Source organism: Rhodoferax sp. (assembly GCF_030653815.1).
Classification (GTDB): Bacteria; Pseudomonadota; Gammaproteobacteria; order Burkholderiales; family Burkholderiaceae_C; genus Rhodoferax.
In genome coordinates this window covers 1-103,606 of record NZ_JAURYQ010000009.1, presented here as the reverse complement: position 1 = coordinate 103,606, position 103,606 = coordinate 1, and the positions used below count along the sequence as shown (strand labels likewise).

97 protein-coding genes, 2 tRNA genes, 1 pseudogene and 1 other annotated feature are annotated in these 103,606 nt (G+C 61.2%); of the genes and pseudogenes, 39 read left to right on the top strand and 61 right to left on the bottom strand.

What is annotated here, in order from left to right; genetic code table 11:
- Nucleotides 1-155: 155 nt before the first annotated feature.
- From Q7U49_RS03470 to Q7U49_RS03420, 11 genes are all read right to left on the bottom strand, one after another.
- Nucleotides 156-587: a heme-binding protein gene (locus Q7U49_RS03470; protein WP_370653953.1), complete on the bottom strand. Its 432-nt coding sequence runs from the start codon at nucleotides 585-587 to the stop codon at nucleotides 156-158.
- Nucleotides 588-639: 52 nt separating this feature from the next.
- Nucleotides 640-1,551: a LysR family transcriptional regulator gene (locus tag Q7U49_RS03465; RefSeq protein WP_304762362.1), complete on the bottom strand. Its 912-nt coding sequence runs from the start codon at nucleotides 1,549-1,551 to the stop codon at nucleotides 640-642.
- Nucleotides 1,552-1,738: 187 nt separating this feature from the next.
- Nucleotides 1,739-2,608 (bottom strand): transporter, encoded by an 870-nt coding sequence (locus Q7U49_RS03460; protein WP_304762361.1) that lies wholly within the window; start codon nucleotides 2,606-2,608, stop codon nucleotides 1,739-1,741.
- Between the two features lie 89 nt (nucleotides 2,609-2,697).
- Nucleotides 2,698-3,642 carry a catechol 2,3-dioxygenase gene (locus Q7U49_RS03455; RefSeq protein WP_304762360.1) on the bottom strand — a complete coding sequence of 315 codons (945 nt, stop codon included), beginning with the start codon at nucleotides 3,640-3,642 and terminating at the stop codon, nucleotides 2,698-2,700.
- Nucleotides 3,643-3,677: 35 nt separating this feature from the next.
- The gene (locus tag Q7U49_RS03450; RefSeq protein WP_304762359.1) at nucleotides 3,678-4,025 is read right to left on the bottom strand and encodes a 2Fe-2S iron-sulfur cluster binding domain-containing protein; all 348 of its coding nucleotides are present in this window, start codon (nucleotides 4,023-4,025) and stop codon (nucleotides 3,678-3,680) included.
- Between the two features lie 9 nt (nucleotides 4,026-4,034).
- Nucleotides 4,035-5,099, bottom strand: coding sequence for an NADH:ubiquinone reductase (Na(+)-transporting) subunit F (locus tag Q7U49_RS03445; protein ID WP_304762358.1), 1,065 nt, complete (start codon nucleotides 5,097-5,099; stop codon nucleotides 4,035-4,037).
- An 84-nt stretch (nucleotides 5,100-5,183) separates the two neighbouring features.
- Nucleotides 5,184-5,540 carry a phenol hydroxylase subunit P4 gene (locus Q7U49_RS03440; protein ID WP_304762357.1) on the bottom strand — a complete coding sequence of 119 codons (357 nt, stop codon included), beginning with the start codon at nucleotides 5,538-5,540 and terminating at the stop codon, nucleotides 5,184-5,186.
- Complete coding sequence (locus Q7U49_RS03435) at nucleotides 5,537-7,096, bottom strand: aromatic/alkene/methane monooxygenase hydroxylase/oxygenase subunit alpha (protein WP_304762356.1); 1,560 nt, start codon at nucleotides 7,094-7,096, stop codon at nucleotides 5,537-5,539. Before Q7U49_RS03435 ends, Q7U49_RS03440 begins: the two co-directional genes overlap by 4 nt.
- A gap of 25 nt (nucleotides 7,097-7,121) precedes the next feature.
- Nucleotides 7,122-7,391 (bottom strand): MmoB/DmpM family protein, encoded by a 270-nt coding sequence (locus tag Q7U49_RS03430; RefSeq protein WP_304762355.1) that lies wholly within the window; start codon nucleotides 7,389-7,391, stop codon nucleotides 7,122-7,124.
- 39 nt (nucleotides 7,392-7,430) lie between these two features.
- Complete coding sequence (locus tag Q7U49_RS03425; RefSeq protein WP_304762354.1) at nucleotides 7,431-8,426, bottom strand: aromatic/alkene monooxygenase hydroxylase subunit beta; 996 nt, start codon at nucleotides 8,424-8,426, stop codon at nucleotides 7,431-7,433.
- Between the two features lie 37 nt (nucleotides 8,427-8,463).
- Entirely contained in the window at nucleotides 8,464-8,667 is a 204-nt protein-coding gene (locus tag Q7U49_RS03420) for a phenol hydroxylase subunit (protein ID WP_304762353.1), read from the bottom strand.
- Between the two features lie 342 nt (nucleotides 8,668-9,009).
- On the opposite strand from Q7U49_RS03420, the gene Q7U49_RS03415 reads away from it, so the two are divergent.
- Complete coding sequence (locus Q7U49_RS03415; protein WP_304762352.1) at nucleotides 9,010-10,716, top strand: sigma-54-dependent Fis family transcriptional regulator; 1,707 nt, start codon at nucleotides 9,010-9,012, stop codon at nucleotides 10,714-10,716.
- Nucleotides 10,716-11,435 (top strand): GntR family transcriptional regulator, encoded by a 720-nt coding sequence (locus tag Q7U49_RS03410; protein WP_304762351.1) that lies wholly within the window; start codon nucleotides 10,716-10,718, stop codon nucleotides 11,433-11,435. Before Q7U49_RS03415 ends, Q7U49_RS03410 begins: the two co-directional genes overlap by 1 nt.
- A 477-nt stretch (nucleotides 11,436-11,912) precedes the next feature.
- On the opposite strand, the gene Q7U49_RS03405 is transcribed toward Q7U49_RS03410, so the two are convergent.
- Together Q7U49_RS03405 and Q7U49_RS03400 are read right to left on the bottom strand one after the other, a co-directional pair.
- Nucleotides 11,913-16,574, bottom strand: coding sequence for a response regulator (locus Q7U49_RS03405; RefSeq protein ID WP_304762350.1), 4,662 nt, complete (start codon nucleotides 16,572-16,574; stop codon nucleotides 11,913-11,915).
- 231 nt (nucleotides 16,575-16,805) lie between these two features.
- Nucleotides 16,806-16,960, bottom strand: a pseudogene (locus tag Q7U49_RS03400) (sulfate transporter subunit); the annotation flags it as partial.
- A gap of 134 nt (nucleotides 16,961-17,094) precedes the next feature.
- On the opposite strand from Q7U49_RS03400, the gene Q7U49_RS03395 reads away from it, so the two are divergent.
- On the top strand, nucleotides 17,095-17,442 hold the full coding sequence (locus tag Q7U49_RS03395; protein ID WP_304762349.1) for a hypothetical protein: 348 nt from the start codon (nucleotides 17,095-17,097) through the stop codon (nucleotides 17,440-17,442).
- Here the strand turns inward: Q7U49_RS03395 and Q7U49_RS03390 are convergent.
- From Q7U49_RS03390 to Q7U49_RS03380, 3 genes are all read right to left on the bottom strand, one after another.
- Complete coding sequence (locus tag Q7U49_RS03390) at nucleotides 17,407-17,631, bottom strand: hypothetical protein (protein WP_304762348.1); 225 nt, start codon at nucleotides 17,629-17,631, stop codon at nucleotides 17,407-17,409. The genes Q7U49_RS03395 and Q7U49_RS03390 overlap by 36 nt on opposite strands.
- Nucleotides 17,632-17,676: 45 nt before the next feature.
- Nucleotides 17,677-18,905 (bottom strand): IS3 family transposase gene (locus tag Q7U49_RS03385; RefSeq protein WP_304762347.1). Its coding sequence is split into 2 segments (ribosomal slippage): nucleotides 17,677-18,614 and nucleotides 18,614-18,905, totalling 1,230 coding nucleotides; the frame shifts between segments, so codons are not numbered across the junction.
- Nucleotides 18,508-18,624 (bottom strand) — a sequence feature (AL1L pseudoknot). It overlaps the preceding gene by 117 nt.
- Nucleotides 18,906-19,069: 164 nt before the next feature.
- The gene (locus Q7U49_RS03380) at nucleotides 19,070-20,065 is read right to left on the bottom strand and encodes a hypothetical protein (protein WP_304762346.1); all 996 of its coding nucleotides are present in this window, start codon (nucleotides 20,063-20,065) and stop codon (nucleotides 19,070-19,072) included.
- Nucleotides 20,066-20,169: 104 nt separating this feature from the next.
- Between Q7U49_RS03380 and Q7U49_RS03375 the strand changes: the two genes are divergently transcribed.
- From Q7U49_RS03375 to Q7U49_RS03355, 5 genes are all read left to right on the top strand, one after another.
- Nucleotides 20,170-21,072 carry a competence protein CoiA family protein gene (locus Q7U49_RS03375; RefSeq protein WP_304762345.1) on the top strand — a complete coding sequence of 301 codons (903 nt, stop codon included), beginning with the start codon at nucleotides 20,170-20,172 and terminating at the stop codon, nucleotides 21,070-21,072.
- A 270-nt stretch (nucleotides 21,073-21,342) separates the two neighbouring features.
- A complete protein-coding gene (locus Q7U49_RS03370; protein ID WP_304762344.1) occupies nucleotides 21,343-21,753 on the top strand; it encodes a hypothetical protein in 411 nt (136 codons plus the stop codon).
- A 569-nt stretch (nucleotides 21,754-22,322) separates the two neighbouring features.
- On the top strand, nucleotides 22,323-24,332 hold the full coding sequence (locus Q7U49_RS03365) for a GspE/PulE family protein (RefSeq protein ID WP_304762343.1): 2,010 nt from the start codon (nucleotides 22,323-22,325) through the stop codon (nucleotides 24,330-24,332).
- Nucleotides 24,333-24,478: 146 nt separating this feature from the next.
- Nucleotides 24,479-26,227: a sensor histidine kinase gene (locus Q7U49_RS03360; protein ID WP_304762342.1), complete on the top strand. Its 1,749-nt coding sequence runs from the start codon at nucleotides 24,479-24,481 to the stop codon at nucleotides 26,225-26,227.
- The gene (locus Q7U49_RS03355) at nucleotides 26,211-26,843 is read left to right on the top strand and encodes a response regulator transcription factor (RefSeq protein WP_304762341.1); all 633 of its coding nucleotides are present in this window, start codon (nucleotides 26,211-26,213) and stop codon (nucleotides 26,841-26,843) included. Before Q7U49_RS03360 ends, Q7U49_RS03355 begins: the two co-directional genes overlap by 17 nt.
- Nucleotides 26,844-26,859: 16 nt before the next feature.
- Here Q7U49_RS03355 and Q7U49_RS03350 read toward each other — a convergent pair whose 3' ends face one another.
- Genes Q7U49_RS03350 through dsrO form a run of 3 tightly spaced genes read right to left on the bottom strand, consistent with a single transcriptional unit; the run spans nucleotide 26,860 to nucleotide 31,756 of the window.
- On the bottom strand, nucleotides 26,860-29,946 hold the full coding sequence (locus Q7U49_RS03350) for a molybdopterin dinucleotide binding domain-containing protein (protein ID WP_304762340.1): 3,087 nt from the start codon (nucleotides 29,944-29,946) through the stop codon (nucleotides 26,860-26,862).
- Nucleotides 29,943-31,028 (bottom strand): NrfD/PsrC family molybdoenzyme membrane anchor subunit, encoded by a 1,086-nt coding sequence (nrfD, locus tag Q7U49_RS03345; protein WP_304762339.1) that lies wholly within the window; start codon nucleotides 31,026-31,028, stop codon nucleotides 29,943-29,945. The genes Q7U49_RS03350 and nrfD overlap by 4 nt, the downstream gene beginning before the upstream one ends.
- Before the next feature lie 2 nt (nucleotides 31,029-31,030).
- A complete protein-coding gene (gene dsrO, locus Q7U49_RS03340) occupies nucleotides 31,031-31,756 on the bottom strand; it encodes a sulfate reduction electron transfer complex DsrMKJOP subunit DsrO (RefSeq protein WP_304762338.1) in 726 nt (241 codons plus the stop codon).
- A gap of 159 nt (nucleotides 31,757-31,915) precedes the next feature.
- Between dsrO and Q7U49_RS03335 the strand changes: the two genes are divergently transcribed.
- Both Q7U49_RS03335 and Q7U49_RS03330 read left to right on the top strand, forming a co-directional pair.
- Entirely contained in the window at nucleotides 31,916-32,122 is a 207-nt protein-coding gene (locus Q7U49_RS03335; RefSeq protein ID WP_304762337.1) for a hypothetical protein, read from the top strand.
- Nucleotides 32,123-32,124: 2 nt separating this feature from the next.
- Nucleotides 32,125-32,970, top strand: coding sequence for a TlpA disulfide reductase family protein (locus tag Q7U49_RS03330; protein WP_304762336.1), 846 nt, complete (start codon nucleotides 32,125-32,127; stop codon nucleotides 32,968-32,970).
- Between the two features lie 133 nt (nucleotides 32,971-33,103).
- Here the strand turns inward: Q7U49_RS03330 and greB are convergent, their stop codons facing one another.
- The 3 genes from greB to Q7U49_RS03315 form a co-directional block, all read right to left on the bottom strand.
- On the bottom strand, nucleotides 33,104-33,658 hold the full coding sequence (gene greB / locus Q7U49_RS03325; protein ID WP_304762335.1) for a transcription elongation factor GreB: 555 nt from the start codon (nucleotides 33,656-33,658) through the stop codon (nucleotides 33,104-33,106).
- 5 nt (nucleotides 33,659-33,663) lie between these two features.
- On the bottom strand, nucleotides 33,664-34,575 hold the full coding sequence (locus Q7U49_RS03320) for a DNA ligase (protein WP_304762334.1): 912 nt from the start codon (nucleotides 34,573-34,575) through the stop codon (nucleotides 33,664-33,666).
- Between the two features lie 111 nt (nucleotides 34,576-34,686).
- A complete protein-coding gene (locus tag Q7U49_RS03315) occupies nucleotides 34,687-35,244 on the bottom strand; it encodes an HNH endonuclease (RefSeq protein WP_304762333.1) in 558 nt (185 codons plus the stop codon).
- Nucleotides 35,245-35,413: 169 nt separating this feature from the next.
- Here Q7U49_RS03315 and Q7U49_RS03310 point away from each other — a divergent pair, with 169 nt between their 5' ends.
- The 3 genes from Q7U49_RS03310 to lspA are packed head-to-tail and all read left to right on the top strand — an operon-like array spanning nucleotide 35,414 to nucleotide 39,772.
- On the top strand, nucleotides 35,414-36,400 hold the full coding sequence (locus Q7U49_RS03310; RefSeq protein WP_304762332.1) for a bifunctional riboflavin kinase/FAD synthetase: 987 nt from the start codon (nucleotides 35,414-35,416) through the stop codon (nucleotides 36,398-36,400).
- A complete protein-coding gene (gene ileS / locus Q7U49_RS03305; protein WP_304762331.1) occupies nucleotides 36,390-39,272 on the top strand; it encodes an isoleucine--tRNA ligase in 2,883 nt (960 codons plus the stop codon). Before Q7U49_RS03310 ends, ileS begins: the two co-directional genes overlap by 11 nt.
- Nucleotides 39,272-39,772 carry a signal peptidase II gene (gene lspA, locus Q7U49_RS03300; RefSeq protein WP_304762330.1) on the top strand — a complete coding sequence of 167 codons (501 nt, stop codon included), beginning with the start codon at nucleotides 39,272-39,274 and terminating at the stop codon, nucleotides 39,770-39,772. The genes ileS and lspA overlap by 1 nt, the downstream gene beginning before the upstream one ends.
- A gap of 3 nt (nucleotides 39,773-39,775) precedes the next feature.
- Here lspA and Q7U49_RS03295 read toward each other — a convergent pair whose 3' ends face one another.
- The gene (locus Q7U49_RS03295) at nucleotides 39,776-40,771 is read right to left on the bottom strand and encodes a quinone oxidoreductase (RefSeq protein ID WP_304762329.1); all 996 of its coding nucleotides are present in this window, start codon (nucleotides 40,769-40,771) and stop codon (nucleotides 39,776-39,778) included.
- A gap of 108 nt (nucleotides 40,772-40,879) precedes the next feature.
- Here Q7U49_RS03295 and Q7U49_RS03290 point away from each other — a divergent pair, with 108 nt between their 5' ends.
- Nucleotides 40,880-41,785 carry a DMT family transporter gene (locus Q7U49_RS03290; RefSeq protein ID WP_304762328.1) on the top strand — a complete coding sequence of 302 codons (906 nt, stop codon included), beginning with the start codon at nucleotides 40,880-40,882 and terminating at the stop codon, nucleotides 41,783-41,785.
- 12 nt (nucleotides 41,786-41,797) lie between these two features.
- Here Q7U49_RS03290 and nadA read toward each other — a convergent pair whose 3' ends face one another.
- From nadA to Q7U49_RS03260, 6 genes are all read right to left on the bottom strand, one after another.
- Nucleotides 41,798-42,919, bottom strand: a complete 1,122-nt coding sequence (gene nadA / locus Q7U49_RS03285; RefSeq protein WP_304762327.1) for a quinolinate synthase NadA — start codon at nucleotides 42,917-42,919, stop codon at nucleotides 41,798-41,800.
- Nucleotides 42,920-42,960: 41 nt separating this feature from the next.
- Nucleotides 42,961-43,839, bottom strand: coding sequence for a carboxylating nicotinate-nucleotide diphosphorylase (gene nadC, locus Q7U49_RS03280; RefSeq protein ID WP_304762326.1), 879 nt, complete (start codon nucleotides 43,837-43,839; stop codon nucleotides 42,961-42,963).
- Nucleotides 43,840-43,868: 29 nt separating this feature from the next.
- Complete coding sequence (locus Q7U49_RS03275) at nucleotides 43,869-44,894, bottom strand: NAD(P)H-dependent glycerol-3-phosphate dehydrogenase (protein WP_304762325.1); 1,026 nt, start codon at nucleotides 44,892-44,894, stop codon at nucleotides 43,869-43,871.
- 50 nt (nucleotides 44,895-44,944) lie between these two features.
- Nucleotides 44,945-45,403: a protein-export chaperone SecB gene (gene secB, locus Q7U49_RS03270; protein ID WP_304762324.1), complete on the bottom strand. Its 459-nt coding sequence runs from the start codon at nucleotides 45,401-45,403 to the stop codon at nucleotides 44,945-44,947.
- Nucleotides 45,404-45,474: 71 nt separating this feature from the next.
- Complete coding sequence (gene grxC, locus Q7U49_RS03265) at nucleotides 45,475-45,735, bottom strand: glutaredoxin 3 (RefSeq protein ID WP_304762323.1); 261 nt, start codon at nucleotides 45,733-45,735, stop codon at nucleotides 45,475-45,477.
- A 15-nt stretch (nucleotides 45,736-45,750) separates the two neighbouring features.
- Nucleotides 45,751-46,158 carry a rhodanese-like domain-containing protein gene (locus tag Q7U49_RS03260; protein WP_304762322.1) on the bottom strand — a complete coding sequence of 136 codons (408 nt, stop codon included), beginning with the start codon at nucleotides 46,156-46,158 and terminating at the stop codon, nucleotides 45,751-45,753.
- Nucleotides 46,159-46,309: 151 nt separating this feature from the next.
- Here Q7U49_RS03260 and Q7U49_RS03255 point away from each other — a divergent pair, with 151 nt between their 5' ends.
- Nucleotides 46,310-47,782 carry a S41 family peptidase gene (locus tag Q7U49_RS03255; RefSeq protein WP_304762321.1) on the top strand — a complete coding sequence of 491 codons (1,473 nt, stop codon included), beginning with the start codon at nucleotides 46,310-46,312 and terminating at the stop codon, nucleotides 47,780-47,782.
- 10 nt (nucleotides 47,783-47,792) lie between these two features.
- Entirely contained in the window at nucleotides 47,793-48,563 is a 771-nt protein-coding gene (locus tag Q7U49_RS03250; RefSeq protein ID WP_304762320.1) for a molybdopterin-synthase adenylyltransferase MoeB, read from the top strand.
- Here the strand turns inward: Q7U49_RS03250 and Q7U49_RS03245 are convergent.
- From Q7U49_RS03245 to Q7U49_RS03170, 16 genes are all read right to left on the bottom strand, one after another.
- Complete coding sequence (locus Q7U49_RS03245) at nucleotides 48,550-49,053, bottom strand: thermonuclease family protein (protein WP_304762319.1); 504 nt, start codon at nucleotides 49,051-49,053, stop codon at nucleotides 48,550-48,552. The genes Q7U49_RS03250 and Q7U49_RS03245 overlap by 14 nt on opposite strands.
- Before the next feature lie 8 nt (nucleotides 49,054-49,061).
- On the bottom strand, nucleotides 49,062-49,892 hold the full coding sequence (locus Q7U49_RS03240; protein ID WP_304762318.1) for a DUF429 domain-containing protein: 831 nt from the start codon (nucleotides 49,890-49,892) through the stop codon (nucleotides 49,062-49,064).
- Nucleotides 49,893-49,895: 3 nt separating this feature from the next.
- Nucleotides 49,896-50,318 (bottom strand): BLUF domain-containing protein, encoded by a 423-nt coding sequence (locus Q7U49_RS03235; protein WP_304762317.1) that lies wholly within the window; start codon nucleotides 50,316-50,318, stop codon nucleotides 49,896-49,898.
- A gap of 2 nt (nucleotides 50,319-50,320) precedes the next feature.
- Nucleotides 50,321-51,022, bottom strand: a complete 702-nt coding sequence (gene folE, locus Q7U49_RS03230) for a GTP cyclohydrolase I (protein WP_304762316.1) — start codon at nucleotides 51,020-51,022, stop codon at nucleotides 50,321-50,323.
- 104 nt (nucleotides 51,023-51,126) lie between these two features.
- Nucleotides 51,127-52,338, bottom strand: a complete 1,212-nt coding sequence (gene clsB, locus Q7U49_RS03225; RefSeq protein ID WP_304762315.1) for a cardiolipin synthase ClsB — start codon at nucleotides 52,336-52,338, stop codon at nucleotides 51,127-51,129.
- A gap of 8 nt (nucleotides 52,339-52,346) precedes the next feature.
- Nucleotides 52,347-53,081, bottom strand: coding sequence for an endonuclease/exonuclease/phosphatase family protein (locus Q7U49_RS03220; protein WP_304762314.1), 735 nt, complete (start codon nucleotides 53,079-53,081; stop codon nucleotides 52,347-52,349).
- Nucleotides 53,081-53,566: a dihydroneopterin triphosphate diphosphatase gene (nudB, locus tag Q7U49_RS03215; RefSeq protein ID WP_304762313.1), complete on the bottom strand. Its 486-nt coding sequence runs from the start codon at nucleotides 53,564-53,566 to the stop codon at nucleotides 53,081-53,083. Before nudB ends, Q7U49_RS03220 begins: the two co-directional genes overlap by 1 nt.
- A 77-nt stretch (nucleotides 53,567-53,643) precedes the next feature.
- On the bottom strand, nucleotides 53,644-55,446 hold the full coding sequence (gene aspS / locus Q7U49_RS03210) for an aspartate--tRNA ligase (RefSeq protein ID WP_304762312.1): 1,803 nt from the start codon (nucleotides 55,444-55,446) through the stop codon (nucleotides 53,644-53,646).
- Nucleotides 55,447-55,495: 49 nt separating this feature from the next.
- A complete protein-coding gene (locus Q7U49_RS03205) occupies nucleotides 55,496-56,134 on the bottom strand; it encodes a DUF502 domain-containing protein (protein WP_304762311.1) in 639 nt (212 codons plus the stop codon).
- 23 nt (nucleotides 56,135-56,157) lie between these two features.
- Nucleotides 56,158-56,484 (bottom strand): FmdB family zinc ribbon protein, encoded by a 327-nt coding sequence (locus tag Q7U49_RS03200; protein ID WP_304762310.1) that lies wholly within the window; start codon nucleotides 56,482-56,484, stop codon nucleotides 56,158-56,160.
- An 83-nt stretch (nucleotides 56,485-56,567) separates the two neighbouring features.
- Nucleotides 56,568-58,136, bottom strand: coding sequence for a ubiquinone biosynthesis regulatory protein kinase UbiB (ubiB, locus tag Q7U49_RS03195; protein ID WP_304762309.1), 1,569 nt, complete (start codon nucleotides 58,134-58,136; stop codon nucleotides 56,568-56,570).
- The gene (locus Q7U49_RS03190; protein WP_304762308.1) at nucleotides 58,133-58,684 is read right to left on the bottom strand and encodes a hypothetical protein; all 552 of its coding nucleotides are present in this window, start codon (nucleotides 58,682-58,684) and stop codon (nucleotides 58,133-58,135) included. Before Q7U49_RS03190 ends, ubiB begins: the two co-directional genes overlap by 4 nt.
- A gap of 35 nt (nucleotides 58,685-58,719) precedes the next feature.
- Entirely contained in the window at nucleotides 58,720-59,703 is a 984-nt protein-coding gene (locus tag Q7U49_RS03185) for a Tim44 domain-containing protein (protein WP_304762307.1), read from the bottom strand.
- Between the two features lie 59 nt (nucleotides 59,704-59,762).
- On the bottom strand, nucleotides 59,763-60,494 hold the full coding sequence (gene ubiE / locus Q7U49_RS03180) for a bifunctional demethylmenaquinone methyltransferase/2-methoxy-6-polyprenyl-1,4-benzoquinol methylase UbiE (RefSeq protein ID WP_304762306.1): 732 nt from the start codon (nucleotides 60,492-60,494) through the stop codon (nucleotides 59,763-59,765).
- Nucleotides 60,495-60,524: 30 nt separating this feature from the next.
- On the bottom strand, nucleotides 60,525-60,938 hold the full coding sequence (locus Q7U49_RS03175; RefSeq protein WP_304762305.1) for a DUF971 domain-containing protein: 414 nt from the start codon (nucleotides 60,936-60,938) through the stop codon (nucleotides 60,525-60,527).
- Nucleotides 60,939-60,969: 31 nt separating this feature from the next.
- On the bottom strand, nucleotides 60,970-64,866 hold the full coding sequence (locus Q7U49_RS03170; RefSeq protein WP_304762304.1) for an FAD/FMN-binding oxidoreductase: 3,897 nt from the start codon (nucleotides 64,864-64,866) through the stop codon (nucleotides 60,970-60,972).
- A gap of 210 nt (nucleotides 64,867-65,076) precedes the next feature.
- Here Q7U49_RS03170 and glsA point away from each other — a divergent pair, with 210 nt between their 5' ends.
- From glsA to Q7U49_RS03150, 4 genes are all read left to right on the top strand, one after another.
- Nucleotides 65,077-66,885 (top strand): glutaminase A, encoded by a 1,809-nt coding sequence (glsA, locus tag Q7U49_RS03165; RefSeq protein ID WP_304762303.1) that lies wholly within the window; start codon nucleotides 65,077-65,079, stop codon nucleotides 66,883-66,885.
- Nucleotides 66,886-66,984: 99 nt separating this feature from the next.
- The gene (locus Q7U49_RS03160; RefSeq protein ID WP_304762302.1) at nucleotides 66,985-68,325 is read left to right on the top strand and encodes a hypothetical protein; all 1,341 of its coding nucleotides are present in this window, start codon (nucleotides 66,985-66,987) and stop codon (nucleotides 68,323-68,325) included.
- A gap of 117 nt (nucleotides 68,326-68,442) precedes the next feature.
- Nucleotides 68,443-68,913, top strand: a complete 471-nt coding sequence (locus Q7U49_RS03155) for a FecR domain-containing protein (RefSeq protein ID WP_304762301.1) — start codon at nucleotides 68,443-68,445, stop codon at nucleotides 68,911-68,913.
- Between the two features lie 34 nt (nucleotides 68,914-68,947).
- Entirely contained in the window at nucleotides 68,948-70,909 is a 1,962-nt protein-coding gene (locus tag Q7U49_RS03150; RefSeq protein WP_304762300.1) for a TolC family outer membrane protein, read from the top strand.
- Nucleotides 70,910-70,929: 20 nt separating this feature from the next.
- Here Q7U49_RS03150 and Q7U49_RS03145 read toward each other — a convergent pair whose 3' ends face one another.
- The 3 genes from Q7U49_RS03145 to hrcA all read right to left on the bottom strand — a co-directional run bounded on the left by Q7U49_RS03145 (nucleotide 70,930) and on the right by hrcA (nucleotide 74,271).
- Entirely contained in the window at nucleotides 70,930-73,071 is a 2,142-nt protein-coding gene (locus tag Q7U49_RS03145; protein WP_304762299.1) for a CHASE2 domain-containing protein, read from the bottom strand.
- A gap of 84 nt (nucleotides 73,072-73,155) precedes the next feature.
- A tRNA-Ile gene (locus Q7U49_RS03140) sits at nucleotides 73,156-73,232 on the bottom strand.
- 34 nt (nucleotides 73,233-73,266) lie between these two features.
- Complete coding sequence (gene hrcA, locus Q7U49_RS03135) at nucleotides 73,267-74,271, bottom strand: heat-inducible transcriptional repressor HrcA (RefSeq protein ID WP_304762298.1); 1,005 nt, start codon at nucleotides 74,269-74,271, stop codon at nucleotides 73,267-73,269.
- Nucleotides 74,272-74,299: 28 nt separating this feature from the next.
- Here hrcA and Q7U49_RS03130 point away from each other — a divergent pair, with 28 nt between their 5' ends.
- From Q7U49_RS03130 to rapZ, 3 genes are read left to right on the top strand one after another with little or no spacing between them, the layout of a single operon-like run.
- A complete protein-coding gene (locus Q7U49_RS03130; protein ID WP_304762297.1) occupies nucleotides 74,300-75,202 on the top strand; it encodes an NAD kinase in 903 nt (300 codons plus the stop codon).
- A complete protein-coding gene (gene recN / locus Q7U49_RS03125) occupies nucleotides 75,199-76,851 on the top strand; it encodes a DNA repair protein RecN (protein WP_304762296.1) in 1,653 nt (550 codons plus the stop codon). The genes Q7U49_RS03130 and recN overlap by 4 nt, the downstream gene beginning before the upstream one ends.
- Nucleotides 76,852-76,856: 5 nt before the next feature.
- Nucleotides 76,857-77,744, top strand: coding sequence for an RNase adapter RapZ (gene rapZ, locus Q7U49_RS03120; RefSeq protein ID WP_304762295.1), 888 nt, complete (start codon nucleotides 76,857-76,859; stop codon nucleotides 77,742-77,744).
- A 57-nt stretch (nucleotides 77,745-77,801) separates the two neighbouring features.
- Here the strand turns inward: rapZ and mutY are convergent, their stop codons facing one another.
- Nucleotides 77,802-78,875 (bottom strand): A/G-specific adenine glycosylase, encoded by a 1,074-nt coding sequence (mutY, locus tag Q7U49_RS03115; protein WP_304762294.1) that lies wholly within the window; start codon nucleotides 78,873-78,875, stop codon nucleotides 77,802-77,804.
- Between the two features lie 24 nt (nucleotides 78,876-78,899).
- The gene (mutM, locus tag Q7U49_RS03110; protein ID WP_304762293.1) at nucleotides 78,900-79,715 is read right to left on the bottom strand and encodes a bifunctional DNA-formamidopyrimidine glycosylase/DNA-(apurinic or apyrimidinic site) lyase; all 816 of its coding nucleotides are present in this window, start codon (nucleotides 79,713-79,715) and stop codon (nucleotides 78,900-78,902) included.
- A 143-nt stretch (nucleotides 79,716-79,858) separates the two neighbouring features.
- Between mutM and Q7U49_RS03105 the strand changes: the two genes are divergently transcribed.
- From Q7U49_RS03105 to Q7U49_RS03070, 8 genes are all read left to right on the top strand, one after another.
- Nucleotides 79,859-81,490, top strand: a complete 1,632-nt coding sequence (locus Q7U49_RS03105) for a tetratricopeptide repeat protein (protein WP_304762292.1) — start codon at nucleotides 79,859-79,861, stop codon at nucleotides 81,488-81,490.
- Nucleotides 81,487-81,993 (top strand): lipoprotein insertase outer membrane protein LolB, encoded by a 507-nt coding sequence (locus Q7U49_RS03100; protein ID WP_304762291.1) that lies wholly within the window; start codon nucleotides 81,487-81,489, stop codon nucleotides 81,991-81,993. Before Q7U49_RS03105 ends, Q7U49_RS03100 begins: the two co-directional genes overlap by 4 nt.
- A 7-nt stretch (nucleotides 81,994-82,000) precedes the next feature.
- A complete protein-coding gene (gene ispE / locus Q7U49_RS03095; protein ID WP_304762290.1) occupies nucleotides 82,001-82,834 on the top strand; it encodes a 4-(cytidine 5'-diphospho)-2-C-methyl-D-erythritol kinase in 834 nt (277 codons plus the stop codon).
- A gap of 41 nt (nucleotides 82,835-82,875) precedes the next feature.
- A tRNA-Gln gene (locus Q7U49_RS03090) sits at nucleotides 82,876-82,952 on the top strand.
- A 63-nt stretch (nucleotides 82,953-83,015) separates the two neighbouring features.
- The gene (locus Q7U49_RS03085) at nucleotides 83,016-83,993 is read left to right on the top strand and encodes a ribose-phosphate pyrophosphokinase (protein WP_304762289.1); all 978 of its coding nucleotides are present in this window, start codon (nucleotides 83,016-83,018) and stop codon (nucleotides 83,991-83,993) included.
- A gap of 93 nt (nucleotides 83,994-84,086) precedes the next feature.
- On the top strand, nucleotides 84,087-84,761 hold the full coding sequence (locus Q7U49_RS03080) for a 50S ribosomal protein L25/general stress protein Ctc (protein ID WP_304762288.1): 675 nt from the start codon (nucleotides 84,087-84,089) through the stop codon (nucleotides 84,759-84,761).
- An 84-nt stretch (nucleotides 84,762-84,845) separates the two neighbouring features.
- Nucleotides 84,846-85,493, top strand: a complete 648-nt coding sequence (gene pth / locus Q7U49_RS03075; protein WP_304762287.1) for an aminoacyl-tRNA hydrolase — start codon at nucleotides 84,846-84,848, stop codon at nucleotides 85,491-85,493.
- Nucleotides 85,494-85,537: 44 nt separating this feature from the next.
- Nucleotides 85,538-85,990 (top strand): hypothetical protein, encoded by a 453-nt coding sequence (locus tag Q7U49_RS03070; RefSeq protein ID WP_304762286.1) that lies wholly within the window; start codon nucleotides 85,538-85,540, stop codon nucleotides 85,988-85,990.
- 3 nt (nucleotides 85,991-85,993) lie between these two features.
- On the opposite strand, the gene Q7U49_RS03065 is transcribed toward Q7U49_RS03070, so the two are convergent.
- From Q7U49_RS03065 to Q7U49_RS03040, 6 genes are read right to left on the bottom strand one after another with little or no spacing between them, the layout of a single operon-like run.
- Nucleotides 85,994-86,263, bottom strand: a complete 270-nt coding sequence (locus Q7U49_RS03065) for a YfhL family 4Fe-4S dicluster ferredoxin (RefSeq protein ID WP_304762285.1) — start codon at nucleotides 86,261-86,263, stop codon at nucleotides 85,994-85,996.
- Between the two features lie 48 nt (nucleotides 86,264-86,311).
- A complete protein-coding gene (locus Q7U49_RS03060; protein ID WP_304762284.1) occupies nucleotides 86,312-86,767 on the bottom strand; it encodes a universal stress protein in 456 nt (151 codons plus the stop codon).
- 15 nt (nucleotides 86,768-86,782) lie between these two features.
- A complete protein-coding gene (coaD, locus tag Q7U49_RS03055) occupies nucleotides 86,783-87,289 on the bottom strand; it encodes a pantetheine-phosphate adenylyltransferase (protein ID WP_304762283.1) in 507 nt (168 codons plus the stop codon).
- A 35-nt stretch (nucleotides 87,290-87,324) separates the two neighbouring features.
- Nucleotides 87,325-87,963: a 16S rRNA (guanine(966)-N(2))-methyltransferase RsmD gene (rsmD, locus tag Q7U49_RS03050; RefSeq protein ID WP_304762282.1), complete on the bottom strand. Its 639-nt coding sequence runs from the start codon at nucleotides 87,961-87,963 to the stop codon at nucleotides 87,325-87,327.
- A 9-nt stretch (nucleotides 87,964-87,972) separates the two neighbouring features.
- Complete coding sequence (locus Q7U49_RS03045; protein WP_304762281.1) at nucleotides 87,973-89,352, bottom strand: pitrilysin family protein; 1,380 nt, start codon at nucleotides 89,350-89,352, stop codon at nucleotides 87,973-87,975.
- 20 nt (nucleotides 89,353-89,372) lie between these two features.
- Complete coding sequence (locus Q7U49_RS03040; RefSeq protein ID WP_370653952.1) at nucleotides 89,373-90,821, bottom strand: M16 family metallopeptidase; 1,449 nt, start codon at nucleotides 90,819-90,821, stop codon at nucleotides 89,373-89,375.
- A gap of 29 nt (nucleotides 90,822-90,850) precedes the next feature.
- Between Q7U49_RS03040 and Q7U49_RS03035 the strand changes: the two genes are divergently transcribed.
- The 7 genes from Q7U49_RS03035 to Q7U49_RS03005 all read left to right on the top strand — a co-directional run bounded on the left by Q7U49_RS03035 (nucleotide 90,851) and on the right by Q7U49_RS03005 (nucleotide 96,476).
- Nucleotides 90,851-91,972: a signaling recognition particle receptor family protein gene (locus Q7U49_RS03035; protein WP_304762280.1), complete on the top strand. Its 1,122-nt coding sequence runs from the start codon at nucleotides 90,851-90,853 to the stop codon at nucleotides 91,970-91,972.
- A gap of 33 nt (nucleotides 91,973-92,005) precedes the next feature.
- Entirely contained in the window at nucleotides 92,006-92,686 is a 681-nt protein-coding gene (locus Q7U49_RS03030) for an alpha/beta hydrolase (protein WP_304762279.1), read from the top strand.
- Between the two features lie 128 nt (nucleotides 92,687-92,814).
- Nucleotides 92,815-94,032 (top strand): type II secretion system F family protein, encoded by a 1,218-nt coding sequence (locus Q7U49_RS03025; protein WP_304762278.1) that lies wholly within the window; start codon nucleotides 92,815-92,817, stop codon nucleotides 94,030-94,032.
- Complete coding sequence (locus Q7U49_RS03020; protein WP_304762277.1) at nucleotides 94,032-94,874, top strand: A24 family peptidase; 843 nt, start codon at nucleotides 94,032-94,034, stop codon at nucleotides 94,872-94,874. The genes Q7U49_RS03025 and Q7U49_RS03020 overlap by 1 nt, the downstream gene beginning before the upstream one ends.
- Nucleotides 94,875-94,877: 3 nt before the next feature.
- Nucleotides 94,878-95,504 carry a dephospho-CoA kinase gene (coaE, locus tag Q7U49_RS03015; RefSeq protein ID WP_304762276.1) on the top strand — a complete coding sequence of 209 codons (627 nt, stop codon included), beginning with the start codon at nucleotides 94,878-94,880 and terminating at the stop codon, nucleotides 95,502-95,504.
- A gap of 16 nt (nucleotides 95,505-95,520) precedes the next feature.
- On the top strand, nucleotides 95,521-96,276 hold the full coding sequence (zapD, locus tag Q7U49_RS03010) for a cell division protein ZapD (RefSeq protein WP_304762275.1): 756 nt from the start codon (nucleotides 95,521-95,523) through the stop codon (nucleotides 96,274-96,276).
- Nucleotides 96,273-96,476, top strand: a complete 204-nt coding sequence (locus tag Q7U49_RS03005) for a DNA gyrase inhibitor YacG (RefSeq protein ID WP_304762274.1) — start codon at nucleotides 96,273-96,275, stop codon at nucleotides 96,474-96,476. The genes zapD and Q7U49_RS03005 overlap by 4 nt, the downstream gene beginning before the upstream one ends.
- Before the next feature lie 7 nt (nucleotides 96,477-96,483).
- Here Q7U49_RS03005 and Q7U49_RS03000 read toward each other — a convergent pair whose 3' ends face one another.
- Genes Q7U49_RS03000 through secA form a run of 4 tightly spaced genes read right to left on the bottom strand, consistent with a single transcriptional unit; the run spans nucleotide 96,484 to nucleotide 101,810 of the window.
- Nucleotides 96,484-96,951: an NUDIX domain-containing protein gene (locus Q7U49_RS03000; RefSeq protein WP_304762273.1), complete on the bottom strand. Its 468-nt coding sequence runs from the start codon at nucleotides 96,949-96,951 to the stop codon at nucleotides 96,484-96,486.
- Nucleotides 96,948-97,826, bottom strand: coding sequence for an ATP-binding protein (locus Q7U49_RS02995; RefSeq protein WP_304762272.1), 879 nt, complete (start codon nucleotides 97,824-97,826; stop codon nucleotides 96,948-96,950). The genes Q7U49_RS03000 and Q7U49_RS02995 overlap by 4 nt, the downstream gene beginning before the upstream one ends.
- Nucleotides 97,823-99,052, bottom strand: a complete 1,230-nt coding sequence (gene argJ / locus Q7U49_RS02990) for a bifunctional glutamate N-acetyltransferase/amino-acid acetyltransferase ArgJ (protein ID WP_304762271.1) — start codon at nucleotides 99,050-99,052, stop codon at nucleotides 97,823-97,825. Before argJ ends, Q7U49_RS02995 begins: the two co-directional genes overlap by 4 nt.
- Nucleotides 99,053-99,065: 13 nt before the next feature.
- Entirely contained in the window at nucleotides 99,066-101,810 is a 2,745-nt protein-coding gene (gene secA / locus Q7U49_RS02985) for a preprotein translocase subunit SecA (protein ID WP_304762270.1), read from the bottom strand.
- 267 nt (nucleotides 101,811-102,077) lie between these two features.
- Here secA and Q7U49_RS02980 point away from each other — a divergent pair, with 267 nt between their 5' ends.
- Nucleotides 102,078-102,398, top strand: coding sequence for a hypothetical protein (locus Q7U49_RS02980; protein ID WP_304762269.1), 321 nt, complete (start codon nucleotides 102,078-102,080; stop codon nucleotides 102,396-102,398).
- A gap of 151 nt (nucleotides 102,399-102,549) precedes the next feature.
- Here the strand turns inward: Q7U49_RS02980 and Q7U49_RS02975 are convergent, their stop codons facing one another.
- Complete coding sequence (locus Q7U49_RS02975) at nucleotides 102,550-103,560, bottom strand: TRAP transporter substrate-binding protein (protein ID WP_304762268.1); 1,011 nt, start codon at nucleotides 103,558-103,560, stop codon at nucleotides 102,550-102,552.
- Nucleotides 103,561-103,606: the final 46 nt, after the last annotated feature.

The window sequence follows — 103,606 nt, the reverse complement described above, 5'->3', positions numbered from 1 at the left end:
GCGGCGTCAACTTCGGGCTGGCCGGCTTCATGGACCATGCCGATCAACGAGTTGTCTACGGGATTGCGTTTCTCGTAGGTCTTGCCGCTGACGTTGCTGACGTATTCGCCGTTGATGAAGTTCAGTATCTGGTTCATGGTGCAATTTTCAAAAAGTTAACTGTTCAAACCGATGGCTTTCAGCCCCGCTTGGGCACAAGCCTCGTCCTGTTCCTCCGAGCCGCCCGAGACACCGATGCCGCCAATGCGCTGACCGGCCTCAAGGATCGGCAAGCCACCGCCAAAAGCTACAAAGCGCGGACGCAGCACAATGCCTTCACGCACGGCATCCGAGTGTTCCTGCAGTGCGCCGTGCCACTGGCTGGTCGGCAAACCAAAACTGGCGGCGGTGTAAGCCTTGTCGATGGCTATGTCGATCGAATGCAAAAAAGCGCCCGGCATGCGCAAAAACGCGGCTAGGTTACCGCCGAGGTCGACCACCGCAATGTTGATGGCGATGCCCAGACTGTCCGCGTGTTGTGCTGTGGCACGCGCTGCCATGGCGGCTGCGTCCCAGCCGATCACCGTTTGTGAAACAGATACTTTCATAAGATTTGACTATCTCCGAGATCAGGTTGAAGGAAATAAAACGCCTGCCAGGTCAGCAGACGACTTTTTTGCCGCCGTTTTCCGGCTGGAATTGGCGCACGGTCTCCAGAAAGGCCGCCAGCACCGGCGAGGCATCGTCCCGGCGGTACACGCACACCAGTTCCACCGTGGGCGCCGGATCGGCCTGGAGCGGCCGGTAGACCACACCCGGCAGTTGCAGGCTGCTGGCCGCCTCGGGCGTCACACACAGGCCAAAACCACTGGACACCAGGGCTACCGCCGTGACCACGTCCTTCACCTCCAGCTCCACCTGGGCTTGCAGGCCCTCGTGATAAAACAGCGACAACACGTGGTCGGCAAAACCTTCACGCGTGTTGTTGGGGTAGAGGATGAGCGGCTGAGCGCTGAGCTCGCGGATGCTGATGGCGGCTTGTTGCGCCATGGGGTGATCACCATGCAGCGCCACCAGCAGAGGTTCCTGGTAGACCGGTTCCACCACAAGGTCGGGCGCGGGCCTGACGTGACGGTTGAAGCCGATGGTCAGACGCCGCTCGCGCAGCGCCTGGATCTGTTCGGCCTTGGTTTGTTCATGCAGGCTGATCTGCACATTCGGGTAGCGGCTGCGAAACTGCAACAGCAGGCGTGGAATGTGGTGAAAGATGGCCGAGCCGAAGATACCCACGTCGAGGCGGCCAATTTCACCCCGGCCGGCCTGGGCGGCCCGGTCTTTGGCGGCGTCCGCCATGCCCAGAATGCGTCGGGCGTCGTCCAGCAGGGTGCAGCCGGCGGCCGTGAGCACCAGACCTTTGGGCTGGCGGTCAAACAGCGGGGCGCCGAGCTCGCCTTCCAACAACTGAATTTGCCGCGTCAAGGGCGGTTGGGAAATATGCAGACGCGCCGCCGCCCGGTTGAAGTTCAGCTCTTCAGCCAAAACCACAAAGCTTTTCAGGCGACGCAGGTCCATGGTGACTCCGGTGGTGGGTAAGAACGCCGCTCAGGCGCAAGCTCGAAAAACCAAGCATTGACGGTATCGTAAAAATTATTTTTGATACCGTCAAATACCATTTTGTTAATCTATCAATACCTTTTTGGTATTGATAGAGCTATTGAACGCGTTCCGTCCCATGCCAAAAGCACTTGGACGGCAGGGCTCAAAAGGCCTTGACGAAGGTGAAACGCAAGGTCGAGCCTTTGGGCTCAGGGTTGGTGCCGCCCTTAGCTGAATACTCGTTGTAGTAAGCAGCCTTGAGCATGACACCCGCCTCTTTCATGAGCGGGTAGACCAGTTCGGCACCAATGGCGTGGCGTGCGGATTTATTGCCGCTGGCGCCGGTACCCGAGTCGGTGCTGGTTTGCCATTGGTCGTAGCCGACCACGCCTAATTGCACCGGACCGATGGACTTGCCAAAGCCCCATTCCATCGTGACCTGATCACCAGGCTCGAAGCTGGCGTCGTTGGCGGAATTGATCTCGTAGCGCACCAGGGCCGAGCCGGTCCATTTTTTGGCTGCATCAAAGTAGTAAGTGCCGCCGCCGGTCAGCATGGTGGACTTGTAACCGTTGCCGGGCTTGGAAATGGAATCACTGTTGCCGGTATCAAACCATACGCCCGCTGCGGCCACCGCGTCCCAGTTGCCACCGTGCCAGCCCAGCACCAGCGGGCCCAGGTAAACGTCACCCACCCCGGTGTTGGATTCGCCGGCGAAGGCGAACGATTTGCGAATCACCGGAACGATGGCTTCCACGCCGTAGTCGGCACCCAGTAGCTTAGTGCCGGAAATGTAGACAAAGCGGTTGGCCAGGGCGCTGACGGTGCCGGTGTTGTGGCCGGGTAAGGAGTCGCTGCTGCCCGGTGCGCGCAGTTCATCGATGCTGTAGTTCACAAGGTAGCCCAGGTAATACATGCCGGGGGGCGGCACGCTGGCCGCCTGGATACCTTCAACACCGGGCACGTAATGACCACCTGCCGAGGCGCCAATACCGGCCAAGGCGGTGAGCGCGGATAAAACAATTTTTTTCATGGGGAATGGAATGCTGAGAATATGAGTTTGCGTGAAGGCGTCGGCACACCCGCGCAGGCGGGCGCGCCGAAAACGAAGCGATCAAGGGATCAGGTGTACACCTCGGTGAAGGACGCCACCAGTTCACCGGTGTGATAGAAGATGCCCGAACCCAGGTGGGACTCGTCCCAGGTGGTCACAGGGCGGTCGCGCTGGGCTAGGTAACCCAGGCCGGCAAAGGTTTCGTTGCGGTTGCCGCTCGGGTCGAAGAAATAAATGGTCTCGCCGCGGGTGATGCCATGGCGGGTCGGCGCCACGTCGATCTTGGTCTTGGTCTTGGCCATCACGTCGGCAGCTTTGAGCACGTCGTGCCAGGAATCCAGGAAGAAGGCAATGTGGTGCAAGCCCATGCGCGGGCCCGCCACAAAGGCGATGTCATGAGGCGTGGTGGTGCGCGCCAGCCAGGTGGCGGCCTGCATGTCACCATTCGGGCCCACCAGCACTTGCTCGGTCAGGAAAAAGTCGAGCACTTCGGTGACGAACTTGGTGTTTTCTGCGACCTTGTTGATGCCCGCCTCGGGGTTCATCTCGCACATCAGCAGGCAGTGGTCGAGCCAATGGGCACCGGCGCCCTTGATGTTGTCTGGCCACGGGTCCGGATTTTGGGTACCGACTTCGGTGCCGACATACTCTTTCATGGCATACAGGCGCATCTCGTGGCCGCTGGGCAGCTTGAACTGCAGCAGACGACCCGTAGACGGCAGCGCGCCTTCTTCGAGCACGGTGGTGGCAATGCCATAGGCTTCAATTTTCTGTTGCAGCGCGTCGAGGTCGCTGTCTTTTTCGACCTTGTAGGCCACGTGGTTCAGGCCGGCCTGGTCGGAGGGCGTGAGGATCAGGGAGTATTTGTCCCACTCGTCCCAGCACTTGAGGTACACGTTGCCGTGTTTGTCCTCCATCGTCTTTTTCATGCCCAGCACGTTTTCATAGTGCTTCAGAGCCGTTGCCATGTCCATCACCTTGATGCTGACGTGACCAATTCGCATAATGCCCATTGCTTTCTCCTTGTGGTTAAAAGTTGTCTAAAAAATCAGGCGTTTGCCGCACTGGCAAACCCCTTGCGGAACGGCTTTTCGAACTTGCCTGTCACCTCCAGCCGAACGGCGGTGACCGGGGCCACACGGCAGGCCAGGGTGAAGCCGGCGGCTTCTTCCTCGGCCGTGACATGGGCGCGACTGACCGGGCCCAGAGACTTGACCTGGCCCTCAACAATATGCACCTTGCAAACACCGCAACCGCCGTTGACACAACCCACCGGAATGCCTTTGCGACCCAGACGCAACATGCCCTTCAACAGGCTTTCGTCGTGGGCGCAGGGAAAGGTTTCACCGGTTTGCGCGACGTGAACAGCGACCTTGGGCCGGGTGTCAAACAACATGGTCGTGCCTCAGACCCGCTTGAACAAGGGGCTGCGCTGCTGGTTGGTGTCAGCGGCCGAGAGGAACTTCTCGGTGTAGATGTCGCGCTCGTACAGACGCCCTTGCATCAAGGCCGAAATGCAGGCTTCGATCATCACCGGCGGGCCGCACAGGTAGGCTTTGTTGCCAGAGAAGTTGTTGTCAAAGTGGGCCTTGGCCACGTCGTGCACATAGCCTTGTGCACCTTCCCAACCGGTACCTGGTGCGGCATCAGAGAGTGCTGGCACATAGTTGAAGTTGGGGTGCTGTGCGGCCAGCGTGCGGAACTCGGCGTCGTAATACAGCTCGTCTTGCGAGCGCTGGCCGTAAACCAGCGTGATCGGCTGCGCGCTGCCGGACTCGAGCAAATCCAGAATCATTGAGCGCGGGCTTGACAAGCCGGAGCCGCCAGCGAAAAACACTACTGGCTCTTTGGCCGACTTGCGCACAAAGAAGCGCCCGTAGGGGCCGGAGATACGCAAGGCGTCGCCCGCCTTCAACTGCTCATGCAGCCAGGTGGTGCCCGCGCCGCCCTTGAGGATGCGCACATTGAGTTCGACTTCGCCCGTGGCTTGCACCTGGGCCGGCGAGTTGGCAATGGAAAACGCGCGGCTGCCTTCAACGCCGGGAATCACCACCTGCACATACTGGCCGGCCTGGAAGTGCAAGGGTTTGTCGAGCTTAAGAAAAATAGCCTTGATGGTCGGTGTGAGCGATTCAATGCGCGACACGGTGCAGTCAAAGTCGCGCACCGCAATGATCTCTGCATCGGGTTCTTCGTCGATGTCGGCTTCGATGGCGGCATCACTTTGTAACGTGGCGCAGCAGGCCAGCGTCTTGCCGGCATCGCGCTCAAAGTCCATCAGCGCAAACGGGTTGGCGTGGCCGTGATCGACCTCGCCATCGGTCACCTCCACCTTGCAGGTGCCACACAAGCCATGGCCGCAAGCGTGCGGAATGTAGATACCCTGACGCAGCGCGGCATCAAGCAGGGTCTGGCCTTCTTCGACCTCAATGGTCGCGCCCAGTGGTTCAATCAGCAGTTGGTAACTCATGGTCTTTTTTGTTTCTGAAAGTTTCAAATGGAGCTGACGCAGCAGGCGGGCCAGGGGCCCACCTGCTGAAGCTGCCACACTTAATTAAGCGCAAGAGCCATTGAGGCCGGTCAGGCCGGGGGTTCTGAAGCGGATGACGTCCTTGTGCAGCAGGCCGTTTTCTGCCAAGGATTTGGCGGGATCGGGCTGCCAGGATTCACCCGATTTGAACCACTGCACGGTGTCCCAGTCGATCTTGCCAAAGTCCGGGTGTGCACCGTAAATGGGTGGCAACACGGCGGTACCCAGGGCGCCAAACGGTGTGTCGGGCGGCAGTGGCAGGGCGAAGGGGGCGGCAAACATCAGGTGGTCCTCCCAGCCGATGAAGAGCAGCGGCGCGGGAAAGTTCTCGCGCACGTCTTTAGCCGGAAAGTTGTAGGGCTTGACTGATTTAACGCTCATTTTTGGCTTCCTTCTGCCGTGTCACCGCGCCAGGCGGCAAAGTTTTTCTGGTCTTCCGAGCCTTCGAAGTCGAAGTTGTCGCGGCCAACGTTCAAGTTGTAGTAATCGAGCACAGCCAGCAACGGATCGAAACCTTCCTTGGTGGGATCGGTGCCTTCCTTGAAGCAGTTGCCCTGGTAGATCTGGTTCACCGGCAGCCAGCTTTGGACGTACTTTTCGGGTTCGTTGTCAAAGATTTCCTTGCAGTGGTCAGAGCAGGTGTGGTACTTGTTACCTAGGTAGTCGCTCTCGCGGTAGGCGATCTTGGTGGGATCACCCTCTTCGGTGAAGAGCATCGGCACCTGGCAGGTGGTGCACAGCATGGGCAGGGTCATGTTGTAGAAGCGCTTGCCTTCGGCTGCCTGCGCACCCCAGTGCTCCCAGCGCGGACGGTAGTATTTGTCAAAGGTTTCCGGGTACTTCTCGCTCAGCCAGTCCAGCTCTTCTTTCTCGGGCACCCAGGTCTGGAAGGCCGCGGCGCCGCCGTACTGGTAGAAGGTAGCCCAGGCTTGGTGGCTGATGTGATCCTTGCCCTCGCAGGCCTGAATCCAACCCTTGGGTTTGCGGATGCCGTAACGCGCCAGGTCCTTGAACAGGGATTCGCCGTTTTCCTCGACGTACATTTCCCAGCTCTCACGCCAGCTCATCACGCGCTTGGGCAGCATGTAATCTTGCATCATGGCCACGATGGTCAGCAGACGGTAGCCGCGCCAGAACCATTTGTCGATCCAGCCCTGCACGATCGGCACGTTGTCGGGGTCTTGCTCCAGCATGAACTTGATGCACTCGATGCCCAAGGTCATGTGACGTGATTCGTCAGATTGCGCGCTGAAACCAAAGGTCACGGTCGACATGTCGCCGTTGTGCGCCGCACCCGACATGAAGGGCACAAACAACAGGTTGGTCAGCACGTACTCGAACGAGAAGCTCACCGCCGTCAAAAACTCGAACGGGCCGCCGGTGTAAGCGTCTTCAAAGAACGACTTGGGCACCGACAAATACCAGACACGGTCAAACATGTGCTTGGGGCTGTGCAGGCCGTTGAAGTACCTGTTGTAGTGGCTCAGGGCGTGGGTTTCGGTCTGGTTGTGGCGCAGTTCGTCAATCGACTGCAGCTGGCAAGCCACGCGGGCACCGGCACCGGTGAACTGACGGCCGACGTGGGCAAAGCCACGGAAGGCGTAGTACTCCAGCGGGGTCACGCCGGTCAGGAAAATCTTGAGTGCATTGATGTAGCGCGCATCAGACACACCAAGCTGGCCATTGTTTTGTGCAAAGGCTTCGATCACGGCGTAAAGTTTTTTCTCTTTTTCGCCCTGGTATTTCCAGTAGGCGTCCATGGTCAGGCGGAACGGGTCTTCCCACTTGTCCCAGTCGTGGATCTTGATGCCTTCGTATTTGTCATACGGGAAGACCTTGTCCATCGGCTGGTAGGTGGTGTCCCAGGCCAGGCCGCGGGTCATGGCGGCATAACGTTCTTTGAGACCGAGTTTTTTCTTGATAACAGGGGTATCCATAGGTGCTCCTTGGGGGTGGGTGGGTTCAGTTATTCCATTTCAGCGAGAACTGGTCGTCGTCTTCTTCAAGGTGACCCGACAAGGTGACCAGGTTGACCTGGATCTGCTGCAAATCGTAGGGGCGGCCGATCAGCTCCTCGATGGTTTCGCGGCGCACCACGAGTTTGCCGGGGGCAATGATCTTGACCAGGCCGGTGGGGTAGGTAGCCTGCGCCTCAGCGTTGTCGGCGAGGATGGCCTCAATGATGGGGCGCGCGTCTTCGTTGTCCTGGAAGGCGATGAATACATTGGACATGCGGGGAGTCTCCTTGAATGAATGAGAAATGGGCAAAGCTCAGGCCACAAGGCCGGCTTTTTTGCAGCGCAAATTAAGCGCGTCGCGTGCTTCCTGCAAGGCGACCACACCATGCTCACCCAACGCCAGTTCGGCCACGGGTGTCAGAGCGGTCTGGGCACGGTCAGCCCAGGCGGTGACCCAGCCTGAGATCAACTGGCGGTTGTCGTCGGATTCGGCCGCAGCCACCTTGACCACCGCGTCAATCCAGCGTGCGCTCTCGGTATGCCACTCGGGCATGAAGGCGGCCAGCATCGACACCGCGGTGCCGCCCTGCAAGGCAATGTGGTCGTCCACAAAATTGCCGTAGATCAGCGGGTAGAGCTGCGCGTCGAGCGCCAGGTTTTGCGCAATGAACAGTTCGAACGGGTCCTGCACCACCAGCGTGTCTTCAACATAGTGGCGCAGCGGCTGCCAGCAAGCGGCGTTGAGCCAGTCGTTCTTGCCGGCGTCCAGAATGGCGGGCTCATCCAGGGCCAGGCCAATGCGGGTAATGAACTGCGCGGCACCCAAGTGGTCCATGGCGTGGAACATGGCCGGCGCCGTAAACGGTGTGCCGTAGCCGTAGGCACCAATCGAGCTGTTGTTCATGTTGCCTCCCCAGGCCACATGGCGCAGCGGCATCAGCACCTCGCAGGCCTTGCTGCGCACGGCGTCCGACATCTTGGTCACCAAGCCGCGGGACTGGACAAAGTCATAGCTCGACTCAATCGCGTCCTGCTGGCGCGCCCGGGCCATGGTCCAAGTGGCGTAGTAGTACTGACGCGGGTCGCGCAATACATTCCAGTCGGCCAGTTTGACCTTGGTGCGCGACTTGTCGAAGATCTCGTGCTCGGGGTCCCAAGTCGGGCGGTAGTGGAAGTTGTCGGTGGGCTGGGTGTCGAGCGTGGCTTCCTGGTAGCGCGACGCCGGTTTGTCGTTGCCGACATAGTTGGCCGTTTGGCTAAAGGTGTTGCGCAGAGGTTTGATTTCACGCGTGTGGAGATCGACTGACATAGGGGCTTATCCTTTTAAAAAGAGACGACGAGGGGACTTAAATCTTCAAAAGTTGGACCTGGTTTTGAACGCAAAAATCGTCAAAAGCTGGCTGGGGCAACATCAACTCAACAAACAACTCTGGCCAACCGATGGCAAACTCAAAACACACCAGGCCGTCGGGGCGGACTTCTCGGACACGGACAAACTTGTGTTTGATGTCGCAAGGCTGGGCTGTGGGTGAACTCAAGGTATTGGTCATGGTGCGGGTCGTTGGGTGGCGGGCATTACCCTCATGACTTTGCAAGGAACCTGCCAATATTTGTGTTGATGCCAATAATCTCGATATTCCTAGGGTTAACCACTAGAAATCATGATTTTTTTCGACCCGATTCAAGACCAATCTGACCCCTATCAGGGCTTACCCTTAGCGCAATAAACGCCTGGCCCGATGCTGCTTTGCGCATTTAATCAAAGCCAAACGGCTAAAATTTACCAAATGATCAAATCACAGAAAACGGTCATCCCATCCCGGGTAATTCTGGGTAGGAAAAAATAATATCGAGATAATGGTTTTTTCACCTTGCCGTGGAGTGATCTGCCGATGAGCTACAAATACCCACCCAACGTCGATTTGCGGCGCCTGTTGCGCTTTGAGCCCGACAGCGGCGTGATCTGGCTGGGCGACCGGCGCATGGTGCTGATGCACACCAACGCCTTGGCGGAGTTGCGCCAGGACCTGATGAGCTCTGTCGGCCCCGAACATGCGCGGCGCATCCTGACGCGCATGGGTTATGCCTCGGGCCTTTCAGATGCCGAATACGCCAAAAAGATGCGGCCTGGCGAGGCCTTGCAGGACAGCTTCATGGTCGGCCCGCAATTGCACATGCTCGAGGGCGCGGCCCGGGTGACGCCCGTCAAGCTCAACCTCGACATCAAGGCGGGCCAGTTTTACGCCGACTTTCGCTGGGACAACTCGTGGGAGGCCTACGCGCACCGGCAAAAGTTTGGCCTGGTCGATGCGCCGGCCTGCTGGACGCTGCTGGGTTATGCCAGCGGCTACACCAGCGCCTTCATGGGCCGGCTGATTCTGTTCAAGGAGACGCTGTGCGCCGCCTGTGGCGCGGACCATTGCCAGATCGTTGGACGCCCCATTGAGGAATGGCCCGATGGCGAAGCGCATCGCGTGTATTTCACCGACGACTCCCTGATGGAAAAGATGGAGGCCCTGCAGTCGCAGGTGGAGGCACTGAGGTCGACGCTGGAGCCAGCCAGCCAGGGCGGCCAGCTGATTGGCAACTCGCCGGCGTTTCGCAAGGCCTACGCGCTGATGCAAAAGGTGGCACCGACGCAGGCCACAGTCTTGTTGACCGGCGAAACCGGCGTCGGCAAGGAGCGTTTTGCGCGCGCCCTGCATGATTTGTCCAACCGGGCTGACAAAGCTTTTGTTGCGGTCAATTGCGCCGCCTTGCCCGCCGAGCTGATTGAGGCCGAACTCTTTGGTGTCGAAAAAGGTGCCTACACCGGCGCCCACGCGGCGCGGGCGGGCCGCTTCGAGCGTGCTGACGGGGGCACCCTGCTGCTCGACGAGGTGGGTGAAATGCCGATGGCAGCTCAAACCAAGCTGCTGCGCGTGTTGCAGGAAGGTGAAATTGAGCGCGTAGGCGGCGAGAGCACGCGCAAGGTCAATGTGCGCCTGGTGGCCGCCACCAATGTCGACCTGGCGCAGGCCGTGCAGGCCGGGCGTTTCCGGGCTGATTTGATGTACCGACTCAATGTCTACCCCATCTGTATCCCCCCGCTGCGCGAGCGCAAAGCCGATATCGAGCCGCTGGCCCTGGCCATGCTTGCCCGTTTTTGCGCCCTGCACAGCAAGCGCGTGCTGGGGTTTGAAGAGCGCGCACTGCAGGCGCTGCAGCAACACGACTGGCCCGGCAACGTGCGCGAGCTCGAAAACCTGGTGGAGCGTGGCGTGATCCTGGCAACCCAGGCCGGCAGGGTTGAGGTGGAGCACCTGTTCCCGAACCAGCCCGATGCCGCGCAGACCAGCCTGGACGCGCACGGCCATCTGGCCAGATTGCCCAGCGTGCAAGACGACGAGTTGAGCACCCGTATTTTGAACAGCGGCAGTTCGCTTGAAGAGATCGAGGCCCGCGTGCTCGACCATGCGGTGGCCCGCGCCCGTGGCAACTTGTCTGAGGCGGCGCGCCTGCTGGGCCTGACCCGGCCACAACTGGCCTATCGGCTCAAGCAACGCCAAAGTGGCGCAGGGCCTGCAACCGAGCTCAAAAGCGACCCGGGAGCAATGTGATGTCAACCCTTCAAAAAAACCGTGCTGCCGGCCCGGCCAACGAAACTGCAGCGCCCCGCACGCTGGTGGAGCGCGCCTACCTGGCGCTGCGCCACGATGTGGTGTGCGGTAAGCTGGTCCCCGGCGAACGCCTGCGCGTGGAGCACCTGAAAGACCAGTACGAGGTGGGCGCGGGCACGCTGCGCGAGGCTTTGTCACTGCTGGTGTCCGATGCGCTGGTCACCTCGGAGGGCCAGCGTGGTTTTCGGGTGGCACCGATCTCGCTGGCCGACCTGGAAGACGTGACCAATACCCGCGTCATGCTGGAGACCGAGGCCTTGCGCCAATCCATCCGCCATGGCGATGCCCAATGGGAGGCCGCACTGGTGCAAAGCTACGAGCGCTTGAGCCAGACTGAAAGAGACCTGGCAGAGTCAGGCTCTGAGCTCTGGGAGCGGCGCAACAAGGCTTTTCATGAGGCCTTGATTGCCGGCTTTGATTCGACCTGGAGCAAGTACCTGTTGTCCATTCTTTACCGCCATGCCGAGCGTTACCGCAACATCAACTGGCGGCTGACCGCAGCCCACGCCAGCGGGCGCGATGTGCACAAGGAACACGAAGATATCTATCGTGCCGCCATGGGCCGCCAGGAGGCACGCGCGGCCTTGGCGCTGGAGGCGCACATCCGCTTGACGCATGATGTTGTGCGGCTGCAAGCGAACCGGGCAGAACTGAAATAGTAACAAATCAAGGGAACACCTTGGTCAATTTTGGAGCGGCACTTATGCCGCTGTGGACACTCAAAAAGGCCAATCGAATATCAATCCCAGTTGACGGGACTTTTGGGGATGTCAGCTTTCCCATTCGATGGAAAAAAATGAATCACCGCTTCACACGAACCTGGATGACCGTTAGCTGACACTCCATAGTGCACTCTGGGGCTGATTACGGTAACTCGAACTCAGCTTCGAAATACTTCTACCGCGAGATTGTCGAGCCTCCTCTTTACAGCTTCCATGCCTCCATCGTCGCCGTTCTGGCCGGAATCATTCTGGTGTTTGGACTGGCTTCCAGGTTCGGGCCGCGGGTTAGTCACGCGACGCTTGGCATCTCGACAATGGCCTTGGTCCTTTTCGGCTTCTTCCAGATTTTTAAATCAGTGATGTGAATGGTTGCCGGCACATTTTCTTTGCGGCTGGGCCATCAGGCATGGCAGGTCACCGGATGACTAGGCCGTCGTCGGCCGTCGTTGATTGGCGTGCCGATTCAAGCGTCGTCCTGGCAGTATCGAAGTCAAAGTTCTCGATCTCCTCGGCGAGCTTGTTGAATACCGAGGGAAACGCGGACCGCAGCAGCTTGGCGTTCACCGCGAAGAAGTAGCTTGCCTCGCAGTTGTCCTGTGCCAACAACTCGGCAAGTTCGCCGCTGACAGCTGCGAGCTTGACTTGATCCACGACAGCAGGTGTGCCATCCATTTTCTGGCGCGGCAGTTTTGCTTCCAATTGGCTGATCAGGGTCGCGAGTTCCCTGGCAAAGTCATTAAGTCGCTGATCAATCAGCGTTCGGGCCTGTCGCTCGCGGATCGCCAGCTCCAGTTCTGCGGCGACACCTTGCAGAACGCGCGCGCCCAGGGTGCCAGCCACCCCTTTGATGGTGTGTGCCAGGCGCTCGGCGCCAGCCCAGTCGCCGTCGAGCGCGCTGCTGACCGCATCGGCGTCCATCTTGTGCTTCTTGACAAACAGGCGCAGCAGCGAGACATAGGTCGACGTGTTGCTCAATACGCTTCGCAAGCCGGCACTGACATCGAGCCCTTCGACGTCTGTGGGCACTTCAGGCGCGACAGTAGCGGCGTCCTGCGCCGACCCTGCCAGAACAGCGGGGGCCTCTTGGGGCGAGGCATCGCTTTGCGCCAGATTCGGTTTGACCCAGCGCATCAGCATCGACCAGAGCTGATCGGGCTCGATCGGCTTGGCGATGAAGTCGTTCATGCCGGCCTGCAGGCAACGCTCACGGTCCTGTTGCATGACATTGGCGGTCATGGCAATGATCGGCAAGTCCCGGTACTGCGCCAGCTTGCGGATTTCAAGGGTGGCGGTGACGCCATCCATGACCGGCATTTGCATGTCCATGAAGATCAGGTCGTAGGACGATGTCTGAACTTTCCTGACGGCGACTGCACCGTCTTGCGCCACATCGACGACCAGGCCAGCCCCGATCAGCAGGTCCTTTGCCACCTCCTGGTTCAGTTCGTTATCTTCGACCACCAGGATGCGTGCGCCCTTGATCGCAGCAGGCAACTCGGCTTGCGGGTTTGGCGCTGGCGCTGGCTCGGCTGCCTCGTTGCGTTCGCCGCCCAACATCTGCATGGCGGTGTCAAACAGCAGCGAGCGCGTCACAGGTTTGATCAGGTAGCTTTCGATACCGGCGGCGCTGGCCTGCGTCATTAGTTCCTCGCGCCCGTAGGCGCTGACCATGACCAGGTGCGGCGTGGCCTGCAGTCCGAGCGCGCGGATTCTGCGGGCCGCCTCGATCCCGTCCATGCCCGGCATCTGCCAGTCGAGAAACGCGATCGCGTAAGGTTTTCCGTTAGAGACGGATTGCCTGATGGCTTCAATGGCCCGTGCGCCCGAGCTTGCCTCCTCGACCACAAAGCTCATCAAGGCCAGCATGTCCCGCAGCACCATGCGCGCGGTTTCGTTGTCGTCGACCACCAACACGCGCAGGCCGCGCAGGTCCGGTCGCGGCAGCAGCTCCGCCGCCCGCGCGGAGCCAATGCCTAGGCGGGCGGTAAACCAGAATGTGCTGCCCTTGCCCGGCTCGCTCTGGACACCGACCTCGCCGCCCATCAACTCGGCCAGTCGCTTGGAGATCACCAGGCCGAGCCCGGTGCCGCCGAACTTGCGCGTGGTTGAGCTGTCGGCCTGCTGGAAGCTTTGGAACAGTTGGGCTTGCTGTTCACGGCTCAGGCCGATGCCGGTGTCGCACACGGCGAAGTGGAGCAGAGCTTCGTCGCGGCTGCGTTCCTTGAGTCGAACGACGATGTTGATTTCGCCCTGTTCCGTAAATTTGACGGCATTGGAGCTGAAATTGAGCAAAACTTGCTGAAGCCGCAAGGCGTCGCCGATCAGGCTGCGCGGGACATCGGAGGCGATATCGATCGTTAATTCGAGCCCTTTGTCGCCGGTCTTCTCGCTCAGCAGCGTGGCGACATTGATGGCCATTTTGTCGAGGTCGAAATCGGCACGTTCCAGGCTCAGCTTGCCGGCTTCGACTTTGGAGAAGTCGAGGATGTCGTCAATGATGCCGAGCAGGTGCTGGCCGGCGCCCTGGATCTTGGCGAGGTAGTCACGCTGGCGCAGCGTGAGTTCGGTTCTGAGCAGCAGGTGGGACATGCCGATCACCGCATTCATCGGCGTTCGGATTTCGTGGCTCATGTTGGCCAGAAAGTTTGTCTTCATGCGCGCCGCGGCCTCGGCCAGCGTTTTGGCTTGAAGCAACTGCTCAATGGCGGCGCGCTCGGTGGTGATGTCGTCGACGATGCAAACCGTGCCCTTGGACCGGTCTGCCGGATCAACCGCCGTGCCCGTCAGTCGCACCCACAAGCGGCTGCCGTCCCGGCGTTTCAGCTGCTGCTCGCTGCTGTGAACTTCGCCATGCCATGTCCGCTCGTCGGCCTCGCCGCCGCCGGCCAGATTCGCGCGCTCTGCGGGGTACCAGATCGCGGTGGGTTTGCCGACCATCTCACCCACTGGCCAGCCGAACAGCGCATGCATCCTACGGTTGCAGCGCGTGAAAGTCCCCTCCGTGATGAGTGCGATGCCACAACTGGCGGTGTCGAAGATGGCCTGCTGTTCCTCATTGGCGCTGCGTAACGATTCGGCCATTGTTGCCAGTTCGGCGGTTCGTTCGACCACCCGGCGCTCAAGTTCCAGGCGGTAGTCGGCCAATTCACGCTCGGCTACCTTTTGCTGCGTGATATCGGTCCAGACCACGTGCAGCACATCCTTGCTGCCCTGGCGGATCGCCGTCAGGAGCACCTTGGCGATGAAATGCTCGCCGTTGGCGCGGATGTGCTCCCACTCGAAAGCATGGCTGCCGGTCTCGAATGCCGTGCTGATCAGCGAGACCACCTTCTCGCTGGAAAGCTGCCCGTCGGGTTGCCGCAGCGGTGAGATGTCGATGGGTGAAAGGCCGATGAACTGATCCAGTCGCTCCATGCCCAGCATTTCGAGCGAGGCCTTGTTGGCGGCAACAAAGTGGCCGTTCTCAATCAGGGTGATGGCTTGGCGGGTTTCTTCGAACAGGGTGCGGAAGCGCTCCTCGTTATCGCGCAGCGCGTCTTCAGCTTTGCGGCGTTCGGTGACATCGATGGCGACACCGTCCCACACAATGCAGCCGTCCGCTTCCAGGTGGGGTTGCGAATTCACATCCAGCCAGAGCTTGCGCTTATCGGCCAGGTTGAAGAGCAGCACGCCGCCATAGGCACTGAGCTCCTGTGCGCTCCTGGCCTGAGCCTTCAGATACTCTTGCATCGATTCTGGCGCGAGGTTTGCAAACAGCACAGACGCGTCAGCCGTGACCCGAGCCGGCGGCACGCCGATCAACTTTTCGACACCGGTACTGATGTAGGTGAAACTCGACTGCCCGTTGGGCGTCAGACGATATCGGTAGACGAAGCCATTGGGCAGGTTGTCGCCCAGCGATTGGATTTGCTGGTTGATCCTGGACTTTTCAGCTTCGATTTCAAACGCCTGCAGCGCCCGTTGCTGATGCAACAGCTTCCAGAACGCCAGCATGACGGCGAGTGCCGCAACCAGCATGATGGCCACGATCCACCAGAATGCCTGCCACATTGGCGCAAGAACTTCGGCACGGTCGATTCGGACGACAATTCGCCAATCTGTTCCCTCGATGGGGCGATAGCCCGAGAGCACTTCGACACCGCGGTAATCAATGTTGCGCATGGTGCCAGGTCGATCTGATTGAACCGCAATTGCAGCGGGCAGCGCAGGTGTGTTCAATGGCCGCTTGTATTTCAGGGCGGCGCCCTTGACTTGCGGCAAATCACTAAGGGCCAGCACAAAATCCCCATCCCTGCGCACCAGGGACCCCCCTGCGCTGGCGCTCTTTGTGGGCCAGGTGCTGATCAAGGGGAAAAGAAAAGTTTTCGGATCAACACGAAGCACGACGGTTGCCATCGGCGCCTGCTTTCCCAAACCTTCCGGAATGATCGGCACGATCCAGTCCATCTGAACATCACCTTCTGCATCCAGGTACAGATCGGTATGGAGCACCCGGTTCTGAGTCATGGCTTGAAGGTATATGGCCTGCGCGGCCGCAGGCATGTCGGTGTCGCTGCCGCTGCTCAGCAGGAGGTTTCCGGCGTTGTCCAGCAACAGAATGCTGTTGTAAGAAAATGCCTGGCGCATGGCGTCAAACCGATCCAGCAAAGTGTTGTCCGAGCGCTTGGGATCATTGGCGGCGCTCTCTATGACCGTGGCCAAGCCCTTCGATGCGAACAAGGTAATGGCATCGCCATTCCTTTCGCCCAGCCAGTTTTCAATCGCTTCGGCCTTGAGTTTGGCGATGCTCTCCAGATTGCTGTATTCCCGCTCTTCGAGTTGCCGGCTTTGGAAGTTGACGAAGCTCGTACCGACAACCGTTGCCATCAGCACAAAGGCGATGAGCAAAAGCGTGTACTGTCTGAACATGACAGACCTGGGCGCGGGCTGGTCTCCGTCAGCTCGCTGGCGCCGCTCAGAATCTGACTGGCTCGCTTCCATCATTTCCCCTCGTACTCGGACTCCATCGCCGGCTTGCTTTCGGTTGCTGCAGGGTCCAGCATCTCGACCCTGCGCTTGAGCGGGTGCCGTACTCAATCAGGATCCGCAGGTTCTCTGTTGCGTCATCGACGATGAGCACGGCTCTTTGCATGAGGCCCTGGACTGTCATTCTGCACCACACTTGTGTCGATCTCAACTTCTTTGGCATTGTGCCATTTTCAGCATGCCGAATTCCTTGGTCGCTGCGCTCCCGGCGCCACTCCGGCAGGATCGACACGTCGACTCAGACCGCGGGATCAAATTGCCTCCTGGCTGACAGTCGCGGCTTTACTGCTTCAGGTAAATTTGGTCAAATAAAGCGCCATCGAAAAATGATCCTTGGCTGCCTTGATCCAGCCGCCGAAGGCTTTATCAATGGTGAACAGCTTGAGCTTGAACAGCTGCTTGACGTACTTGGCCTGGAATTTCTCGGAAATCGGGCGCTAGTGTAGTGTTTCGTTCTGTTTAGAACTTAATCGAGAGTTTGCACGAATGAACTCCAGTTCTAGGCCCTTTGAAGCCGTTCGAGGCAGGCAGTTTTCCGGCGCTACAGTTCAACCCCAGTCAGAAGCCGTTCATGGCATTCGGTAGCGTGCGCCACGCTGGCCTGAGTGCCTACGACCAGAGCTTTGCGCCCGACCTGCCTGTGGAATTCCTCGACACGGCCGGCTTTGGCTTCCTCGAAATCACAATCCCTGAAAGCCGCTCCACCGCCAACCCCGAAGAAGCGGATTTTCTGCTCAAGCGCCTCGCCCAACTCCTGGCGCCCTACGAGCAGGCCGAGCACCAGCAGAAACCATTCTCATCCCAGGCTTGGTCCCAGACGTCCAAGTTATGGAACAAGGCTTATGAGAGTCATCGACCTCAGTTGGACCCGACAAGCCGTGCGCTACGAAGAGCAACTGCAGTACGAGGTACCGCCTAATTCAAAGTACTCATCCCGCTTCTTGGTGTAATACAGCGCGGCAAGCTCTGGTGACTGTTCGCTGTAGGGGTCAGCCAGCAAGTCGTGCAGTTGCCGCACCAGTGTGAAGTCCCCAGCGTCCGTGGCGCTGCGGTAGGCCTGCACCAGCATCCACTCTCTTGGGATGTACTTGGGGTTGACCAGCTTCATGGCCATTGAATCGCCCCGGGTTTCGTGGAGGCCAGTTGGTTAAAGTCAGACCGTGTTTTCGGTCTTCTCGGCGAGTTGCCGATAGTAGTTTGCCTCAGCCTCGGCCGGTGGAATATACCCAATCGGCTCCAGCAGTCGGATGTGGTTGAACCAGTGCACCCATTCAAGGGTGGCCAGTTCCACGGCTTCCTTGGTTTTCCAGGGAGCACGGCGGTGAATCAATTCGGCCTTGTACAGCCCATTGATTGTCTCGGCCAGGGCGTTGTCATAGCTGTCGCCACGACTGCCCACCGAAGGTTCTATCCCGGCCTGGGCAAGGCGCTCGGTGTAAAGGATGGAGACATACTGCGAACCTCTGTCTGAGTGATGGATCAGTGCACTTTGGTCTGGCTGACGGTCATACAAAGCCTGCTCCAGCGCATCGAGCACGAAGTCGGTGCGCATGGAACTGCTGACACGCCAGCCCACGATGCGCCTGGCAAACACATCGATCACAAAAGCCACGTATTGCCAACCCTGCCAAGTTGAAACATAGGTGAAATCCGACACCCACAACTGATTGGGGCGATCGGCTTTGAACTGCCGATTGACCCGGTCCAATGGGCAAGGCAGCGCCTTGTCTGGGACTGTCGTGCGCACGACTTTGCCCCGGCGCACGCCCTGCAGCCCCAGGCGTTTCATCAGTCGCTCGACCGTGCAGCGGGCCACCTCGACGCCTTCACGGTTCATCTGATGCCAGACCTTGTCTGCGCCGTAGACCTGCATGTTGGTTTGCCAGACTTGCTGGATTTTCGGCATCAGGGTGGCATCGGTCTTGGCACGGACACAACGCAGCTCTGGTTTGCGTTGGCAAGCAGCATGGCGACGATACCCTGACGGGGCAATCTGTAAAACTTTGCAGATTGGCTCGACCCCGTAGGTGTCGCGGTGTTTGTCCACGAAACCTCTCAGGACTTCAGTCGGCGGTCGAGCTCCGCCTGGGCAAAAAACGCACTGGCCAGCTTGAGGATTTCATTGGCCCGGCGCAGTTCCTTGTTCTCCCGCTCCAGGGCTTTGATGCGATCACGCTCCTCGCTGGTGACGCCATCGCGCAGTCCGGTGTCGATCTCTTGCTTGCGTACCCATTCATGCAGCGTCTGGGGGACGCAGCCGATCTTGGGTGCAATTGATTCAACGGCAGCCCACAGGGATGCATATTCGCCACGGTGGTCCTGCACCATGCGTACGGCGCGTTCGCGCACTTCAGGGGAAAAACGATTTGATTTCTTGCTCATGGCTCCATCTTCTCAAAGTTTGGAGCCTCCTCAATTCCCGGGGCGATTCACTTGTGAGAAATCGTTGGGGCTTTTTTGCGTCCAGGACTGGTCAATGCGTGCTGCTTGGGTTCTGCATTGGTTCGGCTATGGGTATCTGGGGTATGGACAGGTGACTTATCTGATCAAACCACGTACCTCTGTCCAATGTGTGTCACACGATCAAAAGTAAAAACATGATCATGCGGCGCTTCCCCGCAGCATCCAAATAGCCGCCTGGAATTCAATCCCGTTCCATACCGGAGCTCAATTCTTCCGGCACAAATCGGACAAACGCCGTTGAAGCGAACGATCCGTACATGCTTTCCATTCGCGTCTTGCGCCAAGTCTAGTTGAGCCCGGTCTTCCTTCAGACTACACAGAAGCTCCCCTGCAAAGACGATCCGATCATCCAGCAACCATGTCCAAGGGCGAATCAAGTATCGCCAGAACACCCAAGTGGTAGCTATCAACATCAAGGTCAATATCAGGTCACTGGTCAGCATTGGCCGTTGTAGCAATCGCATTGTCCAAAACAAATATCCACAATAAAGCGTCAAAGCGACGGAACACAACATCAACCCGGCCCAGACCGCCCCTCTGGCCGATCTGGTCACAAAAGCGCCCTTGCCAAGCAATATTCTTCCAAGCAAACTGAGTTTTATCTCGCTTGACGGGGTGAAATCGTAAACAAGTTCGGGCTGAACCCGCTGGGTACTGGTTCGGGGTTGGTTTAGATCCTCTTGTTCATTGCCATCCGTTGTTTCATTCGGCGTCGGCAAGTCGTAGACCTTCAGGTACCAGGGCGCCCGATGCCTCCCTGTTGTCTTCCGCTGCGCGACAGCAATCCCCTGAGAATGGCCTTTGCCCCTGAAATATGCCTGCAGTTCCGCCTGCCTGGCCTCCAAAAACAACCCTACCTTGGCCCGGATGAACCAGCGTTTAGCGGCGTCGTAGTCCCATTCACGGTCTGGCTGACAGGCCTCAACCAACTGATGGACATCAAATTCTCTTTGTGATGGATCCGCGCTGTTAGCGCGTCCGAGCGTATCTCGGGCCAGCGCATTCACGATTTGCCACGCGTGCGCATCAGATCGATTCTCATTCAGCCAGTCGATCAGGCATTGAACCAGTGCTTTCATAACCCCCCTTGTACCAGTATGTGGATGGTTGCGGGCTGGTTCACACCGACGCAACACGAAACACTAAGAACCACCCCGAACCTAGTTTTACAAGGAGTGTTTCTATGTCTTCTCTTTTTGGTCTCAACGAGTTTAATCAACTTATTCATGTACGTGAGGCTACACGAGGCCTGGCCTGCCAATGTCGCTGCGTCGTTTGCGATGAGCCTTTAGTCGCCCGCCAAGGTCAAGTTCGTGAACATCATTTTGCTCATGCGTCAAACCGCGAACCCTGTGACTCAAACCACGAGTCACTGCTTCACCAGTACGCCAAACAGCTGATCGTCCAAGCCAGCGGCCTCACAGCTCCCATGACGCCGACTGTGGCTCGGCTTCTGGCACTTGAAGACCATACGACGTCAACATTTCTGCAAGCCCTATCCGCTGTCCAAGAGGAAGTGACGATGGGATGCATCAGGCCGGACCTATTGGTGGTCACCGCAGATGGCATTCAAGTGGCTATCGAGATCGCCTATTCTTCATTTTGTGATTTGATCAAGGTTGCAACCTTTGAAAAACTCAATCTACCGGCACTGGAAATCGACCTAAGCCGCTTTACACCAGACAACTTCGACCCGGATGAAGTAAAAAAGGCCGTGATTGAGTCACTTGCCAGGAAAAACTGGGTCTGGCCAACTGCGCAACAGCAAGAAATTGAGACGCCTGCGCCTCCGGTTTCACCGCCTCAACCGATGGTCAGACAATACCTGCCAGAAGAAATAATCAATTTCTCAGGGCGGTGGGTGTCAGTCAAGCAGTTTTCCAGTGGGGACATCGCCGTAAGGGTTGTTGCTTTCGATCCGGACTTAGTGTCCCTAGTCAGAAGTCTGGCAAAGGCCCATCGTGCTCGGTACAACCCGCAATACAAAACCTGGAACATCCCACGCTGGGGAGCGAACTCGGTCATACAGCAGTTGCGTCAACACGCCCAAAGCCTGCAAATTTCAATAGGCCCAGGAAGTCCGTAGGTCCCTGGTTCGAACCCAGGTCGAGGAGCCAAAATACACCAGTGAATCAAGCTCTTACGAGAAATCGTTGGGGCTTTTTTTACGTCCAAGTCTGGTCATTGCGTGCCGTTTGAGTTCTGCATTGGTTCGGTTGAGCTATTTCCGAAAGTGACTCTGAATGAACACATCGTCGGCTCCAGTGCTTTTCACCTCTCGAACAGTACTCAAGTCATGGACGACATAGACATAGCGTACAGTTGAGCACATACAAAAAATCAAAGGGAGTTTTCAATGAAATGGCTATTTTTTGTGGTCGCCCTACTTCCGCTCTGGGCACACTCAGGATCGATTTACCTTTGCAGAGCTTACAGCGGAGGAACATTTTGGGCACAGGCGCACTGCAACCAACACAACGCCCTGATTGAACGCATCGTCAGTGTCCCCGACAGCATGCCCTTCGATCAACAAGTGAAGTTAGCCGAACAACAACGTGCGCCTATGAACAGTACTACCACGGTGACTAGAACGACAACTATCAACGACTCGTCAGCAACAAACCGCCTTTCAGAATGCAAAGCGCTGGATGCTCAAATCACAAATTTCGACTCAATGGCGCGACAGCCACAAAGTGGACAGATGCAAGACTGGATAAGTGGAGAAAAAAAGAAAGCTCGAGATCGACAGTTTTATCTCAAATGTTGAAAACGTGACAATTTTGGCGAGTTCTAACGAAACGTGACGAGCGAAGACGAGCCTAAGTCTCTGATAAATAAGCGTTTTCACCCACTCTTAATCCGTAAGTCGAGAGTTCGAATCTCTCAGTTCCCACCAGTCAAAGCCTTATGGCATATAAAAAGCCTGCTAGTTAATTCGTAGCGGGCTTTTTTGTTTGAATTTACGATGTAAGGGCGGATGCAAGACTTTCTGAGCAATCGTTTTCAACATACCCGAATCACGACAGGCCTGAAAGGCTCATGCACACCGAATGCTTCCGTCAGGCGTGAAGCGCCTGATAGCCTGCACCAGCCCCCTACCCTGCCTGCGAAGCGGGCGAGGCCCAGGGTGGGCGGAGCAGACAGGAAGCCGACAAAAAAACGGTGGCTTTCGGTGCACCCAGTCGCCACGATAGCATGCTCGACGGCAGTACCGGTCACCGGGTTTCACCTCACGCGGAGATAATTGTCATCAAATCAACTTTTTAAATCGTGTTTTTCGACAGAACCTTGCATACCAATGTTTTTCGTAGATCACTGCATAAAGGACAGGGAGAGATGACTTTTCACAAGAGCAAGAACAAGGGGCAAACCGTTCCCGATCTCAACTTTGCCGATAGCCCGGACACCGTACCCGCCAACCTGGACGTTTTCGAGGATTTACCGTCTTCGACCAAGCAGTTTCGTGGCCTGGTTGAAACGCCCGACCAACTCGTCGATGCATTGGCACTGCAGGCCATACTGAAGCCCATTCCGCTAGGGGAAGCGTTTGTGGCACTGGATCTGGTCAGCGCGGCACAGGTCGATGAAGCACTGCGCAGACAAAAAGAAGACAAGACGCTGCCCTTGGGCCAAATCCTGATCAACTCGGGCATGCTGTCGCAAGCCGACTTGCAGTCAGCGCTGGTGCGCAAGATGGGATACCCCTTGGTCGACCTCAAGAAGTTTCCGTTCGACTTCGCTGCCATCCGCCGTATTCCTCAAGAACTGGCTATGCGGCTGAAGGCCTTGCCACTGTTGGAATTACCCAAAGCGCTGGTGGTGGCGATGCCCGACCCGCTGAACTTCAAAGGCAACCAGGAGCTCGAGTTCTGCGTCGGTCTGAAAATCATCCCGGTCATGGCCAACATGGAGGACTTGCTCGTGACCATCGTCAGGCTGCATCGCGAGATCAGGATGCGCGGCATGCTGACCTCGGCCGAAAATGCGCCTGCCATCAAAATGAGCGCACCCAACGCTGACAAGCGGGATGCCTATCAGTTGGCGACCGAGCTGACCAAGGAGGCCATGGACCAGGCGCAAGAAGATCGTTCCGTTGAACAGTCCGACAGCACCTTGGTCAACCTGATCAACTCGATGATCAAGGAGGCGTCGAGCAACAACGCCTCGGACATTCACATCGAGCCTTATCCGGAGCGGCAAAAAGTACTCATCCGTTTTCGGGTCGATGGCGTGATGCGCCACTACCTTGAACTGCCCATGAGTTCGAGCAACGCCTTGGTCGCACGCATCAAGATCATGTGCGACCTGGACATCTCGGAGCGCCGCAAGCCCCAGGACGGCAAAATCAACTTTGCCAAATATGGCGGCTTTCCGCTGGAATTGCGCGTCGCCACAATCCCCACGAACAATGGGTTGGAAGATGTGGTAATGCGTCTGCTTGCCTCGTCCAAGGCCATGTCGATCGACACGATCGCCTTGAGCGCAGCCAATGTCAAGGCGCTGGACCGCATCATGCACCGCCCGCATGGCATGTTCCTGTGCGTCGGCCCGACAGGCTCCGGCAAGACCACCACGCTGCACGCCGCCTTGGGCCACATCAACAATCCGGAGCGCAAGATATGGACGGCCGAAGACCCGGTTGAAATCACGCAGTCCGGTTTGCGTCAGATCCAGGTGAACCCGAAGATCGGCTGGACTTTTGCTGCAGCGCTGCGCTCCCTGTTGCGTGCCGACCCCGATGTGATCATGGTGGGTGAAATCCGCGACCAGGAAACCGCCGATATCGCCATTGAAGCAGCGTTGACAGGTCACCTCGTGCTCTCGACCCTGCACACCAATTCGGCCGCCGAGACCATCGTGCGACTCAATGACCTGGGGGTGGATCCCTTTTCTTTTGCAGACGCGCTACAAGGCATCCTGGCGCAAAGGCTGGTCCGCCGCTTATGCCCGAAATGCGTGACGCGCAAGCCGCTACCCGATGAAGAGCTGGTTGAGTTGATCCAGGACTACCAGACGGCCCTGCCTGAAGCGCACCGGGAGCATGATTACCAGACCCTGACCGACCTCTGGACCGCGCGTTACGGCCTGAAAGGTCGCCTGCAGCATTACCACGCACCGGGCTGTGCCCACTGCGGTGGCACCGGGCTCAAGGGACGGGTGGCCTTGCACGAGCTCATGACCACTTCAACCGAGATCCGCCAGCTGGTGCAGCACCGGGCCCGCCCCAAGGAGCTCCAGGCCGCCGCCATCGCCGAAGGCATGCGCACGCTGCGACAGGACGGAATTGAAAAGGTCCTGGCCGGCTTCACCACCCTGGCTGAAGTGCGCGCAACGACCAACGACTAATCTGCGCCACATTTTTTGGCAGCACTGGCAAAGGCTTTCTGTCAGCGCTGTGCGTCTTGAACCAGGTCAACGCAGGCCCTATCTATACTGGCCTGATGCATAACATCGGCCACAAAAGGACCCTGCGATCAACTTTGTTGAGTGGCTTGATCGTTCTCCTGTGTTTCAGTGCTTCGCAGGTCCTGGGCAAGGACGTGGCGATCGGCGTCTTTGCCTACCAGGGTGAGCGCGCATCCACGTCCGACTGGAACCCACTCATCAGCTACCTGAACCGGGCGCTGCCAGAACACCATTTCCGTCTGGAAAACCATGATGCCGAAAGCTTGCGCCAAGCCATCGCCGGGGAGCGCATCGATCTGGCGATCACCAACCCGGGCTACTACATCGCGATGGAAGCCGAATTCGGCCTCAGCCGCATCGCCACGCTGGAGTCTGCGGGGGTCTCTGCTGCCAGGGCGCTGGGCTCGGTCGTCCTGGTGCGCAGTGACCGCACCGATTTGAAAGAACTCTCCGATCTGGCCGGGAAACGGGTTGCGGCCATTGCACCGGACGCCTTTGGTGGTTACCTGCTGGCTGCCCAGGCCATGCTGCACAGTGGCGTCGATCCGGCGACGGATCTCAAGGAAATTTTATTCATTGGCTTGCCGATGAACCGGGTGGTCGAGGCCGTGCTGCAAGGCAAAGTGGATGCGGGCATCGTGCGCGCCTGTGTGCCGGAACAAATGGTGCGCGAGGCACAGCTTCAGCCCGCTGACTTCCGGGTTTTGTCGCAGCGCCAGGAAAACCATTTTCCGTGCGCGCTGTCGACCCCCCTGTTCCCTGACTGGCCCCTGGCCGTCACCCGGCAAACCGACCCGGAATTGGCCAAACGTGTCGCTCACGCCCTGCTGTCGATGACGCAAGTAGCAGACGGCATGGGTTGGACCGTTCCTGCGGACTACCAACCGGTGCACGACGTGTATCGGGAACTGCGCGTCGGCCCCTACGCCTACCTGCGGGAAATCACGCCTGAAGGCCTGGCGCGCCGTTTCTGGCCCTGGCTGCTGGGTGCGCTGATCGCGCTGGCGGCCTGGATCACCCACACCGTCCGGGTTGAGCATCTGGTCCACCGCCGAACCGCACAATTGCGTGATTCCCTGCAGGCCAGGGAACAGGCCGAGTCACGCATGCGCGAAAGCCAGGAGCAAATGGAACACCTTTCAAGGCTGTCGGTGCTGGGCGAACTGTCAGGCAACCTGGCGCACGAATTGAACCAGCCCCTGACCACCATCGGCACCTATGCCCGCACCGTGCTGCGCCGCCAGGACAGCGGCCGCCTGACGCCGGACGCCATCAGCGAGGCCTGCAGCCAGATCGTCAGTGAAGCCGAGCGGGCGGGTGGCATCGTACAGCGCATTCGCCATTTCGCCAAAAAACGGGGTGCCGTGCGCGCGCCGGTGGACCTGGCGCTCATTGCCACGGAGGCGCGACATCTGATCATCGGCATGCTGGCCCATCCGCCCACCATCCACATCGACAATCGGCTACCTGAGCATTGCCGGGTGCTGGCGGACGGCCCGCAAATCCAGCAGGTCTTGCTGAATCTGATCAAGAATGCCCTTGATGCCGGGCGCAACCTGCCGCCCGAGCGGCACCGTGTTCAGGTGATTGTTGAAGCCGTTGACCACTGGGTTCATCTCCACGTCATCGACCAGGGTTGCGGTCTCGAAGCGCCACAATTGGCGCACCTGTTCGAACCATTTTTTACCACCAAGCCGGACGGCCTGGGCCTTGGGCTACCCATCTGCAAAACCATCATCGAAGCCCATGGCGGCCGGCTGTGGGCCGAGCCCAATGCCGATGGCCTGGGCATGCGTTTTTCCTTTTCACTCCCCTGCCATGACCTACCCACCTGAAGATTGCCTCGTCCACGTGGTGGACGATGATGCGGGACTGCGCCGCTCGCTGCGCTTCCTGCTCGATTCCGTGGGCTGGAGCGTCAAGCTCTACGCCTCGGCTGAAGAATTTCTCGACCTTGCCGCACCGCCAACGCAGCCGTCCTGCCTGCTGCTTGACATCCGCATGCCGGCCATGAGTGGCCTGGAACTGCAACAGGTGTTGCGCGAACGCGGTGTGCAGATGCCGATCCTGTTCATGACCGGCCACGCTGACGTGTCGATGGCGGTCCAGGCCATGAAGTCAGGCGCCAGCGATTTCATCGAAAAACCGTTCAAGGACCAGATGCTGCTCGACACCGTGGCCGCGGCCATCCGGCGCAGTGCCGAGGCGCTGGAGGAAGCGCAGCGGCGCGATGCCGCCCTGGCTGTGCTGGCCGCGCTCTCGCCCCGTGAAAAAGAAGCCGCCCGCCTGATCGCGCGCGGCCAACCCAACAAGCTGATTGCGGCCAGCCTGGGCATCAGCGAAAAGACGGTGCACATCCACCGCCAGCACATCATGGAAAAGGCCGCCATCTCATCGGCCGCCGAACTGGCCCGCCTGATGCTGCGGGCCGATCCAGCGGCGCTGGATTAGCCTAAAAGCGGCTTTTTCAGGCCCGGCGCAGGGTCGCCGGCAAACCGTTACGCACCGCGCCACCCGAAACCGAATCGACCCAGGGCGATTTGTCGGGGCGCGTCGGGTCGATCAAACCAATTTCGTTCAGGTTGACCCCGGCCGCCAGGCGCTGGTCTTGTGGCTGACGCGCACTGCCAATGCGATGCGCCCGCGCACCCAACTCCTTATGGCCGAAGCCATGCTCGAATGCCGCGACTCCCGGTGTGATGCCGGCATGCACCATGACCCGCGCCTTGAGGCTGCCCGACGGCGTCGTGATCACTGTCAAATCACCCATCTTGACATGCAGGCGAGCAGCATCATCCGGATGGATCAGCACCGGGTTTTCCGGATGCAGGCCAAGCAGGCGGGTGGCGCCAATCGAGTACGGGTTTTGCAACGCCGACTTGTAGCTGACCAGTTGCAGCGGCCACTTGTCCACCGGATAGAGCTTGCGCACCGGCGTGCCGTCGGCAAACGAGGGCTCGACCCAGGTTGCACATCCGCTGTAGCGCTTGCCAGTCAGGCTGTTCCTGGAGGCCCCCACGTTCTCGTTCCACAGATGGGACATGGCCTTCATCGGGTTACGCATCCACTCCGGGTTTTCCTCGTCGTAGGCATCCTTGGCCGGCTGATAGCGACCACCCCGGGTGAGCAGGAAAGCCACCTTCGCCACCTCTTCCGGCTTCAGGGTTTTTTCCAGCAGCGGGCGAATGCGCTCGACACCGCTGAGGCGGATGTCATCGTCGGTGGCGTCGGCCACCGGTTCCTTGCCCAACCAGGCAATGTTGGCGCCACCGCGCAGGTACCAGTCTTCGGGCCCGTGCAACGCGTAGGTGGCACCGTCCGGATCGCTGAGGGCTCCCTCACCAAAGCCGGGCAGTTGCATGGCCTTGGCCAGCGCGATAAAGAAGGTTTCCATGCCGATGGCACGGCCCTCGGGCGTCTTCGCGGCCTTGGGCTCGATGACCGGCCAGCGCGCGCTCATCGCCTTCGTCGGCACGCCGTTCCAGGCCGCGACCCAGCCCCAGCTTTCGTACATCAGCGAATCGGGAATGATGTAGTCGGCGTAGGCATTGCTCTCGTTGATGAAAGGATCAACCGAGATGATCAGCGGCAGCTTTTTCGGGTCGGCCAGGTCCTTGCCAATCTTGTTGCGCAGACCGGTGACGCCGTACAGCGGATTGGACGACCAGAGCACCAGCGCCTTCAGCGCATAGGGGTAGCCATTGATACCGCCGGGCAGCAGTTCGGTGGTGAGTCCGGGCGCATTCGGAAACCATGGCGCGGTCGCCGGATAGGGCTTGTTGTCCGCTTTCCTGGTGGCAAATTCGGCGGTCTTTTCATAGGGCACATTGCGCCCCAGCGGCGTTCCGGAAGGCTTGACCATGCCCGCAAACGTAGCCAGGTTGTAGCGCGGCCCCTCGCCGCTGTCCTTGAAGCCGCCGCCATTGGCGACGAAGCCGCCCTTCCAGTTGATATTGCCCAGCAGCGCGTTGATGCTCATCAGCGCATAGGCGTTGTAGAAACCACTGCCGCTCATCATGCCGCCGTGGGCGATGACCGAGGCGTGCTTGCCGTGCGAGGCCAGCTCCTTGGCCAGCGCCGCCAGGGTCTCGACCGGGATGCCGCAGGCCTGGGCATAGGCGTCAAGCTCCAGGCGCATGGCTTCCTCACGCAGCAGTTGCAGCGAGGACTTGACCCGGACCTCCTGGCCGCCGACCGTCAAGACGGTGTCGACAAACAAGGGGGCCGAACCTTTGGCCTGGTCACTGAACACCGGCTGGCCCGCATCATCCAGACAAACGAAGGCATCGCCCTCTTTGTAGCGTTGTTCTTCAGGCATGTCGACGCCCAGGTCGGAGGCGCGCAGAAAGCGTCGCTCACGGGGATGTTTCGGCTCCACGACGACCAGATGCGTCGCGTTGGAGAACGAGGGTTCGCCATTTTCCTTGGCCAGTTCAGCGTTCGGAAAACTCAGAAAACGGCTGTCGATGCGTTCATTCTCGAACAGCCAGCGGATGATGGCCATGGCCATCGCACCATCGGTTCCGGGACGAATCGGCAACCAGCGACCCCGATCGCCACTGGCGCGGTTGTCGGCGTGGGTCAGCACCGGGTCGACCACCACGTAGGACAACTTGCCCTCGGTGCGCGCTTTGGCGACCAAGGTGCCCTGGCGCTTGAACGGGTTGCCGGCCTGCCCGGGTGCCGTGCCGACAAAGAGCACAAACTCGGCATTGGAAAAGTCCGGCTTGCAATGCGGCATGGCCTTCATGTCACCGAACAGCGCGCCCGAACCCGAACGGTAGGAACCGCCGCAGTAAGAGCCGTGGCCGACGAAGTTGAGCGTGCCGTAGGACTGCTGGAAGAATCGGCGTGCGAAGCTGTCACGACCATCGTTGACGCTGGACAGCACCGCCACCTGATTGACCCGGGGCCCGAGCGCTGGTTGGGTGCTGTCGATGGGCGTTTTCAGATCGCGCAGGGCAGCCAGTCCGTCGACATGCCCTTCGCCAAACAGGTTGCCGCCTTCGACCAGCTCCTTGATCAGTTGATCAAAGGCAATCGGCGCCCATTGACCGCTGTTGCGCGCACCGACGCGCTTGAGCGGTGTCAGCACACGATACGGCGAGTCGATCTGCTGGGCCACCGCATTGCCACGGCCACAGGCCGTGGAGCGCCCCGCCAGTCCCTTGCCCTTGTGGCCGGAGATGGCAATGAAACTCTCGCGCACGCTGGCTTTCATCGGCAGGTGCGGATCGGTGGACAGCGGGCTGTAGGGGTTGCCCGCGACCCGCAGCACCTTGCCAGAAGCACGGTCGATGCGCACGCGCACGCCGCACATCGTGGTGCAACCCAGACAGGTCGTGTAACTGATCTGCTGCGCTGGATTGATCTCCAGATGGCCCTGGCGATCGACGCGGAACTCGGGTGCCGGGGCATCCCCCGCAGTTTTGTGCTTGGGGGCATCCTTGCCGAGGAGCTTGCCGACCACGCGACCCGCGGTTTCGGAATACCCGACGGCGAAGGCGGCCAGACCACCGAGTGCAAGAACTTGACGACGTTTGCTGATTTTCATGATTGAACTCCGTGGTCTTGCGCCAGATCATCCCAAGGAATGAGGCTGGTCAGAACAATGTAAAGGGTGAGACACAGACCGACCATGCCGACGATGCCAAGCAGGCCATCGGGCGTCAGGGTCAGGAAATAGTCGTGGGTGGTGGCGCCCATCTTGGGCAGGCTCTGGCTGACCATCAGCACGACCCAGCGCACCGTCCAGGCGCCCTGCAACGCGAACAGTGCCGGCAGGACCAGCGTATGACGCCGCGAACTGGCAAGCCACAGCGTCAGCAGGGTGCTGCCAAGCAGCCAGGCGCCAGTGACCCACCAGCTGAACGCGCCCTGCATCGCGGCCAGCGCTTCGGTTGCGGCACCCGATAAACCGGACACACCCGACAGCCACCAGGCCAGCAGCAGCAGCAGGATTGCCCATTGGCTGCGCACCAGCCAGCGATTGAGCAAAGGCGCCGCCGCCTTGTGGCCACGCAAGGCTTCAAACAGGGCCGTCATACCCAGGCCACCGCTCAGCGCGGTAACCAAAAAGAGCAGTGGCAGCACCGGGCTGTGCCACATTGGACGGGCCTGCACCACCATCACCTCCATGCCGGTGTAGAGCAGGATCAGCGCAGCGCCTATGCCGCCCAGAAGCGCCGCCGCCTTGATGGCGCCCGGGTTGTCATGGCCACCCAAGGCCAGTGTGCGGTAAACCCCCGCAAACCTGTCGCCGGATTTGCCCAATATCGCCAGTTGGGGGCGCAAACAGAGCCAGGCGTAGAGGAACAGTCCGAACATGTACAGTGGAATGAAGAAGGCCCCCCAGGCCATCCATGAGCCCAAGTTGGGGTGCAGGTAGAAATTGAGGAATCGTCCTGGCTGGTGCAGGTCGGCCAGCAAGGCGACCGGGCCGGCCACGCCACAGACCAGCGCCACCAGCAGCGCCCGCCGGGAGACATTGCGCCAGTCGGGATGGCGCCAGGCAAGCCCGGGCAAGGACAAAATGAAGGCACTGGTGGAAATGCCGATCAGAAAGAAATAGGTCACTGCCCAGGGCAACCAGGCCGGCTCACGCGCAAAGCCCAGCACTTCAACGGTCGTGTTCATGTTCATGCTCCTTGTTGGTTCGGGCGCCACATCATGTCGGCGGCAGAAGTGCCATCCACACGGCCCTTCAGGTGGTCGTCCAGACCGATGTAAAAGACCCTGGGCGACGTTTTGGCTTCGGGTTTGAGCACCTGAATGTGGCCCTCGGCCATCTTCAGCTGCTGGCTGATGTCGCTGTGCGGATCGTTGGTATCGCCAAAAATGCGTGCGCCGCCCACACAGGTTTCGACGCAAGCGGGCAGCAGTCCGGCTTCGAGCCGATGGCTGCAGAAGGTGCACTTGTCGGCCTTGCCGGTGTCGTGGTTGATGAAACGTGCGTCGTACGGGCAGGCCTGAACGCAGTAAGCACAGCCAACGCAACGGTCGCCGTCAACCACCACAATGCCGTCTTCCCGTTTGAAAGTCGCGCCCACCGGACACACGGGAATGCAGGGCGGCTGGTCGCAGTGGTTGCACAAACGCGGCAGCACGGAGAGGCCGGTTTTTCCGTCCCGACCCGTCACCGCGTAGGTCGCCACCACGGTGCGAAATTGCCCCTCAGGGGAAGCGTTTTCCATGGCGCAGGCCATGGTGCAGGCCTGGCAGGCAATGCAACGCCGGGTATCGACCAGCATCGACCAATGCGGGCCGGCTGTTTCTGCCGCCATGGCCGGCACGGCCAGGCCCGCGGTGACAGCCGGCAAAGTGGCGAAGAAAGCGCGCCGGGAAAGATCAGGATGAGCACTCATGCAAAGCTCCGTTTTTTGATGACGGAGTAAGGTTAAGCGCTGCGCTCAGAATTGAAAATCAGAAGAAAGAGGCATGGCCATAGGTAAATGTTCTTATCTGGCTCTATGCCGGTTGCGACGTGATCGAACGCGAGTTGTTTCCCGCGTGTGCAGCAGGCCTTGAACGACATGCAGTTGCTGCGCCCGGACGTCACCACCGACAATACCGACAACCAGGCGCCGATGCGTCGCCACCAGATTCTCGGCCCGCCCACCCTGCTGCTGATCGGCCCCGACGGCCGGGAGCGCCGCGGCGAGCGCATCATTGGTGTACTCGGTGCTGACGAATTTCTCGCCCGCCTGGCGCAGGCAAAACAAAGGAATTGAACATGCTGAACGTTAACCTGGGCCCCTTCGCCGTGCAGGTCAGTCATTTGCTATTGCTGGCCGCCTTGCTGGTCGCCGCTGGCGTTGGCCACCTGGTCGGTCGACGCCAGCAAGTCGGCATCGGCAACAGCCTGATCGACATGTGGTGGGTGGGCTTGCTGGCGGCACGCCTGACCTTCATCGTGGTCTGGTTTGATCTGTACCGGAGCGCGCCATGGTCGATGCTCGACATCCGCGATGGCGGTTTTACCCTGTGGGCCGGTCTGCTGGCGGCGTCCGGCGTGGCGCTCTGGCACGGCTGGCGCCAGCGCGCCCTGCGCCAGCCGCTGCTCTGGGGGCTCACTGCCGGACTGCTGGCCTGGGGCGCGCTGTTTGGCGTGACGGAGGCCTTGAGCAAGGCCACCCAACCAGGCCTGCCAACAGTGGCATTGACGACGTTGGCCGGCGCGCCGACCGATCTCGCTGCCATGGCCAAGGGCAAGCCGATGGTGGTCAATCTGTGGGCCACTTGGTGCCCGCCCTGCCGCCGCGAAATGCCCGTGCTGGCAGCGGCACAGCAGCAGACAACACAAGTCACCTTTGTCTTCGCCAACCAGGGTGAAAGTGGCACCGCTGTACAACGTTACCTGAGCACCAGTCAGCTGAATCTGGTCAACGTTCTGCTTGACCCGTGGAAGGCGCTGGGTCGCGCCATCGGCTCGACGGCGCTGCCCACCACACTGTTCTACGACGCCAGCGGACAGCTGGTCGACACCCACCTGGGTGAGCTGTCGGCCGCGTCGCTGGCCAGCAAATTGAACCGATTGCGCACCCGCACCAACCCCTCAACCAAGGAACAAACACCATGATAAAAAAATCAAGGACCCCATAGCGATGTCTTTGGGACCGGAAGAAATACTGTTATCTGGCGGTACCAAGCTCCCGCCGGCATCATGCCAAGCGATGAGACGTTGACAGGCAGTCATTCAGCACGCCATCGTTTTAGGGGCTCGGGTAACTCACCTTGATGACTTCGATCTCCTCCACCCGGTCCGGCATGACCAGCTTGAGCACGTCGCCCTCCTCGGCTTTGAGCAGCGTGCGCGCAATGGGTGAGATCCAGCTGACTTCGCCCCGGGCGCTGTTGGCTTCGTCAATGCCCATGATGGTCACGGTGCGCAGCTCGCCCTGTTCGTCCGCATAGGTGACGGTGGCACCAAAGAAGACGCGGGTGGTGCCGAAGTGCAGCGACGGGTCGGCGACCTCGGCAATTTCAAGGCGCTTGATCAAAAAGCGGATGCGCCGGTCGATTTCACGCAAGCGCTTTTTACCGTAGTGGTAGTCCGCGTTTTCCGACCGGTCGCCATTGCTGGCCGCCCAGTGCACGGCCTCCACCATCTTGGGACGGGTCACATCAATCAGGTCCTTGAGTTCGTGGCGCAGGGTGGCGAAGCCCTGGGGCGTGATGTAGTTCTTGCCGCCCGCAGGCAGGGGCGGCAGACGAAGCTCGTCATCCTCGTCCTCGGTGTCGGTTTCTTTGGTAAAGGCTTTGCTCATGCGCCTTATTGTGGCTGCACCCGCAAATACGAGGCAAAGCGAGGTAGACCTTTGGGTGTGCGGTCGCGGTAGCGGTAAGTCACCACGGCACCCACGGGCGGCGGGTCAGCGCGCTGGGCGTCGCTGAAACCGGTGCCCAGGGCAAACTGCTGGCCATCGGGCAGGGCCAGCAACAAGGCGCCCATGCGCCCGGCGTGGCGCCCTTTGCCCGGCAAGTGCGCGATGACGCGGGCTTCTTCGTCGGGCAGGGGTTTGAGCTTGAACAAGGCGTCACTGCGCCCCGGCGACCACAGGGCGTTGGCACGGTGCAGCACCAGGCCTTCGCCACCCTCGTTGACCATCTGTTTCAGCCGGGCTTGCAAGCCGGCAGCCTGGCGAACCTGTGTCTGAGCCACCGTCTGCAGCCAGGGCTGGTTCACCTCTGTCACCAGCGTTTGGATGCGCTGAGTGCGTTCTGCAAACGAACCCGGGGCACCGGGCAGGTCAAACACCATGTAGCGCAGTTGGCGCCATTCGGCCTCGACCGGCCGCTTTTTACGCACCGTGCCCGAGACTTCGTCAAAACGACCCCGGCCCAGCCACAGCTCGCCATCAAGCGGTGTTGTGGGCAGACCAGCGGCAAACCAGGCCGGCGTGGCAACGGGTAAGCCACTGCGAAAACGCAGGCTTTGGCCGTCCCAGAAGGCGCGCACGCCGTCGAGTTTTTCACTGACCAGATAAGGCTGGGGGTCCGCGCCGGAGGGCCAGAGTTTGGCGTGCATGAGCGCGGGCTGGACGGGTTGTGGGGCGGCATCCATCGTCAGTGCGGACGCTGGCACCGCTGGGGTGGCAGGGGCCGCCCATGCCCCCGTTGCCCAGATGCTGCCGAGCAGCAAGCACACAGGCGACAAGCGCCAGGAAAATTGGCTTTTTTTCATCTTTTTTGACTCCCTTGGTCCGGCTCGCGCCGGGCTTGTCAGACTGAAGTCTGACCTACAAAACAACCTACAAAACAACCTTCATAAAACCGACCGCACCGAAAAATCTGGTCAGGCCACCAAACGCGATGACTTGGGCACATGGGCCATCAGGAACTCCATCTGGTCGGCCAGGATGCGGCGGTTGCGCAAAATGAAGTCTTCCCACAGGCTGGGCACGTAGGGGGTGAAGAGCAGCGGCATGTGTGCCTGCTCGGGTGTGCGATGGCTTTTACGGTGGTTGCAGGGACGGCAGGCCGTGACCACGTTCATCCAGGTGTCGATGCCCTTCTGGGCGAACGGAATGATGTGCTCGCGCGTCAGGTCATGCTCGTCAAAATGGTCACCACAGTAGGCGCACAGGTTGCGGTCGCGGGCAAACAGCTTGCTGTTGGTCAGGCCGGGTTTGAGCTCGAACGGGTTGATGCCGGGCACGCCACGGGTGCCGATGATGCTTGACACCGTGATGATGGACTGCTGACCGGTGCGGGCGTTGTGACCGCCATGAAACACCGCCACCTGGCCGCCCATCTCCCAGCGCACCTCGTCGGACGCGTAATGAATGACCGCTTGTTCAAGCGAAATCCACGACTGGGGCAATCCCTGGGCTGACAGTTTCAAGACTTTCAAAACACGACTCCTGAAAAGTACGCAATCCGAACCTGGCTCTGCTGCACAAATGATGCCAACCGGGTGTCCCGTGCACGCATCTCGGACACAATATACTCCATTTAAATGTCAGACCGACTCCGAGCGCTTTGAGAACATGCGCATAACGCTATCAAAACTATAACAAATCATGAAGATTTTCCGTGGCTTCAAGCATCCCGACATTGCGCCGGCGTGTGCCTTGACGATAGGCAACTTTGACGGCGTGCACCGCGGTCACCAAGCCATGCTCTCCCTGCTCAAAGGCGAGGCACAACAGCGCGACGTGCCCAGTTGCGCCCTGACATTCGAGCCGCATCCACGTGATTTTTTTGCTGCCCTCACCCACAACCCCTCGCTGGCACCGGCGCGCGTGGGCACCTTGCGCGACAAGCTCAGTGACCTGGCGCACAGCGGCGTTGACCAGGCGGTGGTGCTGCCCTTTGATGCGCGGCTGGCCAACCTGTCGCCGCAGGCCTTCATCGACGAGGTCTTGATCAAAGGCCTGGGTGTCCGCTATGTGCTGGTCGGCGATGACTTCCGCTTTGGTCAGCGCCGCACCGGTGACTACGCCATGCTGGACGCGGCCGGCATGCAACAGGGCTTTGATGTGGCCCGCATGAACAGCTACGAGGTGCATGGCCTGCGGGTGTCGAGCTCGGCCGTGCGCGAGGCGCTGTCCCAGGGCCGCATGGCGGATGCCACCCGCCTGATGGGCCACCCTTACCGTATCTCCGGCCATGTGGTGCATGGCCGCAAACTGGGTCGCAGCCTGGGCTTCAAGACCCTGAACCAGCGCTTTGCGCACTGGAAACCGGCCGCCAGCGGCATCTTTGCGGTGCTGGTGCACGGCTTGGCCGACAAAGCCTTGATGGGTGTCGCCAACCTGGGCATTCGACCGTCGCTGGACCCGAATGATGTGAATGGCGGGCGCGTGCTGCTGGAAACCCATTGCCTGGACTGGCCGGCTGAGCTGGGGGCCGAGGGGGCCTACGGTAAAATCGTGCGCGTGGAACTTCTCCACAAACTGCACGACGAACTCAAATACAACTCCCTGGACGCTTTGACCGCTGGCATCCGCCAGGATTGCGAGCACGCCCGTGCCTACTTTGCTTCCCTGCCACACCATGACCACTAAGACACCTGATGCCGTTGGCACCGCCGGAAAAGCTGATTACCGCAGCACCCTGAACCTGCCCGACACGCCGTTTCCGATGCGCGGCGACCTGCCCAAGCGCGAACCGCTGTGGGTCAAGGAATGGCAGGACCAGGGTCTGTACCAAAAGCTGCGTGATGCGCGCCAAGGGGCGCCCAAATTCATCTTGCACGATGGCCCGCCCTACGCCAACGGCCAGATCCACATGGGCCACGCGGTCAACAAGATCCTCAAAGACATGATCGTCAAGGCGCGTCAGCTCAAGGGCCTGGACGCAGCCTACATCCCGGGCTGGGATTGCCACGGCCTGCCGATCGAAAACGCCATCGAGAAAAAGTTTGGCCGCAAACTGGCGCGTGACGACATGCAGGCCAAGAGCCGCGCCTACGCCACCGAGCAAATCGATCTGCAGCGCGAAGACTTCAAACGCCTGGGCGTGCTGGGCGACTGGGACCACCCCTACCGCACCATGGATTTCAAGAACGAGGCCGATGAGATTCGCGCCTTCAAGCGCGTGATTGAGCGCGGTTTTGTTTACCGCGGCCTGAAACCCGTGTACTGGTGTTTTGACTGCGGCTCCAGCTTGGCCGAGTTCGAGATCGAGTACGCCGACAAACAATCGCAAACCCTTGATGTGGGTTTCTTGTGTGCCGAGCCCGCCAAATTGGCCCATGCCTTTGGCCTGGAGTCGCTCGCCAAAGACGCCTTTGCGGTCATCTGGACCACCACCGCCTGGACCATTCCCGCCAACCAGGCGCTCAACGCGCACCCCGAACTCACTTACGCCCTGGTCGACACCGAACGCGGCTTGCTGGTGCTGGCCCAGGATCTGGTCAGCGCCTGCCTGGAGCGCTTCGGCCTGACCGGCACGGTCATGGCCACAGCCAACGGCAAAGCGCTGGGCGGCATCCACTTCAAGCACCCGTTGGCCCATGTCGACGCCGGTTATGACCGCCTGAGCCCGGTCTACCTGGCCGACTACGTCAGCGCGTCGGATGGCACCGGCATCGTGCACTCGGCGCCCGCTTATGGCGTGGAAGACTTCAACAGCTGCGTCGCGCATGGCATGGCCTACGATGACATCCTGAATCCGGTACAAGGCAACGGCGCTTATGCCGCCGACTTCCCGCTGTTTGGCGGCCAGCACATCTGGAAAGCCTGCCCGGTCATCATCGACACCCTGCGCGAGGCGGGCCGCCTGTTTTGCACCACCAACATCGTGCACAGCTACCCGCATTGCTGGCGCCACAAAACGCCGGTGATCTACCGCGCCGCCGCCCAGTGGTTCGTGCGCATGGACGAGGGTGAGGGTGTATTCACCAAAGACAAGGCACCCCAGTCGCTGCGCAAGATCGCCCTGGAAGCGATTGAAAACACGGCTTTTTACCCGGAAAACGGCAAGGCGCGCCTGCGCGACATGATTGCCGGGCGGCCCGACTGGTGCATCAGCCGCCAGCGCAGCTGGGGCGTGCCACTGCCCTTCTTTTTGCACAAAGATTCAGGCGAATTGCACCCGCGCACCATGGAGATTCTGGACCAGGCCGCCGATATGGTCGAAGCGGGTGGCATCGAGGCCTGGAGCAAGGCCACGACCGAGTCCATCCTGGGGGCGGTGGACGCCGAGCACTACACCAAGAGCAGCGACATCCTGGAAGTCTGGTTTGACTCCGGCACCACCCACACCACGGTGCTCAAAGGCTCCCACGCCGGCGCGGGCCACGAAGACGGCCCCGAGGCCGACCTCTACCTGGAGGGCCATGACCAGCACCGCGGCTGGTTCCACTCCTCCCTGTTGACCGCCTGCGCCATGTATGGCCGCGCACCCTACAAAGGCATCCTGACGCACGGTTTCACCGTGGACAGCAAGGGCCACAAGATGAGCAAAAGCGCCGGCAACGGCGTCGACCCGCAGGAAACCAGCAAGAAGCTCGGCGCCGAAATCATCCGACTGTGGGTCGCCGCCAGCGACTATTCGGGCGACATTGCCGGTGACGAAAAAATCCTGGCCCGCGTGGTGGACACCTACCGGCGCATCCGCAACACGCTCAAGTTCCTGCTGGCCAACGTCAGCGACTTTGACCCCGCTGTGGATGCCGTGCCACCGGCTCAGATGCTGGAAATCGACCGCTACGCGCTGAGCCGTGCGGCGCAATTGCAGGCCGACATCCTGGCACACTTTGAAATATATGAATTTCACCCGGTGGTGGCCAAGCTGCAGATTTATTGCAGCGAAGACCTGGGTTCGTTCTACCTCGACGTGCTGAAAGACCGGCTCTACACCACGGCGCCCAAGTCGCTGGCACGGCGCAGTGCGCAGACCGCACTGTGGCACATCACCCAGGCCATGCTGCGCTGGATGGCGCCATTTTTGAGCTTCACTGCCGAAGAAGCTTGGCGCACGCTGGGCCAGGCCGGCAAGACGCCCGCCGCCACCCGCGAATCCATCTTCATGGACCAGTACGTCGTCATGACCGAACCTGATGCCGCACGGCTGGCCAAATGGGCGCGCGTTCGCGAACTGCGCGACGCCATCAACAAGGAAATCGAAGTCCTGCGTGCCGACGGCAAGTTGGGCTCGTCACTGCAGGCCCGGGTAACTTTGACGGTAGGGCCTGACGACCACGCCCTGCTGGCCAGCCTGGGCGACGACCTGAAATTTGTCTTCATCACCTCCGCCATGGACCTGCTCGCGGGTGACGCCCTGAGCATTCAGGTCAGTCCCTCGACCGACGCCAAGTGCGATCGCTGCTGGCATTACCGCGACGATGTCGGTGTGGACAGCGCCCACCCCACGCTGTGTGGCCGCTGCACCAGCAACCTGTTTGGTGCCGGGGAAACCCGCACGGTGGCCTGATGGCGCGCAGAACCTTCGGGTCTTCCAGCGTCAGCCTGCTGGCCTGGCTGGGCTGGGCCGCGCTGCTGCTGATGGCCGACCAGTTCACCAAGGTGCTGATCCTGGGCTATTACCAATTGGGTGACAGCACCCCGGTGACCTCGTTCTTCAACATTGTGCGGGTCCACAACAGCGGCGCAGCGTTTTCTTTTCTGGCCAGCGCGGGCGGCTGGCAGCGCTGGTTTTTTACCGCCATCGGCGTGGGTGCCGCCCTGGTGATGGTCTGGCTGCTCAAGAAACATGCCGGTGAAAAATTGTTTGCCTTCGCCATCGCCAGCATTCTGGGCGGCGCCGTGGGCAATGTGATTGACCGCGTGCTGTACGGCTATGTGGTGGACTTCCTGGATTTCCACTGGCGTGGCTGGCACTTTCCGGCCTTCAATGTGGCCGACAGCGCCATCACGGTGGGCGCTGCCTGCCTGATCCTGGACGAGCTGCTGCGGGTGCGGCGCGGGCGCTAAGCCCTATAAAGTCAGGATGCTGCAGCCCGTCGTCTGGCGGGCTTCCAGATCGCGGTGCGCCTGCTGCACGTCTTCAAGCTTGTAGCGCTGGTCAATGTGAATCTGCACCTTGCCGCTGGTCACGGCTTCAAACAGATCATCGGCCATGGCTTGCGTGCTCTCGCGGGTCGCAATATGCGTGAACAGGGTTTGCCGGGTCAAATACAGTGAGCCTTTGGGACCGAGCATGCCGGGTGCAAACGGTGCCACCGGCCCCGAGGCGTTGCCAAAGCTGGCCATCAGGCCAAACGGTGCCAGGCAGTCCAGCGACTTGTCCCAGGTGTCCTTGCCCACCGAGTCATAGACCACCTTGACACCCTTGCCAGCGGTAATTTCCTTGACCCGCGCCAGAAAATCTTCGCTGCTGTAGTTGATGACAAAGGCCGCGCCGTTGGCTTTGGCCAGCGCACATTTGGCGTCTGAGCCCGCCGTGCCAATCAGTTGCAGACCCATGGCTTTAGCCCATTGGCAGGCAATCAGACCGACACCGCCTGCCGCGGCGTGAAACAGCACAAAGTCGCCAGGCTGCAAACCGCCCTGGGGTTGGGTTTTTTTGAGCAAATACTGCGCGGTGAGGCCCTTGAGCATCATGGCCGCGCCGGTCTCAAAGCTGATGGCGTCGGGCAACTTGCAAACGCATTTGGCCGGCATCACGCGCAGTTCGCAATAGCTTCCCGGGGGCTGGCTGGCATAGGCCGCGCGGTCACCCACCTGCAAATGCGTCACGCCCTCGCCCACCGCTTCCACCACGCCTGCGGCTTCCATGCCGAGCTGTTGCGGCAGCGTCATGGGGTACAGGCCGCTGCGCTGGTAGACGTCAATGAAGTTCAAGCCCACGGCCTTGTGGCGAATGCGGATCTCGCCGGGACCGGGTTCACCCACCGTCACGGTCACCAATTTGAGTTCTCCCGGGCCACCATGTTGGTCAATGCGGATGGCGCGTGAGGTAGTTGCTGTCATGTTTGAAGTCCTGAAATGTTGGGTTGGCAAGATATTGCCATGATTAGGCCGCAAAAGCGGCCGCAAGGACATCAGGCATTACCCCAAGCCTTGTTACAGTCTTGCCCCATGCACACCAAACTCAGCCCCAGCACCATCCTGTTGCTGACCCTGCCGCCTATTTTCTGGTCGGGTAACGCCGTGGTGGGGCGCCTGGTCGCCCCGCTGGTCTCGCCCATGACGCTCAACCTGATGCGCTGGACGCTTGCCTTCGTTCTGTTGTTGCCGCTGGCCGCCCCGGTCCTGCGCCGGGGCAGCGCGCTGTGGCCCAACTGGCAGCGTTTTGCCGTGCTGGGCCTGCTGAGCATTGGCGGCTACAACGCGCTGCTCTACCTGTCGCTCAACACCTCCACCCCGATCAACGTGACCCTGGTGGGCGCCAGCACGCCGGTCTGGACGCTGCTGATGGGGCGCGTGTTTTTTGGCATCCGGATTTCGGGCAAACAGTGGCTCGGCGCCTTGCTGTCGATCAGTGGCGTGCTGCTGGTGTTGAGCCGGGGGCAATTGGATGTGTTGTTGCAGGTGCGCCTGGTTCCGGGTGATGTCTACATCCTGCTGGCGTCTGCTGCCTGGGCTTACTACAGCTGGATGTTGGCCCACCCGACCACCGAGCCGGCCGAGATCAAACGCGACTGGGCCGCCTTTTTGCTGGCGCAAATTGCCTTTGGGCTGGTCTGGTCTGCCCTCTTTTCAGGCGCAGAGTGGTCCTTGGGATTAGGGCGGCTGGAGTTGAGTTGGGGTCTGGCACTGGCCTTGCTGTTCATTGCCATCGGCCCCGCCCTGCTGGCTTACCGCGCCTTTGGCGCCGGGGTGGCACGCGCGGGCCCGTCGGTGGCCGGTTTTTTCATCAACCTGACGCCCTTGTTCACCGCCGTGCTGTCGGCCGCTTTTTTAGGGGAGCTACCGCACCTGTACCACGGACTGGCGTTTGGATTGATCGTGGGCGGCATCTGGGTGTCGGCGTCACGGCGCTGACGAAGCGCGGGTTCAGGCGGCGCCGATGTGGGGCACCAGGCTGCCCGCGTCATGGCCGCCCTTGAGGGCCGAGGTGAACGCCAGCATGCGGTCAATTGGCAACCTGGCGCGGGAGATGATGGCCGGATCGACCTGAACCTCGTTGGCACCGGTTTCCAGCACACGGGCCACATCGGCCAGGCTGTTCATGGCCATCCAGGGGCAATGGGCGCAGCTCTTGCAAGTGGCGCTGTTGCCCGAGGTGGGGGCTTCCAGAAACAACTTGCCCGGGTTCAGGGTGCGCAGCTTGTGCATCATGCCGTTGTCGGTGGCCACGATGAACACTTTGGCGTCCATCTCGTGGGCCGCCTTGAGGATGCCCGAGGTCGAACCCACGGCGTCCGCCAGCGCCACCACCTCGACCGGCGACTCGGGGTGCACCAGCACCTTGGCACCCGGGTTTTGCGCCATCAGGTCTTGCAACTCGATGGCCTTGAACTCGTTGTGCACGATGCACGAGCCGTTCCACATCAGCATGTCGGCACCGGTTTCACGCTGGATGTAGCCGCCCAAGTGGCGGTCCGGCGCCCACAGGATCTTGTGGCCCTTGTCCTTGAGCGCTTTGACAATATCGAGCGCGCAGCTGGAAGTCACCAGCCAGTCCGAGCGCGCCTTGACCGCCGCGCTGGTGTTGGCATAGACCACCACGGTGCGATCCGGGTGGGCGTCGCAAAATGCGCTGAATTCATCTGCCGGGCAACCCAGGTCAAGCGAACAGGTGGCGTCGAGGTCGGGCATCAGCACGCGTTTTTCTGGCGACAGGATTTTGGCCGTTTCACCCATGAAACGCACGCCGGACACCACCAGGGTCTGCGCCGCATGGTCACGGCCAAAGCGCGCCATTTCCAGCGAGTCGCTGACCAGGCCACCGGTTTCCTCGGCCAGGTCCTGCAGGTCGGGGTGCACGTAGTAATGCGACACCATGACCGCGTTTTTTTGCCAGAGCAGGCGCCGGATCTTGTCTTTCAGGGCGGCACGCTCTGCCGGCCCAGGCTCTGGCGGCACCCGCGCCCAGGCGTGTTTGGTGGCGCACACCGAGCCACTGGCCTCGTCCTGCGGCTGCTCGTAATCGACTTCTTTCATGGCTGCGTTCATGTGGCCTCCGAATCCTCAAAAATCAACGTGTGGCTCTCCGTTCAGAGCGGTTCCGTGGCAAAGCGCATCGAAAAATCAACCGCCTGGATGTCCTTGGTCAAGGTGCCGATGGAAATACGGTCGACACCGGTGGACGCAATGGCGCGCACCGACGACAGGTTGACCCCGCCCGACACCTCCAGGATGGCTCGCCCGGCATTGAGTTGCACCGCCTCGTGCAACTGGGACAGCCCCATGTTGTCGAGCAAGACCATGGTCACGCCCGCATCCAGCGCCTCGCTGAGCTGGGCCAGGGTTTCAATCTCGATCTCGACAAAACAGGCCTGCGGTGCCACCAAGGCGGCTTTGTGCAGCACGGCGCTGACGCCGCCCGCAGCAGCAATGTGGTTTTCCTTGATCAACACCGCGTCGTACAAGCCCAGCCGGTGGTTGACGCCACCGCCCATCAGCACCGCGTACTTCTGTGCCAGGCGCAGGCCCGGAATCGTCTTGCGGGTGTCCACAATGTGCGCACGGACCCCCGGGACGTCGCGAATGGCTTCCACATAGTCACTGGTTTTGGTGGCCACGGCGCTCATGAGCTGCAAAAAATTCAGCGCAGTGCGCTCGGCCGTCAGCAGGGCACGCGCCTGACCGTGAATTTCCAGCACCACCTGATCGGCGTTGCAGCGGTGGCCCTCAGGCACATGCCAACTGATCTCCACCTCGGGGTCGAGCTGGCGCAGAGCGGCTTCGGCCCAGGGTTGACCGCAGATCACGGCGCTCTCACGGGCCAAGATGCGGGCGCGGGCCCGCAGTTTGGGGTCCACCAGGCCGGCGGTCAGGTCGCCGTCACCCACATCTTCCTGCAGGGCTCGGGCCACATCGGCGCTTGCCAATTCGGCCACCAAGGCGGGGGAGAAATCAAAAGGTGCAGTCATGTCAGGGTTTCCCGTTTCAGTTGGCAATTTCAGGAGGTCGCATCCGCTTGTTCGACGGTCGGTTCGCGGCCCATCAGGTCGGCCACCGCCTGCTGCGGTGTCAACAGGCCATCCAGCAAGGCCACCACCGCCTGGGCAATCGGCATGTCCACGCCCAGATGGGCGGCGCGCTGCACCACCGTGTGGGCGCTGTAAACACCTTCGGCCACATGGCCCAGCGCAGCCGTGGCTTGCGCCAATGTCTGGCCCTGCGCCAGCGCCAGTCCCACCTGCCGGTTGCGGGACAAGTCGCCAGTGGCCGTCAGCACCAGGTCACCCAGGCCGCTCAAACCCATGAAGGTGCTGGCCTGGGCACCCAGCGCCAGCCCGAGCCGGGTCATCTCGGCCAAGCCCCGGGTGATCAGGGCGGCGCGGGCATTGAGGCCCAAGCCCAATCCATCACACAGGCCGGTGGCGATGGCCAGCACGTTTTTGACGGCACCGCCGACCTCGACCCCGACGATGTCCTCGTTGGCGTAGACCCGCAGTGAGGGGCTGTGAAAGGCGGCCACCAGGGCCTGGCGCACTGCGTCATGCGCACTGGCAGCCACCAGTGCCGTGGGTTGCCCCCGCGCCACCTCCAGCGCAAAACTCGGGCCACTGAGCACACCGGCTTGCAAGCCGGGTGCCACCCGGGCCAGGATTTCATGACCCAGCAGACCGATGTCCTTGGCAAGCGGGGCTTCAAAGCCTTTGCAAACCCAGGCCACCGGTGCCGCACAGGACGCCAACACCGTCAGCATGGGCCGCAAGGCGGCCATCGGCGTGGCCACCACGACCAGATCGGCGGCAGCGGTCAAGTGCTTGAATTCCGTCAGGGGGAGCGCACTGAAAGCCAGTGCCGACGGCAAGCGCACGCCCGGCAAATAACGCGTGTTTTCACGCTGCGTCTGCAGGACGCTCAGCTGCGCGGCATCGCGCGCCCACAGCGTGACGGCGTGGACCTGCGGCTGACTGGCCGCACTTGCCGCGAGTGCCGTACCCCAGGCGCCAGCGCCTAGAACGATGATGTTCATCGGGGCTCAGGCATTGGCTGGAAACGCACGCACAGCTCGGCTGGTCAAAATTACTGGGCCGGGGTGGGCTCGGCCTGCGCCGCTTGCGCACTTTGCTGCTGCTCGTACATGGCCTGGAAGTTGATTTCCGACAGGTGCACCGGCGGGAAGCCACCGCGCTGAATCAAATCAGCCACATTGCCACGCAGGTAGGGGTACACAATTTGCGGGCAGGCGATGCCCATGATCGGGCCCATTTGCTCTGGCGGCAGGTTGCGAATCTCGAAAATGCCGGCTTGTGTGGCTTCCACCAAAAACACGGTCTTGTCCTTGATCTTGGTCTGCACCGTGGCAGTCACCATCACCTCATACACGCCTTCACCCACGGGCGCGGCATTGACACCCAACTGGATGTCGACGGTGGGCTGGTCCTGCTCCAGCAAAATGGCCGGCGAATTGGGTTGTTCCAGCGATGCTTCTTTGAGATAGACGCGTTGAATTTGGAAAATGGGGTCTTGGGTTTCAGCCATGAGAGTCTTTCAGTTTAAAGAGTGGTTTTCGCACCAGTACGATGCGGGGGAAAAATATGGATCGCTTGCCTTCAGGCCGCCTGCAGCAACGGCAACAGGCCACCCTTGGCGTCCAGAGCCACCAGGTCGTCGCAGCCACCCACATGGGTGCTGCCAATGAAGATTTGCGGCACGGTACGGCGCCCGGTGGTGGCCATCATCTGGTCACGCTCGGCGGGCAGCTGGTCAATGCGGATTTCCTCGATGTGCTCAACGCCACGGGCTTTGAGCAGTTGCTTGGCGCGAATGCAGTAGGGGCAAACGGCGGTGGTGTACATCTTGACGGCTTGCATGCGGGGCTCCAGCGTTCAGGCTTTTTCAACAGGCAGATTGGCCGAGCGCCAGGCGCCCAGGCCGCCTGAGAGCGACTGCACGTTCTCGAAACCCAGCTTCTTGGCAATCGCCACGGCACGGCTGCTGCGCGCACCCGACTGGCAGACCAGAATCACCGGCAGGGCCTTGTTCTTGACCGTCGCGGCCAGCTTGCCCTCCAACTGACCCATGGGGATGTTTTTGGCGCCGATCGGGTGGCCCGCCGCAAATTCATTGGGTTCACAGATGTCAATCAGCACGGCCTTTTCACGGTTGATCAGTTGCACCGCGCCGTCTGGCGTCAGGCTGCCCTGGCCAACGCCCTTGATCATGGGCATCATCAGCATGAGGCCGGCCGACAGGGCAACAGCGATCAACATCCAGTTATCGATAATAAATTTCACGGGTAATTTCCTAGGTGAGAGACATGGTTCAAGCCGCGCATTTTAGAATGCAGTGACAGCATTGACCGGACCTCTGCATTTATTCCTTTTTTAACATGCACAAACTCGTCAAACGGGTCATCTTTAACCGCTCAAAAGGCATGGAAACACAATGGGTCACAAATTAAAAGTCGCTGGCTGGATCTCGGTTGGCGTGGTCGCGGGCGCCCTGACCACCGTCTCATTGCAGACCGTGGCGCGGGGTGCGCTGGCCCCTTTGCCGCTGGAAGAGCTGCAGCAATTGGCCGCCGTGTTTGGCATGGTCAAGACCAATTATGTCGAGCCGGTGGATGAGAAAAAGCTCATCACCGATGCCATCGCCGGCATGGTGGCCGGCCTGGACCCGCATTCGGTCTACCTTGACAAGAAAGCGCTGAAGGACTTCAACGAAGGCACGACCGGCAGGTTTGTCGGCGTGGGCATTGAAATCTCCCAGGAAGACGGCCTCATCAAGGTGGTGTCGCCGATCGAAGACTCCCCCGCAGACCGCGCAGGGCTCAAGCCCAACGACCTGATCGTCAAGATTGACGAGACCCCGGTCAAGGGCATGACGCTCAACGAAGGCGTCAAGCGCATGCGCGGCGAGCCCAACACCAAAGTGGTCCTGAGCGTCTTCCGCAAGGACGAAAACCGCACCTTCCCGGTCACCATCACACGCGAAGAAATCAAGACCCAAAGCGTCAAGGCCAAGCTGATCGAGCCCGGCTATGCCTGGGTGCGCATCAGCCAGTTCCAGGAGCGCACCGTGGCCGATTTCGCGCGCAAGGTGGAAGACATCTACAAGCAGGAGCCCCAGCTCAAGGGCCTGGTGCTGGACTTGCGCAACGATCCGGGCGGTTATCTGGATGCTGCCGTGGCCATTTCGGCGGCCTTTCTGCCCGAGAACGTGACCGTGGTGTCGGCCAATGGCCAACTCGACGACAGCAAGTTTGTCTACAAGGCGTCACCGCGCTACTACCAGCGCCGTGGCGGTGCCGACCCGCTCAAACGGCTGGAAGAAGTCACGCGCGGCGCCCTCAAGTCGGTGCCACTGGTGGTGCTGGTCAACGAAGGCTCGGCCTCGGCCAGCGAGATCGTGGCCGGCGCCCTGCAAGATCACCAGCGCGCCAAATTGCTCGGCAACCAGACCTTTGGCAAGGGTTCGGTGCAAACCGCGGTCTGCCTGGACTCTGCTTTCCGCATGGACAACTGCCCCACCGCGGCGCTCAAGCTCACGACCAGCCGCTACTACACGCCCAGCGGCAAGTCGATCCAGGCCAAGGGCATCGTGCCTGACGTGATGATCGACGAGAGCGCCGACGGCAACCTGTTTGCCGCCCTGCGCACGCGTGAAGCCGACCTGGAAAAGCACCTGTCCAGTGGTCAGGGCGCAGAGGTCAAGGACGCCGCCCGTGAAAAATCCCGGGAAGACGCCCGCATCAAACTCGAAGAAGAAATGAAAAAGCCGGCCTCCGAGCGCCGGCTCCCCGAGCTGGGTTCGGCCAAGGACTTCCCGCTGACCCAGGCCTTGAACCAGCTCAAGGGCTTGCCGGTCATCGTCAGCAAGACCCTGGTCGAGCGGCCTCAAGCTGAAAAAGAGAACTAAGGGCGGGTTCATGACCGATGACGAGCTGCTGCGCTATTCGCGCCACATCCTGCTCAATGAAGTCGGGATCGAAGGCCAGGAGCGCATCCTGGCGGCGCACGCACTGATCATTGGCGCCGGCGGCCTGGGGTCCCCGGTGGCGCTGTACCTGGCCTCGGCCGGTGTCGGCCACATCACCGTGGTGGATCACGACACGGTGGACCTGACCAACCTGCAGCGCCAGGTGGCCCATACGGTGGACCGCGTCGGCCACCCCAAGGTTCAGTCCATCCAGACCGCCATTGCCCAGATCAACCCGGGGGTGCACGTGACGACGGTGCAGCAACGTGCCGATGCCGTGCTCTTGGGCCAACTGGTGGCGCAAGCGGATGTGGTGCTGGACTGTTGCGACAACTTTGCCACCCGGCACGCCATCAACGCGGCTTGTGTGGCGCACAAAACACCTCTGATCTCGGGGGCCGCCATCCGCTTCGACGGCCAGCTCAGCGTGTACGACGCGCGCGACAGCTTGTCACCTTGCTACGCCTGTGTCTTCCCGCCCGAGGCTACTTTTGAAGAAACCCGCTGCGCCACCATGGGGGTCTTTGCGCCGCTGGTGGGCATCATTGGCACCATGCAGGCCGCCGAGGCCCTCAAGCTGATCAGTGGCGCCGGCCGAGCCCTGACCGGCCGCCTGTTGATGCTGGATGGCCGCGCCATGGAATTTACCGAAGTTCGCATTGGTCGCCACGGCGCATGCCCGGTGTGCGGCAGCCCGGCACCCGAGCCTACCCCGGCTTGAACGCCTGACGCCCGGTCTGGCAAGGGCCGTGACGCTTGCGAAAGTCGCGCGGCAACAGCGCCGCCGGATCGGCAAACAGCCCCAGCCTGGCCGCTTTTGCCAACGCTTCCTGGACCGCATAAGGGCCCGGACTGCCGCGCCAGCGGCTTGACCAGGCATGGCCGGCGCCGACCAAAGCAGCCCCGACATCACGCCCATCCACCTGCAGCCGGGCCAGATCACGGCCATAAGTATCCTGAAAGTTCACGTTCACCTGCACCGGCTTGTTGACCACCAGGGCTTGCAAGGCGGCGCGGGAAGCCTCACCACCCGGCTGACACAACTCGGGCGCATCCAGGCCCAACAGGCGCACCTTGCGCGGTGCCACGCCCCGCCCGGCCTTGATCCACAGCGTGTCACCGTCCGACACATGGGTGACTTCGCCCAGCCAGACCCGGGCCTGCGCGCACAGAGGCAGCAACAAACACAGACAAAGAATTTTTCGCCACATGAAAAAACTCAGGCGCTGACGATCCAGCCTTCCAGCGGATCCATCTGCGCGGGCAAGCCGTAGCGTGTATCACCCGCGTCATGCCGCGTTTGCGCCCAGGCCGCCTGCATCAGGCACAACACGGCGTCCAGCGCGTCACCCCGGGCATCGTCAGCCAGCGCGTCGCGCTGGGCGTGGCTGAGCTTGAGGCGCAAACCCAGCCGGGTATGGCCGTGCTCCAGCGCCGTGATCAGGTCCTTGCGGGCAATCAGGCGCTCGGGCGTCTGCCGCGCCTTGTCGTCCGCCTTGTAACTGCGCTGACCGAGCACCTCGCGCGCCAGCAGGCCGGGGTAGCCCTCAAGCGCGATTTTCAGGGGCTCACCACCTTGATGCAGTCCCGGCAGCGTGGCCCCGGCCTGTAGTAGCAGCGGCACCCCGGCATGCATCATGAAAGCCACGGGTGGATTCACCCACTTCATGCTCGGGCTGGAGCCGGCAGGCCCGTCGGTCGCGCGATGGGCAAATTTGCCACCCACCGGGCGCGCCTGGCAAAAGGCCGCAAAGGCCTGGCGAATCTGCTCCCGGCTCAGCGCGCTGTAGTGCGCCATGCAGCCAGCCCAATCGGTCGGCCAACCCAGCGTTTGCACCAGTTCGCGTGGCAGACCAAACGGCAAATCGAACGCGCCGACCCAGCTTTGGTCTTGCTTGAGCCACTCTGAGAAATCAAGCAGCGATGGGAAATGCACCAGTCGGACCAGTTGCACCCGGCCCGGGTGCAACTCGCCGATGGCCAAGACAATGGTTTTCCTGGGTGTCGGTGCGCTGGAGAAATCACAACCCAGCAGGACGCTGGCAGGCACGAATCAAACGCGACCGATGATGGACGCGGTGGCGATCAGCTCTTCGAGCAGGGCCATGGAAACACTGCCCGAGACAGAGTAAGGGTCGAGCTCGGGTTTTTCGGCATATTTGAGCAAAATAGCCGCGTTGATGCGGTTCATGTTGACCTCACCCATGGTCCAGCCGGAGAACCGGCGTTCCGAGATCTCTTCGTATTGCAGCAGCACCACGTCCTTGTGACGCGGGTCGCGCTGAATGTGCCCATAAAGTTGACTGACCGCCATGCGGCCCCCCTCCAGGGCCTGCAAGAAAATACCGCCGCCGTAACACAGGACACCTGTCACGCCAGTGCTGGGGTTGTGGTCACGCGACTGGTGCAGGATGGACTCTATGGCCTCGGAGCTGGTGTCCACCGCCCGGCTGGCATACAACAAACGAACCAACATGGTTAACCTTTCTGGGGAATCAAAGACAAAAATTCGCGACGCAAATTGGCGTCCTTCAGGAAACTGCCGCGCATCACCGAGTTGATCATCTTGCTGTCAACGTCCTTGACACCACGCCAGCCCATACAGAAATGCGTGGCTTCCATGACGATGGCCAAGCCATCAGGTTGGGTTTTTTGCTGGATCAGGTCAGCCAGTTGCACCACCGCCTCTTCCTGGATTTGCGGGCGGCCCATGACCCATTCGGCCAGCCGAGCGTATTTTGACAAGCCGATCACATTGGTGTGCTCATTGGGCAGCACGCCGATCCAGATCTTGCCCATGATGGGACAAAAATGGTGGCTGCAAGCGCTGCGCACGGTGATGGGGCCGACGATCATCAGCTCATTGAGGTGTTCGGCATTGGGGAATTCGGTGATGGTCGGTGCCTTGACATAACGGCCCTGAAACACTTCCTTGACGTACATCTTGGCCACGCGGCGCGCGGTGTCGTCGGTGTTGTGGTCATGCTCGGTGTCAATCACCAGGCTGCCCAGCACCCCCTTCATTTTTTCTTCAACCTCGTCCAGCAAGAGCTCCAGTTCGCCGGGCTGGATGAAGTCCGCAATGTTGTCATTGGCGTGGAAGCGCTTGCGCGCGGCCAGAACACGTTCACGGATTTTGACGGAGACCGGTGTGCCTTCTTCGACGGGAGCTGAATTCATGGGTTAAGCAAGCTGTAATTGAATGTCGAACAATGTTAGCAGTCTTTCTCCAACAAGGTTATTTACCCCGATAGCTTGTTCTTATTGTGTTAATAGCTCTATATTTAATAGCGTTTTCCACTGACAAACAGCAAGCCACGCATGATGACGTAGGCCACCCTGTCAAGCATGCGCTGCACAAACGGCCGGGCGGCATAGTCCGCGGGGTCCACCCGCGTGCCTGCCACCGCCATGGCGTGCTCCAGGCGCGCCTGCAAATTCTGCGCAAACGCCACATCATCGACCACCACATTGGCCTCGCGTGCCAGCAACAGGCTCAAGGGATCGAGGTTGGAGGAACCCACGGTGGCCCAATGACCGTCGATCACCGCGACCTTGGCATGCAGGAAACTCACTTGGTATTCGGTGATCTCCACACCGGCGGCCAGCAATTTGCCGTAGACCATGCGCGCTGCGTGGTACTGCATGAAGTACTCATAGCGCCCCTGCAGCAACAAGCGCACCCGCACGCCACGCTGGGCGGCATGCACCAGGCCCCGGCGGATTTTTCGGCCCGGCAAAAAATAGGCGTTGGAAATGATGATGTCATGCTGTGCCTCACCAATGGCCTGACGGTAGGCCCGCTCGATGTGGGTGCGATGCCGCACGTTGTCGCGCAGGATCAGGCCAGCCCGTGTTTGCGCCAGGGCGCCAGCCACATGGCTGTCATCGGCCGCCGGCACAGCATCCGGGTCGGACTGGTTGGCCAAATGCAAGACTTGCCAGGCGGCGGCCAGATCACCCTGACGCCCGATGCGCGTGGCCTGCAAACGCCACCAGAATTGCAGCGTGGCGGCGTGCGCCGACTCCACCAGGGGTCCGGTCACGCGCACCGCAAAATCAAAGCGCGGGGCCTCCAGCACTCCGTGGTTGGGGTCATAAAAATCGTCCAGTACATTGATGCCGCCGCAAAATGCCACATGGCCATCCACCACGCACAATTTGCGATGCAAACGGCGCCAGCGGTTCGGAATCAGGAAACCGGTACGACCCAGCGGGGAAAAGATATGCCAGGCCACACCCGCTGCCGAAAAGCGGCTCACCCATTCCGGGCTCAGGCCATCGGTGCCGGCACCATCCATCACGACAAACACCTTGACCCCGCGCCGAGCGGCGCGCTCCAGGGCCTGGGCAACCTGGGCACCACTGGCTTCCACGCTGAAAATATAGGTTTCCAGGCGAATCTCATGCACGCTGCGGTCCATCGCCTGCACCAGGGCGGGAAAGAACTCCTGCGTTCCTTGCAATAAATCCACCTGATGACCGGCTGTGAACATGCGCCGAATCAGCTCACGGGCAAGGCAAATTCGGCAATCAGGGGCAAATGGTCGGACATGCGTCCCCAGATGCGCCCGCGCGGCACCATCAAGCCCATCGGCGTGAGGCCGCGCGCAAACACATAGTCCAACTGCGCCAATGGCAAGCGCGACGGATAGGTGGGCTGGCGCGCATCCCAGGTGTGCAAGCCGGTCTGCGCCAGCGCCGCCTGCACACTCTTGCCCCAGTCGTTGAAGTCACCCGCCACCAGCAAGGGCGCCTTGGCTGGAATTTCACGGGCAATAAAACGCTGCAACTGCGCCACCTGGCGCACCCGGCTGGCCTTGACCAGCCCCAGGTGCACCACCAGCACATGAACGCTCTGGCCGTGCAAGTCGAGGGTCACATGCAAAAAACCGCGTTGCTCCAGCCGGTGGTCCGACATGTCTTCATGCTGGTGTCCCAGCACCGGCCAGCGTGACAGCAGGGCATTGCCGTGCTCGCCATGGCGCGTGATGGCGTTGGTGCGGTACACCGCCTCGTAGCCCTGAGGTGCCAAAAATTCGGCTTGCGCCAACTCGGGCCAATGAGGAAAACGTTTCGCTTCCAGGCGGTTGCTATGGCGCACTTCCTGCAGGCAGACCACGTCGGCATCGAGCGACTCGACCGCCAGCCCCAGGTTGTGAATTTCCAGGCGCCGCGCCGGCCCCAGGCCTTGCACACCTTTGTGAATGTTGTATGTGGCAACCCGAATGATGTTCATCAGCGCCTTTGGCTAGAGGCAAAGCGGGGCAAGAGCAAACAGGCCTCGGCATTGGAGGAAGAAAAACAGGCCGCAGCGGCTTCACGCCAGGGCAGCCACTGGTAGGCCGTGTGTTCATGCGGACTCAAGCGCACCGGCGTGACTGCCGGCATTTGCAGGCCAAACAAATGCTCGGCGTTGTGGGTGACGCCGGGCGCGTAGCGATGGCGCCAACGCGGATAAATTTCGTACACATTTTCAAGATGCCAGTCCTGCAACTCATCCGCCAGCTTTGAGCCCGGACCGCAATCAATGCCGGTCTCTTCCATCACCTCGCGCTGGGCAGTTTCCAGAAATGTCTCATCCAGACTGTCCTTGCTGCCCGTCACCGATTGCCAGAAATCATCGACGTCGGCACGTTTGATCAACAGCACCTCGAGCGCGGGGGTATGGATGACGACCAGCACCGACTGCGGAATTTTGAAGGAGTGAGAAGCGGCAGTCACGGAGAAAAAAGCATTCCAATTAAAAAGGGCGCCGAGTTGGCGCCCTTTCATTTTGCATCAAACGCGTCTGGACAAACTTACGCCACCTTGGGCGCCTCGGGGGTACGCAGGCGAATGTGCAACTCGCGCAACTGTTTCTCGTCCACCGGGCTGGGGGCTTGGGTCAGCAGGCACTGGGCACGCTGGGTTTTGGGGAAGGCGATCACGTCACGAATCGACTCGGCGCCGGTCATCAGGGTGACGATGCGGTCCAGGCCAAAGGCCAGGCCACCGTGGGGCGGCGCGCCGTACTGCAGCGCGTCGAGCAGGAAGCCAAACTTCTGCTGTGCTTCTTCGGGCGTGATCTTGAGCGCGTCGAACACCTTTTTCTGCACATCGGCGCGGTGGATACGGACCGAACCGCCGCCCATTTCCCAACCGTTGAGCACCATGTCGTAGCCCTTGGAGATGCACTTGGCCGGGTCCGTGACCATCAGGTCTTCATGGCCGTCCTTGGGTGCGGTGAAGGGGTGGTGCACCGCCATCCAGCGGTCGGACTCTTCGTCGTGTTCGAACATCGGGAAGTCCACCACCCACAGCGGTGCCCAGCGGTCTTCGAACAGGCCATTCTTCTTGCCGAAGGCGCTGTGGCCGATCTTGATGCGCAGCGCACCGATGGCGTCGTTGACAATTTTTTCCTTGTCGGCGCCAAAAAACAAAATATCGCCGTCCTTGGCGCCAGTGCGTTTCAGGATTTCAGCCAGCGCCGCGTCATGCAGGTTTTTGACGATCGGGCTTTGCAGGCCCTCACGCCCGTTGGTGACGTCATTGACCTTGATCCAGGCCAGACCCTTGGCACCGTAAATCTTGACGAATTCGCCGTAGTTGTCAATTTCACTGCGGGTGATCTCGGCACCACCGGGCACGCACAGCGCCACCACACGGCCACCCTTGGTGGTGGCGGGCGTGGAGAACACCTTGAAGTCGACATCGGCCATGACGTCGGTGAGTTCGGTAAATTCAAGCTTGACACGCAGGTCGGGCTTGTCCGAGCCATAGCGGCGCGCGGCTTCCTGGTAGCTCATGACCGGGAACTCGCCCAGGTCAACGCCCAGCGTGTTCTGGAACACGGTCTTGATCATGCCCTGGAACATGGCCCGAATGTCTTCTTCGTCCATGAACGAGGTTTCAATATCGATCTGGGTGAATTCAGGCTGGCGGTCGGCGCGCAGGTCTTCGTCGCGGAAGCACTTGGTGATCTGATAGTAGCGATCGAACCCAGCCACCATCAGCAACTGCTTGAACAGCTGCGGGCTTTGCGGCAGCGCAAAAAAGTGGCCATCATGAACCCGGCTGGGCACCAGGTAGTCACGCGCGCCTTCGGGCGTGCTCTTGGTCAGCATGGGGGTTTCAATGTCGACAAAACCGTTGGCGTCCAGGAACTTGCGCACTTCCATGGTCACGCGGTAGCGCAGCAGGAGGTTGTTTTGCATGTAGGGGCGACGCAAGTCCAGCACCCGGTGCGTCAGACGCGTGGTCTCGCTGAGGTTTTCCTCATCCAGCTGGAACGGCGGCGTGACCGAGGGGTTGAGCACCTTGAGCTCATGGCACAACACCTCGATCTTGCCGCTCTTGAGGTTGGCATTGACGGTGCCGTCCGGGCGCGCGCGCACCAGGCCCTTGACCTGGATGCAAAACTCGTTGCGCAGGTCTTCAGCCACACCGAACATCTCGGCCCGGTCGGGGTCGCACACCACTTGCACGTAACCTTCGCGGTCGCGCACATCAACAAAAATCACGCCGCCGTGGTCACGTCGACGGTTGACCCAACCGCACAAGGTCACGGTTTCGCCCATCAGGGCTTCGGTCACGAGACCGCAATAATGAGAACGCATCGCCATAAAACTGCTTTCTAAAACCACCTGGAACAAGTGGCGGGTTATCAAAAAATTATTTGGGTAACAGATCCGGCGCAGCGGGAGGCACCGAACCCATCGAAATCACATAGGTCAAGGCTTCATCCACACTCATGTTGAGCTCGATCACATCGCTGCGCGGCACCATCAGGAAGAAGCCACTGGTGGGGTTGGGTGTGGTGGGCACATACACGCTGACAAAGTCCGGGCCCAGATGCTGCGCCACCTCGCCACCGGGCACACCGGTTTGAAATGCGATGGTCCAGGCCCCCTGGCGCGGGTACTGCACCAGCAGCGCCGTGCGAAAAGCATTGCCGTTGCTGGAAAACAGCGTGTCAGAAACTTTCTTGACACTGGTGTAGATGGTCTTGAACACCGGAATCTTGGTCTGGATGCGATGCCACTGCACCAGCCACCAGCGTCCCGCCACATTGGTCACCAGCGCACCGGTGAGCAAAAGACCACCGAAGACCAGGATGACCCCGAGCCCCGGAATATGCTTGAAATACTCCAGGGTATTCATCAAGGATCCCGGCAGCATGGCCTGCAACACGGTCAGCAAGCCAACAAAAATGCCATCAAGCAATTCCATCAGCCACAACAGCACGGCGAAGGTGATGGCCGTCGGCAGCCAGACCAGCAAACCGGTCAGCAGGTATTTTCTAAAAGGCACAGAAACTTTCGAAGAGAAGGGATTCAGCTATGGCAGGCACAGCCACCACCACAGGCACTGGCCGCAGGCGCAGCCTCTGTTTTGGCCGGAGCGGCCACGCTGCTCGCAGCCTCCGCTGGGGCGGCCGAGGCGCCTGCCGCCGGGGCGACGGCCGAAGCAGCCGCACTCCCCCCCTTGAAATCGGTGGCATACCAACCCGAACCCTTGAGCTGAAAGCCAGCCGCGGTGAGCTGCTTGGCAAAGCTGGCCTGGCCGCAGGTGGGGCACTCGGTGAGCACGGGGTCGGACATTTTTTGCAACACATCCTGGGCAAAGCCGCAGGCGTTGCATTTGTAGGCATAAATGGGCATGGTAATCAGACCTGTGTAAGGGAGTCGCAAAACCCGTGATTATAAAGTCGCCCCCGAATTCCGGAGCTCAGGGCCGACCCAGGCTAGAAAATCTGCACGCGCACCAATATCTGCATCACGATCAGGCCCAGCACAAAGCCAATCACGCCGTACACCAGGGACTGCAGCAGCTTGTTGGTGCGGCGCTGCTCGACCAGCAAGGCACGCAGCTCCCTGGCACTGGCGTCAGCAGGCGGATGCTTGAGAAAATCAAACAGCAGGCGGGGCAGCTCGGGCAGCAGCTTGGCGTAGCGTGGCGCCTCGTTGCGCAGCTCGTCAATCAGCTTCTTGGGACCGATCTGTTCCATCATCCACTTTTCAAGAAAGGGTTTGGCGGTGTGCCACAAGTCCAGGTCAGGATCAAGCTGGCGCCCCAGCCCTTCAATATTGAGCAGGGTTTTTTGCAGCAGCACCAGTTGCGGTTGGATCTCGACCTGGAACCGGCGCGAGGTCTGGAACAGGCGCATCAGGATCATGCCCAGCGACAACTCCTTGAGCGGCCGATCAAAGTAGGGCTCGCAAACAGCACGCACCGCGGCTTCGAGCTCATCCACGCGGGTGGCAGCGGGCACCCAGCCCGACTCGATGTGCAGCTCGGCCACACGCTTGTAGTCGCGGCGGAAAAAGGCAATGAAGTTTTGCGCCAGGTATTCCTTGTCGCCTTCGGTCAGGGTACCGACAATGCCGAAGTCAAGCGAAATGTAGCGGCCAAAGGTGGCAGGCTCCAGGCTCACCTGGATGTTGCCGGGGTGCATGTCGGCGTGAAAGAAGCCGTCGCGAAACACCTGGGTGAAAAAGATGGTGACCCCATCGCGCGCCAACTTCGGGATATCAATACCCGCTGCACGCAAACGCTCCACCTGGTTGATCGGCGCGCCTTTCATGCGCTCCATCACGATCACCTCGGGCATGCAGTAATCCCAGTACATCTCCGGAATCAACACCAGGTCCAGGTCGGCCATGTTGCGGCGCAGCTGGGCTGCACTGGAGGCCTCGCGCACCAGGTCGAGTTCGTCGTGCAGGTATTTGTCAAATTCAGCCACCACCTCGCGCGGCTTGAGGCGTTTGCCGTCGTCCGACAGGCTCTCCACCCAGCCCGCCATCATGCGCAACAAGGCCAGGTCTTTGTTGATGACCGACAGCATGTCTGGGCGCAGCACCTTGACCGCGACGTCGCGCGACTGGCCCTGCCGGTCCTTGAGCACCGCGAAATGAACCTGGGCAATGGAAGCGCTGGCGACTGGCTGATGTTCAAACGAAACAAAAATATCGTTCACCGACTTGCCAAACGCGCGCTCGATGATGGCCACCGCCACCTCGCTTGGAAACGGCGGCACCCGGTCTTGCAGCAGCGCCAGTTCGTCGGCAATGTCCACCGGCAGCAGGTCGCGCCGGGTCGACAGCACCTGGCCAAATTTGACAAAAATGGGGCCGAGGCTTTCCAGCGTTTCACGAATGCGCTGACCCCGGGGCGCGTCGAGCTTGCGCCCCAAGGTCAATATTTTGGTCAGGCGCAGCAACCAGGGTTTATTGAAGCTGGTCAGGGCCAGTTCATCCAGGCCATTGCGCAACATCACCCACAGGATGAAGGCCCCGCGAAAAATATTGGTCATTTGGCTGACTTGCCGGGCGCAAACGCTGCTGCCTTGGCCAAAAACTCCCGCAGGCTGCTGCTCAGGGTCCCGGCCATCTGGCTCAGGGTGTGTGCCGGCACGTCACCGATGACGCGCGCCAGGTCTTCTTCCATGTCCCAGCGCACATGCTCGGTCAGCCAGTTGACTTCAGCGGCCAACTGGACATCGCCTTCAATCCGGACGGCGGGCTTTTCACCCTTGAAAACCGCCTGCGCCAGCGCAAAAGGCGACTCGTCGGTGACGGTCAGGACCAGGTCGGGCTTGGCCTGCTCGTCCGCCAGATCCAGCAAGCCCGCCGGCGTGGCCACCAGCTTGAAATAAAAGCTGCGCCACTGCACCAGCATGATGCGGTCTTTTTGGCGCACCAGGCGCGCCATGGCCTCGCTCTCCTGCATCAGGACATGATTCAGCAGCAGCACAATGCGGCGCTGGGCCTCGTTGACAGCCCAGGCCGGAGGGGACAATTTGGGGAGCGGGAGTTTTTCTACAAAACTCTCCAGAAAAGAAAAAGGGGTCTGTGTTGCCATAGACCCCATTATTCCCTGAAACAGAACGCTTTCGCTTACTGCAGGGCTTGAACCCCTGCCACCAACCAGCCGCTGCGACCATTTTTTGGCTTGATCATGTTCCAGACTTCGCGGAACGGGCTGGCACCCGCCGAGGGCTCCTCACGGATCATGCCGGTGAACTCCACACTGGCCATGTATTCGTCGCCCAGATCTTCAATACCGAGCAGATGGGCCTCGATCATCACGACCTCGGTCTGATTGCCCGGACCACCCGTGTGATTCTCACGCTCGGCGAGCTGGGCCTGGATTTCCTTCAGCATGGTGTCGGTCATCATGACACGCAAGGCGGGAATGTCGGATTTGTCCCAAGCGGCCTGCAGCGAGACAAAATTGGCTTTTGCCGCCGTGAGAAAGCCCTCGGAATCAAAGCCCTCGGGGATACCCCAGGTCTGGGAACCGGACAGGCCCGAGCCGATCATCGAACCGCTTGCAGCAGGTGCAGCGCCTGCCAGCGGGGTGCTGTCAAAGGCTGCCGAATTGCGCTCCCAGGGCCGCGCTGAAGCGTCATTGCCAACATTTTCAGGACGGTAGCTGGCCGGTACGCTGGCAGGGCTGGCAGCCCCTGCGCCCTGAAACGCAAAGGGCGAGGCCGACGTCCGCGAGGCCGCGTTGTTACGCCGCTTGAACCAGGCCACGCCAGCCATGATGGCCATGGCCAGCAAGGCAAACATCAAAATTTGTCCCATCTCTTCACCCAAGCCGAGCGAGCTGGCCAGCCAGGCCAGACCCAGGCCGGCAGCCAGACCACCCAGCATGGCACCCCAAGGCTTCTTGGGAGCTGCGGCAGCGGCAGTGCCCGCTGCGGGCGCCTTGGCGGCAGCCGCCTGAGTGGGCGCCGGTGCGGGTGCCGCCTGGCGTTGCGTCACGTTGCTGGACTGCTTGCCAAAGGAGGACCCACCACCAAAGCGCTTGGCCGCGTCGGCGTGACCGGTCACCAGGACCAGACTCATCGTCAAAACTGAAAGCCATCGTTTCATACCATCTCCAAGTTTTATGAATCAATAAAAATAATCGGGTGCCGGGATCGTGAATTCGCTCAACATTTGATACCGACATGCAAGGCTACCAGACCACCCGTCATGTTGTGGTAATCCACATGGCCAAAGCCATTAGCCTTCATCAGGGATTTGAGTTCTTCCTGGCTCGGATGCATGCGAATCGACTCGGCCAGATACTGGTAACTGGAGGCGTCGCCTGCCACCCACTCGCCCAGCTTGGGCAGCACCTTGAACGAGTACCAGTCGTAGGCTTTTTCCAGCGGCTTGGCCACCTTGGAAAACTCGAGCACCAGCAACTTGCCACCGGGCTTGAGCACCCGGTTCATCTCCGCCAGGGCCACGTCCTTGTGCGTCATGTTGCGCAAGCCAAAAGCCACCGTGACCAGGTTGAAATGGTGGTCGGGAAAAGGCAGCTTTTCGGCATCACACACCAGCGTGGGCAGCACCACGCCGGCATCCACCAGACGGTCACGCCCGGTGCGCAACATGGCTTCGTTGATGTCGGTGTGCACCACCTGCCCGCTCTTGCCGACCTTGGCAGCAAAGGCCAGGGCCAGGTCGCCGGTGCCGCCGGCAATGTCGAGCACCTTGTCACCCTCGTGCACGTTGGCCACCGTGACGGTATAGGCTTTCCAGACGCGATGCAGGCCCATCGACATCAGGTCGTTCATGACGTCGTACTTGGGGGCGACCGAATCAAAAACGCCTTTGACATGATTGGCTTTGTCAGCCTCATCAACGCTTTTGAACCCGAAATGTGTAGTGCTCATAATTGAAGAACGATAGGACTTGGAAATGCCTCAATGGCTGGCGCAACTGCTGCCCGCCTTCTCAAGCATGGGCGCGTCGCGATCGACACCGGCAGCGGTCAGGCGGGCGTTGTAGTCAAGCCACAACTTGTCCTGCTGCGAACCCAGAAAGTACAGATAGTCCCAGGAATAAATGCCGGTGTCGTGCCCGTCTGAAAAGCTGGGCTGGATGGCGTAGTTACCCACCGGCTCCAGACCGCTCAAAGTGACCTCGCGCTTGCCGGTTTGCAGCACCTCCTGGCCTGGCCCGTGGCCCGCCACTTCGGCAGACGGTGAATAAACACGCATCAACTCAAAAGGAATCCGAAAGCTCGCGCCGTCGGAGAAACTGATTTCCAGCACCCGCGACTGGCTGTGCACCGTGATGTCTTGAGGCGCCGGGGCGCCCGCTTGTAAACCTGCCATGTGTGTCACCTCTTTTAATATGTCAATCAACTCAAACCAGCACGCGCTCAATGCCGCCGTCGTTGGCCACCTTGACGTAGTCCGGCATCCACTGGTCGCCCAGAATCTGCCTGGCCATCTCCACCACGATGTAATCGGTTTCCATCAGGCCGTTTTGCAGGTCTTCGCCAAAACGGCTCAGACCCTGCAAGCAAGCCGGGCAGGAGGTCAGCATCTTGATGTTGTCCTTGGCGCCCACGCCGGGGATCTGGCGCAACTGCGCTTCGCCTTTCAATATCTCTTCTTCCTTGCGGAAACGCACCTGGGTCGAGATGTCGGGGCGGTTCAGGGCCAGCGTTCCGGACTCGCCGCAGCAACGCTCGGACTGGATGACATTGTCACCCAGCAAGGCCTTCACCGTCTTGAGCGGTTCCTGCAACTTCATCGGGCTATGGCACGGGTCGTGGAATAAAAACGCCCCGGCATTGGCCAGCGTGATGCCCTTTTCCAGCAGGTACTCATGGATGTCGATGATGCGGCACCCGGGAAAGATTTCCTCAAACTTGTAGCCCTGCAGCTGGTCGTAACAGGTGCCACAGCTCACCACCACGGTCTTGATGTCCAGGTAGTTCAGCGTGTTGGCGACCCGGTGAAACAGCACCCGGTTGTCGGTGATCATCTTCTCGGCCTTGTCAAACTGGCCGCCGCCGCGCTGCGGGTAACCACAGCACAGGTAACCCGGTGGCAGCACCGTTTGCACGCCGGCATGCCACAGCATGGCCTGGGTGGCCAGACCAACCTGGCTGAACAGGCGCTCCGAGCCGCAACCCGGAAAGTAAAACACCGCTTCGGTCTCGGAGGTGGTGGTTTTGGGGTTGCGGATGATCGGCACGTAATCCTTGTCTTCAATGTCCAGCAAGGCACGCGCGGTCTTCTTGGGCAGGCCACCGGGCAGCTTTTTATTGATGAAGTGGATCACCTGTTCCTTGATGGGCGCGGCGCCCAGCGTGGCCGGTGGCGCCTTGGTTTGTTTGCGGCCCATCACTTTGAGCACGTCGGCCGTCATGCGCTGCGCCTTGATGGCCACGTTGACCATCACCGAGCGCGCCAGTTTGATGGTCTCGGGATTGGTGGCGTTGAGCATGAACATGGCCGCCGCCCCGGCGGGCCGGAAGCTCTTTTTGCCCATTTTGCGCAGCAGGTTGCGCATGGCCATCGAGACATCACCAAAGTCGATGTTGACCGGGCACGGGCTCAGACACTTGTGGCACACCGTGCAATGGTCGGCCACGTCCTCGAATTCCTGCCAGTGCTTGATGCTGACGCCGCGGCGGGTTTGCTCTTCGTACAAAAAGGCTTCCACCAGCAGCGAGGTGGCCAGAATTTTGTTGCGCGGGCTGTAGAGCAAGTTGGCGCGCGGCACATGCGTGGCGCACACCGGTTTGCACTTGCCACAGCGCAGGCAGTCTTTCACGCTGTCGGCAATGGCGCCGATGTCGCTCTGCTGCATGATCAATGACTCATGCCCCATCAGGCCGAAACTGGGGGTGTAGGCGTTGGTCAGGTCGGCATACAAGGCATCTGGCGTCGGCTCGGCACGCAACAGTTTGCCTTTGTTGAAACGCCCCTCGGGGTCGACTTTGGCCTTGTAGTCCGTGAAGGGCTGCAACTCGGCATCGCTCAAAAACTCCAGCTTGGTGATGCCGATGCCGTGCTCACCCGAGATCACGCCGTCCAGGCTGCGCGCCAGCGCCATGATGCGCTTGACCGCGCCATGGGCCGCCTGCAGCATGTCGTAGTCGTCGCTGTTGACCGGGATATTGGTGTGCACATTGCCGTCACCGGCGTGCATGTGCAGCGCCACCCACACCCGGCCCTTGAGCACGCGCTGGTGAATGGCGGTGCATTCCTTCAGAATCGCCTCGAAGGCGACACCGCTGAAGATCTGCTGCAAAGGCTGGCGAATTTGCGTCTTCCAGCTGGCACGCAGTGAATGGTCCTGCAGCTGGGGAAACAGCGGCTCGACGTCGCGCAGCCAGCCCGCCCACAGCGTGCGCACCTCGTCCAGCAGCGCCAGCGCCTGGGCGACGCGGTCTTCCAGCAATTCGGCGGCAGAGATTTCTCCGGCATCGTCTTGCCGGCCCACCGGCAGATGCCCTTGCTGGAAATAGTCCTGCAGCGCATCGCACAGCGCCAGTTTGTTGCGCAGGCTCAGCTCGATGTTGATGCGCTCAATGCCGTCGGTGTACTCGGCCATGCGCGGCAGCGGGATCACCACGTCCTCGTTGATCTTGAAGGCATTGGTGTGGCGGCTGATGGCCGCCGTGCGCTTGCGGTCAAGCCAGAATTTCTTGCGCGCCTCGGGGCTGATGGCAATGAAACCCTCGCCGCTGCGCGAGTTGGCAATACGCACCACCTCGCTGGTAACGCGCGCCACCTCGTCGGCATCGTTGCCGGCAATGTCGCCAAACAACACCATCTTGGGCACACCGCCGCTGCTCAGGGCGGCACCGCGCTTGCTCTTGGTGGTGTAACCCACGGCTTTCAGGTAGCGGTCATCCAGATGCTCCAGCCCGGCCAGCAACACGCCGGAGCGCTTTTGCTCGGCGAACATGAAGTCCTTGATTTCGACGATGCTGGGCACGGCGTCCTTGGCATTGCCAAAAAACTCCAGGCACACGGTGCGCGTGTGCTGGGGCATTTTGTGCACCACCCAACGCGCGCTGGTGATCAGGCCGTCACAGCCCTCTTTTTGAATGCCGGGCAGGCCGCTCAGGAACTTGTCGGTCACGTCCTTGCCCAGACCCTCCTTGCGGAAAGATTTGCCGGCAATGTCCAGGCGCTCTGAGCGCAGCGGCGTTTTGCCGTCGGCCTTGAAATACTGCAACTCGAAGCTGGCCACGTCCACATCATGGATCTTGCCCATGTTGTGGTTCAGGCGGGTCACCTCCAGCCACTCAGCCTGCGGTGTCACCATGCGCCAGCTGGCCAGGTTGTCCAGCGAGGTGCCCCACAACACGGCCTTTTTGCCGCCGGCGTTCATGGCAATGTTGCCGCCAATGCACGACGCATCGGCGGAGGTGGGATCCACCGCAAAGACAAAACCGGCGCGCTCGGCCGCATGGGCCACCCGGCTGGTCACCACACCGGCCTCGGTCCAGACCGTGCCGACTTCCTGGTCCAGGCCCGGCAGCGTGCGCATTTCGACCTCGGTCATGGCTTCCAGTTTTTCGGTGTTGATGACCACGCTCTTCCAGGTCAGCGGAATGGCGCCGCCGGTGTAACCCGTGCCGCCGCCACGCGGAATGATGGTCAGACCGAGCTCGATGCAGCCCTTGACCAGATGCGCCATCTCGGCCTCGGAATCGGGTGTCAGCACCACAAACGGGTACTCCACGCGCCAGTCGGTGGCGTCGGTCACATGGCTGACGCGGCTCAGGCCATCAAACTTGATGTTGTCCTTGGCGGTCAGCCGGGCCAGCACCTTTTGGGCCTGGCGGCGCAAGGTGGCGGTTTCGACAAAATGGGCATCAAAGGCTTGCACAGCCTGGCGCGCCACGTCAAGCAGCTGGCCCACCAGGGCATCGCGCTCGGGATCGTCGGCGGGTTTGCGGCGCTTTTCAATTTCACCCAGACGGTGCTGCAGGGCTTGCACCAGCAATACCCGGCGCTTCGGGTTGTCGAGCAGGTCGTCTTGCAGATAGGGGTTGCGCTGCACCACCCAGATATCGCCCAGCACCTCGTACAGCATGCGGGCCGAGCGGCCGGTGCGGCGTTCCTCGCGCAATTTGTTCAACCAGTCCCAGGCTGGTGCACCCAAAAGGCGAATCACGATCTCGCGGTCAGAGAACGAGGTGTAGTTATACGGAATTTCGCGGATGCGTTCGGGCCCGTGCGGGGCAATTGCGCCGGCAGGCATCAGGGACTTAAGCTGTGTGGGGGCGTTCATCGGGTATTTTGGTAACAGCCATTGCGGGCCTTGCACGCTGTCACAGGCACGCTCTGGCTGGGCAGGCGATGTTACCGCAGCCCTGCATTGCCCTACTGGGACGATGGTGAGCCCGCAAACAGCCGCAGGAATCCTCCTTCAAACCCGTCATTGACCGAATCAGGCATTGTTTTTGCTTACCAACTGCAACCTCACTCTTCGGGTACCAAAGTGGCGCAATCTCCCATTCAGGATTACCTTCAGGCCTTGCACGCCCGTTTCAGTGGCTTGAACGCGGGCCAGGTGGCCGACTACATTCCGGAACTCGCACTGGCCGACCCCGACTGGTTTGGCATTTGCATTGCCACGCCGGACGGCCATGTTTACGAGGTGGGCGACTGCAACCAGCCCTTCACCATTCAATCGGTCTCCAAACCGCTGACCTACGGGCTGGCGCTTGAGCAGCATGGCGAAGCCGCCGTGCTTGAAAAAATCGGTGTTGAGCCTTCCGGTGACGCTTTCAATGCCATCAGCCTGCACCCGCAAAGCGGCACACCGCTCAACCCGCTCATCAATGCCGGCGCCATCGCCGCCTGCAGCCTGATTGCTGGCGACAGCGTCGAGGAAAAGTCCACGGCCATTCTGGAAACCTTCTCACGCTACGCCGGCCGCGCCCTGGACATCGACCACCGGGTCTACCAATCCGAAAGTGACACCGGCCACCGCAATCGCGCCATCGGCTGGATGCTGCGCAATTTTTCAGTCATTGAAAGTGACCCCACGGCCACTCTGGAGGCCTATTTTCAGCAGTGTTCGATTCGCGTCACCTGCCGCGATCTCGCCGTCATGGCAGCGACCCTGGCCAACGGCGGCGTCAACCCGATCACGGGCCAGCGCGCCGTCCCGGAAAAATTCGTGGCCAATGTGCTTTCTGTCATGGCAAGCTGCGGCATGTACGACGCCTCGGGCGACTGGCTTTACCGCACCGGCCTGCCGGCCAAGAGCGGGGTTGGCGGCGGCATCATGGCAGTGCAGCCGGGTCGCCTGGGCATTGCGGTTTTTTCGCCCCGGCTTGATGCGCAAGGCAACAGCGTTCGCGGACTCGCCGTCTGCCATGCCCTGACGGCCGAACTGGGCCTGCACATGTTCGATGCCTCACAGCGCGCCGTCCCGGCCATCCGCCGGGCCACCACAAGGCGCTCGGTCAAGTCCAACCAGCGGCGCACACAACAGGCCAATGACTACCTGCTGAGTGTCGGCAAGAAATTGCGTGTCTACCACCTGCATGGCGCTCTGACCTTTGCCTCGATCGAGCCGATTGTCCGGACCATGACGCAGGAATCAGCGAGCACCGAGGTCTTCATCGTCAACCTCAGGCTGGTGCAGGGAATTGACCGCGCAGCGGTGAATTCCCTGACAGGTCTGCGGGCAGAACTCACGGCACGTGGCAAGCTATTCCTCTTTACCGAGGCGGGCGCCTGCTGGCAGCCGCTGATCGACCAGGGCGTTGACCGCGAAGCCTTTTTCTCCGACGACGACTTTGCCCTAGAATATGGCGAAAACCGGATTCTTGCGGACCGCTTTCCGAGTCCGGCGGCAGACGGCCAGATGCCCCTGCCCGACTGTGAGCTGTTTCTGGGTTTGAGCGCAGACCAATTGGCGTGGGTCGATCAGCTGCTGGTGGTCCGGACCTTCAACAAGGGGCAAAACATCATCACCGCAGGGCAGGCGTCCAACGAACTGTTTGTCCTGACGGCTGGCGCCGCCATGGTCAGCATTTCAACCCAGGATGGCGTGGCACGACTGGACGCTTTCTCGGCGGGCGCGACCTTTGGCGAAGTCGCCTTCCTGGACCGTTCGCCGCGTTCGGCCAACGTCACGGCGCTCAATGCCGTGACCTGCCGCGTGCTGACCCGCGAGGTTTTCGACGAACTCGACACCCAGGCGCCCGCTATCAAAATCCGCCTTCTGGGCAACCTGGCCGGCAGACTGACCACCATACTGCGCCAGAACGGCCGGGAACTTGCCGCCCTGAAATAGCCTGAATTCATGTTCAAATGCTTTCATCCGTAATAGGCTTGACACTGTTGGATGTGAACATAGGAGCTGCTGAACGTGCCGATCGCAACGATCCATCGCATGAATGACTGGTTTGACCATGCCTTTCGGGGCCTGACAGTGGCCGTGCCCAAGGCCGAGCAGCTGCATCTTGCCAATGTGGTGCACCAGTGCATGGAGGCAAAAACACGCAACTACCACACCTCGTTCCACGTTCTTGGCCTGTGCGAGGGCATGCAACCGATCCAGGTCCTGGCGGCACTGTTTCATGACGTGGTGTTTTACCAGGTGGACGGTGGGTTTCCGGCCTGCGTGTCCGCCTTGCTGGAGCAGGTGACATGCCATGAGCCAGGCCTCCTGCGCCTGCGGGAAGTGGTGCCAGAGGACCAGGCGATGAGCCTGTGCCTTGACATTTTTGGTTTTCACGCCGGGCAACGCCTGTCGCCGCGCCAAGGCATGAATGAATTTCTCAGTGCGGTGGTTGCGGCGCGGCTGTTGCATGCGCATTTGAGCACTTCGCAACTGATGGCCGTGGTGGCCTGCATTGAGCTGACCATCCCGTTCCGCGGCCCCGACGCCAAGGGCCACACCGCGGCGCAGAGGCTGGCTCAACGCGTTCAGGCCGCCCACGCCCGCTGGGCAAGCGCCCAGCGGGCGTCAGATCCGACCTTTGTCAAGACCACGGTCACACAGGCGGTGGACCTCGCCAACCGGGACGTGACCGGCTTCATCGAGGCCAGCCCCCAATACTGCCTGGTCAACTCCATGTTGCTGGTCGAGGAGTCCATGATGCCGCGCGCCGCTGCGGGCAAAAAATCCCTGCAGGCCTACCGCAGCGCCCTGCTGGGCATGGACAATTTTTTAAGCCATCTCAATCCAGCCTGGGTGGGACAGAGCTTCGACGGTTACCCCCCCGGCCACGAGGTCATGCAAATGCAGGCAACGGCCGAGAGAAACATCAGCTTCGTACGTGACTATCTGGCGGCTGTCCTGAACATCGTGGCCATCATCGAGGCGCTGACAAAATGCGCGGGTATCAGCTTCCCCATGGCCCTGGCGCTCATCGGCATGAACGACACCAGCGCGGCCCGGTTGCCAGCCCCCCCTGCGCGCTCAACGGTCCGGGCGGGCGTGCACCAACTGCTCAAAAACGGACTTGCAGATCCAGCAAGTCCTGGACTGCAAGCCCTGCCGCTGGTTGCCTGCATCTACGCGTTCCTTGGACAGGCGGGCAGCCAGCGCACCTTGCAGCAGGCCGCACAGATGTTTGGTGGCAACTTGACGCCGCAGGCCTTTCTGCAGAACCTGGACCGCAGCATGCTTTCTGCCATCATTCACCTGGCGGCGCTCATGGACGAAGCGCACAAAGAGGCATTCATGGCACTGGAGCACAGGCTTTATGCCGTTCATGTGACAAATTGAGACAGGGTATTCACCGCAGGCCCACAGAAGCGGGCCATCTGCCCGGCTTACTTCCAGATTTATTTTGTAAAAATGGGTAAAAATTGATATAAATGCACTTTTAAGGAAGAGATAAAAATGAAACACCTCACTCGCCAATCCCTGACGGCAGTAATGTTGCTGCTTTCGGGCTTTGTCTTGCTGCCATTCGCGCAAGCCGAGACGGTTGGTACCGTCAAAACAGTCACAGGTGAAGCCTGGGTCATCTCGGGCGGCCAACGTGTCAAGGCAGAGGCGGGAACCAGCGTTTTGCTGGGTAGCCAACTCAAGACCGCCAAGGCGTCCAGCATGGGGGTGACGTTCAAAGACAACACCCTGATGTCTTTCGGACCCGACACCGAACTGACAGTGGAAGAATACCTTTTTGCGCCGGCCAAGGGCCAGTACAAACTGGGTGCCCGCATGGACAAGGGCAGCCTGAACTACCTGTCGGGCGTGATCGCCAAGCTCAAACCTGAAGCCGTGACTGTCAAGACCCCCACCGGCACCATCGGGGTGCGTGGCACCCAATTCCTGGTCACGGTGCAAGCACCTGCGACCGCCAACTGACCGACGCCAAGCCAACCCAATTTCAGGGACTCCCATGACACTCAATACCAAACTGACAGGCCTGATGCTGGCACTGCTCACCAGTTGGGGGGCCCATGCGCAGGCCCTGCCGCCCGCACTGGTCAATGCGGCCCGCCAGGCCGTGCTGACCAATCCTGATGTGCAGGCCCGCTGGAATGGCTTCAAGGCCGCCAGCAACGCGCAGGATGTGGCGCGTGCCGGCTTTTTGCCGCAACTGGATGTGAAGGCTTCGGTGGGCAAGGAGAGTCGCACCAGCCCGTCCACCGATTACGGCCGCTACAACATCAAAGGCACCGAGCTGACGCTGAACCAGATGCTGTTTGACGGCATGTTCACCTCCAACGAGGTCAAGCGCCTGGGCTATGCCAAGCTCACCAGCTATTACGAACTGGCCGAGATTTCCGAGACCACCGCCATGGAGGCGGTGCGCGCCTACGTTGACGTGGTGCGCTACCGTGAACTGGTGGATGCTGCCACGCAAAACTTCGTCGAGCACAAGCAATCGGCACAGCAAGTCGAGCAGCGCGCCAGCGCCGGCGTGGGCCGCGGTGCCGACGTCGAGCAGGCCAACGGCCGCCTGGCCCTGGCAGAGTCCAGCCTGCTGACTGAATTGACCAGCCTGCATGACGCCAGTGCCCGCTACCTGCGGGTGGTCGGGGAAAAGCCGCCCGCCAACCTGCCCAGCCTGCCCGAACCGTTCACGCTCGGCAAGATGCCCGCCTCCACCGACGCCTTGTTGCAGGAAGGTTTACCGGGCAGCCCGACCCTGAACGCAGCGCTGGAAAACGCCCGTACCTACAAGCAGGCTGTGGCCACGCGCCAGGCCGCCTTCATGCCACGCATTGACTTCAACGCCTACCAGCAACGCGACAAAAATCTGTCGGGCGTGACAGGTAATACCGATCTGAGCGGCATGAAACTGGTGCTCAACGACAACCTGTACCGGGGCAATGCCGACGTGGCCAGGAAACGCCAGGCGCAAGACCAGCAGGCCCAGGCACGCGAGCTGCAAGAGAAAGCCTGCCGTGACGTGCGCCAGTCGCTGACCATTGCCTACAGTGACATGCGCCGGCTGGACGAACAGCAGCGCTACATGGACCTGCACCGGCTGGCTACCGAGAAGTCGCGTGAGGCCTACCGCCAGCAGTTTGACATCGGCCAGCGCACCCTGCTGGACGTGCTGGACAGCCAAAGCGAGTATTTTGAGGCCAGCCGCTCTTACATCAATGCGCGCCACAACCAAGCTGCGGCACAAGCCCGCACGCTGGCCGGCATGGGCCAATTGGTGACGGCACTGGGTGTCACGCGCAGCGATGTCCCGGCAGCCGAGGCCGCGGGTCAGGAGCGCGGCCGCACCGAGATGGCCGAGCTGTGCCCGTTCGAGGTGACCGAGGTGGACACGGTGGATGCCATCAAGGCCCGCTTCGCAACGCCGGTCGCTGTCAAGGCGCCTGGCTCTTATGTGGTGCTGATCCCGAGTCCCGACGGCAGCATTGGCCGGGTCACCGTGCAAGGCAAGCAGGGCGAGCAGGTGTTGAGCCAGTCCGGCCAGGCCGCCCCGCTGGATGGCGGCGCCGGCTTTAACGTCGACAAGCAAAAAATGCAGCAGGACTTCGGCACGGCCATCGCTGCCCTGCCCCCCATTCCCGAGCAGTTTGTGCTTTATTTCGTTCGCGGCGGCACCCAGTTGACCAAAGAGTCAAGAGCCATCGTGCCGAAGATGCTGGCACGCGCCAAGGAACGCAAATCGCTCGAAGTCTGGCTGGTCGGTCACACCGACACCGTTGGCAGTCCCAAGCGCAACGAGGCACTCGGCCTCCAACGTGCCCAGACCATTGCCAAGCAGTTCCGCAAGCTGGGCCTCAATAACTCGGCCCTGACGGTTGAGTCCTTTGGTGAGCGCAGTCCGCTGGTTGCCACGCCGGACGAAACCGACGAGCCACGCAACCGCCGCGGCGAAGTCACCTTGCGCTGACCCACCCCGGTCGGCGGGGCTTACTTCTCGCTCATGATGATCAGGTCACCGGTCTGGTTTTCCTGCAGCCGCTGCAAATGCAGCGTGACCAGCGGGTCTGCCGGGCGCTCCCGGGCCAATTGCTCGAACGCACTGCGCGCTGCCACCGGATCCCGGTTCAGCAACGCATAAGCAGCCGCGTACTCCGGGTCATCCGGTGGCGCGCCGGGAACTTCCAGGCCGTTGTGCAGCGGCTGAAACACCATCAGCGGTTCCGTCTTGCCCTTGAGCACCAGGCGACCTATCGGCCGGGTGGCGACGCCGGTGCAACCCGACAAGGTGTTCTCTGACACACAGACGCGCGTACCAAGATGCTTGTTGACACTCTCCAGGCGCGACGCGGTGTTGATCGCATCGCCAAGCGCGCGGTAGTCAAACATGTGCGAACCGCCAAAATTGCCCACAATGACCTCACCCGAATGCACCCCGATGCGGGTGTGGCCAAACGCCGTGCCCCGGGCTTTCATGTCAGCCGCATAGCCCGTGGCAAAACGCTGCATGGCAATGGCGCAATTCAGCGCGCGCTGGCGGTGGTCGGACTGCTGCACGGGCGCCGAAAACATGATCACCACGGCATCGCCAATGATGCGCTCCAGGGTGCCGTTGAAGGAAAAGGCAATGCTGATCATCTGGTCGAGGTAGGCGTTCAACAGGGCCACCACCTCGGCCGGATCAATTTTTTCCATCAGACCGGTAAAACCCGCCAAATCGGTAAAAACGAAGCTGCACTCCTGGCGTTTTCCGCCCAGTTCAAGCTGATCCGGATGTTCCACAATGTAGCTGACCAGGTTGGGCGACACATAGCGGGAAAAGGCCTCGCGCACAAAGCGCTGGCGGCGCTCGGTGGACAGATGGTGCATCACGCTGGACAGCAAAAAGGCAAGAAAAATGCCCAGTGACGGCGTCACCGGGTCGAGCAGCAGACGGTGCTCGGCAAAGGCCATCCAGCCGGCCCAGACCACGGCGCCAATCACCAGCAACGCCGCCACGGCCGAAACCAGCGCACCGGTCACCAGCGCCAGCGTGCCCAGCGCCAGACCACCCATGACGATGGTCAGCGCCTCAATCGTATTGGCCCAGGCCGGACGATAGATATAGCTGTCGGTGAGCACCTGTTCGAGCAACTGGGCATGTGCTTCAACACCCGGCATGACCCCGCCCAAGGGACTGAAACGCAAATCCATCAAGCCCTGGGCCGAGGCACCCACCAGCAGCAGTTTGCCCTGCAGTTCGGCATCGGGGATCTCGCCCGCCAGGATTTTCCAGGCCGGAATGGTGCGTGCAGCGACCGGACCGGTGTAATGGATCCAGGCCTCGCCCGCCGACGTCGTGGGGACGGCAAAATCACCAATCTTCACCTCTGTCATGCCCACACCCGGGGTGTCCGAGGTGCGCAGCATGTAGTTCTGCGCGCCCTGCCCCACCCGCAACACCTCTGCCGCCAGTGATGGCACCAACGTGTCGCCCAGGCGCAGCAGCAGTGGTACCCGGCGCACCACGCCATCGTTGTCGGGCACAAAAGTCAACACCCCATTGCCGGCTGCTGCGTTACTCAACAAAGGCAGGGACGGCACGGCACGGCTAAAGGCGTGGGCAAAAGGCAAGGCGGGCTCGCCCATGTTCACAAAGCGGTATTTTTGTGCTGGCAGGTCCAGCCCGGTGCCCTCGCGCTCCACCGAGAAACCCAGCACCACGCCACCGGGCTCCAGGGCAGCGGCCAGCAGCTCATCGTGGTCCGGCAGGCTGGCAATGCTGCGCTGGGTGGTGCCGGGCAGGCTCCAAATGTTGAGCATGGCCTTGGGCGAGGTGCGGTCGGGCTCGGCAAACAACACGTCGAAGCCCAGCGCCGCCACCTCGGCCTTGCGCAAGCGCTCCACCAGCTCAGCGATCCGGCTGCGCGGCCAGGGCCACTGGCCAATTTTGGCGAGACTTTCCTCATCGATGTCAATGATGCGCACCGGCGCCGGCTGATAAATGCGCGGGTGAACACGCTGGTACTGGTCAAACACCGACTGGCGCAAGGTTTGCAGCAAGGGCGGGTCGAACAACAGCAGCGCGGCACCGATGACAACGGCCGTCAGGGGCATCAGCATGTTCATGCTCAGGTTCAACCAGCGACGCATAGTGTGGTCCTTCATACGGGGCCGAAATTTTGGCGCTGACGGCGCGCTGCCTCGTCCGCCAATCTGCTGAGGCTTCAGAGGAAATGGTAGGGCGTCACAGACTTGAACTGTGGACCAAAGGATTATGAGTCCTCTGCTCTAACCAACTGAGCTAACGCCCCGACCGAAGCGCGGATTGTACGGGGCGCCCAGGCCTTATTTGTGGTGGCTCAGCGCGTTGCTGACCAACTTGGAGGTGATGTCGACAATCTGGATCATGCGGTCATAGGCCATGCGGGTCGGACCCACCACACCCAGCGTACCGACCACCTGCCCGTCCACCTCGTAGGGGGCGCTGACGATGGAGAGGTCTTCGAACGGCACCACCTGGCTTTCGCCGCCGATGAAAATGCGCACGCCTTCGGCCTGACCGGTCACGTCGAGCAGGCGCATCAGCTGGGCCTTTTGCTCGAACAGGTCAAAGGCACGGCGCAAATGCCCCATGTCGTTGGAGAAGTCACTGACCGACAACAGGTTTTTCTCGCCCGAAATGATCACTTCGTCCTGGGCTTCGGTCATGGCGTCGGTGTTGGCGGCCACGGCGGCGTGCATCAGGCTGGCAATTTCCACACGCAGGCTGTCGACCTCGTTTTTCAGGCGCTCACGCACCTGCTCGATGGCCAGGCCGACGTAGTTGGCGTTGAGGTAATTGGCGGCTTCCACCAGTTGCGACTGGGTGTAGTCAACCTCGGTAAAAATGACCCGGTTTTGCACGTCACCTTCGGGCGAGACGATGATGACCAGCAGGCGCCGCTCGGACAGCCTGAGGAACTCGATGTGCCGGAACACCGAGGTGCGCTTGGGGGCAATCACCACGCCGACGAACTGCGACAGGCTGGACAGCAGGTTGGCCGCGTTGGAGATGACTTTTTGCGGCTGGTCATGCGCCAGGCTGGGCGTGCCGATCTGGCCGCGCTGCACCGTCAGCATGGTGTCGACAAACAGCCGGTAACCACGCGCCGTGGGTATGCGCCCGGCCGAGGTATGCGGGCTGGCGATCAGGCCCATTTCTTCCAGGTCCGACATCACGTTGCGGATGGTGGCTGGCGACAAATCCAGGCCGGAGGCGCGCGACAAAGTGCGTGAACCCACGGGTTGGCCGTCGGCAATGTAGCGTTCTACCAGCGCTTTGAGTAATAACTTGGCACGATCATCGAGCATGCTTTCATTTTAGTGATGTAATTTGCAAATGAAGTCCAAATTCAAGCACGTTGCCCTGGTCGGCAAGTACCAAACCAATTCTGCGGGCGTCAGTGGTGCCAACTCGCGCGCCGCGCTGGTGGCCGTGGCCCATTTTCTGGACGACCTGGGCTGTGATGTGGCCATGGAGCAGGACACCGCGCTCAACATGGGCATGACCGACTACCCGGCGCTGAGCGTGGCGCAAATTGGCAAGCAATGCGATTTGGGCCTGGTGGTGGGGGGCGACGGCACCATGCTGGGCATTGGCCGGCAAATGGCACCGTATGGCGTGCCGCTGATCGGCATCAACCAGGGCCGGCTGGGCTTTATCACCGATGTGCCTTATGGCAGCTTCGCCACCAGCCTGACGCAAATGCTGCGCGGCGCCTACGTGGAAGACCACCGCAGCCTGATGAACGCCCGGGTGATGCGCGACGGCCACTGCGTTTTCCAGGCCATGGCCATGAACGACGTGGTGCTGAATCGCGGCGCCACTGCGGGCATGGTGGAGTTGCGGGTCGAGGTGGACGGCCATTTTGTTGCCAACCAGCGCGCCGATGGCCTGATCATTGCGACACCCACTGGCTCCACCGCTTACGCCTTGTCGTCGGGCGGGCCGCTGATGCACCCGTCGGTGCCGGGCTGGCTGATGGTGCCGATTGCGCCGCACACCTTGTCAAACCGGCCCATCGTGCTGGCCAACACGTCCAAAATCGCGATCGAGCTGGTGGCCGGCCGGGATGCCAGCGCCAGCTTCGACATGCAGTCGCTGGCCTCCCTGATGCACGGCGACCGCATCGAGGTCACGCGCTCGGAACACCATGTGCGCTTTTTGCACCCGCAGGGCTGGTCTTACTATGACACCCTGCGCGAAAAACTGCATTGGAATGAAGGAGTGGCCGTCACGTGAGCCTGAAACGCATGGTGCTGCGTGACTTTGTCATCGTCAGCGAACTTGAACTTGAATTCGGCATCCAGTTCACCGTTTTGACGGGTGAGACCGGCGCCGGCAAATCCATTTTGATCGATGCCCTGCAACTGGTGACCGGCGGCCGCGCTGACGTCAACCTGGTCCGCGAAGGCGCCAGCCGCTGCGAAGTGAGCGCTGAATTTGACAGCACCCCCCGCGTGCTGCAATGGCTGGAAGAGGCCGGCTTTGAGCCCGAGACCACGCTGTTGCTGCGTCGCACGCTGGACACCCAGGGCAAAAGCCGCGCCTGGATCAACGGCAGCCCGGCCACCGCCACCCAGTTGCGTGGTTTGGGCGAGCAGCTGCTCGACATCCACGGCCAGCACGCCTGGCAAAGCCTGACGCGCCCCGAGGCGGTGCGCAATCTGCTGGACGCCTACGCCCGGGTGTCAACGGCTGCAGTGGCGACAAAATGGCAGCAGTGGCGCGCCGCACAGGCCCAGCTGGACCAGGCGCGGCAGTCCCAGGATTCGTTGCTGCGCGAGCGCGAGCGCCTGAGCTGGCAAATTGGTGAGCTCGACAAGCTGGCACCCGCGCCCGACGAATGGCCCGAGCTCAACACCGAGCACACCCGGCTGGCCCATGCCCAGGCTTTGCTCGATGCGGCCCAGGCGGCCGCCCTGACGCTGGACGAAGACGAGGGCAATGCGCTGGAACGCCTGAGCCGTGCCTGCCAGCTCTTGCAGCAGCAGGAACACATTGAGCCTTCGTTCAAAGACCTGACCGAAGTGCTGGGCTCCAGCCTGGCGCAGGTGCAGGACACGGCGCACGCGCTGCGCAGCTATTTGCGCAAGACCGAGCTTGACCCGGATCGGCTGGCCGTGCTGGACGAACGCATGGGCTTGTGGCTGTCCACGGCGCGGCGTTACAAGCGCAGCCCGCCCGAGTTGCCCGAATTGCTGGCCAGCTGGAAACAGGAACTGGCGCAACTTGACGCCAGCGCCGATGTGCAGGGTCTGGAAAACGCCGTGGCGGCAGCCTGGCAGGCGTATGCGCACGAGGCCGGAATCTTGACCCGGGCGCGCCAGCGCAGCGCGCCCCAACTGGCCCGGGCCATCACCGAGGCCATGCAGGGGCTGGGCATGCAAGGCGGAAAATTCGAGGTGGATTTGCAGCCCACCGACCAGCCGCTGCAAAGCGGGCTCGAAGAAGTGACGTTTTTGGTCGCAGGGCACGTGGGCAGCACGCCGCGCGCGGTCAACAAGGTGGCGTCTGGCGGTGAGCTGTCGCGCATTGCGCTGGCCATTGCGGTCACCACCAGCCAGCTGGGCACCGCGCAGACGCTGATTTTTGACGAGGTGGACGCCGGTGTCGGCGGGGCCGTGGCCGAAACCGTGGGCTTGCTGATGAAGCGCCTGGGACAGGACCGCCAGGTGCTGGCCGTGACCCACTTGCCGCAGGTGGCCGCCTGTGCCGACCACCACATGGTGGTGCGCAAACAGCTTCAGGACGGCGTGACGCTGAGCTCGGTGACCCGCGTGGACACCGAGGCGCGCGTGGCCGAGCTGGCGCGCATGCTGGGTGGCGAACGCCTGTTGATCAGCACGCTGGCGCATGCCCGTGAAATGCTGCACACCCAGGGAAGCTGAATCCCATGCCGCTCAACTTCAAGCAAATGCACCTGGTGTTAATCACCGGCATGTCGGGCTCAGGCAAGTCGGTGGCGCTGCGCGCCCTGGAAGACCTGGGGTTTTACTGCGTTGACAACTTGCCACCCGAACTGCTGATGCCGCTGATCCAGCTGGAGCGAACCCATCAGACCGGCCGGCTGGCGATTGCCATGGACGTGCGCAGTGCCACCTCGCTGCCGCTGGTTCCGAGCCAACTGGCGCAACTCAAGGCCCAGGGCATGCAGGTGGACTGCCTGTTTCTGGATGCCAGCACCGACACCCTGATGCGCCGCTTCTCGGAAACGCGGCGGCGCCATCCCTTGTCAAAAACCGACACCCCGGACCACCAGCATGACGTGCACCGGGCGCTGTCCGAAGCCATCGAACTGGAACGCGAACTGCTCAGCGAATTGCGCGCCGAAGCCCATGTGATCGACTCCAGCATCATCCGCCCGACCCAATTGCAAAGCTATGTCAAGAGCTTCATCGATTCACCGGGGGATCAACTGACCCTGGTGTTCGAGTCGTTTGCCTTCAAACGGGGCGTGCCCAACGACGCGGATTTTGTCTTTGACGTGCGCATGTTGCCCAACCCGCACTATGAAGCGGGATTGCGCGAGCTCACCGGATGCGACGCCCCGGTGATCGACTTCCTGCAGCAGCAAGCCGATGTGCAGGACATGCTCGACCACATCCGAGCTTTCCTGGACCACTGGTTGGACGCCATGGTGCGCAACCACCGCAGTTATGTAACGGTGGCCATTGGTTGCACCGGTGGCCAGCACCGCTCGGTTTACCTGGTGGAGCAGCTCAGTGTCCACTTCGCGCCGCGCTGGAGCACGCTCAGGCGGCACAGAGAAATAGCTTCTTAATCGGTTGGGGTCAGAGCACGTCGCTACGCGAGTGGTCTGACCCGCAAGTTCTTCCCGTTAGTTGGGGTCAGGGCACGTCGCTGCGCGAGTGGCCTGACCCGCAAGATCAAGCATTTTCTTGATGGGCGCGGGCAAGCCCAGCTTGGCCATTTGCGCCGCGTCAAACCACCGCCCATCGAGTGCCAGCGCCGGGCGCGCCTGCAGTCTGAGCAACACCGGGTGCAAATAGAGATCCTTGTGGGTCAGCACATGTTTGAATGCTGGCGCATCCGTCAGCAAGGCTTCGTCTTTCGGGTCCAGCGCCGCCTGCAGGGCCTGCCGGTCCGCGAACAAGGGCAGGCAATACAAACCGGCCCAAACGCCCGGTGTGGGCCGCTGACTCAACCAGACCGCGCCGTCGTCTGCCACCGCCCACAGCAACCAGATCGACTCGGCACTGCGCTTGAGCTTACGGGTTTTGACTGGAAATTTCTCGGGTGAAGCCAAGGCGTGGGCGACACAGCGCGATGACAAGGGACAGGCTGGGCAAGCCGGCTTTTTGGTGGTACACAGCGTGGCCCCGAGATCCATCATGCCCTGGGTGTAGCGCGCCATGTTGTGAAGCAAATGGTCTTTCGGGAGCAGCTCGGTCGCCAGGTCCCACAAGCGGCGTTCGCTCAAAGCCAGCGCCAGATCATCGGCAAATCCCAGGTAACGGGTCAGCACCCGTTTGACATTGCCATCCAGAATGGCCACACGCTCACCAAAACACAGCGCGGCAATGGCGGCCGCCGTGGAGCGCCCGATACCCGGCAGGGTTTGCAATTGCTGCGCCGTGCGCGGAAAGGCACCGCCGTGCAGGCGCTCCACGTCCTGCGCACAGCGGTGCAGGTTGCGCGCCCGGCTGTAGTACCCCAGGCCCGCCCACAAGTGCAACACCTCATCCAGCGGCGCCTGCGCCAGCGCCTGCACATCGGCAAAACGCGCCAGAAAACGCGCGAAGTAATCCTGCACCGTGGTTACCTGCGTTTGCTGCAGCATGATCTCGGAGAGCCAGACGCGGTAGGGGTCACGCGTGTTTTGCCAGGGCAGGTCGTGGCGCCCCGAATGCGCCTGCCAGCGCACCACGGCTATGGCCAAAAAGTCGTCCATCAAAAAAATCTCACAACAGGGCCATCAGGCTTTTTGGCAAGTAGCGCAATAAAAAGTGGAGCGCTGGCCCTGCTTGATCAGGCGCACCGGGCTGGCGCACACGTGGCAGGGCAAGCCGGCGCGCCCGTAGACCATGGTCTGCAACTGGAAATAACCCGACTGGCCACTGGCGTTGGAGAAATCGCGCAGCGTGCTGCCGCCCAGCGCGACCGCCTGGCCCAAAACCTTCACGATGGCCGCGTGCAGACGAGCCGCGCGCGGCCGGCTCAGCCGGGCAGCCGCCACCGTCGGGCGAATACCCGCCAGAAACAGCGCCTCGGATGCATAAATATTGCCGACCCCCACCACCGCCTCGCCCGCCAGCAACACCGACTTGATGGCCGACTGGTGGCGCTTGAGTTGTCCCTGAAACGCGGTCAGATCAAACGCATCCGACAAGGGCTCGGGTCCCAGGCGCCCCAGCAGCTTGCGCGCCACCGGATCCTCCAGGCTGTCGGCATAGACCACGGCGCCAAAGCGGCGCGGATCGTGCAAGCGCAAGGTGCCCAGCGTGGTGACCAGATCAAAATGGTCATGCACGCCCGCAGGCGGCAGCGCCGGGGCAAAGCGCAGGCTTCCCGACATGCCCAGATGCAGCAGCAAAACCCCCTGATCCATTTGCAACAGCAAATACTTGCCGCGTCGGCCCACTGAGCGCACGCAACGGCCCGACAACTGCCCGGGCAGGCAACCCAGCGGCCAGCGCAGGGGTTTGCCCAGCCGCACCGCCAGCACCGTGGCGTTTTCAATGGCGCTGGCAAAACTGCGCCGGGTCACTTCAACTTCGGGTAATTCAGGCATGGGGCTCGTTTCTGACAGACATGAATTATTATGACCCTATGCGTCCCACCTATCGCCTCCTCTTCTCCCTGCTGATTGCCGGTTGGCTCAACGTTCAAGCACAAACCCCGCTTGCGCCCAAGGAGCCGGCCAAAAGTTCAGCGATGGACAGCGCTCTTTTTTACCAGCTCCTGCTCGGCGAACTCAATGCCCAGGCGCAAGACCCTGCGACCGCCTTTGCCTTGTTGCTGGACGCAGCGCGCAAAACCGGCGACGAAGCCCTTTTCAGACGCTCGGTTCAGCTCGCCTTGCGTGCGCGCTCGGGAGATTCGGCGCTCCAGGCCGCCAAAGCCTGGCAAGAAGCCCTGCCGGCCTCGCAGGAGGCCAACCGTTTTGTGTTGCAGATTCTGTTGAACCTGAATCGCCTGGCGCAAACCCAGGAGCCGCTCAAGCGTCTGCTGGTGCTCACGCCGCCGCAAGAACGCGCTGACACGATGTGGGCCATCCCCGGCCTGTACGAGCGCGCCAGCGACAAGCAGCTCGCAGTGACGGTGGTTCAAAAAGCCCTGACACCATGGTTCAGCGACGCCAAGCTCGGCGCCACCGCCTGGGCCACACTGGGGCGGCTCTGGATGGCTGCTGGCAACCCGGCTGCTGCGCTGAGTGCCGCCCAAAAAGCGCAAAACTTTGCCACGCACCAGGAGCATCCGGCCTGGCTGGCCTTGAGCCTGATGCGAACCGACGTGGCCGAAGCTGAAAGTCTGGTCAAAAATCACCTGGCCAACAGCCCGAGCACAGAATTCCGCATGGCTTACGCACAAACACTGATGCTGGCCAAGCGCTATGCCGAGGCCCTCAAGGCGCTGCAAAGCGTCAACCAGTTGCAGCCCGACTTTGCCCCGGCCATTCTGCTGCAAGGCGCGCTCAGCCTGGAGATGGACCAGCTGGACACCGCGCAAGCCCATTTTTTACGCTACCTGGAACTGATGAAGGCCCAGACACCCGCGCAAACCAGCGTGCCGACACCGCGTGGCCTGTCGCAGGCTTACCTGTCGCTGGCACAAATTGCGCTACGGCGCAAGGACCTGCCCCAGGCCCAGGACTGGCTGGCGCGCGTGGACCACCCTGACGACCTGTTGCCGGCCCAGTTCAAGCGCGCCGGGCTGATGGCCCAACAAGGCCAGCTGGACGCCGCGCTGGCACTGATTCACAGCCTGCCAGAGCGTTCCACCGCCGACGCGCGCCTCAAACGCAGCGCAGAAGTCCAGATTTTGCGCGACCAAAAGCAGTTGATCCGGGCCCGCAAGGTGCTGGAAGAGGCGCTGGCGCAGAACCCGGAAGACACCGAGCTGCTCTATGACCTGGCCATGCTGGCCGAAAAAACGGACGACCTGCCCGAGATGGAGCGCTTGTTGCGCCAATTGATGGCCGCCAAGCCGGAGGACCCGCAGGCCTACAACGCCCTGGGCTATTCGCTGGCAGACCGTGGTCAGCGCTTGCCCGAAGCCCGGCAACTGATTGAGACAGCACTGGCCCTGACCCCCAACGATCCGTTCATCATGGACAGTCTGGCCTGGGTGGCCTTTCGCATGGGGCAAAACGACGAGGCCTTGCGTTTGCTGCGCAGCGCCTTCAAGCAAAGACCGGACGCCGAAATTGCAGCCCACCTGGGCGAAGTGCTGTGGGTTGGCGGACAAGCCGATGAAGCCAAAAAAATCTGGCGTGAGGGCCTGGAACTCAACCCCGAGAACGAGACCTTGAAAACCACCCTGCAACGTCTGCGCGTGACGCTGTGATCAGGCGTCTGGCTGCCTCGTTGCTGGGTCTGTGCCTGGTGCTGAGCCTGGTTGGCTGCGCTGCTCCCAGCCGCGCCCCTTTTGACCCTGCCGCCCAGGCAGGCCACTGGAGTGGCCGCATGTCGGTGCGGGTCGAGGCCACCGCCGGGCAGGGCCCGCAAGCGTTTTCTTCCACCTTTGAACTGCAGGGCGGGCCCGCGCAAGGGCAGTTGTACTTTTACACCCCGCTGGGCAGTACCGCCGCGGCTATTTCCTGGACCCCAGAGCAGGCGCAACTGCAGTCGGGCAGCCAGACGCAAAGCTTCAACAACATGGCCGAGTTGATTGATCGCGTGCTGGGCACGCCGGTGCCGGTGGCCGCCTTGTTTGCCTGGCTGGCCGGCGACCACCTGAGCCTGGATGGCTGGCAAGTGGACCAGTCGCAATTTGACAGTGGCAAAATCACGGCCCGGCGCATCAGCCCCGCGCCCAGCGCCGAAATTCGTGTCGTGCTTGAACCCTGAATGCTTGATGAAATCCTTGTTTGACATCCCGGCGCCCGCCAAGCTCAACCTGTTTTTGCACATTGTGGGCCGCCGTCCCGATGGCTACCACCTGCTGGAATCGGTGTTCATGCTGGTCGACTGGTGTGACACCCTGCATTTCGACTTGCGCACCGACGGCGCCATCAGTCGCGAGGACCTGACCACCCCGCTGCCCGCCGACGACCTGATTGTTCGCGCCGCGCGCGCCCTGCAGCAGCTTGGCGGCACCTCCCAGGGGGCCCACATCAGTATCGCCAAGTCCATCCCGGAGCAAGCCGGCCTGGGTGGCGGCTCGTCGGATGCTGCCTCGACCCTGCTGGCACTGAACCGTTTGTGGGGGCTCAAGCTGAGCCTGTCACAGCTGCAGCACATTGGTCTGCAACTGGGTGCCGACGTGCCCTTCTTTTTGAGCGGCCACAACGCCTGGGTCAGCGGCATCGGGGAAACCATGACCCCCATCACGCTGGATGGCGCCCGGTTTCTGGTCGTCAAACCTGTGGATGGCCTGCAAACCCAGAGAATTTTTTCGCATCCTGACTTAAAAAGGGACACGAAACCCGCTACAATTTCTGACTTCGCTGCAGACGCATACGGCTTCGGCCACAACGACTTGCAGCCTGTTGCACAGGCACTTTGCCCTGCCGTCACGCAAGCACTTTTATGGTGCCGTGACCAAGGGTTGAATGCCAGAATGACGGGCTCCGGGAGTTCAGTGTTTGCGCAGATTGCGGAAAATTTTGAAGCCGGTGATCACGCCGGTTTTCAGGTGCGACAATGCCGCAATCTCGCGGCTCACCCCCTTCAGGGTTGGGCTGGCTAGCAAAAGTTATCGGTGAGTCATGTTTCATGATTCACCCGTGTAGGGGAGTCGCCAAGCTGGTTAAGGCACTGGATTTTGATTCCAGCATGCGAAGGTTCGAATCCTTCCTCCCCTGCCAAATTTTCACACGTGTCCACATGAGACATGTAACTGCCACAGCGATTCACAAGTTGGGATTTTCATGCACGCCGAACAAACCCCTGATTTCATGGTTTTCACAGGCAATGCCAATCCCGCGCTGGCGAATGACATTGCGCATTACCTCCACATCGGCCTGGGCAATGCCGAGGTAGGCCGGTTTTCCGATGGTGAAGTCACCGTCGAAATCAAACAGAACGTGCGTGCACGTGACGTCTTTGTGGTGCAAAGCACCTGCGCCCCGACCAATGAAAACCTGATGGAACTGCTGATCATGGTGGACGCCCTCAAGCGCGCCTCCGCCGAACGCATCAGCGCCGTGATTCCCTACTTTGGTTATGCCCGCCAGGACCGTCGCCCGCGTTCCAGCCGGGTGCCAATTTCAGCCAAGGTGGTGGCCAACATGCTGCAAGCCGTGGGTGTGGCCCGCGTCTTGACCATGGACCTGCACGCCGACCAGATTCAGGGCTTTTTTGACATCCCGGTTGACAACATTTATGCCTCGCCCGTGTTGCTCGGCGACCTGCGGCAAAAAAACTACGAAGACCTGATCGTGGTGTCGCCCGACGTCGGCGGCGTGGTGCGCGCCAGGGCGCTGGCCAAGCAACTCAACTGTGACCTGGCGATCATCGACAAGCGCCGCCCCAAGGCCAATGTCAGCGAAGTCATGCACGTGATCGGCGAAATCGAGGGCCGCAACTGCGTCGTCATGGACGACATGATTGACACCGCAGGCACCCTGGTCAAGGCCGCCGAGGTGCTGAAAGAGCGCGGTGCCAAGAAGGTGTACGCCTACTGCACCCACCCCATTTTTTCCGGCCCTGCCATCGAGCGCATCACCACCGGTGCCGCACTCGACGAAGTCGTCGTCACCAACACCATCCCGCTGTCGGCGGCGGCGCTGGCCTGCCCCAAGATCCGCCAGCTCAGTGTGGCGCCGCTCATTGGCGAGACCATCCAGCGCATCGCGGCAGGCAAGTCGGTGATGAGTTTTTTTTCTGATCAGGAAAACCTTTTCTGATCGGATTTCAAGTCGCCGGTGTCGCCGTCAAAGGTGCCCGGCTTTTTCAATCAGGGTACCACTGGTCGCGGTGGACCCTTCCAGGAGTTAGCAATGAAATTTACCGCTTTTGAGCGTTCCAAGCAGGGCACGGGTGCGAGCCGCCGTCTCCGCATCACCGGTCGTACGCCCGGTATTGTTTATGGTGGCACAACGCCCCCCCAATCGATCGAAATTGATCACAACGCCCTGTGGCATGCGCTGAAAAAAGAAGCCTTCCACTCCAGCGTGTTGACCATGGAAATCGGCGACACCAGCAGCCCGGTGCTGCTGCGCGACGTGCAAGCTCACCCCTTCAAGCAACTCATCCTGCACGTGGACTTCCAGCGCGTTGACGCCTCGACCAAGTTGCACATGAAAGTGCCGTTGCACTTCCATGGCGACGAAAATTCACCCGCCATCAAGACCGAAGGCTGCATTGCCAACCACGTGATCAGCGAAATTGACGTGCTGTGCCTGCCGGCCGACCTGCCAGAGTTCATCAAGGTGGATCTGAGCGGCCTGAAGAAGGGCTCGTCCCTGCACCTCGCCGAAATCACCCTGCCCAAGGGCGTCACGGCCGTCAAGCACGGCAGCGACAAGAACCCGGTGATCGTCTCCGTGGTGGCAGTGGCTGGCGCTGAACCCGCTGCTGCGGCCGAACCCGCTGCAGACGCGGCTGCCAAGCCGGCCGCCAAAGCAGCCGCCAAGTCGGCTGCCAAGCCCGCAGAGAAAGCAAACAAGAAATAAGCGTTCCGGCGCTGGTCAAGAGGGCTCACCTGGTGAGCCCTTTTTTTTAGCTTCCGGGGGTTCGTTAATTCGGATAATAGCGACATGATCAGACTTTTTGTAGGGCTGGGCAACCCCGGGCCCGAGTACGAGCAGACCCGCCATAATGCCGGCTTTTGGTGGCTGGACGCGCTGGCGCGTGAACTCAAGCTGAATTTGACGACTGACAAAAGTTACCACGGCCGGGTCGCACGAACCAGCATTCAGGGCCAATCGGTCTGGCTGCTGGCACCCCAGACCTTCATGAACCTGAGCGGCAAGTCGGTGGCTGCGCTGGCCAATTTTTTCAAGATACCACCACAGGAAATCCTGGTCGCCCATGACGACCTGGACATCGCGCCCGGCGAGGCCAAACTCAAGCTGGGCGGCAGCCATGCGGGCCACAATGGCCTGCGTGACATTCACGCCCAATTGGGCACCGACCAGTACTGGCGCCTGCGTCTGGGTGTGGGCCACCCTGGCAACAAGGCGGAGGTCGTGCACTGGGTGCTGAAAAAACCCATGCTGGATCACCGCATTGCCATTGATCAGGCCATCGACCGCGCCCTCAAGGCGCTGCCCCAGTTTTTGGCGGGCGACATGGAACAGGCCACGCGCCTGGTGCACACCAGCAAACCGCCCCGGCCCGGCAAACCCAAACCAGCGGACCCCAAACCGCCAGCCGACCCGACACCGTCAGCCAGCGACTCGTGATACCCTTCGCCCAGCGTCACATTCCATGGCGCAAGGGAGACATCATGATGCATAAAAATGGCATTCGAGCGTTTTTCATGGTCGCGGGGGTGGTCTTTTCAGCGGGGCTGCAAGCGCAGGGCATTTATCGCTGCGGCAATGCCTACAGCCAGGTGCCCTGCCCGGGTGCCGAGCCCTTGCAATTCAAGGATGCACGCCAGCCCGAACAAAAACAGCAGACCGATGCCGCAGCCGTTCAAGCGGCCAGGCTGGCACAGGGCATGGAACAAACCCGCATCGCCGAAGAAAAAAGGCTGCTCGCAGGTCAGCCATCCCCGCCGTCCACGGCACCCGAAAAAGCGACATTCAACAGCTTCAGCACCGGCGGCGTCACCACCACGCTGACACCCAAGCGGGTACAAGCCAAGCCCAAGAAGCCGGACGCCTTCATTGCCGAAGTGCCTGGTTCCGAAAAGCCGGCAGCACAAAAAAAGAAATCAAAACCCCAAGCCAGGTGAGGGTCAGACCGTTGACGACGCGGAAATTTTCGCCTGCAGGCGCCGGTATTTTTGCCACAGGGTTTCCTTGTCCTCGACAACATCCGGGTTGACCGGAATGCAGTTCACCGGGCACACCTGCACACACTGCGGCTCATCAAAATGACCCACGCATTCCGTGCATTTGCCGGGGTCGATCTGGTAGATCTCCTGCCCCATGGTGATGGCGTCATTGGGGCACTCGGGCTCGCACACATCACAGTTGATGCATTCGTCGGTGATCAACAGGGCCATAAGCGCAATCAGACAAAAGTGGGAAAGCGCCGATTTTAAAAGCCGGGCTTATTCCTCGGTGTCAACACTGTCTTGTTCAGTCGTCTTGACGATCATCACCGGCACGCCGGCGGCATGCAGCACTTCATTGGACACCGAACCCAGCAAGGCGCTGCGCAAGGCACTGGTGCCACTGGCGCCCATGACCACCAGATCACAGCCGTAGTTTTCCAGGATATCCACCAGCGTGTGCGCCGGGTCGCCTGAGGCCACTTCGGTCTCGTACGCCAGGCCGGCGGCATCCAGCAGCGCCTGCGCAGCCTGCAAGGTGTTGGCACCGGCCGCCGCGCTGACCTGCTCGATCACCAGCGGGTCGTGCGCCACCATCAATTCATACAGGCTGGCTGGTTCCTGCACGTTGGCCAGCACCACGCTGGTGTTCAGGCCATCAGCCGCCATGCGAATGGCAAAACGCACCGCTTCCAGGGCCAGGGGGGAGCCGTCAAAAGGCAAAAGGATCTTCATGTTTTCTCCAAAAATTCAAGGGGTTTTACCACTGAGGCTGCGCACTTTTTCGATCAGTCGCTGGTTGACACCGGGCGAGACGAATTTGTCCACCTCGCCACCCAGCGTGGCAATTTCACGCACAAAGGTGCTGGAAATGAACTGGTACTTGTCGCCAGGGGTCAAAAAAACCGTTTCCACTTCGGGCATCAGGCTGCGGTTCATGCCCGCCAGCTGGAATTCGTAATCAAAATCGGTCACGGCACGCAGACCGCGCACCATCGCCTTGGCACCGCGTGCCATCACAAAGTCGCGCATCAAACCGTCAAAACTTTCCACCCGCACACCGGGGTAAGCCTGGACCGCTTCACGCGCCATGGCCATGCGCTCCTCCAGGGAAAACATGGCCTTCTTGTGGTGCCCGGCCGCCACCGCCACGATCACGTGACTGAACAACTGGGCGGCGCGACGCACCACGTCCTCGTGACCCAAGGTGATCGGGTCAAAGGTGCCCGGATAAACAGCGATCAGGTCATTGGCCATGGCAATCCGTGGGGTTCAGTGAAGTTCGGCCATTATCAGCCCGCAGGCAACGCCACGGCTTCGATGCGCCTGAGCAAATGCGCATGCACCATGCCGGCCTTGAGGTGGCGGTGCAACTGCAAGCCCAAACCCTGCAACTCGCTCTCGGGCCAGCGTTTGGGCGCTTCCAGGTACAAAAAACCGGTGACCGAGAGCGCTGGCGCTGCCGCCTGCACAGCGGCCTCGAACAAGGGGGAATCAAACGGCGGGTCCAGAAAGATCAGTTCCAGACTGGCCGCGGGCGCATGACGCAGCGCCGCCACCGCATCGCCCCGGACCACCTGAACCACCGCCGCTTTCAATTGGTCTTGCACCCGCTTGAGTTGCGCCACCAGCGCGGCATCCTGCTCCACCAGCAGCACCTGCGCAGCACCGCGTGAGGCCGCCTCGAAGCCCAATGCCCCGGTGCCGGCAAAGGCATCCAGGCAGCGCCAACCGCTCAGGTCCTGCCCCAGCCAGTTGAACAGGGTTTCACGCACCCGGTCCGGCGTGGGCCGCAGACCCGGCTTGTCAGCCACCTGCAGTTTGGTGCGCTTGTACTGACCGCCAATGATGCGGATTTCATGGCTTTGTACGGCACGCGGGCGCGCAGGACGGGGGGGGCGGCTTTTGGTTTCAGGGGTAGCGCGTTTCATGCCTGCATCTTACCTGCGGAAACCCTTCTCGAACCCTGACCCACCCAGCACCACCGTCACCATCTTCTCGGGCTGCAGCTTGCGCTGGAACGCCGAGCGGATGTCGGCCGCGGTGATGCTTTGCACGCGCTGGGTCCAGGTATCGAGGTAGTCAAGCGCCAGCTTGTTCCAGGCAATGTTGGCCACGTTGTCGAGCAGCTTGCGGTTGCTGTCCAGGCGCAGCGCAAAGCCTCCGATCAGGTTGTCCTTGGCGGCCTGCAGTTCGGCCTCGGTCGGGCCATCGGCCACAAAACGGACCAAGACCTCGCGCGACACCTGCAAGGCCTGGCCAGCCTGGTCGGGGCGGGTTTGCAGGCCAATGGCAAAAGCGCCGGCATGCAGGCCGGGCGCAAAGTAGCTGTAGACGCTGTAGCTCAAGCCGCGCCTTTCCCGCACCTCGTGGGTCAGGCGCGAGACAAAGCCGCCACCGCCGAGGATGTAGTTGCCCACCAGCATGGCAAAAAAATCGGGGTCGCTGCGCTTGTAGCCCGGCTGGCCCAGCAAGACGTGGGCTTGTGCCGAGTCAAACGCAATGCGTTGTTCGCTGGCCTGCGTCAAGGGCGCCACTTCCGCCACGGCGGGCAGTGTCGGGCACGTCGATGCATCCGGGCCCGTGAGCCGGGCCAGCAATTGCGTCACCAGCGCATCGGCCTGCGGCCGCGTCACCGCCCCCACCAAGACGACTTTGGCGCGGCAAGGCTGAATCAGCTGGCGGTAAAGCGCCGCCATGTGCGCCACCTCGATGCGCTGCAACGAAGCCTCGGTGGTGTCATGGCCATACGGGTGCGCGCCATACACCGCCTGGTCAAAGGCGCGCTGGGCCAATGTGTCCGGGCGGGTGTTGGCCTCCTTGATGGCAGCGATCATGGTTTCACGTTCGCGCTGCCAGATGTCGGCCGGGAATGCCGGCTCGGCCAGTTGCCGCGCCGCCAGTTGCACCGCCTTGGTCAGCAGGTCGGGATAGGTCAGCGAGCGCAACGCAAAGCTCATGCGGTCGGCGCTGGCATGGCCGCCAAAGCTGGCGCCCAGGTCGGCCCAGGCCTCGCCCAGCGCATTTTCATCCATCGCCGCCTCGCCGCGTGCCGGATTGGCCCGCACCCCCATGCCGCTGAGACTGGCGGTGACACTGGCGAGCCCGGCTTGTGGGGCCGGATCGCGGCGACTGCCGGCATCAAAGTCCAGCTGGACATCCAGCATCGGAATGGCGTGGCTTTGCACCAGGAACACCTGGGCACCGCTGGGCAGGGCCCAGTGTTCAATGGCGATACCGGCCAGGGCGGCAGGCAGGCACAAAACACTCAGGAAAGCGGTCACAAGCGCTTGAAGGCTTACTTTTTTAAACGTGGTCATGGGGTTCATCCGGATCGGTTTCAGTGTCGGCTGCCCGCTGCAGCGGTGCGGGGTTTGCCGGTTTTGTTCAAGGGCTGCGGCAGCAGTTGCGCCACCGTCAGCTGGTCGTCACCAAAATATTTGGCGGCCACGGCCTTGACCTGTTCGGCTGTCACGGCGCGCAGGCGTTCGATCAAACGCTCGTGGGCGTCCAGCGGCTGACCCTGTACCCAGCTGGTGCCCAGTTCACGGGCCTGGTTGAAAACCGAATCGAGCTTGTACACCGCACTGGCCACCCACTGGGTCTTGACACGGGCCAGCTCGGCCTCCGACACACCCTCCGTGGCAATGCGTGTCACCTGGGCGCGCAGTGCGGCCTCCACTTGTTCAGCCGTCTTGCCCTTGGCCGGTACCCCGGACAACATGAACAGCTGCGGCCCACGCCCCCACAAGCCGTTGTCGGCGCCGGCACTGTCGGCCACCCGGTCGGGCCCCTGGGTCAGGGCGCGCTCCAGCCGGGCCCCGCTGTAGCCGTCCAGCACAGCGGACAGCACGGTCAGGGCCAGCGCGTCACTTTCATCCTGGCCGCCCTCAAAGGACTGGAAGGTGGGCACCTTGAAGGCCAGCGTCACCATGGCCTGCTCGGCCGGGGCCTTGAACGCGATGCGTTTGAGACCGGTCTGCGCCGGCTCCACGCGCGGCTTGCGCTCGGGCACGGCCCGCGCGGGAATTTGTCCATAGTATTTTTCAGCCAGACGGCGCACCTCGGCCACATCCACATCACCGGCCACCACCACGGCGGCATTGGCCGGCACGTACCAGCGCTGGTAGTAGCTACGGGCATCCTCGGGCGTGAGCGATTCCAGGTCGCTCATCCAGCCCACGATCGGGCGGCGGTAAGGCGAGGCCACAAACACAGCGGCGTTCAGGGCTTCATGCAGCAGCGCGCGCGGGTTGTCTTCGGTGCGCATGCGGCGCTCTTCCTTGACCACTTCGAGTTCCTTTTTAAATTCTTCGTCGGGCCACTGGTTGTTGGCAAAACGGTCGGCCTCCAGCGCCATCACATCGGCCAGCCGGGTGGCCGGAATTTGCTGGTAGTAGCCGGTGTAGTCGAGGCTGGTAAAGGCGTTGTCGCGTCCGCCCAGGGCCGCCACACGACGCGAAAACTCGCCCACCGGCACGGTAGGCGTGCCCTTGAACAGCATGTGCTCCAGCACATGGGCCACCCCCGAGCTGCCATCGACCTCGTCCATCGAGCCGGCGCGCAGCCACAGCATGTGCACGGCGGTGGGCGCGCGTCGATCCGGTTTGACGATCAGGCTCATGCCATTGGCAAGGGTGAACTGCTGCGCCTGTACAGCCGTCGCTGTGGCGCTCGCGGGGGCGCTGGGCGCCTGGGCAACGGCCGTGGACAAAGTGGCCCAGGTCAGCCAGGCCACGCCGAGATGGGTCAAGTTTCGGGAGTTCAAAGTGGGTGTCTTGTGTTTCATAGAATGCAGTGATACCACGAACCCAAAAAATGTTCAGTTTTTTCAGAAAAAAGCCCCCTGCCCCGCCTCCTGCTGCCGTGCCTTCCCCCGTGGATGCGCTGAGCCCGTTGATGCCGGCCCAGAAACCAACAAGCTTGCCTGAGCTTGCCCCGGCAGCAGCGGCACCGGAGCTGGCCCCCGCGCCTGCGCCCGCCCCTGAGCGCAAGTCCTGGATCGACAAGCTCAAAATGGGCTTGCGAAAAACCGGCAGCAGCATTGCCACGGTGTTCACCGGTACCCAAATTGACGATGCACTGTATGAAGACCTCGAGACCGCCCTGCTGATGGCCGACACCGGGGTCAAGGCCACCGAGCATTTGCTGCAAGACCTGAAGCGCCGCGTCAAGGACAGCAAGACCACCGACCCGTCGGCCGTGAAGGCACTGCTGATCGAGTCCCTGACCGAACTGCTGAGCCCGCTGCAAAAGTCGCTGGTCATCGGCCGCTTCAAGCCCACGGTGATCATGGTCGCCGGCGTCAATGGCGCGGGCAAGACCACCTCCATCGGCAAGCTCACCCGGCATCTGGCCGTCAACAAGGCCAGTGTGCTGCTGGCTGCAGCCGACACCTTTCGGGCCGCGGCGCGCGAGCAGCTGGGGGTGTGGGCTGACCGCACGGCGGTGGACATCATCAGCCAGGAAGGGGGCGACCCGGCGGCCGTGGCCTTCGACGCCGTGAGTGCCGGCAAGGCCCGTGGCCGCGACGTGGTGCTGGTCGACACCGCCGGGCGCCTGCCCACCCAATTGCACCTGATGCAGGAGCTGGTCAAGATCAAGCGCGTGATCCAAAAAGCCGGCCCGGCACTGGACCACCCGGACGCCAGCGCCAGCACGCCAGCCGAGCGCACCCTGGCCACCCCGCCCCACGAGGTGTTGCTGGTGATTGACGGCAACACCGGGCAAAACGCCCTGACCCAGGTAAAAGCCTTTGATGACGCCCTGGGCCTGACCGGTCTGATCGTCACCAAGCTCGACGGCACCGCCAAGGGGGGCGTGCTGGCCGCCATTGCGCGCGAACGCCCCATCCCTGTCTATTTCATTGGTGTTGGCGAAAAACTGGAAGACCTGGAAACCTTCAACGCCCGTGAATTTGCCCAGGCACTGCTGTCCTGACAAGCCCGCTCGCCCCAACTCAGACCCTACTGCATGACGACCCTGCTGCCCCACATCCAGATCGAGACCGCACCCCAACCCAGCGCCGCCGTGATCTGGCTGCATGGGCTGGGCGCCGACGGCAATGACTTTGCCGGCCTGGTGCCCGAGCTTGACGTCTCTGGCTGCCCCGCCATCCGTTTCATCTTTCCCCATGCGCCGGCCATTCCCGTCACCGTCAACGGCGGCTATGTGATGCCGGCCTGGTACGACATTTTTGGCGCCGATCTGGTCAGTCGCCAGGACACGGTTGGCATTCGCGCCTCGGCGCAAGCCGTTGCGGCGTTGATCGAACGGGAGATGGCGCGCGGCATTCCGGCCCACCGCATTGTGCTGGCGGGCTTCTCGCAAGGCTGTGCCATGGCGCTGCACACCGGGCTGCGCTTTCCCCACACGCTGGCCGGCATCATGGCCTTGTCGGGCTACCTGCCACTGGCAGATCAATTTGCCGCCGAGCGCACAGCCGCCAATGCCCACACCCCCATCTTCATGGCGCACGGCAGCCAGGACCCGGTGGTGGTCCCGGCCCGCGGTGAAGCCAGTCGCGATCTGCTCGTCAAAATGGGGCACCCGGTGCAGTGGCACAGTTACCCCATGCCGCACAGCCTGCACCCGCGCGAAGTGGCCGACATTGCCATTTTTCTGAAGCAGGTTCTGGCCCATGACGTGGCCTGAAAACAACCGCCACCCGCCGGTTTCGACAAGTTCCACAAGCGGGACTTGAAAAAAGTGAAAATAGCGTTTGATTTGCCAAAGTACGTCTGCATGAGCAGCAACCCTTAACCTAAGCATTCAACAACTTTATGGCAACCGAAAAAACAAAAACCATCAAGGAATTTGTCTTTGAGTGGGAGGGTAAGGACCGCAACGGCAAACAGGTGCGGGGGGAGACCCGCGCCGGTGGCGAAAACCAGGTGCAGTCCTCATTGCGACGCCAGGGCATCATGCCCCTCAAGATCAAAAAACGGCGCATGAGCGCGGGCAGGTCCATCAAACCCAAGGACATGGCCATCTTTACCCGCCAGCTCGCCACCATGATGAAAGCCGGTGTGCCACTGCTGCAGGCCTTTGACATTGTTGGCCGGGGCAACCCCAACCCGAGCGTGACCCGGCTGCTCAACGACATCCGCAACGATGTCGAAACCGGCACCTCGCTGAGCGTGGCCTTTCGCAAATACCCGCTCTACTTTGACAACCTGTACTGCAACCTGGTCGAGGCCGGCGAGGCCGCCGGTATTCTGGACCAGTTGCTGGACCGGCTGGCGGTGTACATGGAAAAGACCGAGGCCATGAAGTCCAAGATCAAGTCCGCCCTGATGTACCCGATCTCGGTGCTGGTCGTGGCGTTTGTCGTGACTGCCGTGATCATGATTTTTGTGGTGCCGGCGTTCAAGGAAGTGTTTTCCAACTTTGGCGCCGACCTGCCCGGCCCCACCTTGGCGGTGATCGCCATGAGCGAGATTTTTGTGCAGTACTGGTGGCTTATTTTTGGCGGCCTGGGCGGCGGCGTGTACTTCTTCATGCAGGCCTGGCGGCGCAACAAGAAGATGCAGGTCATCATGGACCGCATCATGCTGAAAGTGCCCATCTTCGGTGTGCTGGTGGAAAAATCCTGCATTGCCCGCTGGACGCGAACCCTGTCCACCATGTTTGCTGCCGGCGTGCCGCTGGTCGAGGCGCTGGACTCGGTGGGCGGTGCGGCCGGCAACGCGGTGTATGAAATGGCCACAGTCAAAATTCAACAGGAGGTCTCCACCGGCACGGCGCTCACGCAGGCCATGACCAACGTCAACCTGTTCCCCTCCATGGTGCTGCAAATGTGCGCCATCGGTGAAGAATCGGGCTCCATCGACCACATGCTGGGCAAGTCAGCCGACTTCTACGAGTCGGAGGTGGACGACATGGTGGCGGGCATCTCCAGCCTGATGGAGCCCATCATCATCGTGATTCTGGGCACCGTCATTGGCGGCATTGTGGTGGCCATGTACCTGCCCATCTTCAAGCTCGGCCAGGTGGTCTGATGGCGGGCTTGCAAGGTCTGGACGCTGGTCTGCTGGGTATGTTGGGGCTGCTCATCGGCAGCTTCCTCAACGTCGTCATTTACCGCCTGCCGGTCATGCTCGAAGCCCAATGGCAGGCCGAATGCGCCGACCTTCACGGCAAAACCCTGCCGGAAAAAGCGCCTTTCAGCCTGCTGGTGCCGCGCTCGCGCTGTCAAAGTTGCGGCCATCAGCTGGCCTGGTTTGAAAATATCCCCGTGCTCGGTTACCTGGTGCTGCGCGGCCGTTGCCGCCATTGTCAGGCGGGCATCAGCCTGCGCTATCCGCTGGTGGAACTGGCCACCGGCCTGCTGTTTTTATGGTGTGGCTGGCAATGGGGCGCCAGCGCCACCGGCCTGGCCTGGTGCGGCTTTTGTGCGGCGCTGGTGGCACTGGGCATGATTGACTGGGACACCACCCTGCTGCCCGACGACATCACGCTGCCGCTGCTGTGGGCGGGCCTGGCACTGGCCGCCCTGCAGCTGGGTAGCGTCACCCTGCCCGATGCCTTCTGGGGCGCGGCAGCCGGCTACCTGTCGCTCTGGGCGGTGTACTGGGCCTTCAAGCTGGTCACCGGCAAGGAAGGCATGGGGTACGGCGACTTCAAGCTCTTTGCCGCGCTGGGCGCCTGGTTTGGCTGGCAAGCGCTGATTCCCATCATTTTGATGGCCTCCGTCATTGGCGCGGTGGTGGGCATCGGCCTGAAATTCTCGAAAAATCTGCGCGAAGGCGGCTATGTGCCCTTTGGCCCGTTTTTGGCAGGCGCGGGCCTCACCGCCCTGCTGGCCGGCCCCAACGCCATGCTCAAGGCGGTGGGGCTGTAACACGTGGGCGCGCCGTTTCAGCTCGGTCTGACGGGGGGCATCGGCAGCGGGAAAAGCACGGTGGCCGCACTGCTGGCCCAGGCGGGTGCCGCCATCATGGATGCCGACGCCATCGCCCGCCAGCTCACCACCCCCAACGGACTGGCCATGCCCGCCATTGCGCGGGAATTCGGCATGGAGTTCGTCACCGCCCAAGGGGCCCTGGACCGCGACCGCATGCGCGTGCTGGCCTTCTCGGACCCTGGCGCCAAACTCAGGTTGGAAGCCATCATCCACCCGCTGGTCGCTGAAGAAGCGGCGCGCCAAGGCCACGCGGCCCAAGCAGCGGGGCACCCGTGCCTGGTGTTTGATGTTCCGCTGCTGGTGGAATCCGCCCGCTGGCGTCAAAAGGTGGACCATGTGCTGGTGGTGGACTGCCTGGCTGAAACCCAGATCGCGCGTGTCATGGCGCGCAACGGGCTGACGCGCAGCGCGGTCGAGGCCGTCATCGCAGCCCAAAGCAGCCGCCTGCGCCGCTTGCAGGCCGCCGACAGCGTCATTTTCAACGACGGCCTGACACTTCAGGGCTTAAGCGCCGAAGTGGCCATGCTGGCGCCGCGCTTCAAGCTATCATTCGACTTAGCTCATTGATCGATTGAACCCCAGCGTGATCCTTTACGAATACCCACTGCAAGAACGCATTCGCACTTATTTGCGACTGGAACATCTCTTCATGCACCTGCAGCAATTGTTGCCGCGCGTGGATGCCATGGACCACCACTTTGCGCTGGCCACGCTGTTCGAAATTCTTGAAGTGAGCACGCGCGCTGACCTCAAAACCGATCTGCTCAAGGACCTGGACAAACAAAAGCACGCGCTTGACAGCTACCGCGGCAACCCGGCCATTGCCGAAGCCGTGCTCGACGAAGTCATTGGGCATCTCGACCAGTGCTTTGAAGCGCTGAACAGCCTGCCCGGAAAAATCGGGCAAACCCTGACCGAGAACGACTGGCTGATGGCCATTCGCAGCCGCATCGTGATTCCCGGTGGCACCTGTGGTTTCGATTTGCCCGCTTACCACGCGTGGCAACACAAGCCGCCCGCCGTTCGGCAAGCCCAACTGCTGAAATGGGCTGAAACGTTGAAACCCATGGCCGACGCGGTTGCCCTGCTGCTCAAATTGCTGCGCGATTCCGGTGCGCCACAAAAAGTGATCGTGAATAACGGTCAACTGCAACAAAGCCTGCCGCAGGGTCGCACCTTTTTGCTGCTGCGCCTGGCACTCGATGAGGCCCTGGAACTGGTCCCCGAGATCAGCGGCAACCGGCTGATGGTATCGGTGCGCTTGTTGCACCAGGGTGAAGACAACCGGCTGCAAGCCATCAACGAAGATGTCAGCCTGGAGCTGGCCTTGTGCGCATGAGCGGCACCAAACCACAAGCCAAAGTTCCCGTGAAGATCGTGACCTGCCCGGGCTGTGGCGGGGTCAGCGTCTATGCGGCAAGCAACCCCTACCGGCCGTTCTGCAGCGAGCGCTGCAAGCAGATCGACCTGGGCGCCTGGGCCAGCGAGCAGTTTGCTGTGCCCGCTGCAGCGCCACCGGAAGATTTTGCGCCGGACTGAACTTCCGTTAAACGGCGCGTTCTTCCGCCAACCACTGCAACACCGGCACCGTGCCCGGCAATACCGGGCTGACCGACACCGGCAGGCGCTGCCAGGCAAACGACTGGGCTTCGCGCATCTGCAACTCACCCGTCCAGGCCCAGACCTTGCAAAAATGCAGGCGCACCAGGGCGTGCGGATAGTCCACCAACTCCTGGCGCCAGGGTTCAATCTGGTCGATATGAATGCCGAGCTCTTCGTGCAATTCGCGCAGCAAAGCCTGCTGCACCGACTCGCCCGGCTCGAATTTGCCACCCGGAAACTCCCAGTAACCGGCGTAAACCTTGTCGGCAGGGCGTGAGGTCAGCAAGAAATCGCCGTCCGGCCGAATCAACACCCCCACCGCCACATCGACCACGGCCCGGTCTGCACCACCAACCCGCGGCAGCGCGCCATCGGCCACCAGCGTGGCGGGGGCACTGGGTGGCAGGCTCATGCCGCCACTGCGTGCTGGCCGGCGTAGTCCAGGGCAAACTGGTAGGCGACCCGGCCACTGCGCGAACCCCGCTCCAGCGCCCATACCAGAGCCTCGGCACGCGCGGCTTCGATAGCCGGCACCGAGATGCCCATGGCACCGAGCCATTGGGCCACGATGGTGAGGTACTCGTCCTGCGAAAACGGGTAAAAGCTCACCCACAGGCCAAAGCGCTCGGACAGCGATATTTTTTCCTCGACGCCTTCACCCGGATGCACCTCGCCGTCGGCGGTGTGGGTGTAGCTAAGGTTTTCCTTCATGTACTCGGGCAACAAATGGCGCCGGTTGCTGGTCGCATAAATCAGCACATTGGCGGTGGTGGCGGCCACCGAGCCATCCAGAATCGACTTGAGCGCCTTGTAGCCGGACTCGCCTTCGTCAAAGCTCAGGTCATCGCAAAAGACGATGAACTTGTAGGGCTCGTCAGACACCAGGTCAATGATGTCCGGCAAATCGGTGAGGTCCGCCTTGTCGACTTCGATCAGGCGCAAGCCCTGGGCCGTAAATTCATTCAGGCAGGCCCGGATCAGCGACGACTTGCCGGTGCCGCGCGCACCGGTCAGCAGCACGTTGTTGGCGCGCTGACCCAACACAAACTGGCGCGTGTTGCGGTGGATTTTTTCCTTTTGCGGCTCAATCTCTTTGAGGTCACTCAAAGCCATCACACCGACATGGCGCACCGGCTCCAGCGTGGCGCGGCCGGAGCTGCGCTTGCGGTAACGAAAGGCGCTTGAGGCCGTCCAGTCAGGCTGGGAGACGGCTTGCGGCAGCACCGCCTCAATGCGGCTGATGAGCTGCTCGGCGCGCAGCAGCAAATGCTCGAAACTCGCGTTCATGAACGGTAATCGGCATTGATCGTGACATAGTCGTGGCTCAGGTCACAGGTCCACACGGCATCCACCGCGTCGCCCCGGCCCAGCACCACGCGCACGGTGATCTCGGCCTGCTTCATGACACGCTGGCCGTCTTCCTCGTGGTAGTCGGGGTTGCGCCCGCCCTTAACCGCTACCAGCACCTGGTCCAGGTACAAGTCGATGCCGGTCTGGTCCAGGTCGGCAATGCCGGCATAACCCACGGCGGCCAGGATACGACCCAGGTTGGGGTCGCTGGCGAAAAATGCGGTCTTGACCAAGGGCGAATGCGCAATGGCGTAGGCCACCTGGCGGCATTCGGCCTGGGTCTTGCCGCCTTCAACCTGAATCGTGATGAACTTGGTGGCGCCCTCGCCGTCACGCACGATGGCTTGCGCCAACTGGCGCGCCACACCCAACATGGCGGCCTTGAGCGCCTGGCCCGCCGGGCTGTCCAGTGAGGTGATGGGCGCGTGCGCCGCCTGGTTGGTGGCAATCACCACAAACGAGTCATTGGTCGAGGTGTCACCGTCCACCGTGACGCGGTTGAACGAACCCTCGGCCAGCTCAAGAGCCAGTTGTTTCATCAGCGCGGGGCTGACGCAAGCGTCGGTGGCCATGAAACCCAGCATGGTCGCCATGTTGGGACGGATCATGCCGGCGCCCTTGCTGATGCCGGTGATGCTGACCCGCGTGCCGTCAATCATGAGCTGCGCACCAAAGGCCTTGGGCACGGTGTCGGTGGTCATGATGGCTTCTGACGCGCGCAGCCAGTTGTCCGCTTTGGCATCGGCCAGGGCAGCATCGAGCCCGGCCTCGATGCGCTCAATCGGCAGGGTCTCCATGATGACGCCGGTGGAGAACGGCAGCACCTGTTGCTTTTGCAGACCCAGCTTGTCGGCCAGGGCCTGGCAAGTGTGCAACGCGCGCGCCAGCCCGTCTGCACCCGTGCCCGCGTTGGCGTTGCCGGTGTTGATCAGCATGGCACGGATACCCTGACCCGAGGCCAGGTGCTCGCGGCACAGTTGCACCGGCGCCGCACAAAAACGGTTCTGCGTGAAGACGCCGGCCACCGAGGCGCCGTCGTCGATCAGCACCACGGTCAGGTCCTTGCGCTTGGCCTTGCGGATGCCGGCTTCGGTGACACCGATGCGCACACCGGCAATGGGAAACAGTTCAGCGGGGTTGGGAGGGGACAGGTGAACAGACATGGCGGATGCTTTCTCAGGCCAACTTGCCATGACATTGTTTGTATTTTTTCCCGCTGCCGCAGGGGCAGGGTTCGTTGCGGCCGACGCGCGGCACTTCCACCGGCATCGTGGTTTCGTCCACCTTGATTTCCACCCCGCCGCTCTCGGTGGGCGCGGTGTAGGTGACATTGCTGATGCGCTCGGCGCGGTTTTCCAGGTCGGCCGCCGCAGCAGCAGCTTCTTCGTTGGACTGGATGCGCACCGTCATGAGGATCTTGGTGACTTCGTTCTTGACGGCATCGAGCATCTGGCCAAACAGCTCGAAGGCCTCGCGCTTGTATTCCTGCTTGGGCTGCTTCTGGGCGTAACCGCGCAGGTGGATGCCCTGACGCAAATAATCCAGCGAACTCAGGTGGTCACGCCAGTTGCTATCGATGCTTTGCAGCAGCACCATGCGCTCGAACTGGGTGAAGTTCTCATTGCCCACGAGCGTCACTTTTTCTTCAAACACGGTGTTGGCATGGCTGCGCACGGTGTCCAGAATATCCTGGTCGGTGATGGCGCTGGCGGCGTTCACTTGGTGCTGCAGCGGCAGGGTCATCTGCCATTCGTCCGACAACACGCGCTCCAGCGCCGGCAAGTCCCACTGCTCTTCCACCGATTCGAAGGGCACGTACTGGCGCACCACGTCTTCAAAACAGCCCTCGCGCAGCGCCTGGATCTGCGCCGACAGGTCGGTCGCGTCCAGGATTTCGTTGCGCTGCTGATAGATCACCTTGCGCTGGTCGTTGGCGACGTCGTCGTACTCAAGCAGTTGTTTGCGCATGTCGAAGTTACGCGCTTCCACCTTGCGCTGGGCGCTCTCGATGGAGCGCGTGACCATGCTGGCCTCGATGGCCTCGCCCTCGGGCATCTTGAGGCGATCCATGATGGCCTTGACGCGCTCGCCGGCAAAAATGCGCATCAGCGCGTCGTCCAGGCTCAGGTAAAAACGCGAGGAACCCGGATCACCCTGGCGGCCCGAACGACCCCGCAACTGGTTGTCGATGCGGCGCGACTCGTGGCGTTCGGTGGCAATGATGCGCAGGCCACCCAGGGCCGTCACCTGTTCGTGGTCCTTGGCCCACTGGTTGTTCAGCGCGGCCAGCTGCTGCTGCTTTTGCGCGGCATCAAGGGTTTCGTCGGCCTCGATCGCCTCGATAAGCTTGCTGATGTTGCCACCCAGCACAATGTCGGTGCCACGACCGGCCATGTTGGTGGCAATGGTGATCATCTTGGGACGACCGGCCTGCGCCACGATGTCGGCCTCGCGGGCATGCTGCTTGGCGTTGAGCACCTGGTGCGGCAGTTTGGCCTTTTCCAGCAGGTCGGCAATGATCTCGGAATTCTCGATCGAGGTGGTCCCCACCAGCACCGGCTGGCCGCGCTCGTAACATTCGCGGATGTCCTGAATGGCGGCGTCGTATTTTTCCTTGGTGGTCTTGTAGACGCGGTCGAGCTGGTCGTCGCGGCGGCTGGGCCGGTTGGGCGGCATGACCACCGTTTCCAGGCCATAAATTTCCTGGAACTCATAGGCCTCGGTGTCGGCCGTGCCGGTCATGCCGGCCAGCTTGCCGTAGAGCCGGAAGTAATTCTGGAAGGTGATCGAGGCCAGGGTCTGGTTTTCGGGCTGGATCGCCACGCCTTCCTTGGCTTCCACCGCCTGGTGCAGGCCTTCGCTCCAGCGCCGCCCGCTCATCAGGCGCCCGGTGAACTCGTCCACGATCACCACTTCGCCGGCCTGCACCACGTAATGCTGGTCACGCAGGTACAGGTGGTTGGCGCGCAACGCGGCGTACAAATGGTGCATCAGCGTGATATTGGCCGGGTCGTACAGGCTGGCGCCTTCGGCAATCAGGCCCATCCCGAACAAGATGCGCTCGGCGTTTTCATGGCCACGCTCGGTCAGGAACACCTGGCGACTTTTTTCGTCGATGGTGAAATCACCCACCTTGGTGATGCCTTCGCCGGTGTGCGGGTCGGCTTCGCCTTCTTGCTGTTCCAGCTGCGGCACGATCCGGTTGATGGCCACATACAGGTCGGTCTGATCTTCGGCCTGGCCGCTGATGATGAGCGGCGTGCGCGCCTCGTCGATCAAAATGGAATCCACCTCGTCGACGATGGCGTAGTTCAGGCCCCGCTGCACCCGGTCGGCAGCCTCGTAGACCATGTTGTCGCGCAGGTAGTCAAAGCCGTACTCGTTGTTGGTGCCGTAGGTGATGTCGGCGCGGTAAGCAGCCTGCTTATCTTCGCGCGGCATGTTGGGCAGGTTGATACCCACCGACAGGCCCAGAAAGTTGTACAGCTTGCCCATCCACTGGGCATCCCGGTTGGCCAGGTAGTCATTGACCGTGACCACGTGCACGCCCTTGCCGGTCAGGGCGTTCAGGTACACGGGCAAGGTGGCGGTCAGGGTTTTGCCCTCGCCGGTGCCCATTTCGGAAATCTTGCCGTTGTGCAAGGACATGCCACCGAGCAACTGCACGTCGAACGGACGCATTTTCATGACCCGCTTGGAGCCTTCACGCACCACGGCAAACGCCTCGGGCAAGATCGCATCGAGCGCTTCACCTTTGGCCAGCCGGTCCTTGAAGGCCTCGGTCTTGGCGCGCAGTTCAGCGTCAGAAAGCTTCTCCAGGCCAGCTTCCATCGCGTTGATTTTGCCCACGGTGTGGCGGTACTTTTTAAGCAGGCGGTCGTTGCGACTGCCGAAAATTTTGGTGAGAAAGTTGATGGCCATGAATACCGGCGTGCAGCTTGACCGGTGGGGTCAAGCGTGCGGCGCAATCCTTTTTTACAAACTGACTGGAATGGGGGGCAGCGTACTGAGCGTCAAATGACGACAAACACCGTCCAACTGCCCCAATTTTACCCGCGCGCCGGGGCGGCTTGTCCAGCACTTGACCAGCGGGCCGGCGGGCACACGTCCGCCAGGGGAAGCCTGCCCGCAAATTAACCCTGTCAGCCATCCGTGATAATCATCAGCATCCGCCCTCACCCCTGAAAAATGAACCGACGCCAGCCCTCAGTGACCTTGCTGCAAGCCAGCCAGAACAACGCCAGCCTGGCCAAACTGATGGAACTGAACCGCGCCTCCAAAGCCCGCTTTGACGCCATCAGCACCCTGATTCCTGACACGCTGCGGCCCAACGTCACTGCTGGCCCGCTGACCGACGGCGTCTGGTGCCTGTTGCTCAGCAACACCACCACGGCGGCCAAACTGCGCCAGCTGCTGCCGGCCTTTGAGGCGCATTTGCGTGTGCACCAGCTGGAGGTCAAGAGCATCCGGCTCAAAGTCAGCGGCGCCAGTGGTGGCGGGCGTTACTGAAACCCTCATTCGTTGGGGTCGCAATGGCCCGGCACCAGCATCAGCACGTCGCCCGGGTCAATTTTTATGCTGGCTACCAACGCAGCACAAATCAACGGTCATAACGGTCCTCGCCGGCCCGTTATGACCTTGCCCCGAAATGGACTCAACATTAACCTCCGCGCGCCTTCTTCAGGGCATCCAGCACGACGTTGACAGCTTCAGCGCCGATATTGGGCACGTGCTTGTCATAGATAGGCTTCAGCTTGTCCACAACGCGCGCCTTCTCCGCAGGAGAAAACTCGCTGACCACCATGCCTCGTGATTTCAGCATGGCGAGGGACTTTGCATCCTGCGCACGGCTGGCGTCGCGCTGCACGGTCTGGCCGGCCAATGCCGCTTCACGCAGCGCGGCCTGCTCCTGCGCACTGAGCTGGTCCCACAACTTCTTGCTATACAGCACGAAGAACGGCGAGTAGGCATGGCGCGTGACCGACAGGTACTTCTGGACCTCATAGAGTTTGGCAGTCTCGATCGTCGAGAACGGGTTTTCCTGACCATCGATGGCCTTGGTTTCCAGTGCCGTGAACACCTCGCCAAAGGCCATCGGTGTGGGGTTGGAACCCAGCGCTTTGAACGTGTCCAGGAAGATGGTGTTCTGCATGATGCGCACCTTCATGCCGTCAAAGTCCTCAATCTTCGCCACGGGGCGCTTGCTGTTGGTCAGGTTGCGAAAACCATTTTCCCAGTAGGCCAGGTTGACCAGGCCGGCGGCTTCGAGCTTCTTGTTGAAGTACTGGCCAGCTGGGCCGTCCAGTACCGCATAGGCCTCTTGTTCGTTGGCAAACAGGAAGGGCAGGTCGAACACGCCGAGTTCCTTGACGATACCCATCAAGGCCGAGCCGGAAGTGCAGACGATCTCCTGCGTGCCCGCGCGCGTGGCCTGGGCACCAGCGAGGTCGCCGCCGGCAGATCCGCCCCAGAAAGCATTGATCTTGAGCTTGCCGCCGGTCTTTGCGTTGAGCACCTCCTGCATTTTCTTGACGCCCAATCCGACCGAATGGTCTTCATTGACGCCGTTCGTCCACTTGATGGTTCGTTCGGTGAATTGCGCGAAAGCCGAGGTGGCTATCAGCAAGGCGGCACCGGCGATGGCCGAAGCGATGGTTCTGCGTTTAAACATGGTTGTCTCCTTTTATATGAACGACAGGGGTTGGGGAAAAAGTTGT

Bases quoted from the DNA above. Each gene is read 5' to 3' on its own strand.
- Q7U49_RS03185 (WP_304762307.1), bottom strand. From the start codon at position 59,703: ATGAAACGATGGCTTTCAGTTTTGACGATGAGTCTGGTCCTGGTGACC.
- Q7U49_RS03000 (WP_304762273.1), bottom strand. From the start codon at position 96,951: ATGAGCCTGCCACCCAGTGCCCCCGCCACGCTGGTGGCCGATGGCGCG.
- ispE (WP_304762290.1), top strand. From the start codon at position 82,001: ATGAAATCCTTGTTTGACATCCCGGCGCCCGCCAAGCTCAACCTGTTT.
- ubiB (WP_304762309.1), bottom strand. From the start codon at position 58,136: ATGACCAATATTTTTCGCGGGGCCTTCATCCTGTGGGTGATGTTGCGC.
- mutM (WP_304762293.1), bottom strand. From the start codon at position 79,715: ATGCCTGAATTACCCGAAGTTGAAGTGACCCGGCGCAGTTTTGCCAGC.
- aspS (WP_304762312.1), bottom strand. From the start codon at position 55,446: ATGGCGATGCGTTCTCATTATTGCGGTCTCGTGACCGAAGCCCTGATG.
- Q7U49_RS03070 (WP_304762286.1), top strand. From the start codon at position 85,538: ATGATGCATAAAAATGGCATTCGAGCGTTTTTCATGGTCGCGGGGGTG.
- ubiE (WP_304762306.1), bottom strand. From the start codon at position 60,494: ATGAGCACTACACATTTCGGGTTCAAAAGCGTTGATGAGGCTGACAAA.
- secB (WP_304762324.1), bottom strand. From the start codon at position 45,403: ATGGCTGAAACCCAAGACCCCATTTTCCAAATTCAACGCGTCTATCTC.
- Q7U49_RS03250 (WP_304762320.1), top strand. From the start codon at position 47,793: ATGACCGATGACGAGCTGCTGCGCTATTCGCGCCACATCCTGCTCAAT.
- Q7U49_RS03375 (WP_304762345.1), top strand. From the start codon at position 20,170: ATGTCTTCTCTTTTTGGTCTCAACGAGTTTAATCAACTTATTCATGTA.
- Q7U49_RS03045 (WP_304762281.1), bottom strand. From the start codon at position 89,352: ATGACCACGTTTAAAAAAGTAAGCCTTCAAGCGCTTGTGACCGCTTTC.
- Q7U49_RS02975 (WP_304762268.1), bottom strand. From the start codon at position 103,560: ATGTTTAAACGCAGAACCATCGCTTCGGCCATCGCCGGTGCCGCCTTG.
- Q7U49_RS03330 (WP_304762336.1), top strand. From the start codon at position 32,125: ATGCTGAACGTTAACCTGGGCCCCTTCGCCGTGCAGGTCAGTCATTTG.
- nrfD (WP_304762339.1), bottom strand. From the start codon at position 31,028: ATGAACACGACCGTTGAAGTGCTGGGCTTTGCGCGTGAGCCGGCCTGG.
- Q7U49_RS03150 (WP_304762300.1), top strand. From the start codon at position 68,948: ATGACACTCAATACCAAACTGACAGGCCTGATGCTGGCACTGCTCACC.
- Q7U49_RS03220 (WP_304762314.1), bottom strand. From the start codon at position 53,081: ATGAACATCATTCGGGTTGCCACATACAACATTCACAAAGGTGTGCAA.
- Q7U49_RS03235 (WP_304762317.1), bottom strand. From the start codon at position 50,318: ATGTTGGTTCGTTTGTTGTATGCCAGCCGGGCGGTGGACACCAGCTCC.
- lspA (WP_304762330.1), top strand. From the start codon at position 39,272: ATGGCGCGCAGAACCTTCGGGTCTTCCAGCGTCAGCCTGCTGGCCTGG.
- hrcA (WP_304762298.1), bottom strand. From the start codon at position 74,271: ATGCTCGATGATCGTGCCAAGTTATTACTCAAAGCGCTGGTAGAACGC.
- Q7U49_RS03105 (WP_304762292.1), top strand. From the start codon at position 79,859: ATGGACAGCGCTCTTTTTTACCAGCTCCTGCTCGGCGAACTCAATGCC.
- Q7U49_RS03420 (WP_304762353.1), bottom strand. From the start codon at position 8,667: ATGACCAATACCTTGAGTTCACCCACAGCCCAGCCTTGCGACATCAAA.
- Q7U49_RS03035 (WP_304762280.1), top strand. From the start codon at position 90,851: ATGTTCAGTTTTTTCAGAAAAAAGCCCCCTGCCCCGCCTCCTGCTGCC.
- Q7U49_RS03060 (WP_304762284.1), bottom strand. From the start codon at position 86,767: ATGAAGATCCTTTTGCCTTTTGACGGCTCCCCCCTGGCCCTGGAAGCG.
- clsB (WP_304762315.1), bottom strand. From the start codon at position 52,338: ATGTTCACAGCCGGTCATCAGGTGGATTTATTGCAAGGAACGCAGGAG.
- Q7U49_RS03455 (WP_304762360.1), bottom strand. From the start codon at position 3,642: ATGGGCATTATGCGAATTGGTCACGTCAGCATCAAGGTGATGGACATG.
- Q7U49_RS03425 (WP_304762354.1), bottom strand. From the start codon at position 8,426: ATGTCAGTCGATCTCCACACGCGTGAAATCAAACCTCTGCGCAACACC.
- pth (WP_304762287.1), top strand. From the start codon at position 84,846: ATGATCAGACTTTTTGTAGGGCTGGGCAACCCCGGGCCCGAGTACGAG.
- Q7U49_RS03460 (WP_304762361.1), bottom strand. From the start codon at position 2,608: ATGAAAAAAATTGTTTTATCCGCGCTCACCGCCTTGGCCGGTATTGGC.
- Q7U49_RS03465 (WP_304762362.1), bottom strand. From the start codon at position 1,551: ATGGACCTGCGTCGCCTGAAAAGCTTTGTGGTTTTGGCTGAAGAGCTG.
- Q7U49_RS03395 (WP_304762349.1), top strand. From the start codon at position 17,095: ATGGCATTCGGTAGCGTGCGCCACGCTGGCCTGAGTGCCTACGACCAG.
- Q7U49_RS03435 (WP_304762356.1), bottom strand. From the start codon at position 7,096: ATGGATACCCCTGTTATCAAGAAAAAACTCGGTCTCAAAGAACGTTAT.
- Q7U49_RS03200 (WP_304762310.1), bottom strand. From the start codon at position 56,484: ATGCCCATTTATGCCTACAAATGCAACGCCTGCGGCTTTGCCCAGGAT.
- Q7U49_RS03380 (WP_304762346.1), bottom strand. From the start codon at position 20,065: ATGAAAGCACTGGTTCAATGCCTGATCGACTGGCTGAATGAGAATCGA.
- Q7U49_RS03415 (WP_304762352.1), top strand. From the start codon at position 9,010: ATGAGCTACAAATACCCACCCAACGTCGATTTGCGGCGCCTGTTGCGC.
- Q7U49_RS03295 (WP_304762329.1), bottom strand. From the start codon at position 40,771: ATGACAGCAACTACCTCACGCGCCATCCGCATTGACCAACATGGTGGC.
- Q7U49_RS03170 (WP_304762304.1), bottom strand. From the start codon at position 64,866: ATGAACGCCCCCACACAGCTTAAGTCCCTGATGCCTGCCGGCGCAATT.
- Q7U49_RS03370 (WP_304762344.1), top strand. From the start codon at position 21,343: ATGAAATGGCTATTTTTTGTGGTCGCCCTACTTCCGCTCTGGGCACAC.
- Q7U49_RS03470 (WP_370653953.1), bottom strand. From the start codon at position 587: ATGAAAGTATCTGTTTCACAAACGGTGATCGGCTGGGACGCAGCCGCC.
- secA (WP_304762270.1), bottom strand. From the start codon at position 101,810: ATGGCCATCAACTTTCTCACCAAAATTTTCGGCAGTCGCAACGACCGC.
- Q7U49_RS03080 (WP_304762288.1), top strand. From the start codon at position 84,087: ATGAAATTTACCGCTTTTGAGCGTTCCAAGCAGGGCACGGGTGCGAGC.
- coaD (WP_304762283.1), bottom strand. From the start codon at position 87,289: ATGGCCAATGACCTGATCGCTGTTTATCCGGGCACCTTTGACCCGATC.
- Q7U49_RS03320 (WP_304762334.1), bottom strand. From the start codon at position 34,575: ATGAAAAAAAGCCAATTTTCCTGGCGCTTGTCGCCTGTGTGCTTGCTG.
- Q7U49_RS03145 (WP_304762299.1), bottom strand. From the start codon at position 73,071: ATGCGTCGCTGGTTGAACCTGAGCATGAACATGCTGATGCCCCTGACG.
- mutY (WP_304762294.1), bottom strand. From the start codon at position 78,875: ATGGACGACTTTTTGGCCATAGCCGTGGTGCGCTGGCAGGCGCATTCG.
- folE (WP_304762316.1), bottom strand. From the start codon at position 51,022: ATGAATTCAGCTCCCGTCGAAGAAGGCACACCGGTCTCCGTCAAAATC.
- Q7U49_RS03255 (WP_304762321.1), top strand. From the start codon at position 46,310: ATGGGTCACAAATTAAAAGTCGCTGGCTGGATCTCGGTTGGCGTGGTC.
- Q7U49_RS03065 (WP_304762285.1), bottom strand. From the start codon at position 86,263: ATGGCCCTGTTGATCACCGACGAATGCATCAACTGTGATGTGTGCGAG.
- Q7U49_RS03390 (WP_304762348.1), bottom strand. From the start codon at position 17,631: ATGAAGCTGGTCAACCCCAAGTACATCCCAAGAGAGTGGATGCTGGTG.
- rsmD (WP_304762282.1), bottom strand. From the start codon at position 87,963: ATGAAACGCGCTACCCCTGAAACCAAAAGCCGCCCCCCCCGTCCTGCG.
- Q7U49_RS03085 (WP_304762289.1), top strand. From the start codon at position 83,016: ATGCACGCCGAACAAACCCCTGATTTCATGGTTTTCACAGGCAATGCC.
- Q7U49_RS03130 (WP_304762297.1), top strand. From the start codon at position 74,300: ATGAAGTCCAAATTCAAGCACGTTGCCCTGGTCGGCAAGTACCAAACC.
- greB (WP_304762335.1), bottom strand. From the start codon at position 33,658: ATGAGCAAAGCCTTTACCAAAGAAACCGACACCGAGGACGAGGATGAC.
- Q7U49_RS03190 (WP_304762308.1), bottom strand. From the start codon at position 58,684: ATGGCAACACAGACCCCTTTTTCTTTTCTGGAGAGTTTTGTAGAAAAA.
- nadA (WP_304762327.1), bottom strand. From the start codon at position 42,919: ATGAACGCAGCCATGAAAGAAGTCGATTACGAGCAGCCGCAGGACGAG.
- Q7U49_RS03310 (WP_304762332.1), top strand. From the start codon at position 35,414: ATGAAGATTTTCCGTGGCTTCAAGCATCCCGACATTGCGCCGGCGTGT.
- Q7U49_RS03155 (WP_304762301.1), top strand. From the start codon at position 68,443: ATGAAACACCTCACTCGCCAATCCCTGACGGCAGTAATGTTGCTGCTT.
- Q7U49_RS03275 (WP_304762325.1), bottom strand. From the start codon at position 44,894: ATGAACATCATCGTTCTAGGCGCTGGCGCCTGGGGTACGGCACTCGCG.
- Q7U49_RS03290 (WP_304762328.1), top strand. From the start codon at position 40,880: ATGCACACCAAACTCAGCCCCAGCACCATCCTGTTGCTGACCCTGCCG.
- argJ (WP_304762271.1), bottom strand. From the start codon at position 99,052: ATGTCTGTTCACCTGTCCCCTCCCAACCCCGCTGAACTGTTTCCCATT.
- Q7U49_RS03025 (WP_304762278.1), top strand. From the start codon at position 92,815: ATGGCAACCGAAAAAACAAAAACCATCAAGGAATTTGTCTTTGAGTGG.
- ileS (WP_304762331.1), top strand. From the start codon at position 36,390: ATGACCACTAAGACACCTGATGCCGTTGGCACCGCCGGAAAAGCTGAT.
- Q7U49_RS03175 (WP_304762305.1), bottom strand. From the start codon at position 60,938: ATGGCAGGTTTACAAGCGGGCGCCCCGGCGCCTCAAGACATCACGGTG.
- Q7U49_RS03445 (WP_304762358.1), bottom strand. From the start codon at position 5,099: ATGAGTTACCAACTGCTGATTGAACCACTGGGCGCGACCATTGAGGTC.
- Q7U49_RS03365 (WP_304762343.1), top strand. From the start codon at position 22,323: ATGACTTTTCACAAGAGCAAGAACAAGGGGCAAACCGTTCCCGATCTC.
- Q7U49_RS03430 (WP_304762355.1), bottom strand. From the start codon at position 7,391: ATGTCCAATGTATTCATCGCCTTCCAGGACAACGAAGACGCGCGCCCC.
- Q7U49_RS03160 (WP_304762302.1), top strand. From the start codon at position 66,985: ATGAATGACTGGTTTGACCATGCCTTTCGGGGCCTGACAGTGGCCGTG.
- nadC (WP_304762326.1), bottom strand. From the start codon at position 43,839: ATGACTGCACCTTTTGATTTCTCCCCCGCCTTGGTGGCCGAATTGGCA.
- dsrO (WP_304762338.1), bottom strand. From the start codon at position 31,756: ATGAGTGCTCATCCTGATCTTTCCCGGCGCGCTTTCTTCGCCACTTTG.
- Q7U49_RS03020 (WP_304762277.1), top strand. From the start codon at position 94,032: ATGGCGGGCTTGCAAGGTCTGGACGCTGGTCTGCTGGGTATGTTGGGG.
- Q7U49_RS03410 (WP_304762351.1), top strand. From the start codon at position 10,716: ATGTCAACCCTTCAAAAAAACCGTGCTGCCGGCCCGGCCAACGAAACT.
- Q7U49_RS03245 (WP_304762319.1), bottom strand. From the start codon at position 49,053: ATGTGGCGAAAAATTCTTTGTCTGTGTTTGTTGCTGCCTCTGTGCGCG.
- Q7U49_RS02980 (WP_304762269.1), top strand. From the start codon at position 102,078: ATGAACCGACGCCAGCCCTCAGTGACCTTGCTGCAAGCCAGCCAGAAC.
- grxC (WP_304762323.1), bottom strand. From the start codon at position 45,735: ATGCAAGCCGTCAAGATGTACACCACCGCCGTTTGCCCCTACTGCATT.
- Q7U49_RS03350 (WP_304762340.1), bottom strand. From the start codon at position 29,946: ATGAAAATCAGCAAACGTCGTCAAGTTCTTGCACTCGGTGGTCTGGCC.
- Q7U49_RS03005 (WP_304762274.1), top strand. From the start codon at position 96,273: ATGAGCGGCACCAAACCACAAGCCAAAGTTCCCGTGAAGATCGTGACC.
- Q7U49_RS02995 (WP_304762272.1), bottom strand. From the start codon at position 97,826: ATGAACGCGAGTTTCGAGCATTTGCTGCTGCGCGCCGAGCAGCTCATC.
- Q7U49_RS03440 (WP_304762357.1), bottom strand. From the start codon at position 5,540: ATGAGCGTTAAATCAGTCAAGCCCTACAACTTTCCGGCTAAAGACGTG.
- Q7U49_RS03450 (WP_304762359.1), bottom strand. From the start codon at position 4,025: ATGTTGTTTGACACCCGGCCCAAGGTCGCTGTTCACGTCGCGCAAACC.
- Q7U49_RS03040 (WP_370653952.1), bottom strand. From the start codon at position 90,821: ATGAAACACAAGACACCCACTTTGAACTCCCGAAACTTGACCCATCTC.
- Q7U49_RS03030 (WP_304762279.1), top strand. From the start codon at position 92,006: ATGACGACCCTGCTGCCCCACATCCAGATCGAGACCGCACCCCAACCC.
- Q7U49_RS03355 (WP_304762341.1), top strand. From the start codon at position 26,211: ATGACCTACCCACCTGAAGATTGCCTCGTCCACGTGGTGGACGATGAT.
- rapZ (WP_304762295.1), top strand. From the start codon at position 76,857: ATGCCGCTCAACTTCAAGCAAATGCACCTGGTGTTAATCACCGGCATG.